97 protein-coding genes and 1 pseudogene (1 of these 98 running past the window's edge) are annotated in these 112,661 nt (G+C 74.8%); 48 read left to right on the forward strand and 50 right to left on the reverse strand.

The genetic code is table 11. The features are described 5' to 3' along the window. Positions 1–541 precede the first annotated feature (541 nt). Entirely contained in the window at positions 542–1,783 is a 1,242-nt protein-coding gene (locus ACFVQZ_RS08320) for a hypothetical protein (RefSeq protein WP_383620547.1), read from the forward strand. Positions 1,784–2,230: 447 nt separating this feature from the next. Here the strand turns inward: ACFVQZ_RS08320 and ACFVQZ_RS08325 are convergent, their stop codons facing one another. From ACFVQZ_RS08325 to ACFVQZ_RS08355, 7 genes are all read right to left on the reverse strand, one after another. Beyond that, positions 2,231–2,761 (reverse strand): GNAT family N-acetyltransferase, encoded by a 531-nt coding sequence (locus ACFVQZ_RS08325; RefSeq protein ID WP_383620549.1) that lies wholly within the window; start codon positions 2,759–2,761, stop codon positions 2,231–2,233. Next, positions 2,758–3,381, reverse strand: coding sequence for an isochorismatase family protein (locus ACFVQZ_RS08330; protein WP_030492176.1), 624 nt, complete (start codon positions 3,379–3,381; stop codon positions 2,758–2,760). The genes ACFVQZ_RS08325 and ACFVQZ_RS08330 overlap by 4 nt, the downstream gene beginning before the upstream one ends. A 58-nt stretch (positions 3,382–3,439) precedes the next feature. Next, the gene (locus ACFVQZ_RS08335) at positions 3,440–3,832 is read right to left on the reverse strand and encodes an STAS domain-containing protein (protein WP_051787311.1); all 393 of its coding nucleotides are present in this window, start codon (positions 3,830–3,832) and stop codon (positions 3,440–3,442) included. Positions 3,833–4,131: 299 nt separating this feature from the next. Beyond that, on the reverse strand, positions 4,132–5,571 hold the full coding sequence (gene rox / locus ACFVQZ_RS08340; RefSeq protein WP_383620551.1) for a rifampin monooxygenase: 1,440 nt from the start codon (positions 5,569–5,571) through the stop codon (positions 4,132–4,134). Between the two features lie 158 nt (positions 5,572–5,729). Beyond that, positions 5,730–6,302, reverse strand: a complete 573-nt coding sequence (locus tag ACFVQZ_RS08345) for a GNAT family N-acetyltransferase (protein ID WP_383620553.1) — start codon at positions 6,300–6,302, stop codon at positions 5,730–5,732. A gap of 78 nt (positions 6,303–6,380) precedes the next feature. After that, entirely contained in the window at positions 6,381–6,587 is a 207-nt protein-coding gene (locus tag ACFVQZ_RS08350; protein ID WP_081958859.1) for a cold shock domain-containing protein, read from the reverse strand. Between the two features lie 95 nt (positions 6,588–6,682). Beyond that, positions 6,683–7,600, reverse strand: a complete 918-nt coding sequence (locus ACFVQZ_RS08355; RefSeq protein ID WP_383620556.1) for a glutaminase — start codon at positions 7,598–7,600, stop codon at positions 6,683–6,685. Between the two features lie 137 nt (positions 7,601–7,737). On the opposite strand from ACFVQZ_RS08355, the gene ACFVQZ_RS08360 reads away from it, so the two are divergent. Further along, the gene (locus ACFVQZ_RS08360) at positions 7,738–8,547 is read left to right on the forward strand and encodes an N-formylglutamate amidohydrolase (RefSeq protein ID WP_030492182.1); all 810 of its coding nucleotides are present in this window, start codon (positions 7,738–7,740) and stop codon (positions 8,545–8,547) included. A 12-nt stretch (positions 8,548–8,559) separates the two neighbouring features. Here ACFVQZ_RS08360 and ACFVQZ_RS08365 read toward each other — a convergent pair whose 3' ends face one another. Next, positions 8,560–9,972, reverse strand: a complete 1,413-nt coding sequence (locus tag ACFVQZ_RS08365) for an aminopeptidase P family protein (protein ID WP_030492183.1) — start codon at positions 9,970–9,972, stop codon at positions 8,560–8,562. A gap of 148 nt (positions 9,973–10,120) precedes the next feature. On the opposite strand from ACFVQZ_RS08365, the gene ACFVQZ_RS08370 reads away from it, so the two are divergent. After that, positions 10,121–11,104, forward strand: a complete 984-nt coding sequence (locus ACFVQZ_RS08370; RefSeq protein ID WP_030492184.1) for a hypothetical protein — start codon at positions 10,121–10,123, stop codon at positions 11,102–11,104. Between the two features lie 19 nt (positions 11,105–11,123). Here ACFVQZ_RS08370 and ACFVQZ_RS08375 read toward each other — a convergent pair whose 3' ends face one another. From ACFVQZ_RS08375 to ACFVQZ_RS08390, 4 genes are all read right to left on the reverse strand, one after another. Continuing rightward, positions 11,124–13,148 (reverse strand): prolyl oligopeptidase family protein, encoded by a 2,025-nt coding sequence (locus ACFVQZ_RS08375; protein WP_030492185.1) that lies wholly within the window; start codon positions 13,146–13,148, stop codon positions 11,124–11,126. A gap of 30 nt (positions 13,149–13,178) precedes the next feature. Then, complete coding sequence (locus ACFVQZ_RS08380) at positions 13,179–14,798, reverse strand: serine/threonine-protein kinase (RefSeq protein ID WP_383620559.1); 1,620 nt, start codon at positions 14,796–14,798, stop codon at positions 13,179–13,181. 79 nt (positions 14,799–14,877) lie between these two features. Then, on the reverse strand, positions 14,878–16,602 hold the full coding sequence (locus ACFVQZ_RS08385) for an acyl-CoA dehydrogenase family protein (RefSeq protein WP_383620561.1): 1,725 nt from the start codon (positions 16,600–16,602) through the stop codon (positions 14,878–14,880). A gap of 63 nt (positions 16,603–16,665) precedes the next feature. Further along, on the reverse strand, positions 16,666–17,214 hold the full coding sequence (locus ACFVQZ_RS08390) for a PadR family transcriptional regulator (protein ID WP_030492188.1): 549 nt from the start codon (positions 17,212–17,214) through the stop codon (positions 16,666–16,668). Positions 17,215–17,323: 109 nt separating this feature from the next. Here ACFVQZ_RS08390 and ACFVQZ_RS08395 point away from each other — a divergent pair, with 109 nt between their 5' ends. After that, complete coding sequence (locus ACFVQZ_RS08395) at positions 17,324–18,463, forward strand: SMI1/KNR4 family protein (protein WP_383620563.1); 1,140 nt, start codon at positions 17,324–17,326, stop codon at positions 18,461–18,463. Positions 18,464–18,540: 77 nt separating this feature from the next. Next, positions 18,541–19,791 carry a cytochrome P450 gene (locus tag ACFVQZ_RS08400; RefSeq protein ID WP_383620565.1) on the forward strand — a complete coding sequence of 417 codons (1,251 nt, stop codon included), beginning with the start codon at positions 18,541–18,543 and terminating at the stop codon, positions 19,789–19,791. Between the two features lie 22 nt (positions 19,792–19,813). Here ACFVQZ_RS08400 and ACFVQZ_RS08405 read toward each other — a convergent pair whose 3' ends face one another. From ACFVQZ_RS08405 to ACFVQZ_RS08430, 6 genes are all read right to left on the reverse strand, one after another. Further along, positions 19,814–20,221: a hypothetical protein gene (locus ACFVQZ_RS08405; RefSeq protein WP_383620567.1), complete on the reverse strand. Its 408-nt coding sequence runs from the start codon at positions 20,219–20,221 to the stop codon at positions 19,814–19,816. Positions 20,222–20,504: 283 nt separating this feature from the next. After that, the gene (locus ACFVQZ_RS08410) at positions 20,505–21,833 is read right to left on the reverse strand and encodes a lysine N(6)-hydroxylase/L-ornithine N(5)-oxygenase family protein (RefSeq protein ID WP_383620568.1); all 1,329 of its coding nucleotides are present in this window, start codon (positions 21,831–21,833) and stop codon (positions 20,505–20,507) included. Next, entirely contained in the window at positions 21,830–22,417 is a 588-nt protein-coding gene (locus tag ACFVQZ_RS08415) for a GNAT family N-acetyltransferase (RefSeq protein ID WP_383620570.1), read from the reverse strand. The genes ACFVQZ_RS08410 and ACFVQZ_RS08415 overlap by 4 nt, the downstream gene beginning before the upstream one ends. Continuing rightward, complete coding sequence (locus tag ACFVQZ_RS08420) at positions 22,414–24,198, reverse strand: IucA/IucC family protein (RefSeq protein WP_383620572.1); 1,785 nt, start codon at positions 24,196–24,198, stop codon at positions 22,414–22,416. The genes ACFVQZ_RS08415 and ACFVQZ_RS08420 overlap by 4 nt, the downstream gene beginning before the upstream one ends. Beyond that, the gene (locus ACFVQZ_RS08425; protein ID WP_383620574.1) at positions 24,195–25,736 is read right to left on the reverse strand and encodes a pyridoxal phosphate-dependent decarboxylase family protein; all 1,542 of its coding nucleotides are present in this window, start codon (positions 25,734–25,736) and stop codon (positions 24,195–24,197) included. The genes ACFVQZ_RS08420 and ACFVQZ_RS08425 overlap by 4 nt, the downstream gene beginning before the upstream one ends. Positions 25,737–25,748: 12 nt before the next feature. Then, complete coding sequence (locus ACFVQZ_RS08430) at positions 25,749–27,560, reverse strand: IucA/IucC family siderophore biosynthesis protein (RefSeq protein ID WP_030492196.1); 1,812 nt, start codon at positions 27,558–27,560, stop codon at positions 25,749–25,751. A 191-nt stretch (positions 27,561–27,751) separates the two neighbouring features. On the opposite strand from ACFVQZ_RS08430, the gene ACFVQZ_RS08435 reads away from it, so the two are divergent. Next, complete coding sequence (locus ACFVQZ_RS08435; RefSeq protein WP_383620576.1) at positions 27,752–29,266, forward strand: MFS transporter; 1,515 nt, start codon at positions 27,752–27,754, stop codon at positions 29,264–29,266. Positions 29,267–29,368: 102 nt separating this feature from the next. Here ACFVQZ_RS08435 and ACFVQZ_RS08440 read toward each other — a convergent pair whose 3' ends face one another. From ACFVQZ_RS08440 to ACFVQZ_RS08455, 4 genes are all read right to left on the reverse strand, one after another. Beyond that, on the reverse strand, positions 29,369–31,447 hold the full coding sequence (locus tag ACFVQZ_RS08440; protein WP_383620578.1) for an iron ABC transporter permease: 2,079 nt from the start codon (positions 31,445–31,447) through the stop codon (positions 29,369–29,371). Then, the gene (locus ACFVQZ_RS08445; protein WP_383620580.1) at positions 31,447–32,454 is read right to left on the reverse strand and encodes an ABC transporter substrate-binding protein; all 1,008 of its coding nucleotides are present in this window, start codon (positions 32,452–32,454) and stop codon (positions 31,447–31,449) included. The genes ACFVQZ_RS08440 and ACFVQZ_RS08445 overlap by 1 nt, the downstream gene beginning before the upstream one ends. Positions 32,455–32,602: 148 nt before the next feature. After that, entirely contained in the window at positions 32,603–33,409 is an 807-nt protein-coding gene (locus ACFVQZ_RS08450) for an ABC transporter ATP-binding protein (RefSeq protein WP_383620582.1), read from the reverse strand. Between the two features lie 257 nt (positions 33,410–33,666). Next, on the reverse strand, positions 33,667–34,146 hold the full coding sequence (locus ACFVQZ_RS08455) for a VTT domain-containing protein (protein ID WP_030492201.1): 480 nt from the start codon (positions 34,144–34,146) through the stop codon (positions 33,667–33,669). 441 nt (positions 34,147–34,587) lie between these two features. Here ACFVQZ_RS08455 and ACFVQZ_RS08460 point away from each other — a divergent pair, with 441 nt between their 5' ends. The 7 genes from ACFVQZ_RS08460 (at position 34,588) to ACFVQZ_RS08490 (ending at position 45,051) form a co-directional block, all read left to right on the forward strand. After that, positions 34,588–34,788 carry a hypothetical protein gene (locus ACFVQZ_RS08460; RefSeq protein WP_383620585.1) on the forward strand — a complete coding sequence of 67 codons (201 nt, stop codon included), beginning with the start codon at positions 34,588–34,590 and terminating at the stop codon, positions 34,786–34,788. 58 nt (positions 34,789–34,846) lie between these two features. Beyond that, a complete protein-coding gene (locus ACFVQZ_RS08465) occupies positions 34,847–35,995 on the forward strand; it encodes a Vms1/Ankzf1 family peptidyl-tRNA hydrolase (protein ID WP_030492203.1) in 1,149 nt (382 codons plus the stop codon). 15 nt (positions 35,996–36,010) lie between these two features. Beyond that, positions 36,011–36,367 carry a DUF2795 domain-containing protein gene (locus tag ACFVQZ_RS08470; RefSeq protein WP_383620587.1) on the forward strand — a complete coding sequence of 119 codons (357 nt, stop codon included), beginning with the start codon at positions 36,011–36,013 and terminating at the stop codon, positions 36,365–36,367. Between the two features lie 22 nt (positions 36,368–36,389). Then, positions 36,390–36,737 carry a DUF3140 domain-containing protein gene (locus ACFVQZ_RS08475; protein ID WP_383620589.1) on the forward strand — a complete coding sequence of 116 codons (348 nt, stop codon included), beginning with the start codon at positions 36,390–36,392 and terminating at the stop codon, positions 36,735–36,737. 344 nt (positions 36,738–37,081) lie between these two features. Next, positions 37,082–40,819, forward strand: coding sequence for an amino acid adenylation domain-containing protein (locus tag ACFVQZ_RS08480; protein WP_383620591.1), 3,738 nt, complete (start codon positions 37,082–37,084; stop codon positions 40,817–40,819). A 4-nt stretch (positions 40,820–40,823) separates the two neighbouring features. Beyond that, positions 40,824–42,104 (forward strand): condensation domain-containing protein, encoded by a 1,281-nt coding sequence (locus ACFVQZ_RS08485; RefSeq protein ID WP_383620592.1) that lies wholly within the window; start codon positions 40,824–40,826, stop codon positions 42,102–42,104. Between the two features lie 190 nt (positions 42,105–42,294). Beyond that, on the forward strand, positions 42,295–45,051 hold the full coding sequence (locus ACFVQZ_RS08490) for an AAA family ATPase (protein WP_383620593.1): 2,757 nt from the start codon (positions 42,295–42,297) through the stop codon (positions 45,049–45,051). On the opposite strand, the gene ACFVQZ_RS08495 is transcribed toward ACFVQZ_RS08490, so the two are convergent. Both ACFVQZ_RS08495 and ACFVQZ_RS08500 read right to left on the reverse strand, forming a co-directional pair. Continuing rightward, the gene (locus ACFVQZ_RS08495; protein ID WP_383620595.1) at positions 44,941–46,080 is read right to left on the reverse strand and encodes a helix-turn-helix domain-containing protein; all 1,140 of its coding nucleotides are present in this window, start codon (positions 46,078–46,080) and stop codon (positions 44,941–44,943) included. The two genes, ACFVQZ_RS08490 and ACFVQZ_RS08495, sit on opposite strands and share 111 nt — an antisense overlap. 100 nt (positions 46,081–46,180) lie before the next feature. Beyond that, on the reverse strand, positions 46,181–47,197 hold the full coding sequence (locus ACFVQZ_RS08500; RefSeq protein WP_383620597.1) for a helix-turn-helix domain-containing protein: 1,017 nt from the start codon (positions 47,195–47,197) through the stop codon (positions 46,181–46,183). Between the two features lie 386 nt (positions 47,198–47,583). On the opposite strand from ACFVQZ_RS08500, the gene ACFVQZ_RS08505 reads away from it, so the two are divergent. The 11 genes from ACFVQZ_RS08505 (at position 47,584) to ACFVQZ_RS08555 (ending at position 59,882) form a co-directional block, all read left to right on the forward strand. Beyond that, the gene (locus ACFVQZ_RS08505; RefSeq protein ID WP_030492211.1) at positions 47,584–48,555 is read left to right on the forward strand and encodes an alpha/beta hydrolase; all 972 of its coding nucleotides are present in this window, start codon (positions 47,584–47,586) and stop codon (positions 48,553–48,555) included. Positions 48,556–48,712: 157 nt separating this feature from the next. Continuing rightward, positions 48,713–49,681 carry an alpha/beta hydrolase gene (locus tag ACFVQZ_RS08510; protein ID WP_383620599.1) on the forward strand — a complete coding sequence of 323 codons (969 nt, stop codon included), beginning with the start codon at positions 48,713–48,715 and terminating at the stop codon, positions 49,679–49,681. A gap of 129 nt (positions 49,682–49,810) precedes the next feature. After that, the gene (locus ACFVQZ_RS08515; RefSeq protein ID WP_030492213.1) at positions 49,811–50,518 is read left to right on the forward strand and encodes a GPR1/FUN34/YaaH family transporter; all 708 of its coding nucleotides are present in this window, start codon (positions 49,811–49,813) and stop codon (positions 50,516–50,518) included. Between the two features lie 46 nt (positions 50,519–50,564). Then, positions 50,565–50,978, forward strand: a complete 414-nt coding sequence (locus ACFVQZ_RS08520) for an SsgA family sporulation/cell division regulator (protein WP_383620602.1) — start codon at positions 50,565–50,567, stop codon at positions 50,976–50,978. A gap of 49 nt (positions 50,979–51,027) precedes the next feature. Then, positions 51,028–52,926, forward strand: a complete 1,899-nt coding sequence (locus tag ACFVQZ_RS08525) for an amidohydrolase (RefSeq protein WP_030492215.1) — start codon at positions 51,028–51,030, stop codon at positions 52,924–52,926. Positions 52,927–53,108: 182 nt separating this feature from the next. After that, the gene (locus ACFVQZ_RS08530) at positions 53,109–53,777 is read left to right on the forward strand and encodes a hydrolase (RefSeq protein ID WP_030492216.1); all 669 of its coding nucleotides are present in this window, start codon (positions 53,109–53,111) and stop codon (positions 53,775–53,777) included. Between the two features lie 37 nt (positions 53,778–53,814). Further along, positions 53,815–54,357: a DoxX family protein gene (locus tag ACFVQZ_RS08535; protein ID WP_383620605.1), complete on the forward strand. Its 543-nt coding sequence runs from the start codon at positions 53,815–53,817 to the stop codon at positions 54,355–54,357. Continuing rightward, the gene (locus tag ACFVQZ_RS08540) at positions 54,354–54,929 is read left to right on the forward strand and encodes a Dps family protein (protein ID WP_383620607.1); all 576 of its coding nucleotides are present in this window, start codon (positions 54,354–54,356) and stop codon (positions 54,927–54,929) included. Before ACFVQZ_RS08535 ends, ACFVQZ_RS08540 begins: the two co-directional genes overlap by 4 nt. 141 nt (positions 54,930–55,070) lie before the next feature. After that, positions 55,071–55,928 carry an alpha/beta fold hydrolase gene (locus ACFVQZ_RS08545; protein WP_383620609.1) on the forward strand — a complete coding sequence of 286 codons (858 nt, stop codon included), beginning with the start codon at positions 55,071–55,073 and terminating at the stop codon, positions 55,926–55,928. A gap of 27 nt (positions 55,929–55,955) precedes the next feature. After that, positions 55,956–56,837, forward strand: a complete 882-nt coding sequence (locus ACFVQZ_RS08550) for an alpha/beta hydrolase (RefSeq protein ID WP_383620610.1) — start codon at positions 55,956–55,958, stop codon at positions 56,835–56,837. A gap of 255 nt (positions 56,838–57,092) precedes the next feature. Next, the gene (locus tag ACFVQZ_RS08555; protein ID WP_383620612.1) at positions 57,093–59,882 is read left to right on the forward strand and encodes an AAA family ATPase; all 2,790 of its coding nucleotides are present in this window, start codon (positions 57,093–57,095) and stop codon (positions 59,880–59,882) included. Between the two features lie 23 nt (positions 59,883–59,905). Here the strand turns inward: ACFVQZ_RS08555 and ACFVQZ_RS08560 are convergent, their stop codons facing one another. Further along, entirely contained in the window at positions 59,906–60,922 is a 1,017-nt protein-coding gene (locus tag ACFVQZ_RS08560; protein ID WP_383620614.1) for an AraC family transcriptional regulator, read from the reverse strand. Between the two features lie 99 nt (positions 60,923–61,021). Beyond that, the gene (locus ACFVQZ_RS08565) at positions 61,022–61,444 is read right to left on the reverse strand and encodes a YjbQ family protein (protein ID WP_383620616.1); all 423 of its coding nucleotides are present in this window, start codon (positions 61,442–61,444) and stop codon (positions 61,022–61,024) included. Between the two features lie 92 nt (positions 61,445–61,536). Here ACFVQZ_RS08565 and ACFVQZ_RS08570 point away from each other — a divergent pair, with 92 nt between their 5' ends. The 6 genes and pseudogenes from ACFVQZ_RS08570 (at position 61,537) to ACFVQZ_RS08595 (ending at position 66,821) form a co-directional block, all read left to right on the forward strand. Further along, positions 61,537–61,620 (forward strand): putative leader peptide, encoded by an 84-nt coding sequence (locus ACFVQZ_RS08570; RefSeq protein WP_376480063.1) that lies wholly within the window; start codon positions 61,537–61,539, stop codon positions 61,618–61,620. 140 nt (positions 61,621–61,760) lie between these two features. Beyond that, positions 61,761–62,632: pseudogene (locus tag ACFVQZ_RS08575) on the forward strand (ABC transporter permease). Next, positions 62,605–63,396, forward strand: a complete 792-nt coding sequence (locus tag ACFVQZ_RS08580) for an ABC transporter ATP-binding protein (protein WP_383620618.1) — start codon at positions 62,605–62,607, stop codon at positions 63,394–63,396. The pseudogene ACFVQZ_RS08575 and the gene ACFVQZ_RS08580 overlap by 28 nt, the downstream one beginning before the upstream one ends. Then, the gene (locus ACFVQZ_RS08585) at positions 63,393–64,430 is read left to right on the forward strand and encodes an ABC transporter substrate-binding protein (protein ID WP_383620620.1); all 1,038 of its coding nucleotides are present in this window, start codon (positions 63,393–63,395) and stop codon (positions 64,428–64,430) included. Before ACFVQZ_RS08580 ends, ACFVQZ_RS08585 begins: the two co-directional genes overlap by 4 nt. A gap of 3 nt (positions 64,431–64,433) precedes the next feature. Beyond that, complete coding sequence (locus tag ACFVQZ_RS08590) at positions 64,434–65,612, forward strand: LLM class flavin-dependent oxidoreductase (protein ID WP_383620621.1); 1,179 nt, start codon at positions 64,434–64,436, stop codon at positions 65,610–65,612. A gap of 132 nt (positions 65,613–65,744) precedes the next feature. Further along, on the forward strand, positions 65,745–66,821 hold the full coding sequence (locus ACFVQZ_RS08595) for an NAD(P)-binding domain-containing protein (RefSeq protein WP_383620797.1): 1,077 nt from the start codon (positions 65,745–65,747) through the stop codon (positions 66,819–66,821). Here the strand turns inward: ACFVQZ_RS08595 and ACFVQZ_RS08600 are convergent. The 3 genes from ACFVQZ_RS08600 to ACFVQZ_RS08610 form a co-directional block, all read right to left on the reverse strand. After that, positions 66,811–67,263: a hypothetical protein gene (locus ACFVQZ_RS08600; RefSeq protein WP_321192316.1), complete on the reverse strand. Its 453-nt coding sequence runs from the start codon at positions 67,261–67,263 to the stop codon at positions 66,811–66,813. The genes ACFVQZ_RS08595 and ACFVQZ_RS08600 overlap by 11 nt on opposite strands. Before the next feature lie 63 nt (positions 67,264–67,326). Then, positions 67,327–68,178, reverse strand: coding sequence for an endolytic transglycosylase MltG (gene mltG, locus ACFVQZ_RS08605; protein ID WP_383620623.1), 852 nt, complete (start codon positions 68,176–68,178; stop codon positions 67,327–67,329). 286 nt (positions 68,179–68,464) lie between these two features. After that, positions 68,465–70,297: an ABC transporter ATP-binding protein gene (locus tag ACFVQZ_RS08610; RefSeq protein WP_383620625.1), complete on the reverse strand. Its 1,833-nt coding sequence runs from the start codon at positions 70,295–70,297 to the stop codon at positions 68,465–68,467. Between the two features lie 152 nt (positions 70,298–70,449). Here ACFVQZ_RS08610 and ACFVQZ_RS08615 point away from each other — a divergent pair, with 152 nt between their 5' ends. From ACFVQZ_RS08615 to ACFVQZ_RS08630, 4 genes are all read left to right on the forward strand, one after another. Further along, on the forward strand, positions 70,450–70,896 hold the full coding sequence (locus ACFVQZ_RS08615) for a MarR family winged helix-turn-helix transcriptional regulator (RefSeq protein WP_383620799.1): 447 nt from the start codon (positions 70,450–70,452) through the stop codon (positions 70,894–70,896). Between the two features lie 34 nt (positions 70,897–70,930). Next, positions 70,931–73,855 carry an FAD-binding and (Fe-S)-binding domain-containing protein gene (locus ACFVQZ_RS08620; RefSeq protein WP_383620626.1) on the forward strand — a complete coding sequence of 975 codons (2,925 nt, stop codon included), beginning with the start codon at positions 70,931–70,933 and terminating at the stop codon, positions 73,853–73,855. Between the two features lie 179 nt (positions 73,856–74,034). Next, the gene (locus tag ACFVQZ_RS08625) at positions 74,035–75,834 is read left to right on the forward strand and encodes an ABC transporter transmembrane domain-containing protein (protein WP_383620628.1); all 1,800 of its coding nucleotides are present in this window, start codon (positions 74,035–74,037) and stop codon (positions 75,832–75,834) included. Next, on the forward strand, positions 75,831–77,612 hold the full coding sequence (locus ACFVQZ_RS08630; protein ID WP_383620630.1) for an ABC transporter ATP-binding protein: 1,782 nt from the start codon (positions 75,831–75,833) through the stop codon (positions 77,610–77,612). The genes ACFVQZ_RS08625 and ACFVQZ_RS08630 overlap by 4 nt, the downstream gene beginning before the upstream one ends. A gap of 56 nt (positions 77,613–77,668) precedes the next feature. Here ACFVQZ_RS08630 and ACFVQZ_RS08635 read toward each other — a convergent pair whose 3' ends face one another. Both ACFVQZ_RS08635 and ACFVQZ_RS08640 read right to left on the reverse strand, forming a co-directional pair. Then, positions 77,669–78,394, reverse strand: a complete 726-nt coding sequence (locus ACFVQZ_RS08635) for a trypsin-like serine protease (RefSeq protein ID WP_030492248.1) — start codon at positions 78,392–78,394, stop codon at positions 77,669–77,671. Positions 78,395–78,555: 161 nt separating this feature from the next. Further along, entirely contained in the window at positions 78,556–79,347 is a 792-nt protein-coding gene (locus tag ACFVQZ_RS08640; RefSeq protein WP_383620632.1) for a metal-dependent hydrolase, read from the reverse strand. Between the two features lie 132 nt (positions 79,348–79,479). On the opposite strand from ACFVQZ_RS08640, the gene ACFVQZ_RS08645 reads away from it, so the two are divergent. Both ACFVQZ_RS08645 and ACFVQZ_RS08650 read left to right on the forward strand, forming a co-directional pair. Beyond that, positions 79,480–81,993, forward strand: a complete 2,514-nt coding sequence (locus ACFVQZ_RS08645) for a DEAD/DEAH box helicase (RefSeq protein WP_383620634.1) — start codon at positions 79,480–79,482, stop codon at positions 81,991–81,993. A gap of 12 nt (positions 81,994–82,005) precedes the next feature. Then, positions 82,006–82,872: an acyl-CoA thioesterase II gene (locus tag ACFVQZ_RS08650; RefSeq protein WP_030492251.1), complete on the forward strand. Its 867-nt coding sequence runs from the start codon at positions 82,006–82,008 to the stop codon at positions 82,870–82,872. Positions 82,873–82,876: 4 nt separating this feature from the next. On the opposite strand, the gene ACFVQZ_RS08655 is transcribed toward ACFVQZ_RS08650, so the two are convergent. Next, positions 82,877–83,947, reverse strand: coding sequence for an RNA ligase (ATP) (locus ACFVQZ_RS08655; RefSeq protein WP_383620636.1), 1,071 nt, complete (start codon positions 83,945–83,947; stop codon positions 82,877–82,879). A 161-nt stretch (positions 83,948–84,108) separates the two neighbouring features. Next, positions 84,109–84,327, reverse strand: coding sequence for a DUF6011 domain-containing protein (locus ACFVQZ_RS08660; RefSeq protein ID WP_383620638.1), 219 nt, complete (start codon positions 84,325–84,327; stop codon positions 84,109–84,111). Positions 84,328–84,365: 38 nt separating this feature from the next. Between ACFVQZ_RS08660 and ACFVQZ_RS08665 the strand changes: the two genes are divergently transcribed. Together ACFVQZ_RS08665 and ACFVQZ_RS08670 are read left to right on the forward strand one after the other, a co-directional pair. Beyond that, positions 84,366–84,848, forward strand: a complete 483-nt coding sequence (locus ACFVQZ_RS08665) for a glutathione peroxidase (RefSeq protein WP_030492254.1) — start codon at positions 84,366–84,368, stop codon at positions 84,846–84,848. Positions 84,849–85,042: 194 nt separating this feature from the next. Next, a complete protein-coding gene (locus ACFVQZ_RS08670) occupies positions 85,043–85,834 on the forward strand; it encodes a putative protein N(5)-glutamine methyltransferase (protein ID WP_383620640.1) in 792 nt (263 codons plus the stop codon). Between the two features lie 15 nt (positions 85,835–85,849). Here ACFVQZ_RS08670 and ACFVQZ_RS08675 read toward each other — a convergent pair whose 3' ends face one another. The 13 genes from ACFVQZ_RS08675 to ACFVQZ_RS08735 are packed head-to-tail and all read right to left on the reverse strand — an operon-like array spanning position 85,850 to position 97,829. Further along, on the reverse strand, positions 85,850–86,620 hold the full coding sequence (locus ACFVQZ_RS08675) for a hypothetical protein (protein WP_383620642.1): 771 nt from the start codon (positions 86,618–86,620) through the stop codon (positions 85,850–85,852). Positions 86,621–86,675: 55 nt separating this feature from the next. Continuing rightward, positions 86,676–87,218: a nuclear transport factor 2 family protein gene (locus tag ACFVQZ_RS08680; protein WP_030492257.1), complete on the reverse strand. Its 543-nt coding sequence runs from the start codon at positions 87,216–87,218 to the stop codon at positions 86,676–86,678. A gap of 26 nt (positions 87,219–87,244) precedes the next feature. After that, positions 87,245–87,898 carry a hypothetical protein gene (locus ACFVQZ_RS08685; RefSeq protein ID WP_383620644.1) on the reverse strand — a complete coding sequence of 218 codons (654 nt, stop codon included), beginning with the start codon at positions 87,896–87,898 and terminating at the stop codon, positions 87,245–87,247. Then, positions 87,895–88,404 carry a hypothetical protein gene (locus ACFVQZ_RS08690; protein WP_030492259.1) on the reverse strand — a complete coding sequence of 170 codons (510 nt, stop codon included), beginning with the start codon at positions 88,402–88,404 and terminating at the stop codon, positions 87,895–87,897. The genes ACFVQZ_RS08685 and ACFVQZ_RS08690 overlap by 4 nt, the downstream gene beginning before the upstream one ends. Then, positions 88,401–89,678, reverse strand: coding sequence for an MlaD family protein (locus ACFVQZ_RS08695; protein WP_383620646.1), 1,278 nt, complete (start codon positions 89,676–89,678; stop codon positions 88,401–88,403). Before ACFVQZ_RS08695 ends, ACFVQZ_RS08690 begins: the two co-directional genes overlap by 4 nt. Next, positions 89,675–90,868: an MCE family protein gene (locus tag ACFVQZ_RS08700; RefSeq protein ID WP_383620648.1), complete on the reverse strand. Its 1,194-nt coding sequence runs from the start codon at positions 90,866–90,868 to the stop codon at positions 89,675–89,677. The genes ACFVQZ_RS08695 and ACFVQZ_RS08700 overlap by 4 nt, the downstream gene beginning before the upstream one ends. Continuing rightward, complete coding sequence (locus ACFVQZ_RS08705) at positions 90,865–91,923, reverse strand: MCE family protein (protein ID WP_030492262.1); 1,059 nt, start codon at positions 91,921–91,923, stop codon at positions 90,865–90,867. The genes ACFVQZ_RS08700 and ACFVQZ_RS08705 overlap by 4 nt, the downstream gene beginning before the upstream one ends. Then, positions 91,920–92,963 (reverse strand): MCE family protein, encoded by a 1,044-nt coding sequence (locus tag ACFVQZ_RS08710; RefSeq protein WP_030492263.1) that lies wholly within the window; start codon positions 92,961–92,963, stop codon positions 91,920–91,922. The genes ACFVQZ_RS08705 and ACFVQZ_RS08710 overlap by 4 nt, the downstream gene beginning before the upstream one ends. Beyond that, positions 92,960–93,994, reverse strand: a complete 1,035-nt coding sequence (locus ACFVQZ_RS08715) for an MCE family protein (protein WP_030492264.1) — start codon at positions 93,992–93,994, stop codon at positions 92,960–92,962. The genes ACFVQZ_RS08710 and ACFVQZ_RS08715 overlap by 4 nt, the downstream gene beginning before the upstream one ends. Further along, positions 93,991–95,244 (reverse strand): MCE family protein, encoded by a 1,254-nt coding sequence (locus ACFVQZ_RS08720; RefSeq protein WP_383620651.1) that lies wholly within the window; start codon positions 95,242–95,244, stop codon positions 93,991–93,993. Before ACFVQZ_RS08720 ends, ACFVQZ_RS08715 begins: the two co-directional genes overlap by 4 nt. A gap of 1 nt (position 95,245) precedes the next feature. Continuing rightward, positions 95,246–96,052, reverse strand: a complete 807-nt coding sequence (locus ACFVQZ_RS08725) for an ABC transporter permease (protein ID WP_030492266.1) — start codon at positions 96,050–96,052, stop codon at positions 95,246–95,248. Between the two features lie 5 nt (positions 96,053–96,057). Then, positions 96,058–96,822 carry an ABC transporter permease gene (locus ACFVQZ_RS08730; RefSeq protein ID WP_030492267.1) on the reverse strand — a complete coding sequence of 255 codons (765 nt, stop codon included), beginning with the start codon at positions 96,820–96,822 and terminating at the stop codon, positions 96,058–96,060. Continuing rightward, entirely contained in the window at positions 96,819–97,829 is a 1,011-nt protein-coding gene (locus ACFVQZ_RS08735; protein WP_030492268.1) for an ATP-binding cassette domain-containing protein, read from the reverse strand. Before ACFVQZ_RS08735 ends, ACFVQZ_RS08730 begins: the two co-directional genes overlap by 4 nt. Positions 97,830–98,444: 615 nt before the next feature. On the opposite strand from ACFVQZ_RS08735, the gene ACFVQZ_RS08740 reads away from it, so the two are divergent. The 4 genes from ACFVQZ_RS08740 (at position 98,445) to ACFVQZ_RS08755 (ending at position 103,283) form a co-directional block, all read left to right on the forward strand. Further along, positions 98,445–99,080, forward strand: a complete 636-nt coding sequence (locus ACFVQZ_RS08740; protein ID WP_383620653.1) for a hypothetical protein — start codon at positions 98,445–98,447, stop codon at positions 99,078–99,080. A gap of 140 nt (positions 99,081–99,220) precedes the next feature. Then, on the forward strand, positions 99,221–100,834 hold the full coding sequence (locus ACFVQZ_RS08745) for a DUF6801 domain-containing protein (RefSeq protein WP_321192318.1): 1,614 nt from the start codon (positions 99,221–99,223) through the stop codon (positions 100,832–100,834). A 56-nt stretch (positions 100,835–100,890) separates the two neighbouring features. Continuing rightward, a complete protein-coding gene (locus ACFVQZ_RS08750; RefSeq protein WP_383620655.1) occupies positions 100,891–101,832 on the forward strand; it encodes a hypothetical protein in 942 nt (313 codons plus the stop codon). Between the two features lie 215 nt (positions 101,833–102,047). Then, a complete protein-coding gene (locus ACFVQZ_RS08755; RefSeq protein WP_383620656.1) occupies positions 102,048–103,283 on the forward strand; it encodes a helix-turn-helix domain-containing protein in 1,236 nt (411 codons plus the stop codon). Here ACFVQZ_RS08755 and ACFVQZ_RS08760 read toward each other — a convergent pair. Beyond that, on the reverse strand, positions 103,280–104,650 hold the full coding sequence (locus ACFVQZ_RS08760; RefSeq protein ID WP_383620658.1) for a cytochrome P450: 1,371 nt from the start codon (positions 104,648–104,650) through the stop codon (positions 103,280–103,282). The two genes, ACFVQZ_RS08755 and ACFVQZ_RS08760, sit on opposite strands and share 4 nt — an antisense overlap. A gap of 144 nt (positions 104,651–104,794) precedes the next feature. Between ACFVQZ_RS08760 and ACFVQZ_RS08765 the strand changes: the two genes are divergently transcribed. Then, positions 104,795–105,280, forward strand: a complete 486-nt coding sequence (locus ACFVQZ_RS08765; RefSeq protein ID WP_383620660.1) for a VOC family protein — start codon at positions 104,795–104,797, stop codon at positions 105,278–105,280. Positions 105,281–105,308: 28 nt separating this feature from the next. On the opposite strand, the gene ACFVQZ_RS08770 is transcribed toward ACFVQZ_RS08765, so the two are convergent. Further along, on the reverse strand, positions 105,309–106,628 hold the full coding sequence (locus ACFVQZ_RS08770; protein ID WP_030492275.1) for a phytase: 1,320 nt from the start codon (positions 106,626–106,628) through the stop codon (positions 105,309–105,311). Between the two features lie 118 nt (positions 106,629–106,746). On the opposite strand from ACFVQZ_RS08770, the gene ACFVQZ_RS08775 reads away from it, so the two are divergent. After that, on the forward strand, positions 106,747–107,343 hold the full coding sequence (locus ACFVQZ_RS08775; RefSeq protein WP_383620662.1) for a hypothetical protein: 597 nt from the start codon (positions 106,747–106,749) through the stop codon (positions 107,341–107,343). Positions 107,344–107,346: 3 nt separating this feature from the next. Here ACFVQZ_RS08775 and ACFVQZ_RS08780 read toward each other — a convergent pair whose 3' ends face one another. Continuing rightward, positions 107,347–108,561 (reverse strand): acyl-CoA dehydrogenase family protein, encoded by a 1,215-nt coding sequence (locus ACFVQZ_RS08780; protein ID WP_030492277.1) that lies wholly within the window; start codon positions 108,559–108,561, stop codon positions 107,347–107,349. 173 nt (positions 108,562–108,734) lie between these two features. On the opposite strand from ACFVQZ_RS08780, the gene ACFVQZ_RS08785 reads away from it, so the two are divergent. Beyond that, complete coding sequence (locus ACFVQZ_RS08785) at positions 108,735–109,382, forward strand: TetR/AcrR family transcriptional regulator (RefSeq protein WP_030492278.1); 648 nt, start codon at positions 108,735–108,737, stop codon at positions 109,380–109,382. Positions 109,383–109,596: 214 nt separating this feature from the next. Here ACFVQZ_RS08785 and def read toward each other — a convergent pair whose 3' ends face one another. Beyond that, a complete protein-coding gene (gene def / locus ACFVQZ_RS08790; protein ID WP_030492279.1) occupies positions 109,597–110,157 on the reverse strand; it encodes a peptide deformylase in 561 nt (186 codons plus the stop codon). A gap of 124 nt (positions 110,158–110,281) precedes the next feature. Between def and ACFVQZ_RS08795 the strand changes: the two genes are divergently transcribed. The 3 genes from ACFVQZ_RS08795 to ACFVQZ_RS08805 all read left to right on the forward strand — a co-directional run. Next, complete coding sequence (locus ACFVQZ_RS08795) at positions 110,282–111,529, forward strand: MurT ligase domain-containing protein (protein ID WP_030492280.1); 1,248 nt, start codon at positions 110,282–110,284, stop codon at positions 111,527–111,529. A 31-nt stretch (positions 111,530–111,560) separates the two neighbouring features. After that, a complete protein-coding gene (locus ACFVQZ_RS08800; protein WP_030492281.1) occupies positions 111,561–112,289 on the forward strand; it encodes a glutamine amidotransferase in 729 nt (242 codons plus the stop codon). Positions 112,290–112,477: 188 nt separating this feature from the next. Continuing rightward, positions 112,478–112,661 carry the 5' end (the start) of a 6-phosphofructokinase gene (locus tag ACFVQZ_RS08805; RefSeq protein WP_030492282.1) on the forward strand. Its footprint extends 845 nt past the window's final position, so only the first 184 of its 1,029 coding nucleotides appear in the window; it begins with the start codon at positions 112,478–112,480; its stop codon lies beyond the right edge, outside the window.

A 112,661-nucleotide genomic window follows, 5' to 3' on the forward strand; every position in this document is an offset into this window, starting at 1 on the left:
CGCGGGGTCGGGGGCCGGTCTGGGGGGGCCGCCTCGGCCCCTCCCCCGATGCGCGCCCGCCCCCCGCCCCCCCCCCCCGCGGCCCGCCGCGCGGGGGGGGGCGGGGCGGCCGCGGGGGCCCCCCCCCCCCCCACCGCCGTGTGTCAGACGACTCCCGGGGAAACGCCCCAGGTGTTCAGGACAGTGCCGGTGGGCACGCAGTCGACCCAGCCCGAGCAACCGACGTCGCAGACGTCGGGGTTTCCGGAGCCGCACGCGGCAGTCATAGGACCGGCGTTGATGTGTGCGCTGATGTGCCCCGGGCCTGTACGCCGCCGGTCACCGTCCTGGACATCGGACCGCCGTGCCCTAGCGATGCGCGCCGCCGCCTGGGTGCACTCCCTCGCCGTGAGGCCCGTCGCCCTAGCCCACAAGCGCCCCCAAGCACCCCCCAAGCACCTACGAAACTACGGACGGATTGATCAGCCCATAATCTGAGTCAGTGCCGAGCGACCCGGCGCATCGCACCCGCCCCGGGTGCACTCACCGATCGGAGAGCACCGTGAAGAGCAGCACGTTGTGGCGGGTAGTGGACAACGAGAGCGGTAGCGAGTCCATCGTCAGCTCGGCCTCCGAGGCGGTCGCGTTCGTCAACAGCCGGTTCGACACCGATGGCGACATCGAGCCGTTCAGCATCACCGAGGTCGGTCCTCTCCTTCCGAAGCCGCTCGGGGTCATCACCGCATGGGCCGCCGAGAAGGACGACGAGCGAACCGACGGGCGTACTGCCCCGATCAGCATCAGGCCGGTCGCGACGGACAACGCCGGCGAAGGCGATGACGTCGTGCTCTGGGGCGACGTGTACGTCTCCTGGGACCACGACATGTATACCGTCGAGGGGCCGGACGGCTCCGAGTACGACGAGGCCTACAGCGCTGCCGAGCTGACCGCGATCCTCGACGAGTACGCCGACGACTACGAGTACGCGCCCGAAGGGCCCGACAGCCACAGGTGGCCGAAACCGGAAGAGCTGATCACCTACGGCGCCCAGGAATGTGCCAAGCGGTTCGGGCACCTCGACGACGACGCCCTGCTGTGGCTCGCTGCGACCCGCATCACGCTCGCCGTGTGGCGCAACACCCCCGTCGAGAACTGGCATGCCGGGAAGAGTCCGCTGCACGACGGCACGATGATGCGGATCAACACGGCGACCACCCGACTCGTGCGCTCGATGCTGTCGTTCGACCACGTCGACTGGATCGGTCTCGGTCTCGCGATCGTGGACCCGTCCCGGGTTCTACCGACCGGGCAGTCCGTGCTCGAGCTCGGGCTGGCCTGCCACAACCCTGACGACCCGGCGCACGAGGACGATCCGCGTGAAGACCTCGCGGAGATGGCACAGGACGCGATCGCCTGGGGGCGAACGTACCGGCTTCGCGAGAAGCAGTTCGGCCTGCGAATCCTGATCGAATACCTCTGCGCGTCCGACAACGGATGGTTCGGAGCACCGAGTTGGGGACGCATCGTCGATCGGTTCCTTGCGGCTGTCGACGACCGGGAGCATGCGCACTGGCGCACGCACCGGGACGAGCCTTGGTTCGACGAGTGGTTCACCAACCGACCGGCCGACATCGCGGACACCAAGGAATTTCGCCGGCTGCTCCTTGCCGGGCCCGACCTGCTGTCCGAGGAGGCCGCCGAATGGTGCGTGGACGGTGCCATCGGCTACGTCTGCCAGGACGACCACGCGAACGACTGCTGGCGGTGCGACATCCCGCCGGCAACGGAGTCCTCCGACGAGTGAACGCGGGCAGCCTCCTCCGCGACCGCTGGCGTTCGCATCCGCGCGAGGGACCCACGCCGGCGCCGGTCCGGAACGAGGCATGGCGGGATCTGGTCCTCCGCGAGGACGGCGCGGGCCTGGTGTCGGCTGAGTAGTGTGGTGTGCTTCGCGGCAGTCCGGCGAGCCCGGCACCTGGGGCCGGGCCATGGCCTCGGACCACACCGGAGACGGTGCCGGCGGAAAGGCGTGTGCGTCCCGGGCGATCCGGATCCCTCTCCGCCGGCGCGGAATCCGGGCGGTGATTCCGCGGCCGGCCGACCAGACCGCGAACCGCGAACGCGCCGGCCGGCTCGGGGGCCGTCCGTCCGCCCGTCTTCGACCGGCGTCCTGCGAACAGCGCAACGCCGTCGAACGGTGCGACAACTGGCTCATGCGGTGGCGCGGCGTGGCCGCCCGCTACGGCAAGACCTACGCCGGCGGGTGGAGCTGTTTCTCCATCAGGGTGAAGGACTTCGGCGGGCCGCCGGGCTGCGGCTTGCCGTCCTTCCGGCCGACGGCGCGGTAGCCGGCCCGCTCGTAGTAGGCGGTCAGCTTCGCGTTGGCCGTCAGGCAGTCGAGCCGCAGCCGGGTGCGGCCCGCCTCGGCGGTGCGGCGCTCGGCCGCGGCCAGCAGCAGCCGTCCGGTGCCGGGCGGCGCCGCACGGTCCGTCATCAGCCGGTGGACGTACCCGGCGTCGGGCGGCTGCGGGCCCCAGGCCGCCTCGTCGTCCCACCACAGCTCCCACGCGCCGGCCACCCGCCCGCCGCTCTCCGCGAGCCAGACCTCGCCGTGCGCCATGATCCGGCGGAAGTGGTCCTCGCCCAGTTCGCCGGGGCGCCACTGGCCGGTGACGCCCCGGGAGAGCATCCAACGGGCCGCGTCGTCGCGGAGGCGCACGAGGGTGGCCAGGTCGGCCTCGCCGGCCCGGCGGTGGTGGACGAGCAGGGGAGGTGTGGTCATGCGTGCGTTCCTCGCAGCACGCCCGCCGGGACCTCCGGCGCGCCCGACGCCGGCGCCGTGAAGGCGACGGCGGCGGCCGGGACGGTGACCTCGGCGTCGGAGCCGAGGGCGTAGGCGGCGACGCGGGAGACCACGGCCGCGGGGACGGCGTCGGCGACGCCCGGGACTTCCGGGCAGTCCTGGGTGGCGTGCGCGTCGTACGGGACGACGACCCGGTAGCCGCGGTGCAGCGCCGTACGGGCGGTGGCCTGGACGCACATCTCCGACATCACCCCGCACACCGCGAGGGCCCGGCTGCCGTGCCGGGCCAGCAGCTCGCCGAGCCCGGTGCCGGCGAAGCCGTCGTCGTGCGGCTTGCGGACGACGGTCTCGGCCGGACCGGGCACGACCGGGTGGTGCAGTTCCCAGCCGGGGGTGTGGGGTTCGTCGTCCGCGCCGGGCGGCCCGTCGTTCTGGAGGTGGACGACGAGCGCGCCGGCCGCGCGGGCGCGGGCGAGCAGCGCGGCGGTGCGGTCGACGAGGCGGGCGGCGTCGGGCACGGCGCCGGCGCCGGTGACGAAGGCCGACTGGACGTCGACGACGAGGAGCGTGTCCACGGGCGGGAGGGTCTGCGCGGTCATGCCCGCATCATCACGCGCCCGGGCCCGCCCGTTCCACGGGTTTCCGGCCGCCGCCGGGTCAGACGGGGTGCTCCGCCCGCGCGCGGGGGCCGGACAGCAGCGGCGGCGCGGGCAGCGGGCGCAGCGCGGGCTCGGGGCGGAGCAGCTCTTCGAGGCCGGTGAGCCGGATCAGGCGGAGGACCCACGGCTGGTCGCAGACGAGCTGCCAGTGCGCCCCGCGGGCGCGGGTGCTCCGCGCGCAGTGGGCGAGCAGGCCGAGGCCGGTGGCGTCGCAGAACGCGAGCGGGCGGATGTCGACGGCGAGCCCGTCGGCCTCGCGGACGAGGGCGTCGAGTTCGGGCCGCAGGTGGCGGACGAGGACGAGGTCCAGTTCGCCGCTGAGCACGGCGACGGTCAGGGCGCCGGCGGGGCGGACGGTGAGGTGGGGGACATGGCGGGGGATCAACTGCATCGGACGCTCCACAGGGTGGGTCCAAGTGTCAGGTCGAGCGTGGCCGGAACGCGGGCGGGAGGGACGTTTCACCGTGTCCCCAGTCACCTGATCCGGTGAAGGGGTGTTCACGGGTCCGTCGGGCGGACGCGCGAACCCCCTGGACGGGCGTACGAGGGACGGTGACGGCCGGCGGAGCCTCCGTACGCCCGTCCACCCCCACATCCGTACGCCCGTATGCCCGCCCACCCCCGCGCGCGTACGCGTACGCCAGCCCCCTCCGCCCGCCCGCCCCCGACCGGTTCGCGCGCGCCGCCCCCTCACCCCGCGGTCGGCGCCCCGAACCAGCGTTCCAGCCGGGCGCGCAGGTGTGCCGGGTCGTCGCCGGCCCAGACGACGTGTCCGTCCGGCCGGAGCAGCGCCGCCGGGACGCCGGGCTCGTCGCCGGCGGGGGTGACGCGCTCCACCCGGTCCTCCCAGCCGGCCGCGGACAGCGTCCCGGTCCGGTCGAGGAGCAGGCCGCGCCCGGTGCGGGCCGCCTCGTACAGGCGGCCCTCCTTCAGCGGCACGTCGCGGAGCCGGCGGCCGACCAGGTCGGGGTCGCCGTCCTCCGCGCAGTCGTAGCGGAGGTCGATCGCGGTGATCTTCCCGATCAGGTGCCGGTTGACCTCGTCGAGTTCCATCAGCTCCGCGAGCAGCCGGCGCACCGCCTGTGCCCCCGGTTCCCCGGACATCAGCTCCATCTGGGCGCGGGTGTTGTCGAGCACGGCGGCGGCGACCGGGTGGCGTTCGGAGTGGTAGGTGTCGAGCAGCCCCTCGGGCGCCCAGCCGCGCAGCTCGCCGGCCAGCTTCCAGCCGAGGTTGAAGGCGTCCTGGATGCCGAGGTTGAGGCCCTGGCCGCCGGTCGGCGGGTGGATGTGGGCGGCGTCGCCGGCGAGCAGCACCCGGCCCTCGCGGTACCGCTCCGCCTGCCGGGTGCCGTCGCCGAAGCGGGACAGCCAGCGGGGCTCGTGGACGCCGAAGTCGGTGCCGCCGACAGCGATCAGACGCTCCCTCAGCTCGTCGAGCGTCGGCGCGGCGCGGTCCCCGGAGAGCCCGGCGGCCGGTACGACGACCCGGAACAGGCCGTCGCGGAGCGGCATCACCCCGTACCGCAGCTGCGTCCTGCGCACCTCGGTCATCACGGGCACGACCTCCTCCCACGGGACCCCGAGGCGCACCTCGGCGATGAGGGTCTCGTGCCGGGCGGGCAGTCCGGGGAAGCCGATCCCGGTCAGGGCGCGCACGGTGCTGCGTCCGCCGTCGCAGCCGACGAGCCAGCGGGCCCGCAGCCGGGTGCCGTCGGCGAGCACGGCCGTCACGCCGTCCGCGTCCTGGTCGAGCCCGGTGAGCTCCCGGCCGCGCCGCACCTCCACGCCGAGTGCGCTCGCGTGTTCGGCGAGCAGTTCCTCGGTGACGTTCTGGGGGATGCCGAGGACGTAGGAGTGGGCGGTGTCCAGGCCGTCGGGCCAGCGGGTGCCGAGCCCGGCGAAGAAGCCGCCGACGCGGTACTGCTGCCCGCGGGCGAGGAAGCGGTCGAGGAGTCCGCGCTGGTCCATGACCTCGATGCTGCGGACGTGCAGGCCGAGCGCCCGGCTGAACGCGGCCGGGCGCTCCGCCTTCTCCAGGACGACCGGCCGCAGGCCCCGGAGGCGCAGCTCGGAGGCGAGCACGAGCCCGGTGGGCCCTGCGCCGATCACGAGGACGTCGGCGTCGAACATGCGGGTTTCCCCCTCTGTCGGTGCGGTACGGCCGCCGATTCTGCGCCAGGTACGGGGCCTTGCCGCAAGGCCCCCCGTGCGCTATACGTTGAGGAGGGCGAGGAACCGGTGGTTCCCCGCCTTCGTCGTGTCCGGGGGCCGGCGCGCCGCTCCCGGGGTCACCGCAGGTCGAGCCGCATGAGGATCCGGGGGTGTCCGGCGAGCACCGAGGTGGTGTCGGCGGCCTTCACGAAGCCGGCCCGTGCGAAGTTCTTCCGCAGCCCCGCGTACGCCATCGTCATGTCCACGCGGGCGTCGCCGTTGTCCAGCGGGTACGCCTCCACCGCCGGTGCCCCGTGGGCGCGGGCGAACTCCACGGCGCCGGCGATCAGCGCGTGGCTGAGGCCCTGCTTGCGGTGGCCGGGGCGGACCCGGACGCACCACAGCGACCAGACCGGCAGGTCGTCGACGTGCGGGATCTTCCGGCTGTGGGCGAAGGCGGTCTCCGCGCGCGGGGCGACGGCGGCCCAGCCGGCCGGTTCGCCGTCGTCGTAGGCGAGGACGCCGGGCGCGGGCTCCCGGTCGCAGAGCCCGGCGACGTACTCGCCCCTGGCCGGGCCGCGCAGCTCCCTGTTGAGCTTGGCCGGGAGGCGGTAGCTCAGGCAGAAGCAGACGTCGGCCGTGGGCGACTTGGGGCCGATCACGGCCCGGACGTCGTCGTAGACGGAGGCCGGGCGCACGTCGATGGTCATGGATCCACCCTGGCACGGGCGCTGCGCCCGCGCACCGGGTGGCGGGCACTGGTCCGTCCGGGGGACGGGGCGCCCGGGTCAGACGCGCAGGGCGCGGGCCTCGAAGCGTCCTTCGCCGAGGGCCAGGACGAAGGTGACCTGCTGGCCCTCGGAGAGGGCGCGGACGCCGTCCTCGATGTCCTCGGCCCGGAAGTAGACGGGTTCCTCGGAGCCGACGGGCAGCACGAACCCGTAGCCGGCGCGGCGGTTGAAGGACTGCACGAATCCGGTGGTGCGGTTGTCCACGGCGACCTCCTCGCTCCGGGCGCGCACGGCGCCCCCACCGGATCTGTACCCCGGACGGGGCGGCCCCGCCAGCCGGGCGGGGGCCGGTGCGGCGGTCAGAAGACGGAGAGGCCGGTGATGGTGGTGAAGCGGTCGAGGGCGGCGACCCCGGCGACCGAGTTGCCCCGCTCGTCGAGGCCGGGGCTCCACACGCAGAGGGTGCAGCGACCGGGGACGACGGCGATGATGCCGCCGCCGACGCCGCTCTTGCCGGGCAGGCCCACCCGGTAGGCGAAGTCGCCGGCGGCGTCGTAGGTGCCGCAGGTGAGCATGACGGCGTTGATCTGCTTGGCCTGGCTGCGGGTGAGGAGCCGGCTGCCGTCGGCGCGGATGCCGTGCCGGGCGAGGAAGCCGGTGGCGACGGCGAGGTCGGCGCAGGACGCCTCGACGGAGCACTGCCGGAAGTACTCGCGCAGCAGCGTCGGCACGGGGGTGGAGATGTTGCCGTACGAGGCCATGAAGTGGGCGAGGGCCGCGTTGCGGTCGCCGTGCTCGGTCTCGGAGGCGGCGACGTCGCGGTCGAAGTCGAGGTCGTCGTTGCCGCTCTCGGCGCGCAGGAAGTCCCGCAGCGCCCCGGAGGCGTCGCCGGTGAGGCGGTGCAGCCGGTCGGTGACGACGAGGGCGCCCGCGTTGATGAAGGGGTTGCGGGGGATGCCGCGCTCGTACTCCAGCTGGACGAGGGAGTTGAAGGGGTTGCCGGAGGGTTCGCGGCCGACGTGCTCCCACAGCTCGTCGCCTTCCTTGGCGAGGGCGAGCGCGAGGGTGAAGACCTTGGTGACGGACTGGGTGGAGAAGGGCCGCTGCCAGTCCCCCACGCCGTACACGCTGCCGTCCAGCTCGGCGACGGCCATCCCGAAGCGGTGCGGGTCGCCGGCGGCGAGCGCCGGGATGTAGTCGGCGGGGCGGCCCCGGCCGACCAGGCCCTCGATCTCCTCGGCGACGCGTTCGAGGACGGGCAGGAACGACTGCATCATGATCGTATTGTGCCGGTCCGGGCGGGAGGCGGTGCGGCGGCCCGGCCGTGAGGCGCTGTCGGTGCCGGCTGCCATGATCGGCGGACCGCCCCCTCGCCCCTTCGTCTCGTCTTCGGCCTCCAGCAGGGAGAACACTCGTGTCCGACACCGCCTCCGCCCCGTTCCGGCTCCACCCGGGGGCCGCCGACTCGCCCGTCCTGCTCCATGTGCCGCACTCGGCGCGGGAGATACCGGGGGACGTGCGGGGCGGGATCGTGCTCGACGACGCGGCGCTCGGCCGCGAGCTGGACCACATCACCGACGCCCACACCGCACAGATCGCCGCCCGGGCCGCCGCGGCGGCCGGCCGGACGCCCTGGCGGTTCGTGAACGGGCTGTCCCGGCTGGTGGTGGACCCCGAGCGGTTCCCGGACGAGCGGGAGGAGATGCTCGCGAGCGGCATGGGCGCGGTGTACACGCGGACCACCCACGGCGCGGAGCTGCGGCCGGACGGGTTCGACGGGCGGCCGCTGATCGAGCGGTACTTCGAGCCGTACGCGCGGGCCGTCACCGAGGCCGTCGACGGCCGGCTCGCCGCGACCGGGCGGGCGGTGGTCGTCGACGTCCACTCGTACCCGACGCGGGCCCTGCCGTACGAGCTGCACGGCGCGGGCCCGCGACCGCCCGTGTGCCTCGGCACCGACCCCTTCCACACCCCGGCGTGGCTGCTGGAGGCGGCCCGGGAGGCGTTCGCCGGGTTCGGCGGCACGGGGACCGACAGCCCGTTCGCGGGGACGTACGTGCCGCTGCGGCACTACGGGCGGGACGCGGCGGTCAGCGCCCTGATGGTGGAGATCCGCCGCGACGTGTACATGGCCGAGCCGGGCGGCGCCGCCGGGCCCGGGCTCGGCGCCCTCGCGGACGCCCTGGCCGTGCTCGTCGACCGGGTGTCCGCGCGGGGCGCCTGACCGTCCGCCGGGTCAGCCGGCGACGCGGGCCATCCACTCCTCCACCTCGGCGGAGGTGCGCGGCAGGGCGGCCGACAGGTTCTCGTGGCCGTCCTCGGTGACCAGCAGGTCGTCCTCGATGCGGACGCCGATGCCGCGCCACTCCTCGGGCACGGTCAGGTCGTCGGGCTGGAAGTAGAGGCCCGGCTCGACGGTGAGGACCATGCCGGGGACGAGCACGCCGTCGACGTACTCCTCGTTGCGCGCGGTGGCGCAGTCGTGCACGTCGAGGCCGAGCATGTGGCCGGTGCCGGCCATGGTGAAGCGGCGCTGGAGGCCGAGCTCGTACACCCGGTCCACCGGGCCCTCGAGGAAGCCCCACTCGACCAGCCGGGCCGCCAGGTGCCGCTGCGCGGCCTCGTGGAAGGCCCGGTAGGGGGCGCCGGGCTTCACGGCCTCGAAGCCGGCCTGCTGGGCCTCGTACACGGCGTCGTACACCTGCCGCTGGACGGGGGTGAAGGTGCCGCTGACGGGGAGGGTGCGGGTGACGTCGGCGGTGTAGAGGGAGCGGGTCTCCACGCCGGCGTCGAGGAGCAGCAGGTCACCGGGGCGGACCGGGCCGTCGTTGGTGGTCCAGTGCATGATCGTGGCGTGGGCGCCGGCGGCGCAGATGGTGCCGTAGCCGACGGAGTTGCCCTCCAGGCGGGCGCGGCGGAAGAAGGTGCCCTCGATCCAGCGCTCCGAGGTGGCGACGGCGGTCGACAGGTCGGCGACGGCGTCGGTGAAGCCGCGGACGGTGGAGTCGACGGCCTTGCGCATCTCGCCGATCTCCCAGGCGTCCTTGACCAGGCGCAGTTCGCTGAGGACGTCGGCCAGTTCGGTGTCGCGCTCCTCGTCGGTGGTGACGGCCGCCTCCAGGGCGGCGTCGACGCCGCGGACGATCCGGGTGGGCACGCCGGCGCCGGCGGCGAGGTGTTCGGTGAGGCCGCGGACGTCGCGGCAGGGCAGTCCGAGGACCCGCTCGGCCTCGGCGAGGGAGAGGCGGCGGCCCATCCACAGCTCGGCGGTGTAGCCGATCCAGAAGGTGTCGTCGTCGCGGCCGTCGCGCGGCAGCACGTAGCAGTGCGCGTCGTGGCCGCCGTCGGCGCGCGGCTCCAGGACGAGCGCGCAGTCGCGGGCCTGGTCGCCGGTCATGTGGACGTAGGCGGAGTGCGGACGGAAGGGGTAGGTGTCGTCGTTCGAGCGGACCTTGAGGTTGCCGGACGGGACGACCAGGCGCTCGCCGGGGAAGCGGGCGGACAGCGCGGCGCGGCGGGCGGCGGCGTACGGCGCCTGCTCGGCCTCGGTCAGGTCGTGCCGCTCGGTGTCGGCCCAGCCGGTCCGCATGAGGGCGGACAGCTCCTCGGAGATGCCGTTGTACAGGCCGTTCTTGCGACCCTTCGCCACGTCGTGCTCCTTCGTCGTGAGGTCTGGGGGAACCGCCGGTCGTCGGCGGCTCACGGACCGTAGCCCGCCGCGCGGGCCGGTGGGGCCCAGGAGTGCCAGTGGCACTGATCGGACACGGGTGGGGTTCGGGGCGGTGAGAATGGGGGCCATGGCGAACGCGAGACTGGGCGAGGCGCTGCGGCTGCTGGGCCTCGGCGAGGCGGCGGCGCGGGTGTACGACGCGCTGCTGGAGCGGGCCCCGGCGCCGCTGGACGCGATCGGCGCGGCGGCCGGGCTCGACGGGCCGGCGCTGGAGGAGGCGTACCGGGAGCTGGTCGACGCGGGGCTGGCGAGCGCGGCGGCGGAGCGCGGCGACCCGGTGGCGCCGGTGCCGCCGGCGGCGGGCCTGGAGATCCTGGGCCGGCACCGGGCGGCGGAGCTGGACGAGTCCCGGATCACGGTGGGCGGCGCCTTCGAGGCGTTCCGGCGGCAGCGGCTCGCCGCGCACGGCGACGACCTGGTGGAGGTGGTGACCGGGGAGGCGATCGGGCCGCGGATGCGGCAGGCGTGGGCAAGCGCCCGGCAGCAGATCCGGCAGCTGGACTCGCCGCCGTACTTCCCGCTGCCCGGCGCGACCGACGACGCGCTGGCGACGCTCGCCCGGGGCGTCACCCAGCGGGTGGTCTACTCGCGGGCGTCGCTGGAGCAGCCGGGGCATCTGGAGGGGGCGATCGAGCCGGTGATCGCGGCGGGCGAGCAGGCCCGGGTGCTGCCGTCCGTGCCGGTCAAGCTGGTGATCATCGACGACGCGTACGCGCTGGTGTCGCTGTCGATCCGGGAGGCCGACGTGTTCACCACGATGCTGGTGGTGCAGCCGTGCGGGCTGTTCTCGGCGCTGGTGGCGCTCTTCGAGCAGTCCTGGCGGGACGCGCTGCCCTTCCACGGCCGCACCGCGCTCCCGGGCGGGCTGCCGCCGGCCGACCGGCGGCTGCTGTGGCTGCTCGCCGGGGGCGCGGCGGACGAGGTGATCGCCCGGGAGATCGGCGTCAGCCGCCGCACCCTCTTCCGCCGCGTCCAGGTCCTCATGGCCCGGCTGGGCGCGACCAGCCGGTTCCAGCTGGCGCTCCAGGCGCAGCGGCACGGCTGGCTCTGACCCCCCGGGCCGGGCCGGGTCAGGAGCCCAGGTGCTTGCGCAGGAAGGTGTACATCAGGGCCTTGTTGCGGGCGGCCTGCGCGTTGTCGGTGGCGCCGGCGTGCCCGCCGCCGGTGTTCTCGTGGAAGAGCACCGGGTGGCCCAGCTCGCGCAGCCGCGCCGCCGCCTTCCGCGCGTGCCCGGGGTGCACCCGGTCGTCGCGGGTGGAGGTGGTGAGCAGCACCGGCGGGTAGGGGGCGCCGGCGGTGAGCCGGTGGTACGGGGAGAGGTCGCGCAGGTGCGGCAGGTCGGCCTCGTCGTCGGGGTCGCCGTACTCGGCGATCCAGGAGGCGCCGGCCAGCAGCTTGTGGAAGCGGACCATGTCGAGCAGCGGCACCTGGCAGACGATCGCGCCGAACAGCTCCGGGTAGCGGGTGAGCATGGCGCCCATGAGGAGGCCGCCGTTGCTGCCGCCGGCGGCGCCGAGCCGCTGCGGGGTGGTGATGCCGCGGGCGACGAGGTCGCGTGCGACGGCCGCGAAGTCCTCGAAGGCCTTGTGCCGGTGGGCGCCGAGCGCGGCCTGGTGCCAGCCGGGGCCGTACTCGCCGCCGCCGCGGATGTTGGCGATGACGTACGTGCCGCCGGTCTCCAGCCAGCCGCGGCCGGTGAGGGCCGCGTACGAGGGGGTGAGGGAGACCTCGAAGCCGCCGTAGCCGTAGAGCAGGGTCGGGCCGGGGGCCGCGCCGGCGGAGCGGTCGGGGCCGATGACGAAGTACGGGACGCGGGTACCGTCGTCGGAGACGGCGAACGCCTGCTCGACGGAGAGTCCCGTGGTGTCGAAGCGGGCCGGGGCCTGCCGCAGGATCTCGGTGTCGCCGCCGACGGTGCCGCGGGTGAGGGTGGACGGCTGGAGGAAGCCGGAGACGTCGAGGAAGTACTCGTCGGAGACGTCCGGGTCGGTGTCGGTGACGGAGACCGCCGACAGCGGCGGGACGTCGGCGAGCGGGGCGCGCGACCAGCCGCCCTCCTCGCGCGGGGTCAGCACCTCGATGCGGGTGCTGACGTCCCGCATGGTCTCCAGGATCAGGTGGTGCCGGGTCCACGAGTGGCCGGCGAGCGCGGTCCGCTCGTCGGGGGCGAACAGGACCTCGGCGGTGCGGTCGCCGGCCAGGAAGGCGTCGAAGCCGAAGGCGAGGAGGGCGCCGGCGGGGTGGCCGAGCCACGGCGACTTGAGGGTGACGATCAGGTGCCGGCGGTGGGCGTAGACCTCGGCGTCCTCCGGGACCTCGATCCGCACCAGCCGGTCGCCGTCGGTGAGGAGGTGGGTCTCGCTGCGGAAGAAGTCGAGGGAGCGGCCGACGAAGGACCGCTCGTAGCCCGGGGTGGCGTCGTGCCAGGCCCAGGCGGAGACGTCGGCGGCCTCGCCCTCGAAGACGGTGGGGGCCTCGGCGAGCGGGGTGCCGCGCCGCCAGCGGCGGACGGTGCGCGGGTAGCCGGCGTCGGTGAGGGAGCCGGGGCCGTGGTCGGTGCCGACGAAGACGGTGTCGGCGTCGATCCAGCCGATGCTGGTCTTGGCCTCGGGCACGGTGAAGCCGCCGGCGACGAAGGCGCGCGCCTCCAGGTCGAACTCGCGGACGACGGTGGCGTCGCCGCCGTCCCGGGAGAGGCAGACCAGCGCCCGGTCGTGGTCCGGTCGCCGGACCCGGGCGCCCGCCCACACCCACTTCTCGTCCTCGGCCGCGGCGAGCGCGTCGACGTCGAGCAGCGTCTCCCACTCGGGGGCGTCCTTGCGGTACTGCTCCAGGGTGGTGCGCCGCCACACGCCCCGTACGTGCTCGGCGTCCTGCCAGAAGTTGTAGAGGTACGGGCCGCGGCGGGTGGTGTACGGGATGCGGTCGACGGCGTCGAGCACCTCGCGCAGGCGGTCGGCGAAGGCGTCGAAGCCGGGCTCGGCGGTGAGCTCGGCCTCCGTCTCCGCGTTCCGCTCGGCCACCCAGGCGAGGGCCTGCTCGCCGTCGACGTCTTCCAGCCACAGGTACGGGTCGTCATGGTTCACGCGTGCCATTGTCCCCCGGCGCCCGCCGGAGCCGGCCGGTCAGTCGGCGGTCTCCTTGTGCACCACGGTCCCGTCGGCGTCGACGGCGAGGTAGCCGGTCGCCGAGTAGTCGTTGGTGCGGTAGACGAGGAGGGTGGGGCGGTCCTTGTTGAAGGTCCAGCGCTCGGCGATCAGGTAGCGGGAGGTGGGCGACTCGACCTGGAGCTCGCGGTCGGCGCGCCGCGCCAGCTCCGGCAGGTCGTCCCAGGGCATCCGGGTCGGGTCGAACGGCTGCGCGTCGGGATCGGCGGAGCCGATGGTGCCGCCGACGCCCTGCCGGCTGACCCGGCCGTCCCGGTAGACGTACCGGTCGTAGGTCCGGGCGCCGGGCTTGGTGGGGATCTCGGCGACGGCGTACTCCTCGTAGACGACGAGCTGCTTGACGGTGGACACGCCGGTGGCGTCCCGGAAGGCGGCGACGGCGGTGCGGACACCGGCGGGGGTGAGGTGGGAGGCGGCGGCCGGCGGCGGCGTGGTCGCCGGGGCCGTGGCCGGGACGCCGCCGGTGGGCGTGCTGCCGGGGGTGCGGGTGGCGCCGGCCTGCTTGCCGTCGCCGTCGCCGCCGTCCTTCGGGAGGAACTGGGTGAGGGCGAGGGCGCCCAGCGCCCCGGCGAGGACCAGGCCGCCGGCGAGCCGGGCGAGGCGCCCGCGCCGGCCGCGGACGCGGGCCGAGGCGGGCGGGAGCGGGGTGGGCCCGCCGTACGGGTGGGGCGGGGGCGTCGGGTACGCCAGGGGGGCCGGCGGGCCGAAGCCCGCGGGCACGGCGTCGGCGGGCACGGCCGCCGCCTCGGCGAGGAGCCGGTCGAGCTCGGCGCCGTCGGGGCGCAGGGCGGGGTCGCGGACGAGGAGGCGGGTGAGGACGGGCCCGAGGGCGCCGGACCGGACCGGCGGCGGGATCGGGTCGTCGAGGACGGCGACGACGGTGGCGAGGCTGGTGGCGCGGCGCAGCGGGTGGTGGCCCTCGGTCGCCACGTACAGCAGCATGCCGAGCGACCACAGGTCGGAGGCCGGGTTGCCCTCCTCGCCGCGGACCCGCTCGGGGGCGATGAAGTCGGCGGAGCCGATGAGGTCGCCGGAGGCGGTGAGCCGGGAGGTGGCCTCGTCGAAGGCGGCGATGCCGAAGTCGGTGAGGACGGCGCCGCCTTCGGCGCGCAGCAGGACGTTGGCGGGCTTGACGTCGCGGTGCTGGATGCCGGCGGCGTGGGCGGCGCGCAGGGCACCGAGGACCTGCCGGCCGAGGGTGATCGCCTCGGGGACGGGCAGCGGCCCGGCGGCGAGCCGGTCGGCGACGGAGCTCCCCTCGACGAGTTCCATGACGATCCACGGGGCGGAGCCGTCGGCGGGCTCGACGATGTGGTGGACCGTGACCACGTGCGGGTGGGAGAGGCGGGCGAGCGCGCGGGCCTCGCGGATCGCCCGGGCCCTCAGCTGGGCCGTCAGGCCGGGCTGGGCGTCCTCGGCGGCCGGGTCCGGCGGGCGGACCTCCTTCAGGGCGACGTCCCGGTCGAGGGCGATGTCGCGGGCCCGCCACACGGTGCCCATGCCGCCGCTGCCGAGCCGGGAGACCAGCCGGAACCGTCCGTCGACGAGGGGTCTGCCGTCGTCGTCACTCGTGCTCATGAGCGGTCATCGTAGGGGGCCGGGGTGACAGCCGGGGATCCGGGCGGCGCCGGGGAGGGCGCCGCCCGGACCGGCGCGGTCAGGGCTTCATCTCGTAGGCGCCGGAGAGCGCTTCGACGCGGGCCCAGACGCGGGCGGTGCGGGCCTCGTCGGCGACGGGGCGGCGGACCGCGCCGAGCGCCCACGCCTGCTGCGCCTCGGTGGCGGAGTCCTTGCCGTGGAGTTCGACGGCGTGGGCGGAGAAGTCGCGGACGAGGACCGCGAACAGCTCGTCGAGGACGTCGTCGTCGAGGCCGGTGAGGGCGGCCTGCTCCAGGACGAGCTGGGCGTGGACGACGAGCGCGAAGAGCTGCCCGACGGCGAGGAGCAGGTCGAGGTCGCGGCTCTGGGCCTCGTCGGGGGCGGCGGTGCGGACGAAGTCGCAGAGGGCGTCGGCCTGTTCGCGGAAGCGGGCGACGTTCGGGAGGCGGTCGTACGCGTCGAACGCGGGCCGCCAGTCGTGGAAGCGGACGGAGCCGAGGCCGCGGGCGGGGCCCTGGCGGAAGAGGAACGCGTCGTCGGCGGCGTCGAGGCGGGTGGGGACGGCGGGCGCGTCGACCGGGTCCAGGAGGTGGTTGCGGAGGAACTTGAGGATGAGGGCGAGGTTGACGTGGACCGTGCCCTCCAGCTTCGGCAGGCCGCGGATCTCGACGGCCGCCTGGGCGAAGTAGTTGTCCTTCTCGAAGCCCTTGGCGGCGATGACGTCCCACATGAGGTCGATGACCTTCTCGCCCTCGGTGGTCACCTTCATCTTCGTCATGGGGTTGAAGAGGAGGTAGCGGCGGTCGTCGGGTCCGGCGGTGCGGAAGTAGTCGACGGCGCGGTCGCTGAAGAGCTTCATGCCGGCCAGCCGGACGTAGGCGTCGGTGAGTTCGCGGCGCACGTGCGGGAAGGCGGTGACGGGACGGCCGTAGAGGACCCGGTTGTGGGCGTGGGTGACGGCCTCGTACATCGCGTGCTCGCAGATGCCGATGGACGCGGTGCAGAGGTTGAACTTGCCGACGTTGACGGTGTTGAGGGCGGCGTCGAAGGCGGCGCGGCCGGTGTGCAGGACGTCCTCGGCGGCGACGGGGTAGTCCTCCAGACGGAACTCGCTGACGTACTTGGAGGAGTCGACGACGTTCTTCACCAGGTGGTAGGCCGGGTGGCGGCTGTCGGCGGCGAAGAAGACGTAGCCGTCGGGGCCCTCGACGTCGGTGCGGCGGCCGAAGACGGAGACGAGACCGGCCTTGTTGCCGTTGCCGATGTAGTACTTGGAGCCGCTGGCGCGGAAGCCGCCCTCGCCGTCCGGGGTGAGCAGCATGTCGGTGGAGTAGATGTCGGCGCCGTGCGTCTTCTCGGACAGGCCGAAGGCGAACACCTCGCCCTGGTCGAGGAGTTCGGCGGCGCGGGCGCGGGCGGCGGCGTTGTCGCTCTGCCAGACCGGGCCGAGGCCGAGGATGGTGACCTGCCAGGCGTACCAGTAGTCGAGGCCGTAGAAGCCGAGGATCTCGTTGAGGGCGGCGATGCGGGCGGTGTCCCAGCGCTTGTCGCCCCGGCCCTCGCCGGCCTCGGTCGCGGGCGTCAGGAAGGTGGCGAAGAGCCCTTCCTTCGCGGCGAAGGCGAGGAAGTCGCCGAGCCAGGCGCGGGTGCGGTAGTCCTCGATGATCCGGCGCTTGCCGCGCTCCTCGAACCAGTCGACCGTGGCGCGCAGCAGCCTGCGGGTCTCGGGGTCGAAGTGCGCGGGGTCGTAGGTGCGCGGGTTGAACAGGAGCGCGTCGGCCATGGGGTACCGCCTTGGGTGCGAGGGGTGGACGAGGGTGGGCGCGGGGTCGGGCGGGGGTGCCGCTCAGAACCTGCGCAGGGTGGCGAGGACGTCGTCGAGCCAGCCGATCATCATGCGCTCGTACGCGATGCCGCCGCGGAGCACGGCGTGCTGGAGCTCGCGTTCGGCGTCGGGCGGGGTGCCGTCGTCGGGGCGCGGCGGGAAGTCCCGGGCCTCGCCCGCGAGGTAGTGGGCGAGGCGGTCGGTGTGGGCCTGCCGGTGCCGTTCGACCTCGCGGACGAGGCCGGCGGGGTCGTCGAAGGCGGCGCCGCGGATCTTGACGGCGAGGTCGTGCCGGACGCTCTCGGGCTCGATCGGCTCGCGCAGCCAGGAGCTGAGGGCCGCGTGCCCGAGGTCGGCGACGGAGTACTCCTTCTTGTCCGGCCGCCCCTGCTGGGGGACGTCGCGGGCGGCGACCCAGCCGTCGTTCTCCATCCGCTTGAGGACGCGGTAGATCTGCTGGTGGGTGGCGGTCCAGAAGTAGCCGATGGACCGCTCGAACCGGCGGGCCAGTTCGTATCCGGACCCCGGCTTCTCCAGCAGCGAGACCAGGATCGCGTGTTCGAGCGCCATGCCCCGATCCTGCTATGCAACTGGTTGCATAGCAAGGCGGGGCCGGGGCGATGAGACGCGCCTCACGCCGCCGCGTCCGCTGTCGGTGCCGCTGGCTACGCTCGGCCCCATGACTTCGCACCTGGTGGACGCCGCATGGGACCGCATCGACCGCTGGCTCCTGGCGCACGCGCCCCGCACCTTCGCCACGCTCGCGCCGCCCGCGCGGGACGAGGACATCCGCGCGGCCGAGCGGGAGTTGGGCGTCACCTTCCCGCCGGAGCTGACGGCGTCGCTGCGCCGCCACGACGGCGCCCGCCCGGGACCGGAGGCGTTCCGCTTCGACAACCACGACCGGCCCCTCGGCCTGCGGGGCATCGTGGAGGCGACCGGCTTCCTGCGGGGCTGCGCGCAGGGCCTGACCGAAGAGCAGGCGGTGGACTACTGGCTCCCCGGCTACGTCCAGTTCGGCACGTACGAGGTCACCTCCGACGGGCTCGCGACCGACTGCGACCCGCACCGGGACACGTACGGGACGATCGGCCGCTTCTTCGACGAGACCGGCACCCGCTTCGGGACGGCCGCCTCCCTGGGCGCGTACCTCACCGAGCAGGCGGACCGCCTGGAGACGCCCGGGCGACCCGTCGTCTTCGCGGGCCGCCTGATCTGGGAGGACGCACCCGCGCGCCTCCCGGACTGGGACCCCGCCGACACCCCGCCGCCGGGGCCGGAGCTGCCCGCGCCGCACCTCCCGGCCGACCCGGCGGAGCGCGTGATGGTCTGCGACCTCGATCACCTCGACGAGCTGGCCGCCCTCGTCGCCACCCTGCCCGCGGAGCGCGTCGCCGCGGCGGCCCGCGCCCAGGCCCGCCGGCTGGCCGGGGAGACCGGTCTGACCGCGTACCCCGAGGTGACCGCGGCCCTGGCCGCCCTCGACGCCGGCACCCCCGACCCCTCCCCCGACGGTCCCGCACTCCTGCGGCTGCGGGCCGTGACGGCGGCGGCGCACGCGCGCGGCGACCGGATCCGGTCCTTCGCCGCCCTCCAGCTGGCCCACGCGCTGCGCGGCTCCGCCTACCGCGCGGTCGCCGGGATACCCGCCGCCCGCTCCCTCTGCGTCCCGCGCTGGCGCGACGACCTGCACGCCGACCTCGGCGCCCCGCCGCTGCCCCCGGTCCCCGACGACGCCTTCTGGGCCGCGCTCCGCAACCCGGCGATCGACGCGGACGCGTACGCCGACGGGTACGACGAGATCGGCGAACGGGTCTAGCGCCTGCCCGGCCGCCGTACGGGTGGCGCCGGGCGCCGGAGGCGTGTCCGCGGTCCGTCATCGGGTACGCGCCTCCCATGACTCCCTCCAGGAACCCCGCGCCGTGGAAGGACAGCACACTCGGGCTGCTCGCCCAGGGTTACGCGTGGCTGCCCGACCGGATGCGCCGCAGCCCCGACGGCACCGTCCGGTGCCGCCTCCTCGGACGGCCCGCCGTCGCCCTGCGCGGCCCGGAGGCCGTCGGCTTCTTCTACGACGAGAAGCACGTCGTACGGACCGCGGCCCTTCCCGGCCCGGTCCTCGACACGCTCTTCGGCCGGGGCGCCGTCCACACCCTCGACGGCGAGGCGCACCGGGTGCGCAAGGCGCTGTTCGTCGCCCTCCTCAAGGACGACGCCGGCGTCGCCGAGCTGGGCCGGATCGCCGGCCGGTACTGGCGGGAAGCACTGGCCGGCCGCCCGGGCCGGACCGTCGTGGTCTTCGACGAGGCCGCCCGGGTCCTCGCGCTCGCCGTCCGGGACTGGGCGGGCGTGCCGCTCTCCGACGCGGCGACCGCCGAACTGGCCCGTGACTGCGTCGCCATGGTCGACGGGTTCGCCACGCCCGGCCCCCGTCACCTGCGTGCCCGCCGGGCCCGCCGCCGCCAGGAGCAGGCCCTCGCCGAGCTGGTCACGGACGTGCGCCGAACACCGGAGGCGGACGCCAAGGGCTCGGCGCTGGAGGCGGTGGCGTGGCACCGGGACGCGGACGGGTCCCTCCTCTCCCCCGCCACCGCCGCGGTCGAGCTCCTGAACGTCATCCGGCCCACCGTCGCCGTCGCCTGGTTCGCCGCCTTCGCCGCCCACGCCCTGCACCGGTGGCCCGACCAGCGCGCGCTGCTGCGGACCGACACCTCCGGCGTCCGCGCCGAGGCGTTCGCCCACGAGGTGCGCCGCTTCTACCCGTTCGCGCCGTTCGTCGGCGGGCTCGCGGCCCAGGACCTGACGTGGCGCGGCCAGGACATCCGCAAGGACACCCTGATGCTGCTCGACCTGTACGGCCAGAACCACGATCCCGCCCTGTGGGAGCACCCGTACCGCTTCGACCCCAGCCGGTTCACCCGCCCCGTCCGGCCGCCGCAGCCGCTGGACGTCCTCGTCCCGCAGGGAGGCGGGGACCCGTCGCGCGGCCACCGGTGCCCGGGCGAGGACATCACGGTCACGCTGCTCGCGGTCCTCGCGACGGAACTCGCGCGGCTCGACCACGACGTCCCCGAGCAGGACCTCAGCATCCCCCTGCGCCGCGTCCCCACCCTTCCCGGCGAGGGGTTCCGGCTGCGGACGCGGTGAGGGACGGGCGGTGCGGGACGGGTCAGTCGTCGGCGGCGTCGCGGCTGATCAGCCGGTAGCGGCCCTCCCAGCGGTGGAGGGTGCCGCGGCGGGCGGAGCGGGTGCGGGCCCGGGCGCGGGTGCCCTCGGCGCGGGCGGCGTCCATCCAGGCGGCGAAGGACGGGTCGCGGCGGCGGCGGGCGTACACCGTGGAGGGGGACACGCCGGCGTGGGCCGCCGCGGCGGTGACCGGGCGGCCCTCGCGGAGGGCCTGGAGGAGGAGCCGGGTCACGGCGGGCGCGGACAGCCGGGAGCGGGGTGCCTCGCCGGACGCCTCGGCGAGGGCCCGTACGCCGTCGAGCGCGGTCCGGAAGGGGGCGTCCTCGGCACGCCAGAGGCCGAGCGTGCTGTCGGGGACGCCCGCGGCCCGGGCCGCCGCGGCGAGGCTCATGCCGAGGGCGACGCAGCGGAGCAGTTCGGCGCGCTGCAGGACGGTCGCCGCCTCCCGGGTGTGGGGGTCGCGGCCGGTGAGCGCGACCGCGAGGACGCCGTCGCCGACGGCCGCCGCCTCCAGCGCCTCCAGGGGCAGGCCGGCGTCGGCGGCGGCCTCGGCGGGCCGCCGTCCCGCCCGGAGGGCGGGACGAGCCGGTCCCGGACGGGCGGGGGGAGGGCGGCGGCGGACGGGGCGTCGCCGCCCTCTCCGGCCGGTGTCGCCGGGCGGGGCGGGACCACCGTCATCCCGTGCCGCGCGCCGTCGGTCCGGGGGCCTCGAAGCGGGTGAACGCGCTGCGCCGCGGCAGCCGGTAGACCTCGCGCCCGGTGACGGTGTTGAGGATGGTGGCGTTGCGGACGGCTCCGATGTCGAGGTTGGGGGCGGAGACGCCGTAGGCGTGGATCTCGGCGTTGGCGACGAAGATCCGTCCGGTGACGCCGTCGGCGAGGTCGACGGAGTGGTCGGCGCGGACCACGGGCCGCCCGCGGCCGTCCCGCCGGATCAGCTTCTCCACCGGGGCGAGGAAGTCCGGGGTGCGGCGGCGGTAGCCGGTGGCCGCGACCACGAGGTCGGTGACGTGCTCGAACCGCTGCCCGGTGTCGAGGTGGCGGCAGGTCAGCACGGTCCGGCCGGAGGGTTCCGCGACGGCGTCCTCGACAGCGACGCCGAAGCGGAGCTCCACGTCGGCGAGGCCGTCGTCGAGCTGCCGGCGGTAGAGGAGTTCGTGGATCTCCTCCAGGGTGTCGGTGGAGATGCCCTTGTAGAACTGCCACTGCTCGCGGACGAGCCGGTCGCGGACCTCCTCCGGCAGGGTGTGGAAGTAGCGCATGTACGCCGGGGTGGTCAGCTCCAGGTTCATCTTCGTGTAGTCGAGCGGGGCCCACGAGCCGGTGCGGGTGAGCCAGCTGACCGCCGGGCCGCCGTCGAGGTTGCGGGTCAGCAGGTCGGCGGCGACCTCGGCGCCCGACTGGCCGGAGCCGACCACGGTGACCCGGCCGGCGCGCGCCACGTCGGCGGCCCGGTGGAGGTAGTCGGCGGTGTGCAGCAGCCGGTCGGCGGGCAGCCCGGCGAGCGCGTCGGGGAGGTGCGGGGTGGTGCCGATGCCGAGGACGAGGTGGCGGGCGCGCAGCCGGACGGCGGTGCCGTCGCCGCGTACCGCGCGGACGGTGAAGCGCTCCTCGCCCGCGTCCCAGTCGGCCTCCACGACCCGGTGGGAGAAGCGCACGGCGGGGAGCCGGGCGGCGGCCCAGCGCAGGTAGTGCTCGTACTCGCGGCGGGAGGGGAAGAAGTTCTCCCGCACGGTGAAGGTGTACAGCCGGTCCATGTCGTGGAGGTACGCGAGGAAGGACAGCGGGTGCCACGGGGCGACGAGGGTGACGAGGTCGGCGAGGAAGTTCACCTGCATCGAGGCGTCGCCGAACATCATGCCGCGGTGCCAGGTCAGTTCGGGGGTCTCCTCCAGGACGACGAGGTCGAGGCCGTCGACGGTGGAGGCGAGGGCGGCGAGGCCCAGGTTGAAGGGGCCGCAGCCGACGGCGATGACGTCGTGGTCGGTGACGGGTCCGTTCATCGGGGCATGTCCTCCGGGGTGCGCGGGTGGACCAGGAGGGCGGCGGTCTTGTCGGGGAACGCGACCTTCCCGGCGGGCCGGAAGCCGGCGGCCTCGAAGGCCCGCAGCGAGGGCCCGTTGGCGACGTCGGGTTCGGCGACCACGCGGACGCAGCGGGGGTCGGCGGCGAGGAGTCCTTCGGCGAGGGCGCGCAGGAGGGTCCGGCCGAGGCCCTTGCCGGTGTGCGCGGCCTCCCCGATCGCGATGTGGACGCCGAGGTCGTGGGGGTCCTGCGGGTAGTGTCCTGCGAGCCGGTCGCGTAACACCCGGTAGACCTCGACGTACGCGAGCGGCGTGCCGTCCAGGTCGACGAGGACGGGCAGGATCGCGTCGCCCGCCAGGTGGCCGGCGATCTCCTCGTGCCAGCGGTCGCGCGGCCACGCCTGGTGCCAGAAGGCGTCGATGTGCGGGGACTGCATCCAGCCGTGCACGAGGTTTAGGTCGGTCCCTTCGGCGCGGGCGACGCGGGCCGTCCAGCGGTCGGGCAGGACGGGCAGCGGCGGGCCCGGGACGGTGGCGGCGCCGGGGCGCTCGGTGGTGGTCACGGGGTGGCCTCCCGGAGGGGGTTGGGGGCGTCGAGGTACACGGACTGGGCGTCGAGCGGGGCGAGGACCTCGTCGATGCCGTGCAGCCGGGTGAGCAGGTTCCCCTTGCAGGGCAGGGTGTCCGCGGTGAGCCAGCGGCGGGCCAGCCGGTCGCCGTCGGGGCCCGCGGCGGCGAGGGCGGGGAGCGCGGCGCGCAGCCGGTCGGCGAGGACGCCGAGCAGCCGGCGCTCGTCGGCCAGGCCGTCGACGGCGAGGCAGCCGACGACGGAGAGGGCCTGGTTGCGGAGCAGGTAGTACGAGAGCCGGTCGTCGACCAGGGCGTCGTCGACGACGGCGAGCGTGGAGGTGTCGGCGCCGAGCCGCTTCAGGAGCGCGGGCAGGTGCGAACCGGCCAGGTAGTAGCCCTGGTTGTCGCGGAACGCGGCGCCGGTGACCCGGCCGCGGTCGTCCACCCGGACCAGGGTGTTCTGCTGGTGGGCCTCCAGGCCGATGCCGGTGGCGGCGTACAGGTGGAGCATGGGGACGAGGACGTGGTCGGTGTAGTCGGCCGTCCACTGCTCGGCGGCGCCGGGGCCGAGGGCGGCGACGAGGTCGCCGAGGGCGCTGCGGCCGAGGCCGGGGCGGGGGGCGACGAGGCCGACCAGGCAGCGCAGGTCCGCGATGTCGCGGGGGACCTCGCGGACGGCGACGTCGAGTCCGGTGACCTCGGGGCCCTCGGGGCGGCCGGGTTCGTCGACGGCGATCCAGGCGGGGTCGCGGGTGATCGCGAAGCCGGGGTGGGCGGCGAAGGTGGCGTCGGCGTGTCCGGCGTCGAGGAGGCGGTTGACCTCCAGGCCGCGGCGGAGTTCGGTACGGGTCGACTCGCGGCGCGAGTTGGTGAGCCGCAGGCCGAGCGAGAGCTTCAGCATCACGGCGGTGTCCGGCCGGTAGACGGTCCGCACGCTGGACGTCGGCCACCAGGCGGGGCCCCGTTCGCCGAGGGGTTCCAGGGCGCCGGAGGCGACGAGGTCCCGGACGCGGGGGCGGTGGAGGAGGTCGCGGGCCTGCCACGGGTGGGCGGGGACGAGCACCCGGCCGTCGGCGAGGGGGTGTCCGGCGAGGTCGGCGAGGAGGGCGACGGTGTCGCGGCCGGCCAGCGAGGGGGCGCCGTCGACGGCGTCGTGGGAGACCACGGCGGGGTCAGCGGCGAACCAGTGCAGCCGGAAGGAGCCGCGCAGCTCGGGCGAGTAGGCGCGGGCCTCGTGGTCGGAGACGCCGTCCCGGCTCTTGGGCGCGGGGTGGTTCAGGTGGCCGAGGAGGAGGGCCTGTTCGGCGTCGAGGAAGCCGTCGACGCCGGGCGGCGGGGCGGGGTGGGCGCGGCGGTCGCCGATGAAGGCGGCGACCCTGCGGACGGATTCGGCGGTGCGCTCGACGAGGTCGGCGACCTCGCCGGCGGGGACTCCCCCGGGCCGGCTCCCGCCGCGTACGGCGGCCTCGGTGGCGAGCAGGGCGACGGCGGTCACCGGGTCGGCGGTGGCGCCGAGCGGGCCGCCGGGGCCTTCCAGGCGGGTGGGGCCGAAGCGGTGCCAGCCGGTGGGCGAGCGGTGGGTGACCTCGGTGACGAGGACGAGTCCGGCGGTGGGCAGCGGGACCCGGAGCGGGCCGGCGGCGACGGGCGTGTGCGTCTCGCGCAGCCAGCAGCGCAGCAGGGCCTCGACGTGGGCGTGTTCGGCGGCGCCGCGCGGGTCGAGGGTGTGCAGCGGGTCGGCCGGGGCGGGGGGCGCCGTGGTGCTGGTGCTCATGCGGCGTCGTCCTCCTTGATGAGTCGTGCGCAGGTGCGGCCGGCGTCGAGGACGGCGTCCACGAGGGCGTCGATGTCGTCGGGGGTGGCGGTGGGGTTGAGCAGGGTGAACTTGAGGCAGACCCGGCGGGGCGAGCCGGGGCCCCGGGTGGTGGCCTCGGTGCGGCCGACGAGCGCGGTGCCGGTCTCCAGGAGGTGGCGGCGGAGGGCGGCGTTGAGCGCGTCGGCGTCGGCCGGGTCGGCGGCGCGGTGGCGGAAGAGGACGGTGGTGAGTTCGGCGGGGGCGACGAGTTCGAGGTCGGGTTCGGCCTGGATGCGGCGTTCGGCGTGCCGGGCGAGGTCGTGGCAGGTGTCGACCATCCGGCCCAGACCGGTGCGGCCGTACGTGAGGAGGGTGGCGGCGGCCTTGACGGCGTCGGGGCGCCGGGTGGTCTGGAGGCTGCGGCCGAGGAGGCCGTCGTAGCCGGCCTCGGAGTCGTCGGCGGGGTTGAGGTAGGCGACGTGCCGGTCGAGGGCGGTGAAGGCGGTGGTGTCGGAGACGAGCAGCACGCTCGCGGCGGCGGGCTGCCAGCCGATCTTGTGCAGGTCGAGGGTGATGGAGTCGGCGAGTTCCAGGCCGGCGAGGCGGCCGGCGAGCCGGTCGGAGAAGAGGGCGCCGAAGCCGTAGGCGGCGTCGACGTGCGTCCACATGCCGTGTCCCGCGGCGATCTCGGCGATCTGCGGGAGGGGGTCGACGGAGCCGAAGTCGGTGGTGCCTGCGGTGGCGACGACGGCGACGGGGGTGCGGTCGGGGCCGAGCGCGTCGAGGGCGGCGCGCAGCGCGTCGGGGCGCATGCGGCGGCGTTCGTCGACGGGGACGGGGTGGACGGCGGCCTCGCCGAGGCCGAGGGCGGCGCAGGCGCGGTGGGTGGAGAAGTGGGCGAGTTCGGAGCAGAAGACGACGGGTCCCGGCAGGGCGGCGACGCCGTGCTCGCGGGCGTCGATGCCGCGCCGGTGGGCGGCGGCGTCGCGGGCGAGGAGCAGGCCCATCAGGTTGGAGAGGGAGCCGCCCGGGGTGAGGACGCCGTCGGCGCGCTCGCCGAGCCCGGCGAGGCCGGCCAGGGCGCCGATGAGCCAGCGTTCGACGGCGAGGGCGGAGGGGCCGGAGTCGTAGGTGTCGAGGGAGGCGTTGCCGGCGCTCGCGAGGACGTCGGCGGCGACGGCGACGGCGAGCGCGGGGGGCTGGAGGTGGGCGGCGGCGCGGGGGTGGGAGAGGTCGATGCCGTGTTCGGTGAGGACGGTGGCGAGCAGGCCGAGGGCGGCGTCGGCGCCGAGTCCTTCGGCGGGGAGTTCGGCGGGGCCGAGGGCGTGCGCGGCGGCGGCCAGCACGTCGGCGGGGGTGCCGGCGGGGAGCGGGCCGAGGGGGCGGCAGGCCTTGGCGGCGGCGTCGACGGCGCCTTCGAGGCGGGCCAGGACGTCGGCGAGGCCGGTGCGGGAGCCGGCGAGGAGCGGCGGCTGCGGGGTGGTCCGTGCGGGCTGGGTGCGGGTCAGCGGGGTCACGGCCGGTGCTCCTCAGCCTTCGGCGAGCGGGTTGGGGTGGGTGCCGTTCGGGAACAGCGCGTGGCGCAGGGCCCGGTCGCCGTACCGGGTGACGACGATCCGGTCGCGGTTGAGGCCGTAGCGGGGGATCTCCGGCGTGAGCAGGTCGTACTCGGCGAATCGTTCCGCCAGCTCGGGGAAGCGCCGCTGGAAGTCGAGGATCGTCTGCCGGACCAGCCGCCAGAAGGTCTTCTCGGGGACGCCGAGCTGGTCGGCGCAGAGCGGTGCGAGGTAGCGGAAGTGGCCGACGAACACCTGGTCGACGACGTGCTGTTTGATGATCGACGGGTGCTTGCGGGGCAGCACGTGGTCGTGGCCGTCGGGTTCGGGGCCGCGTTCGGGGACGTCGGTGAAGGAGACGCAGACGTCGTCGACGAAGTCCTTGAGGTAGAGCCGGACCGGGACGTCGTGCTCGTCGTAGCCGATGAGGGTGTTCTGGCCGTGCGGGTTGAAGGTGACGCCGTACCGGTAGAGCACGTGCATGACCGGCACGAGGAGGGTGTCGAAGAGGCGGCGCAGCCACTCCTCGGGGTCGAGGCCGGAGGCGCGGACGAGTTCGGCGGCGAAGGCGGTGCCGGCGCTGTCGACGTGCAGCAGCGAGGCGAAGGTGCGGACCCGCTCGCCGGGGTCCCGGCGGGCCGTGACGGAGTCGCGCCAGATGCAGCCGAGGGTCTCCAGGTGCTGGTAGGGGGTCTGGTCGAGGGTGGAGAGGTAGGGGTGGCGGACCGTCACGGAGGCGACTTCGCCGAGGAAGACGGTCCGGCACTCGTCGGTCAGGAACGGGTCGCGCTCGACGAGGCCGCGCAGCCACTCGGTGACGACGGGGGCGCCCATGGTGCAGTGGGGCGGGATGCCGCGCCACACCAGGGTGTTGAGGATCTTCAGCGGGAGTTTGACGTCGTACCGGTCGGGGGTGGTGACGTTGGCCATCGTCCGGATGGACTGGCCGGGCAGGTACGCGTCGGGGCTCTCGCCCAGCGGGATGATCCGGCGCTGGGCCACGTCGGCGGCGTGCAGGGTCTGCACGGCGTGGTCCCACTGCCAGGGGTGCACGGGCATCCAGACGTAGCCCTGGGGGTCGACGCCGGCCTCGGCCAGGACGGCCGTGAAGCGGGTGCGGGTCTCCTCGTCCAGCTCGCCTTCGAGGACGCTTTTTTCGGACAGTTCCGAGGTGCCGCGGAATTCGGCGAGGCCGCGGTGGACGGCGATCCACAGGAGACGGAGCGGCTGCCCGGACTCGGGGGCGTAGGCGCGGACGTCGGTGGCGGAGAAGCCGATCCGGCCCTTGTTGGCGACGAGCAGGTTGTGCCCGGTCATGCGGCACTCCAGCTCGGTGTGGCCGAGGTCCCGCAGTTCGGCGGCGGTCTCACCGCCGTGGGTGAGGCGGGCGGCGTCGACGGCGAGGGTGGCGGAGAGCTCGGTGAAGTAGGTGGCGAGGGTGGAGGGGTCGCTGTCCAGGGTGGTGGCGGCCTCCATCAGGAACTGGAGGGCGTCCCAGGCCGGCTGGGCGATGGAGTTGCCGAGCATGCTGGTGGCGGTGCGGGTGATCGAGTCCGGGTCGACCCGCAGCCAGCCGAAGGCGCCGGGCCGGGCCTGGAAGGCGTAGGTGGTGCCGCTCGCGAGGTCGACGCGGTACTCCCCGTCGCCGGCGTCCTGCGCCTTCAGCATGTCTTCGAAACACCACTCGCCGATCGCCTTGGCGAGCAGGCGCCGGTTGGCCTCCCGCCAGGCGGCCGGGGACACGTCGGGCAGCGCGGGCACGGGGTGGTCGGCGGCGTCGGTCATCGGGCGGCTCCGGGGTCTGTCTGGATTCGGTCCGTTCGGGCGACTGGACGCCCAAACGGCCGATACATTAGGTAAGCCTTACCTAATGGGCAAGCTCAACTTTCAGCCACAGCAGGCGAGTTGCCGCCCCAGGTGACGATCACCGCCCTCCGGGAACGGCTCGCCCCGACCGCCCCCGGAGGTGTTCACCGGTGCCCACCCGACGGCACGACCCCCGATGGACGTTCGCGCTCGTCAGCGCCGGCGGCGTGATGATGACGCTGGACGTGACCGTCGTGAACGTGGCCCTCTCCGACGTCGCCCGCGACCTGGAGACCGGCCTGGACCGGGTGCAGTGGACGGTGTCCGCGTACTCGCTGGCCTTCGGCGCGCTGCTGCTGACCGCCGGCGCCCTCTCCGACCGGCTGGGCCGCCGCGCCGTCTTCACGGCCGGAATGGCCCTCTTCACGCTCGCCTCCGCCGCCTGCGGCCTCGCCCCCGACGCCGGCTCCCTCATCGCCGCCCGCGCCGCCCAGGGACTGGGCGGCGCCATGGTCTTCGCGCCGACCCTCGCCCTGATCGCCGCCGCCTACGACGGCGCCCGCCGACAGGCCGCGATCGCCTCGTACGCCCTCGTCGCCTCGGCCGCCGGCGCGCTCGGACCGATCGTCGGCGGCCTCCTCGTCACCGCCCTCGGCTGGCGGTGGATCTTCCTGGTCAACGTGCCCCTCGGCCTGCTGGTGGTGGCCGGGTCGCTGCGCCGGATGCCCGGGGCCGCCGCGCCCGCCGACGGCCGCGGACGCCTCGACCTGCCGGGCGCGCTGCTCGCCGTCGGCGCCCTCCTCGCCCTGCACTATCCGCTGGTCACCGGCCCGGAGGCGGGCTGGACGGCGCCGCAGGTGCTGGGCTCGGCGGCGGCCGGCGTGCTGCTCGCGGCGGCGCTGGTGGCGGTCCAGCGGCGCGGCGGCGGGCTGATCGACATGGCGCTGCTGCGGATCCGCGCCTTCGCGGGCGCGGCCGTGCTCGGCTTCCTCGCCCGGCTGTCCAGCCTGGGCATGCTGGCCTTCCTTACCCTGTGGCTGCAGAGCACGTACGCGTACTCCCCGCTCCGGACCGGGCTGCTCCTGCTGCCGCTGACCGGCGGGCTGCTGCTCGCCGGCATGTTCGTGAACCGGCTGCAGAAGCGCTTCCCCGCGCACGTCCTGGTGGCCGCGGGCTTCGCCGCGCAGGGCCTCGGGCTGCTGGTCCTCGCGCTGGCGGGCGCGGGAGCCGGCCAGGCGGTGCTGGTCACCGGCCTGCTGCTGCTGGGCGCGGGCGGTGCGGTGATCTTCCCGCCGCTGATGGGGGTGGCCGTGGGCACCGTGCCGGCGGACCGGGCGGGGATGGCCTCCGGGCTGACGAACGCCTGCTACCCGCTGGGCACCGCGACCGGCGTGGCCGTCTTCGGGGCCGTATTCGCCGCCCGGCTGGACAGCGGCCCGGTGACCGGGCCCACGGCCGCCGCGCCGGTGCGGGAGGCCGTCGAGACCGGCCGGTTCGAGCTCCTCGCGCCCGCGCTGCGGGAGCCTGCGGCGGCGGCCTTCTCCGGCGCCTTCACCGCCGTCTGCCTGGCCGCCGCGCTGGTGTGCCTCGCCGGCGTGGCCGCGGCCCGTACCCTCCGGCCCGTCCCGGAGCCGGCCGGAACCGCGCCCCGGCGCCCCCGCGCCCGGGCCGCCCGCGCCTCCTGAGGCACGGGCGGCCCGCGGGCGGGGCGGGTCTGGCACGTCCTGGGTATGTGACGACCTCCCCCCGGCCTGTGTCACACCTCCCGGGCCCTGCCCCGGGGTCTGTCACACCTCCCGGGTCCGGCGCAGCAGCCAGACCAGGTACGGGGCGCCCAGCAGGGCCGTCACGATGCCGACCGGGATCTCCGTCGGCGCCAGCAGCCAGCGGCCGAGGGCGTCGGCGGAGACGACCAGGACGGCGCCGAGGACGGCCGCCATCGGCACCATGCGCGCGATGCCGTTGCCGACGATCCGGCGGGCCAGGTGCGGGGCGACCAGCCCGACGAAGCCGACCGCGCCGACGGCCGCCGCCGTGCCCGCCGCCAGCACCGCGCCCGCGCCGAGCACGAGCAGCCGGGCGCGCCCGAGGTCGAGTCCCAGGGCGCGCGGCAGTTCCTCGCCGAGCGCGAGCAGGTTGACCGGCCGGGCCGCGACCACCAGCAGCACCGCGGCCGCGGCGGGCGCGGCGAGCCAGCCGAGGGCGTCGAAGCCCCGGCCGTAGGTGCTGCCGGCGAGCCAGCCGAGCGCGGCCCCGATGTTCATCTGGGCGCCCACCACCATGATGTTGACGAGCGCCATGGCGGTGGCGGCGGCGCCGATGCCGACGAGCACGACCCGGGTGGGGTCGATGCCGCTGCGGCCTCCGGCTCGGGTGCCCCGGGCGACGAGGACGACGAGCGCCAGCATCAGGACGCCGCCGAGGGCGGCCGCCGCGGGGAGCGCGGCGAGCGGCGCCGCCGGGACGAGCAGGATGACGGTGACGGCGCCGAGCGAGGCCCCGCCGGTCACGCCCACGAGGCCCGGCTCGGCCAGCGGGTTGCGGACCACCGCCTGGACGGCCGCGCCGGCGACCGCGAGGCAGGCTCCGGCGACGGCGGCCACCAGCACCCGCGGCAGTCGGAAGGAGACCACGGCCTCGGTGATCTGCTCGGCGGAGCCGGTCACCCAGGCGCCGAGCTGGCCCCAGCCGATGTGCACGTCCCCCACCCGCAGCGACAGCGCCATCGCGGCGGCCAGCACCAGCAGGCCGCCGCCGAGCGCGACGGCGTAGCCGGGCGCGCGGCGCCGGTCGGAGACGACGACGGCCGCGCCGGTGTCGGCGTCGCCGGTGCTGACCCGCCGGGCCAGCAGCATGAAGACCGGGCCGCCGATGAGGGCGGTGACCACGCCGACCGGGATCTCGGCGGGCTGGGTGGCGGAGGGGGTGACGATGACCTGGGCGGCGGCGTCGGCGCCGAGCACCAGCGCGGCGGAGAGCAGGGCCGCCGTCGGGATGAGCGCGGCGTGGGCGCGCATGCCGAGCTGCCGGGCGACGACCGGGCCTATCAGGCCGACGAAGCCGATCGGGCCGGCGAGGGAGACGGCGGCGGCGGACAGCAGCACGGCCAGCAGGAAGGCGGCGGGCCGGATCCGTTCGACGCGTACGCCCATGGCCTGGGCGGTCTCGTCGCCGAGCGCCAGCAGGTCCAGCGGCCGGGCCAGGAGCGGCGCGGCCAGCACGCCGGCGGCGACGACGGCGCCGAGGACGAGCGGCCGGTCGAGACCGGACTGGAGCAGGGTGCCGTTGCCCCAGAAGAAGAGGCCCCGGGTGGCCTGCACGTCGAGCATCTGGAGGAACTCGGCGGCGGAGGTGGCGGCCAGGGCGACCGTCGCGCCGGCGAGCAGCACCCGGCCGGGCGTCAGCAGTCCGCCGCTGGTCAGCAGGTAGACCAGGCCGACGGCGAGGAGTCCGCCGAGGAAGGCGGCGCCGCCGGCGGGCAGCGGGCCCAGGCCGACGCCGGTGTAGGCCACGAGGACCACGGCGAAGTACGCGCCGGCGTTGACGCCGAGCGTGTCGGGGGCGGCGAGCGGGTTGCGGGTCGCGCCCTGGACGAGCGCGCCGGAGACGCCGAGGGCGACGCCGACGACGAGTCCGGTCAGGGTGCGCGGCAGGCGGCTGCCGAGGAGGACGTCCTCGGTGCGGGCCTCGCCGTGGCCGAGGAGCAGGTCCAGGATGTCGCCGAGTCCGACCCCGGACGCCCCGAGGCCGAGGTGGACGACCGCGACCGCGGCCAGGGCGAGGGACAGGCCGCCGCCCACGAGCAGGGCCCGTGGGCGGCGGCCGAGCGGACCGGCCGGGGCGGCCTTCAGTCCTTCCGCGACCATCAGACCTTCAGGGCCTTGCCGGTCTCGTCCAGGACGTGCTGGGCGGAGAGCGGTCCGCCGAAGAGCCAGGTGCCCGGGTCGAGCGGCAGCGCCTTGTCGCCCTTGACGAACTCCAGGCCCTTCCACACCGCGTTGCCGGCGAGATCGCCGGTGAACGGGTTGTCGTTGTCGGCCGCGACGTACAGGAAGGTGGTGTCCTTCTCCACCTGGGTGAGGCCCTCGACGCCGACGGTGGTGAGGCCCCAGGCGTCGGCCTGGCCCTTCCAGCCGTTCTTCAGGCCGGCCAGGGCGAGCACCTGCGCGGAGATGGCGTCGTCGCCGAGCATCCGGATGGAGGCGGCGCCGTTGGCGGTGAAGCCCTGCGCGAGGGCGTACTTGAGGCCGCCCTTGCCGGCCTTGTCCAGGCGGGCCTTGAGGTCGGCGGCCTTGGTGTCGATCTGGGCGTTCACCTCGGCGGCCTTCGACTCCTTGCCGACGGCCTTGGCCAGTTCGGTGAAGTTCTTCTTCATCGTGGCCAGCTGGGGCTTGGTGGTGTACGTGAACGACAGGACGGGGGCGATGGCCTGGAGCTGCTTGAGGTTGGCCTTGGAGCGGTCGTTGTCGACGACGATCAGGTCGGGCTGGAGCGCCTTGATCTTCTCCAGGCTGGGCTCGTTGCGGTTGCCGACGTCCGTGACCTCGGCGGGCAGAGCGGCGCCCTTGGCGGTGATCCAGGTGGCGTAGCCCTTGTTGTCGGCGTTGCCGACCGGGGCGACGCCCAGGGCGACGAGCTCCTCGGCGTACGTCCACTCCAGGGTGACGACCTTCGCGGCGGGCTTGTCCAGCGAGACCTTGCCCTGGGCGGTGTCGACGGTGATCGCGCCGGTGGCGGCGGTCTCGCCGGTCGCCTTCCCGCCCGAGGAACCGTTGTTCGACTCGCCGACGGTGCCGGATCCGCAGCCGGCGGCGGTGAGCGCGAGGGCGAGGGCGGCGCCGCCCGTGACGAGGGCGCGCAGCATTCTCTGCATGGTGTCTCTCTTCCGTGTGTGCGGGAGGTGCGGGAGGGCGGGAGGGCGGATGGGGCTTACGGGGTGACGCCCGCGCCCACGGACGTACGCCGGGGCTCGCCGGGCCGCCGGGGCGCGACGGTCCGGCGCGTCCCGGCGCCGCGGTGGTTCAGGGCGTGGCCGGGGCCGCTTCGGTCCGCCGGGGGAAGCAGGCGAGGTGTCCGGTCGCGGGGTCGCGGACGACGTGGACGCGCAGCCCGAAGGCCCGTTCGATGACCTCGGGGGTGATGACGGCGTCCGGGGCGCCGGCGGCGGCGACGCCGCCGTCGGCGACCACGACGACCTCGTCGGCGTAGGCCGCCGCCTGCATCAGGTCGTGCAGGACCACGCCGCAGGCGATGCCGTACTCGCGGGCCAGCCGGCGCACCACGTCGAGCACGTCGAACTGGTGCCGCATGTCGAGGTACGTGGTGGGCTCGTCGAGCAGCAGGATGTCCGCGCGCTGCGCCAGCACCATGGCGAGCCAGGCGCGCTGGCGCTCGCCGCCGGAGAGTTCGTCGAGCCGCCGGTCGACGAGGGGGCGGGCGTCGGTGACGTCGAGGGCCCAGTCGATCGCCTCGGTGTCCTCGGCGGTGTGCCGGGCGAGGGCGCCGCGGTGGGCGTACCGGCCGTGGCGCACGAGCTCACGGACCGTCACCCCGGCGGGTGCCTGGGAGGATTGGGGAAGGAAGGCCAGGCGCTGGGAGAGCGCGCGGCGGCCGAGGGAGCCGAGCGGTTCGCCGTCGACGCGGACCTCGCCGCCGAGGGGCGGGAGCAGACCGGCCACGGTGCGCAACAGGGTGGACTTCCCGCACCCGTTGGGCCCGACGAGGACGGTGATCTCACCGCTCCGTAAGGACAGGCCCACCCGCTTCAGTACGGTGCGCCCGCCATGCCCGACGTCCAGGTCGCTCGCCACGAGGCGGACATCACTCATGGGACACCCCCTTCCCTCCCATCGCCGGAACCGACCGCGCCACCATACAACTTAGGTAAGGCACGCCTAACGGTTCCTGTGTCCCCTCCCCCGCTTGTGACCATGTCGAGACCTGCCGCACCCCCGCGCGCCCCCTCGCACCCCCGCAACCCCCTTGCGAGGCAGGGTTTTTGAGCCACGGAAGTGACGGAAAGAGGTCGGTGCGGCGAGGACGGGCGGCTCCTCCGGGCACGGGCGGCTACGCCGGGGACGGACGTCTACTCGGCGGACTCGGCGTCGCGGGGCGCCCGCGCCGCCCTCCGCCTCCGGTACACCACCGCGCCGGCCGCCGCGAGCAGCAGGACCGCCACCCCGGCCATCCCGAGCGCCGTGTGCTCGGCGAAGAGCCGCGCCAGCGCCGCGAACACGCCGAGCCCCAGGGTCGCGTACACCAGCGCCCAGGCCGCTCCTCCGACGAACAGCGCGGGGAGGTAGCGCGGCAGTGGCATGCGCATGCTGCCCGCGAGGAAGTTGGCGGCGGTCTGGAAGCCGACGGTCAGGAAGGAGACGGCGACCACCGGAGCGCCCCAGCGCTGGATGGCCCGCTCGGCGCGCTGGAAGCGGGCGGTGGAGATCCGTGCGGCGAACCTGCTGCGGCGGGCGCCGGCACCGGCCAGCCAGCCGAGGGCGAAGGTCCCGCCGGCCCGGAGGAGCACGATGACGTACAGGCCGGCGGCGGTGAGCGCGATCTTATCCACGGCGGCCCGTCCGGTTCGCGGCGAGCGGGCCCGCGGGCCGGGCGGTCCGGTCCACGCGTCCTGTCGCGGCGGGGCCGCGTCGGGCGCCCGCCCGGTCTCGGTCCTTCACGTCCGCTCCGCCTCCGCCCGTTCCGACCCGCCTCCGTCGAGGCGGCACCGGCGTCCCAGCCTGGCGCACCGGGCCGGGCCCACCCGGCACAGCCAGATTAGCCGAACGCGCGTACGCCGAATACGGCCCCTCGCGCGCCCCCTCCCGTGCGGGCCGCCCGGCCGGCCCGCACGGAGTCAGGACGCATCCCGCCCGGACCCCCGTCCTGAGCCCGCTCGGCGCCCCCGCCCCAGGCCCGGCAAAAAGTCACGGACGCCCCTGTTTGCCCCTCGGGGTGAAGGGCACGCGCCAGGCGACAGCATGCGAGGACGAGCCGACGGGGGTGACCCGTGATGCCCGAACCGGGAAGCAAGAAGTACGACACCCGGCGCGCGAGGGCGCGCAAGGACGCCGAGGACGCGGGCACACCGGACGCGAAGGCGAACGACGAGGCCAACGAGTCCCTGCAGCGGGACCCCCGGTGGCGGAGCAGCGGCCCGCGGACCGAGCGCGGCCGGGGACCGAAGGGCGAGCGGCCGGAGCAGGGCGACTGACCCGCGGCACCGGCCGGGCCGGGGCCGTGGCCCCTTTCGAGTGCGAGGAGCGATCATCGTGAAGCTGGACTTCCTGGAACCCCTGACCCTGGGGAAAGGCCCCTGGGCCAGTGTGTACGCCACGACCGGCCCGGCCGACGAGGCGAGCGCGGCCCGCCGGGAGCTGTCCTGGCGGGAGGTGTGCGCGTCGCTCGTCGACCAGGGCGCGGACGGGGCGACGGTGAGGGCGGTACGGGCGGCGCTGGAGCGCTCGTCGCCGGACGCCGAACCCCGCGCCATGGCGCTCTTCGCCTCGGAGGGCCGCGTCGTCCTGGAGTGTCCGCTGACGCACGCCCCCGGGCGGGCGGACGTCACCTGGTCCGACCTGCCGCACCTCTCCCCCCTGCTCGAACTGGCCGGGCAGGAGCCGCCGTGCCTCGTCGCCCGTGTCGACCGGTCGGGCGCCGACCTCGAACTGCACGACGTCGGCCGCGGCACGGACGTCGGCGAGGTCGAGGGCCGCGACTGGCCGCTGCGCCGCGCCTCGGCGGGCGACTGGTCGGTGAAGCACTTCGACGCGTCCGTCGAGAACACCTGGGAGGAGAACGCGGCGCTCGTCGCCCAGGAGATCGCCGCCGCCTGCGGCTCGACCGGCGCCGAGCTGGTCGTGCTGGCGGGCGGGGCGCGGGAGTGCCACGCCGTCCGGGACGCCCTGCCGCCCGCCCTGCGCGAGGCGACGACGATCAGCGAGCACGGCGGCCGGGCGGCGGGCGCGGACAGCGACGGCCTGATGGCCGACGTCCGGGCGGCCCGCATGGACCACGTGGCCCGGCGCACCGAGGCCGTGCTCGACCGCTTCCGGGCCGGCCGCAATGCCTCCGGCCGCCCCGACGCCGCCGTCGAGGGCGTCCCGGCCGTCGTGGAGGCCGCGCAGGAGCACCGCATCGACACCCTGCTGCTCCGGGGCACGGGCCCGGACCTGAACCGCGAGGTGTGGGTGGGGGACGAACCCGACCAGATGGCCGTGCGCCGCTCCGAGGCGAGCCTGCTGGGCGCGGAGCACCCGCGCTCCGCCCGCGCGGACGACGCGCTGCTCCTCAGCACCGCCGCGGCCGGCGGGGAAGCGGTCGTCCTGCCGGGTGACGGCGCGGAGGGCGCGCCGGCCGGCGGGATCGGGGCGCTGCTTCGGTGGCCGATGAGCAGCGAGGAACGGGCAGCGGCCCACTGACCGAGGAAAGGCGCGATGACCATGCAGCGCGGCAGCAACCCGGTGGGACCCCGCCGGGACGACGAGATGAAGCACGAGCTCCAGGGCTACCTGAAGTCGGGGCAGCCGACCCACGCGGAGGACTTCCACGATCCCGAACCGCCCGCCGACGACGACCCGGCGGCGGCGGCGCCGTCGGGCAGCCTGGAGGCCGAGGTGGGCCGCCACCTCCCGCGCGCGTCCTTCCCCACCGACGCGCGGACGCTGCTCACCGCCCTGGAGGAGGAACACGCCCCGGGCGACCTGGTGGACGCGGTGCGCGGGCTGCCCGAGGACGCCCGGTTCGAGTCGCCCGCCGACGTGGCGCGCGCCCTCGGCCGGCGGGCGGCGTGAGAGGGCCGGAGGAGGCGGTCCCATGACATCGGCGGTGACCGAAGAGACGTGGAACGAGTTCCATGCCGTCGTGAACATGACGTCCCGCGAACTGGCGGACTGGCTGCGCACCCAGGCGGCCGGCGAGGACACCGAGCAGCCCCCGCCGCACGCCGGCCACGAGACCGGCCGCCAGGTGCTCGCCATCCTCGCGAAGCGCTTCGGCGACCTCACCGAGGCCGACGCGGAGGTGATGCGGAAGGTCATCGACACCGTCCGCTCCCAGCGCCCGCCCGACCTGGCCCCCACGGCCGGCGACGGCAACTGGCGCCACTCCCTCATGAACCTGGGCCACGACCCGCTGAAACCCCCGTCGTCACCGGGAGGTTGACGGATCCGGCCCGGCCGACGGGTACGCCGGGAGGTGCGGAAGCCACAGGCAGTGGCTTCCGCACCTCCCGGTTCTGTCGGTCCGGGCCAGTTCCCCCTGCACCCGCTGCGCGTCACCGGACGCCCGGTCCTCATCCGCTACGACGGGTCGGCCGCGGCTTCCTGACGGCCCCTCACGGGGGCGGTCGGGCGGGGAGCGGAGGGGCTGGTTACCCTGCGTCCGGCGCGCGGGCTCCCGGACGGGTCCGTCCCCGCGCGCCCGCCACCACGGGCCGGTCGGCCACCGGCCCCGGCTCCGCCGTGCGCCGGGCGACCGTCCCCTTCCGGACAGGACACGACACGCCCATGCTTGACGAGACCCCGGCCGGCACCGCGGTGCCGGCCGAACGGCCCTCCCCCGCCCCGTACACCCCTCGGGCGACCGCTCCGCCGGCCGGGGATCCCCCGGCGGAACCGTGGGCGGCGATCGCCCACTTCGCCGCGCGGACGCCGCACGCGCCGGCCCTGGGCGACAGCCGGCGCACCGTGACGTACGGGGAACTGGCCGAGCGCGTGCGGCGGCGCTCCGCCCGGCTGCGCGCGCGGGGCATCGGGCCCGGTGACGTGGTGGGCATCCTGCTGCCCCGGGGCGCGGACTTCGCGGAGACCGTCCTGGCGGTCTGGCACGCCGGGGCGGCCTACCTGCCCCTGGATCCGGCCCACGGCACGGCGTGGACGGCCGACGGTCTCCGGCAGGCCGGGGCCGTGCTGTGCCTCACCCGCGCCGAGGACGCGGCAACCACCGTCTCCGGCCTGCCGGTTCCGGTGCTCGACCTGGCCCGCCTCGACGCGGCCCGGCCGCCCGTCGTCCCCTCGCAGGGGCGGCCGGAGGGCGGGGCGCCGGAGCCGGGCAGCTGGGCGTACCTCATCCGGACGTCGGGCAGCACCGGGCGTCCCAAGCTCGTGCCGGTCACCCACGGCGGACTGCCCCACCTGGTGGCGGCGCAGCGGCACGCGATCGCGGGACTCGGACCGGGCAGCGTGGTCCTGCAGGTGTTCACTCCGCTGTTCGACGGGTGGGTCTTCGACCTGCTCCTCGCGCTCGGCCACGGCGGGCACCTCGAAGTGCTCGACGGGGAACGGCTGGGCCGCCCGCTGCACGCCGTGGCCGCCGAGACCGGCACCACGCACGCGACGGTGCCGGCGGTCCTCGCCCGCACCCTGCGGCCCGCGGACTTCCCCGGGCTCAGGGTGCTGCTGAGCGCGGGGGACGTCTGCCTGCCGGAGACCGCCCGGCGGTGGGCCGGGCACGTCCAGTTCGTCAACGGGTACGGGCCGACCGAGGCGACCGTCTGCGCGACCCTGCACACGGTCGACCCCGCGGCACCGCCGTCCGGCACCGTGCCCGTCGGCCGTCCCGTGCCCGGCCGGACGATCCTGCTCCTGGACGACGCCCTGCGGCCCGTGCCCGACGGCGCGTTCGGCGAGATATGCATCGGCGGCTGGGGTCTCACGCCCGGCTACGTCGGTGATCCGGAGGAGACGGCGCGCCGGCTGGTCGAGGATCCCACGGGCACGGTGCTGGGGCTGATCTACCGGACGGGGGACCGGGGCCGGCTCCGGCCCGACGGCGCACTGGAGTTCGCCGGACGCCTGGACGCGCAGACGAAGGTGAACGGGTACCGCGTCGACCCGGCGCAGGTCGAGGCGGCACTCGTGCGCCTGCCGGGGGTCCGGGACGCGGTGGTCGTGGCGGACGAGGGGGTGGAGGGGCGGAGGCTGCTGGGCTACGTGCGGCTGAAGGACGCCGCGGCCCGGCCGCGGGACGCCCGTGACCTGCGGGCCGAGTTGCGGGACGCGCTCCCGGCCCATCTCGTGCCGGCCGCGGTGACGGTCCTGGACGCGTGGCCGCTGACGGCGTCCGGCAAGGTCGACCGGAGTCTGCTGCCGCCGCCGGGCCGGGACGCCGCGTCCGCGGCGCCGGCGTCGGGACCGGCCGCCCTGCTGTCCCGGATCGCGGGCGAGGTCCTCGGCACCGGAGCCCTGGGAGCCGGCGACTCCTTCACCGCGCACGGCGGCGGCTCGCTCCAGGCCATGGCGTTCACCGCACGCGTCCGGGCGGAGGCGGGGCTGGCCGTGCCGCTGCGGGCCGTCCTCGAAGGGACCGGGATCGCCGCCCTCGCCGCGATGGCCGTCCCCGCCGAGGAGGACGCCCCCGCCGGGGAGGACGCCCCGCCGCTCCCCCGGCCGGCTGCCGGCGAGAGCGCGGCACTGCCGCCCTGCTCCGCCGCCCAGCAGCGCGTGTGGCTGGCGGAGCACCTGTCCGGCGGTACGCCCGCCTATCACGCGGCCTCCGTGGCCCGGCTCCGCGGCCCCCTGCGCGCACCTTCCCTCCGCGCCGCCCTGCAGGCTCTGGTGGGCCGGCACGAGGTCCTGCGCTGCCGGCTCCCCGTCCACGACGGCACCCCCCGTTACGTGGTCGACCGCGGGGCCCGCGCGGTGATGGCGTACAGCGATCTGCGCGACGCCCCGGACGCCGGACGGGCGGCGTCCGAGGCCGCGCTCGCCGAGGCCCGTCGGCCGTTCGACCTGGCGGCGGGCCCCCTGATCCGCTGGCACCTGCTGCGGACGGCGGACGAGGAGCACGTCCTCGTGCAGACCGAGCACCACGCCGTCCACGACGGGCACTCGGCGCGGCTGCTCCTCGCTGACCTGGTGCGGGGCTACGCGGAACACGTCCGCCACGGTCGCGTCGCCGCCCGCCCCGCCGCTCCCGGCTACGGGGCGCTGACGGCCGCCGAACGCCACTGGGCCGCCGGGCCCGGGGCCGCACGCCAGCGGGCGTACTGGCGCACCGCGCTGGACGCACCGCCGCCGCCCCTGCCGCTGCCCCCGCGGACGGCGTCCGGCTCCGCCTCCGGCACCGAGGGCGCGGAGCAGCGCCTCCACCTGGACGCGGAACTGATGGATGGTGTACGGGCGTTGGGGCGCGCGCACGGCGCCACCGACTTCATGGTCGCGTTCGCCGCGTACCTCGCCGTCCTGCACCGGGCGACCGGCGCGCGGGACGTGCTCGTCGGCTCGGGCATGGCGAACCGGCGCCGCCCCGGCACCGCCGGAGCCGTCGGCATGTTCGTGAACACCGTGGTGCTGCGCGGGAGGCCGCGTCCCGGGCTCCCCTTCTCCGCGTTCCTCGCGGAGGTGCGCGCGACCTGCCTCGACGCGTACGAGCACCAGGAACTGCCCTTCGAGGAGGTGATCGCCCCGCACCCGCGGCGCGCCGCCGGCGAGGACGACAGGAACCGGCTCGTGCAGACCGTCTTCAGCTTCCACGACACCCCCCTCGCCGCCCTCCCCGAGTGCCCCCTCGACATCACCGTCCGCGAAGGACTTCCGCTGGGCGCGGCCAAGTTCGACCTCGGCGTGACCGGATTCCCCCACCACGAGGTGCGGCCGGACCGCAGCGGGGTCGGCCCGGACGGCCTGCTGCGCGTCCCCCGGTCCCGGGGCCCGGTCCTCCCGGCTGACCGTCCGGCCGGCCTCACCCTGACGTGGCAGTACGCCACCTCGCGGCTCGACGACGACGCGGTGCGCGCCCTGATGGACTGCTACGAGGCCGTCCTGCGCGCGGTCGTCGACCGCCCGCACACGGTGCTGGACGAGCTTCCGTGCTGGGCTCCGCGTGCGGCCGGGTCCGTGGAGCCCTCCCCGTCGGGTCCCGGCGGCGGGCCGGCTCGGGCGGGCGGCCCGCTTCCTTCGCCGTCCGGCACCCCGGCGCGCGGGCAGCACGCCGACGCCCTCGCCCGGCTGATGGGCCGGGTCCTGGGGGTGCCGGACACGCGGCCGGCGGACGACTTCCTGGCGCTCGGCGGCGACTCGCTCGGCGCGCTCCGTTTCACGCTCCTCGCCCGCGCCGAACTGGGCCTGGACATTCCCCTGAAGCAGTTCCTCAGGGCGCCGACGGCCCTGTCGGCCGCCGCGCTGGCGCGCCCGGCAGCCCTGGAGCCCATCCCGGCGCGCCCCCGACGCCGTCCGGCACAGGCGGAAGCGGAAGCTCAACCGGCCGGTCCGGCACGGTCGGCGGAGCCGGCGGGGAAGGAGTAGACGCGTGCTGTCGGACGACACCCTGTGCTTTCCGCTGGCGGAGCCGCAGCGGCGGCTGCTGGACCTGATCGGCGCGGGCGGCGACCCCTCCGCGTACGTGAGCGTCCTCGCCCATCGCGTGCGCGGCCCCCTCGACCTCCCCCGGCTGCGGCGGGCCCTGGACGCACTGACGGACCGTCATGAGCCGCTGCGTACCGCCTATCCCGCCGACGAGGACGGCACGGTCCGGCGGCAGCGCGTCGGAGAGCCCGACGCGCTGCCGTGGGAGCTGACCGTGGTCGAGCAGCCCTCCGACGCACCGGGGCCACCGCCGCCTGACGACGAGGACGCCCTGCTGCGGGAGTTCGCCGGGCGCCCGTTCGACCTCGCGCACGGGCCCCTGGGACGCGTGCTGGTCGTCCGCCGGGCCGCCGAGGACCACCTCGTCGTCCTGGCGGTGCACCTGCTGGCCGCCGACGGCTGGTCGCTGCGGATCCTGCTGGACGAGCTGGGCGCGTACTACGCCGACGCGGAACGGGCGCACGCGCTCCTCCCTCCGCTGGACGTCCAGTACGCCGACTGGGCCCACTGGCAGGCGGCCGGGCGAGCGCCCCACCCGCCGGCCCCCCGGGTCCCTGCCCCGCCGGCCCCCCGGGTCCCTGCCCCGCCGGCCCCCCGGGTCCCTCCCCCGCCGTCCGGCGGGCCGGGGCGGCGCCTGCGCACGGCCGCCGTACCGGTCCTGGAGGCGGAGCGCCTGGCCCGCCAGGAACGGGTGCCGCTCTTCACCGTGCTGCTGACGGCCTTCGCGCTGGCGGCGCGCGGCCCGTCGACGCGGCACCACGTGTCGGCGGACGTCCCGGTCGCCGGCCGCGACCATCCGCAACTCGCCCCGCTGACCGGCTACTTCACCCGATTCCACCGGCTCGACGTCGCGCTGACCGGCGACCTCACCTTCCGGCAGGCGCTGCGCCGGGTGCACGACGCCTGGGCCGGGGCCGGGGAAACCGGGACGGGCGCAGCCGCCGTCCCCCTGTTCTCGTACCGGAGCGGTGACGTCCAGCCCCGGCTGCGGCTGGAGGGGTGCGCGGTGACCGTGCTCCCCTGGCTCCACGACGCGGCGAAGACGGATCTCGCCCTGATCACCGACCGCGCCGGGGACGTCGTCCACCCGATGCTCGAATTCCGGCCGTCCGCCGTGCCGGAGCGCGCGGCCGGCCGTCTGGGCCGGCGCTTCGCGGAGCTCCTGGACGACGCGGCGGGCGCTCCGGACGCTCCGGTGGACGCCGTGGCGGAGGGGAGGCCCTGACGCCCGCAGAGAGCGTACAGAGGGGAGGCACTGACCCCCGCAAGGGCGGCGCCCCGGGGCCGGCACGGCGGCTCCCCCGGCTTTCCCGAGCCGTGACATGAGCATGAGCGATATCCTCCTCGCGGCGCCGGCACGTGCGGGCAGCGGGCACGGGTCCGCCGGCGGCAGGGGGCATAGGGGGCGACGGACGGTGGCTGCGGCGGAGGACGGCGAACTCCTGGGCCGGGAGCGGGAGACGGCCTTCCTGGACGGCGTCCTGGAGGCGGCGCTCTCCGGCGGGAGCGGCGCGGCGGTCGTCCTGCGGGGCCCGGCCGGCATCGGCAAGTCGGCCCTGCTGGCCTGGGCCCGGGACGCGGCACGGCGGCGCGGCTTCGCCGTGCTGGGGGCGGTGGGCTCCGCGGCCGAGGCGGAACTCGCCTTCGGCGGCTTCCACCAGGTCTTCTGGCCGCTGCTGAAGCGCTCCCGGACCCTCCCCGCGCGGGACCGGGAGGTGCTGGAGTGCGCCTTGGGCCTGGGCGCGGAACCACCGGCCGGCGCGGCCCCGCTGGGTGCCGCGGCCCTGACCCTGCTCGCCGAGGCCGCGCGCGAACGGCCGCTGCTGGTCGTCGTGGACGACGTGCAGTGGATGGACGACTCCAGCACCGCGGTCTTCGCCTTCCTGCACCGGCACGCCGCCGCCCTGCCCGTGGTCTTCCTCGGCGCGGGGCGCGAGGACGGCCCGGCCACCGACCGGTGGACGGGCGAGCCGGTACGGGTGGACGCGCTGGAACCCGCCGCCGCCGAGGCGCTGTTGCGCCGGCACCACCCGGGTCTGCCCGCGCCGGCGGCCGGCCGGGTGCTGTCGGAGGCCGCGGGCAATCCGCTGGCGCTCCTGGAACTCCCCGCGCTGCCGGGCGACGACCACGGTGCCGGTCTCCCCGACGTCCCCGGCCGGATGCCCCTGACGCACCGGCTGGAGCACCTGTTCGCCGAACGGATCCGGTCGTTGCCTCCCGCCGCCGCGCACGCCCTGCTGCTGGCCGCGCTCGGCGGCCGGGTGACCGTACGGGCCGGGGACGCCCGGCCCGCTCACGCGACGCCCGAGGGCGCCGCGCACGTGCCCGTCGGCCCCGCGGCGGTCGCCGCCGTCGAGGCGAGCGGGCTGGCGCGCCTCGGCGGGGACGGCGCCCTGGCCTTCCGGCACCCCCTGGTGCGCAGCGCGGTGATCTCCCTGGCCTCGCCGGAGGACGAGCGGGCGGCCCACCGGGTGCTGGCGGGGCGGCTCGACGCGGACGATCCCCGCCGGCTGCGGCACGAGACGCTGGCCGCGGTGCTGCCGGACGCCTCCCTCGCCGAGCGGCTGGAGGAGGCCGCGCGGCGGATCGCGCGGCGCGGCGGCGACGCGGAGGGGGCCGTGCTGATGGACCGGGCGGCCACCCTGAGCGCCGACGCCGCGTCCCACACGGCTCGCCTGACGTGGGCCGCCGTCATGGCGGCGCGGGGCGGCCGGCTCGCGCACACCGCCGAACTGGTGGAGGAGCTGCAGCGGCGGCCGGTGCCGGCCGGTTTCGCGCCGCTGTTCGCCTACGCGGTGGTGTACGTCGACCAGAGCCACCGGATCGACTTCGAGTCGTCGTTCACGCTGCTGCCGCAGGCCCTGGACCTGCTCTCGCGGACGGGGGTGGAGCCCTTCGAGGGGCTGGCGGAGCAGATCTACTTCAAGCTCCTGCTCGCCACCTGCTACACCGACGACCCCCGGGGCCGGCGCGCCCTGGAGAAGCACGCCGGGGCCGTGTCCCCGCTGGCCCGGCTGTGCCGTGCGGTCTGGTCCGACCCGCCCCGGACCGCGCACGGCGCCGCCCGTGAACTCGCCCTGCTCACCGAGGAGATGACCGAGGAGCAGGAGGCGGGTGCCGCGTGGCTGCTGCTGTGGACCGCGTCGGCGGTCGACGCCGCCGACGAGACGCTGTGGCGCCGCTTCACCGGCCAGCACGCCTACGCCACCCAGGGCTCGATCGCGAAGGCCCGGTTCTACCAGGACTACCTGCGGGGCCGGTGGGAGAACGCCGCCGCCTGCCTGCGGGAGGCGGAGGCCGCCGACGACCGCGGCTACCACTGCAACGCCCTGCTGTTCCGCCACTACCACGCGCACTTCCTGGCCGGCCGGGGCGACGAACAGGGCCTCCGGGAGGCGGAGGCGGTCATCGAGGCGACGGCGTCGGGGGCCCGGATGCGGTTCGTCACCGACCACCTCGTCCATCTGCGGGCCCTGGCGGCGCTGGCGCACGGCCGGTACGAGGAGGCGTATCTGCTGCTGGTGCCGCTGATGCCCCCCGGCGTGCTGCCGCGCGGGCTGCCGTGGTTCCACCTGCCGTTCCTCGACCTCGTCGTGGCCGCCGTGCACACGGGCCGCCGGCGGGAGGCTGCCGCGCACGTCGAGGCCGGGCGGGCGGCGCGGATGGCGGAGATCTCCGGTCACCACGCCTTCCTCCTCGCCGCCGCCGAGGCCGTCGCCGCGCCCGACGAGGACGCCGACGCCCGCTACCGGGCCGCGTACGCCGTCGAGGGCGCCGAGACGTGGGTGTTCGGCATGGCCCGGCTGCGGCTGGCGCACGGCGCGTGGCTGCGCCGGCGCCGGCGCGCGGAGGCGCTCGACGTGCTGCACCGGGCGCGGGACGCGTTCCGGCGGCTGGGCGCGGAGCCCTGGGCGGAGCGCTGCGAGGAGGAACTGGCCGCGGCGGGACCGCCGGTGGCGGCGGTCGGCGGACGGGGGCTGCTGACGGGCCAGGAACGGCGCATCGCCCAGCTCGCCGCGCGGGGGCTGACGAACAAGGAGATCGGCACGGCGCTGCAGGTGTCACCCCGTACCGTCGCGGCGCATCTGTACAAGATCTTCCCCAAGCTGGGGGTCACCTCCCGGGCCGGGATCTCCCGGGCCCTGGCCGACGACCCGGCCGGGCGGGACTGAGACCGTGCCGTGCTCGGCCCGCCGGTCCCGCCACTCGCTCGGCGCCATCCCGTAGCGGGCGCGGAAGCACCTGCTGAAGTGGGCGGCGGTGGCGAAGCCCCACCGCTGGGCCACGGCCTGCACCTTCGCCGGACCGCCGGCGCGGCCCAGTTCCCGCCGGCACTCCTCCAGCCGGCGCTGCTGGATCCAGCGGCCGAGGGTGCCGTCCTCCCCGGTGAACAGCTTGTGCAGCCGGCGCACGGACATGTGGTGCGCCGCGGCGATGACGTCGGCGCGCAGCCGCGGGTCCGGGAGCCGGGCGTTGACCCAGCGCCGGATCTCGTCCGCCGCCCGGCGGTCGGCCTCCGGGAGGCGGTCCGCCGCCGGGCGGGTGCTCCGCTCGGCCTCCTCGGCCACCAGGCTGACGGCCAGGTCCGCCGCCTGGTTCCGCAGGCGCGTCGCCGTGCCGCCCCTCCCGGCTTCCGTGCCCTCCGTTCCCCGGGGTTCGCCGGCCGTGGCCAGGGCGAGCAGCAGGGGGTGGAGCAGCGAGGCGACGCCCGTCGTGGCGTCGTACGCCCGGCCGGTCGTCCGGGCCAGGGCGTCGTCCGGGAACGGCACCAGCCCGCGGGGCACGCGGAGCACCGCGACGGCGCACCCGGCCGTCGCGCTCACGGTGACGGGCGCGGCCGAGTCGGCGAGCAGCAGGTGCCCCGGCGTGACGGGGCCGCCGTGTCCGGGGGCGAGGACGAGGCAGCCGCGGAGGGGGGCGCAGACCACGATCTCGCGCGCCTCCGGCTCGCCGGCCCGCCGCACGGGCAGGGTGCGGGCGCCGGCGAGGTCGTCGCCGTCGACGACGCCGGTCCGGACGTACGGCGGGGCCCCCGGGTCCCCGGCGTACCGGACGGACGGCCGGGCCTGCGGGTCCCCGGGGGCCCCGACGGACGGCCGGGCCTGCGGGTCGTCGGCGGGGAGCGCGGCCGGTGGCCGGCGTGCGGGGCGGGGTGGCGGGAGCGGGCCCGCTTCGTGGCGTGAGGGCGCGGGGGACGGCACCGTGGGCTCCTCCGGGTGTCGTGTGCGAACGGTCCGTGCCTCCACCCTCGGCGGGCCCCGCCCCGCACACGTAGGCCGGATGACTGACGCCCGGGGTGCGTCAGTTCAGGGCGGCCCGCTGGGGTGCCCGCGCCGGCGCCGGGACGGACAGCGCCTGCTCCGGGGCGCCGGCGCGTCGCCACTGGCGCGGCGGCACGCCGTACACCCCCTTGAAGGCGCGGCTGAAGTGCGCGGGGCTGGGGAACCCCCAGCGGCGGGCGACCGCCGCGACCGTCGGGCTGGAGCGTTCCCGGCGCGCCAGTTCCCTGGCGCACTCCTCGACCCGGCGCCGCAGGATGAGCCGCCCCACTGTCGTCCCCTCGCCTTCGAAGAGGCGGTGGAGGTAGCGCACGGAGATGTAGTGGGCCTCGGCAACCCGTTCGGGGGTCAGGTCCGCGTCGCCGAGGTGCCGGTCGATGTAGTCGCGGACGCGCGGCACGAGGCGGGCGCGCGTGGTGCCTGGCGGCTCCTGGTCCCGCCCGAGGAGTTCGTCGGCGAGGAGGGCGACGAACTCGGCGGTGTTCCCGGCGAGCAGGTCGCCGGTGGCCGGAGTCACCTGGCCGGCGACGCGGGAGAGCTGTTCGAGGAACGGGATCAGCAGCGCGGCGACGCCGCTGCGTCCCGGGACGGCCACGCCGGTGAGGCGGAACAGGTGGTCGGCGGGGTCGCCCAGGGTCTGCCGGGGCAGGGAGGCCAGCAGCATCCGGAAGGGTTCCCTCTGGTCCAGGGCGAAGGGCCGGCGCGGGTCGAGGAGGACGACCTCGCCCCGCTCCAGCGCGGTGCTCCGCCCGTCCTGGGTGAGGAAGGCCGTCCCCGCCTGCTGGAGGGCGACGGCGACCCGCTCGCCCGGGCCGCGGGCGATGTGCCGGGGGGTGCGGCTCAGCTGTGCGGGACCCGCGGCGACGCGCAGCAGGCTCAGGTAGCCGAGGTGGGTGACCACCGGTGCCGGGGTCTCGGCCGGGGAGGTGCGCATCACGAGGCGGAGGGGGGCGACGAGGCCGTCGAAGGCGTCCTGCCAGGGCCCGGGTGCCTCGTGTTCCCGTCCCGCCGTCGTCGTGTCCTGAAGAACGTGTCCCACGCGTGCTCCTTGTTCTCGGACGCCCGGCCGGCCGGCGAACTCTCCGCTCAGGGGGTGCGAACGGCCAGGTGCGTTCCCTCTCATGCTCGGCGGCGCGGGAAGGGCGCACTTAGGTCATTTGACGTGCGGTGACGGGCTTGCGCGGGAGCCCTCCGGCGCCCCGGGACAAGAGGTGTGCGCGGACGGGCACGTCCGGGCGGCGGGGAGGGGCGGCCGGGGCCGTGCCGGTCCGTAGGCTGGGGGCGTCGCCCCGGCCGCCGCTGCCACTGCCGTCACTCCTGCCCCTGCCCGGAGCGGGCCGGGCCCGAAGGATCCGTCCGTTGTCTTCCGTCCGTCCCGGGACCTGTCGTCCGTCCCGGGATCGCGCCCACGCGCGGGAGGGTGTCGTGGAACATGCCGCTGGACCGCCGCCGGTCCTCGAACCCCTGGCCCGGGCCTTCGCCGAGGCCCACGCGTGTCCGGGCGTGCCGGGCGGAGCGGGACCGGTGCCCTCCGGCGAGGCGCCGGCCGCGCTGCTCGGGGAGGCGGACACGGCGCCGGACGTCGAGGAGGAGTGGCTGGCGCTGCCCGGCTGCGACGGGGACCGGATCCGGGTGCGGATCCTGCGTCCGGCCGGCAGCGACGGGCTGCTTCCGGTGGTGCTCTATCTGCACGGCCTGGGCTGGACCCACACGACGGCCACCGCGCACCAGCGGCTGCTGGAGGACCTGGTGCTGGGGGCGGACGCGGCGGTCGTCGTGCCCGAGTACGACCGCCCGCCGGCGGCCCGCTATCCGGTGGCCGTCGAGCAGTGCTACACCGTGGCCCGCTGGATCGCGGAGCACGGCGCGGACTGGCGTCTCGACGGCTGCCGCATCGCCGTGGCCGGCGTCTCGGCGGGGGCCAATCTGGCCGCCGCCCTGACGCTGGTCGCCAAGGAGCGCGGCGGCGTGTCCCTCGTGCACCAGGTCCTGGTCTGCCCCGTCACGGACGCCACCGGGGAGTCGCCGTCCTACCGGCACTTCGCCGAGGGCTACTTCCTCGGCGGCGCCGTCATGCGGAGCTTATGGCGGAGTTACGTCCCGGACGCGGCGCGGCGCCGGGAGATCACCGCGTCGCCGCTGCTGGCCACCCCGGACGAGCTGCGGGGGCTGCCGCCGGCGCTGGTCCTGACGGCGGAGGCGGACGTGGTGCGCGACGAGGGCGAGGCGTACGCGGCGAAGCTGCGGGCGGCGGGCGTCTCCGTCGTCTCCGTGCGCTATCACGGCACGATCCACGGGTTCGTCCTGTTCGACGCGCTGCGGGACAGCGACGCGGGCCGGGCCGCCCGGACGCAGGCCGTGGACGTCCTCCACGTCGCGCTGCACCGCGGCTGGTGACGGCCCGTCAGGAGAGGCGGCGGGAGGTGGTGCACCCTCGGGCAAGCCCTGTGCACGGGGCGCCGCCCACCGCCGCGCCGGGGGACATAACGTCCCGGTGTGCCGCCTCGCGGCGGCGCTCCGAACGTCCTCCGCCCCTCATGAAACGGGTTTCGCCATGCACGAGTTCCCCCCTGCCGCCCCTGTCCTGGAGCCGGCCGCGGCGGCCTTCGCCGAGGCCACCGCCCAGCCGCCGTACCTCTTCCAGATCCCCGTGGCGGACGGCCGCAAGGCGGTCGACGACGTCCAGGCCGGTCCGGTGGACAAGCCCGAGGTCGACGAGGAGTGGGTCACCGTCCCCGTCGCCTCCAGCGGCACCGTGCGGGCGCGCGTCGTGCGCCCCGCCGGCGTCCGGGGCGACCTGCCCGTCATCCTCTACATCCACGGCGCCGGCTGGGTGTTCGGCAACGCCCACACCCACGACCGGCTGGTGCGGGAGCTGGCCGTCGGGACCGGCGCCGCCGTCGTCTTCCCGGAGTACGACCTGTCGCCGGAGCACCGCTACCCGGTGGCCGTCGAGCAGAACTGGGCCGTCGCCCGCTGGGTCGTGACCGACGGCGCGGCGAAGGGCCTGGACGGCGCCCGCATGGCGGTCGCCGGCGACTCCGTCGGCGGCAACATGAGCGCCGCGCTCACCCTGATGGCCAAGGAGCGCGGCGGCGTCCCGCTGCTCCAGCAGGTGCTGTTCTACCCGGTCACCGACGCGTCCTTCGACACCGCCTCCTACCACCAGTTCGCCGAGGGCTACTTCCTGCGCCGCGACGGCATGCAGTGGTTCTGGGACCAGTACACGACCGACGAGGCCGAGCGCGCCCAGATCACGGCCTCGCCGCTGCGCGCCACCACCGAGCAGTTGACGGGCCTGCCGCCCGCCCTGGTCATCACCGCCGAGGCCGACGTCCTGCGCGACGAGGGCGAGGCGTACGCGAACAAGCTGCGTGCCGCCGGCGTGCCGGTGACCGCCGTGCGCTACCAGGGCATCATCCACGACTTCGTCATGCTCGACGCGCTGCGGGACACCTACGCCGCCCGGTCCGCCGTCGCCCTCGCCGTGTCCACCCTCCGCACCGCCCTCGCCCGGCCCTGACCGCCCCGCGCGCCGACGCCCGGAACACCGGAACCCGCGCGGACGAACACCCCCGGGGGCACGCCGTTCCGGCAGGCGCGCGTGCCCCGTCCCTCCCGTTTCCCCTCCGAGCCCGCAGGCAGGCCGTCCATGGACACCCCCGACAGCCCGGCGCCCCTCCACGGCGGCCGGCACCACGAACCCGATCTGCGGAGCATGACCCGCATCAACCTCCGGCCGATCGCGTCACCGATGCCCCTCGGCTTCTACGCCGTGGCCATCGCCTCGGTCGTCGCCGGCTGCTTCCAGCTCGGCGTGTTCGAGGAGGACGCGGGCCGGGCCGTCGCCTTCACCGTCCTGCCGGCCTTCGTGCTCCAGCTTCTCGTGGGCGTCCTCGCGTTCGCCGCCCGGGACGTGCTCGCGGCCACGCTGATGGCCTGCTTCTCGGGGACGTGGCTGGCGACCTCCCTGGTCCTGGCCTTCGATCCGCCGGGCGGCGCGGAGGTGCTGGGCGTGCTGAACCTCGCCTTCGCCGTGTTCGCCGGTCTGATGGCGAGCGTGGCGCGGGCCAAGCGTGCCCTGTGGCTCGTCCTGTGCGCGGCCGTCCCCCGGTTCGCCGCGGCCGCCGCCTTCAACCTGTCCGGCGCCGCCTGGCTGGGCACCGTCTCCGGCGTCCTCGCCCTGGTCCTGGCCTCCGCCGCCCTGTACGCGGCCTTTGCGCTGATGCTGGAGGACATGCGGGGCGAGCAGGTCCTGCCGATCGGCCGCAGCGGCCCGGCGCACCACGCCGTCGAGGGCGACCTCTCCGTCCAGTTGCGCAACCTCGAACGCGCCGCGGGTGTCCGCCGCACGCTCTGAGGCGCCTCCCGTCGTCCCGTACCCGGACCTGCCCCGAGGAGTCTCCGTGCGGCCCGTGCAGCAGCTCGTCACGGCGAAGGTGTCGTCGCCGGACCACGGCGCGGTCCGGCTGGTGGTGGGGATACGCCACGACCCGGGCGACCCGCTCGCCGTGCGCCTCGACTTCGCCCCCGCCGACGGCATGGACGAGCACACGGCGGCGACCTGGGTCTTCGCCCGGAGCCTGCTGGAGGAGGGGGTCGCCGCAGCTGTGGGCGACGGCGACGTCCGGGTGCGTCCCGGCGGCCCGGGCGAGACGGACGTCGAGCTGGTCTCCCTGTACGGCTCCTGCGTGGCCCGCTTCCGCACGGACGCCCTGCGCTCCTTCCTGTCCCTGACCGAGACCCCGTCCCCTCAGGCCGCCGCGCGGATCCGGACCGCACTCGACCGGACGCTCCTCACCATCCTCGGGCGCGTCTAGCCCTGCCCGGCCCCCCTTTCTTCCCTCACCGACCACGAGAGGTCCCGCCATGACGACGATGCCGGTCAGCGGCGTCACCCCCTTTCCCGACCTGGACGACGGCGACGCCGCCGACCTCGTCGTCCGCAACGCCAAGGTCCACACCGGCGATCCGCAGCGGCCGGCCGCGACGGCCCTCGCGGTCCGCGACGGCAGGATCACCGCCGTCGGTGACGAGGCGGCGGTCGCGCGGCACGTGGGACGGCGGACACGCGTCGTCGACGCGCTGGGCCGCCGGATCGTCCCCGGCCTCAACGACTCGCACCTGCACGTGATCCGGGGCGGACTCAACTACGTCCTGGAGCTGCGCTGGGACGGCGTCCCCTCGCTGCGGCAGGCGCTGGCCATGCTGCGCGAGCAGGCCGGCCGCACCCCGAAGGGCCAGTGGATACGGGTGGTCGGCGGCTGGACGGCCGACCAGTTCGCCGAGCGGCGGATGCCGACGGTGGCGGAACTGAACGCCGCCGCCCCGGACACCCCCGTCTTCGTCCTGCACCTGTACCAGTCCGCCCTGATGAACCGCGCCGCCGTACGTGCCGCCGGCTACACCCGCGACACGCCCGACCCCCGGGGCGGGCAGATCGTGCGCGGCCGGGACGGGGAACCGACGGGGGTGCTGCTCGCCGCGCCCGGCGCGCTCGTCCTCTACTCGACGCTCGCGGCGGCGCCCACGCTGGGCGAGGAGGACCGGAAGACGTCCACCCGGCACTTCCTGCGGGAACTCAACCGGTTCGGCCTCACCTCCGCCGTCGACGCGGCCGGCGGGTTCCAGAGCTTCCCGGAGAACTACCGGACCGTCACCGAACTGGCCCGCGCCGGACAGCTCTCGCTGCGGATCGCGTACCACCTCTTCCCGCAGACCGCCGGCCAGGAACTGGACGACCTGCGGCGGTGGATCGCGACCGTGCGCCCGGACGAGGGCGACGAGTGGCTGCGGCTGAACGGCGCCGGGGAGAACCTGACCTGGGCGGCGGCCGACTTCGAGAACTTCTCCGAACCCCGGCCCGAGCTCGCCGCCGGCTACGAGGCGGAGTTCGAGAAGGCCGTCCGGCTCCTGATGGAGAACGGCTGGGGCTTCCGGCTGCACGCCACCTACGACGAGACGATCAGCCGGGACCTGGCGGTCTTCGAGAAGCTGGCGGCCGACGGCCTCTTCCCGTCCGGCAACCGGTGGCTCTTCGACCACGCCGAGACGGTGTCCGCGCGGAGCCTGGAGCGGATCGCGGCGCTGGGCGGCTCGATCGGCGTGCAGAACCGCATGTCCTTCCAGGGCCGGGCCTTCGCCGACCGGTACGGCGCCGAGGCGGCCGCCCGTACGCCGCCGGTCACGGAGATGCTGGAGCGCGGCCTGCCGGTGGCGGCGGGCACGGACGCGACGCGGGTCTCGTCGTACAACCCGTGGGTGGCGCTGCACTGGCTCGTCACCGGACGCACCGTGGGCGACCTGCGCCTGTACCCGCCGGACCGGCTGGTGTCGCGGGAGAAGGCGCTGGAGCTGTACACGGTCGGCGGCGCCCGGATGACGGGCGAGGACGGGGTGAAGGGCCTGCTGCGGGAGGGTTTCCTGGCGGACTTCGCGGTCCTGTCGCACGACTACTTCGCCGTCCACGAGGCCGACATCCCGCACATCGAGTCGGTCCTCACCGTCGTCGGCGGCCGGCTGGTCCACGCGGCGGCGGAGTACGAGGGCCTGGACGAGGCGATCCCGCCCGTCAGTCCCTCGTGGAGCCCGGTGGCCCACTTCGGCGGCTACCAGGCGTCCCCGCCGCCCGGGGTCACCGGGGCGCGCCAGGCCGACCGTCTGGCGGAGGCGGTGGCGGAGTCGGAGCGGCACCGCCAGTGGCGCGCCGCCCGCGGCTTCGCCCCCGAGAGCGACCCCCGGGTCTTCGATCCCTGCTTCGTCCTCTGACCGACCCGCACGGGCTTCGCGGCCGACGAGCCATGCAGGGAGAGAACAGCCCCGGCCACCCTGAGCAAAGCCCCGGGGACCGTCACCGTCCTACCGTCGGATCATGAACAACGCAGCACAGCAAGTCAATTGACGTTACGTCAGCCGTTTTCCCTCACCCTCCCTTCCCGAAAGGAACCGTCATGACCACGTTCGACTCCGCCAAGGTCACGGCCGCCCCCAGCCCCGACCTGCTCACCCCCGACAACGCGATGATGCTGTTCGTGGACCACCAGCCGCAGATGTTCTTCGGCGCGGCCAGCTCCGACCGGGCCGGGGTCATCAACGCCACCGTCGGCCTCGCCAAGGCGGCCACCGTCTTCGACGTCCCCGTCGTGCTGTCCACCGTGGCCGCCGAGTCGTTCTCCGGCCCGCTCCTGCCGCAGCTGCGCGAGGTCTTCCCCAAGCACGAGGTCGTGGACCGCACCACGATGAACGCCTGGGAGGACCCGGCGCTCGTCGAGGCGGTCAAGGCCACCGGCCGCAGCAAGATCATCCTCTCCGGGCTGTGGACCGAGGTCTGCCTCGTCCTGCCCGCCCTCTCCGCCCTCAGCCAGGGCTACGAGGTGTACGTGGTCGCCGACGCCTCCGCCGGCGTCACGCCCGAGGCCCACGAGCACGCCATGCAGCGCATGACCGCGGCCGGCGCCGTCCCGGTCACCTGGCTCCAGGTGCTGCTGGAGCTCCAGCGCGACTGGGCGCGCGGCGAGACGTACAGCCAGACGCTCGACGTGGTGAAGGAGCACGGCGGCGCCTACGGCATGGGGGTCGTCTACGCCCAGTCCATGATCGACCCGCACGCCGCCGGCTGATCCCGCGTCCGACCGTCACGATCCCTGGAGCACGACGATGGACATCGGTCTGCTGGTCCTGCGGCTTCTCGTCGGCCTCCTGGTCGCCGGGCACGGAGTGCAGAAGGTGAGCTTCCGGCTCGGCGGCAAGGGGCTGGCGGGCGGTGCCGCGGAGTTCCGGGGCGACGGCTTCCGCGGCGGCGCGCTGACGGCCGTCGCCGCGGGCGGCTCCCAGATCGGGGCGGGGCTGCTGCTCGCAGCCGGCGCCCTGACCCCGCTGGCCGCGACCGGTGTCGTCGGCGTGATGACCGTGGCCCTGACGGTGAAGCTGCCGCACGGGCTGTGGGTCCAGAACGACGGCTACGAGTACCCGCTGGTCCTCATGGTCCTGCCCGCGGTCCTCACCCTCACCGGTCCGGGCCGCTGGTCCGCGGACGCGGCCCTGGGCCTGGCGCCCTGGTCCCCCTGGTGGTGCCTCGTCGCCGTGGCCGGCGGGGTGGGCAGCGGCCTGGCCGTCCGCGCGCTGCTGCACCGCCCCGCACCCCCGGGGGCCGGCTCCCGGCCCCGTACCCGCCCCTCAGACATCCGGAGTGGAACATGACGGCTCCCCCGTCCCTCGACGCCCCGGCCCCGCACCAGAGCCGGAAGGACGGGCAGTTGCAGGAGTTCGGCACCGTGCGGCACGTGGGCGTCGGCCTCTCCCGCGACGCCCGGCTGTACTCCTGCCGGCGCCTCAACCTCCTGCTGGCCGACACCCAGATGCTGTACGCGCTGTACAAGAAGCACCACTGGCTCATGCGCGGCCCGACCTTCCACCAGCTGCACCTGCTGCTGGACCGGCAGGCGGAGCAGCATCTGGCGATCACCGATCTGCTCGCCGAGCGTGTGCAGAGCCTCGGCGGCGTCGCGGTGGGGGACCCCCGGCACGCCGCCGAGATGACCCGCGTCCCCCGCCCGCCCGACGGCGTGGAGCCGGTGCCCGGCATGCTCGCGCGCCTCCTGGAGGCCCACGAGACGATCCTCCTCGACGCGCGGGACGCGGCGCGCCGGGTGGCGGACCTGGGCGACGCGGGCAGCGAGGACCTGATCGTCTCCGAGGTCATCCGGACCGGCGAGACCCACACCTGGTTCCTCGGCGAGCACCTGGTCGACACCCCTCTGACCCGCGCCTGAACGGCGTTCCCTCTTCGCCCCGCCCCTCACCAGAACCCGTCCCTCACCAGAACCCGTCCCGCACGAGACCCCGTCCCTCACGCGAACCCGCCCCTCACGCGAACCGCCCGTCACGAGACCCCGCCCAGAAAGCGCAGACGCATGTCACACCCTCAGTCCCTGTCCGCGAAAGGCCTTTCGCGGCGTACGGCGCTCAGGGCCGGTGCCGCCACGGTCGCCTCGCTCGGCGTCGCAGCCGCCGCCGCGGCCCCGGCCGCCGCCCGGGACCACGCCCCCTCCGGCGGGTCCCGGCCCACGATCGTCCTGGTCCACGGCGCGTTCGCCGACGCGTCCAGCTGGTCGCCCGTCATCGAACGGCTCCAGGACCGCGGCCACCGGGTGCTGGCCCCCGCCAACCCGCTGCGCGGACTCCACCACGACGCGGCCCACCTCACGGCCTTCCTGGCGGGCGTCGAGGGCCCCGTCGTCCTGGCGGGCCACTCCTACGGCGGCGCGGTGATCACCCAGGCCGCCGCGCGCACCCCGGGCGTCCGGGCGCTCGTCTACGTCGCGGCGTTCATGCCCGACGCGGGCGAGGTGCTGGGCGAGCTGTCGTCGCGGTTCCCCGGCTCGCAGCTGGCGGCGGCGCTCACCCAGGTGCCCGCGCCCGCGCCCGACGGCTCGCCCGGCCTCGACCTGTACATCCGGACCGAGTCGTTCCACCAGGTGTTCGCCCAGGACGTGCGGCGCGACACCGCGCGCGTCCTGGCCGCCGTCCAGCGTCCGCTGAGCGCCACCGCCTTCGGCGACCAGGCGACGGCGGCGGCCTGGCGCACCCTGCCGTCCTGGACGCTGGTCGCCGGCGAGGACCACGGCATCCCGCCGGAGCTCCAGCGCTTCCAGGCCCGGCGCGCGGGGTCGCACACGGTCGAGGTGCCCAGCTCGCACCTGCCCCTCCACAGCTTCCCCCAGGCCGTGACCTCGCTGATCCGCTCGGCCACCGACGCCGTCCGGCGCTGACGGCGCCCCACTCCCGAAGGACTGACCGTGTCTCTTCCCTCCGAGAACTCCTACGCCCGCGACCTGGCCCAGGTCGAACGGGCCAACGCCGACGGCCGGATCCCCGTGGTCTTCGTCCACGGCCTCTGGCTCCTGCCCACCAGCTGGGAGCGGTGGGCGGCGGTCTTCGACGCCGCCGGCTTCGTCCCGGTGCTGCCGGGCTGGCCCGACGACCCCGAGACGGTCGAGGAGGCCCACGCCCACCCCGAGGTCTTCGCCGGCAAGAGCGTCGGCCAGGTCGCCGACCACTTCTGCGACCTCGTGCGCAAGCTCGACCGCAGGCCGGTGGTGGTCGGGCACTCCTTCGGCGGCCTGATCACGCAGATCATCGCGGGCCGCGGGCTGTCCCGGGCCTCCGTCGCCATCGACCCCGCCCCGTTCCGGGGCGTGCTGCCGCTGCCGCTGTCGTCGCTGCGCGCGGCGAGCGTGGTGCTCGGCAACCCTGCCAACTACCACCGGGCCGTGCCCCTCACCTACGAGCAGTTCCGGTACTCCTTCGCCAACGCCGTCGGCGAGGAGGAGGCGCGCGAGCTGTACGAGACCTTCGCCGTGCCGGCGCCGGGCGAGCCGCTGTTCCAGGCGGCGGTCGCGAACGTCAACCCCTGGACCGAGGTCAAGGTGGACACCCTGAACCCCGACCGCGGCCCCCTCCTCATCCTGTCCGGGGAGAAGGACAACACCGTGCCGTGGGCCATCGCCCACGCCTCGTACAAGAAGCAGGTGCGCAACGAGTACGCGGTCACGGAGATCCAGGAGATCCCGGGCCGGGGGCACGCCCTCACCATCGACAGCGGATGGCGCGAGGTCGCCGACACGGCCCTCGCCTTCCTCAGCCGTCACGTCGACCCGGCATCGGGAGACGCGGCCTGACCCCCGGCTGATCCCCGCGCCCCTCCGAGCGGCCGGTCCGGACCTCGCGTCCCGGACCGGCCGCTGTGCGTTCTGCGGGTACGCGTCCGGGTGCGAAGCCCGCCTCGGCAACGGCCTGTTCTGGCCTGTGGCTGCACGGCTTCGGCCTGTGCGTGCACGGCCGCCGGTCCCGCCCCTCCCGCGTCCTAGCGTCGGAACCGTGGCGGGGGCCGCGCCCCCGCCGGTCGGCTCATGCACGGTACGGGGAGCGGCACGATGACATCCGACGGCACGGCGGGAGCACCCTCCCCGCCCGGTACGCCGCCGGCGGGGCGGGACGCCCCCTGGGCGGTCCTGCGGAGCGCCCTGCTCGCGGCGCCGACGGGCGGGCGGGCGCTGTGGCTGCGCGGAGAGGCCGGCATCGGCAGGACCACGCTGCTGGACCAGGCGGCCGCCTTCGCCGCCGACCACGGGATGCGCGTCCTGCGGGCGTCCGGCACCGCGCAGGAGCCGGGCGCCGCCTTCGGTGTCCTGGGCCGGCTGGTCCGGCCCCTGCTGGGCCGGCACGACGTGCTGACCGCCGCGCAGCGCCGCTGCCTGGAAGGGGCGCTGGCCCCGGGGGCGGCGGACCCGCGTGCCGGGGGCCCGGCCGTCGCCGCCGCCACCCTGGCCCTGCTGGGCGGGGCCGCCGACGAACAGCCTGTGCTGCTGGCCGTCGACGACCTCCAGTGGGTGGACGCGCCGAGCGCCGGCGTGCTGGCCTTCGTGCAGCGCAGGCTGGCCGCCGCGCCGGTCGTCCTGGTCTGTGCCGTACGCACGGGGTGCGCGCCGGTTCCGGACGGCACCGGCGCCGAGGTCCTGGACCTCGCCCCGCTGACCCCTGCCGAGGCGGCGGCGGTCCTGCGCCGCCGGCGTCCCGACCTCACGGCGAAGGCCAGGGCCCGGCTGGTCCGGGAGGCGGCCGGCAACCCGCTGGCCCTGCTGGGAACCCCCGCGCGGCCGGAGCCCGCCGACCGCACGGAGCGCGCTCCGGCGCCCGCCGCCGCGCGGCCGGGCGCCCGGCCGGCCGTGCCCGACTTCGCGTCCCGGCTGGACGCGCTGCCGCCGGACAGCCGGTTCCTGCTCCTGCTGCACGCCCTCGCGGGCCACGAGGAGCGCAGCGTCCGCCTGGCGGTCGAGGCGGCCGGAGCCGCCGGAGCGCCGGCCTCGGAGGAGACGCTGGTGGCGGCCGAGAGGTCCGGTCTGGTCCGGCTGCACCACGCCCGGCTGACGTTCCTGCACCCCCTCGTCCGCGTCTGCCTGATCCGTACGGCCTCCGCCGCCGACCTGCGCCGCGCCCACGCCGCCCTGGCCGCCGTGCTGCCCCGTGACGACGAACGGCGCGCCGCGCACCTGGCGGGGGCCGTCGAGGGCACCGACGACGCCGTGGCGGACCACCTGGAGGAGGTGGCCCGCCGGACGATCCGGCGCGGCGGGCACGCCGAGGCCGCGACGCTCCTGGAGCGCGCCGCCCGGCTGAGCGCCCGCGCGGCGACGCGCGGCGCGAGGCTCACGGCCGCCGCCAACGCCGCGGCCATCGGCGGCCGGCCGGCCGTCGCCGCCCGCCTGCTGGCGGACGCCGGGACGGAGGGCGTCCCCGCCGGGAGCCGCGCCCTGTGGGAACTGACCGACGCCTACGTACGGTTCGAGCGCGACGGCGACCTCGCCCCGGCCGTCGCCCGTCTCCCGGCACTGCTCGCGGATCGCCGGCCCGCGCCGGCGGAGGCGGGGGCGGGGGCGGACGCCGTGGAGGACACCCTCCGTGTCCTGCTCCATCTGACGGCCGCGTTCTCCGGCGAGCCGGCGCTCCGGGACGCCCTGCGCGCCGAACTGTCCCGTTCCGGGCCCGTGGCGCGGCTCCGCTCCGACCTGTGGAACCGGCCGGCCGGACCGGGCCCCGGCGGAACGCGGCACCTGCGGCGGCTGGTCGCGGCGCTGACGCCGGAGGAGGAGGTCCGGGAGGCGTGGCAGCTGCTGTGGATCGCGGCGGCGCTCGACAGCGTGGGCGAGCACGCCCAGCTCTGGCACCGCGTCGTCCAGCGCGCTCCGTACCTGACCCAGGCACACGTGAATCTCGCCACCTGCGGGGACGACTATCTGCGGGGCCGCTGGGACCGCTGCCTCGCGGTCTCCCGCCAGGGCGCGCGCACGGCCCGGGAGCAGGGCTGCGGCTTCCACGAACGTCTCTTCCGGCTCACCGGGGCCGCGGTCCACGCGGCGCGGGGCCGGCGGGGGGAGGTGGAGGCGCTGCTGGAGCGGATCGAGCCGTGGGCGAGGCGGCGCGGCCAGGCGTACGTGCTCCGCAGGATCACCGCCGTCCGCGCCGTCGGCGCCCTGGCGGCGGGCGAGGACGAGACGGCGTACGCGCTGGCGTCGTCCCTCACCCCGCCCGGCGTGTTCCCGGCCGACGAGCCGCACTTCCCGCACGTGTTCCTCGACCTGGTCGAGGCGGCGGTGCGGACCGGGCGGCGGGCCGAGGCGCTGCGCCACATCGCGGCCGGCCACGCGATCGGCATGGCCGGCATCGCGCCCCGTCACGCCTTCGTCCTGGCGGCGGCGGAGGCGATGGCGGCCACCGGCGAGGACGTGCACGCCCTGAGCGAGGCCGCCTACGCGGTGCCGGGGGCCGACGCGTGGCCCTTCGAGCTGGCGCGCGTGCACCTGCGCCACGGCACGTGGCTGCGGCTCGCCCACCGCCCCGAGGAGGCCCGCGCCCATCTGCGGACCGCGCACACGCACTTCACCCGGCTCACGGCGGAACCGTGGGCGCGCAGGGCGGCGGCGGAGCTGCGGGCCGGCGGCACGGTCCTCGCGCGGGCCCGGCCGACGGAGGTGTGGCGGCTGTCGCCGCAGGAGCTCCGCATCGCGCGGCTCGTGGCGTCGGGTCTGAGCAACGGTCAGATCGCCGAGCAGCTGAAGGTGTCGCCGCGCACGGTCGGCACCCACCTGTACAAGATCTTCCCGAAGGTCAACGTGGCGTCCCGGGCGGCCCTGGCGCACGCGGTGCGCGAGGCGTACGCGCGCTGACCACGGGCCCGTCTCCTCCGCGGTCAGCCGGCAGGGGGCGCACCGGCCCCCCGCAGCGCCCGCTGCCGCCACTCGCGCGGGGACATGTCGTAGGCGGCGCGGAACCGGCGGGCGAAGTGGCTCGGGCCGGCGAAGCCGCAGCGTGCCGCGACGGCGGCGATGCCGAGGCCCGTGTGATCGGGGGAGGCCAGCATCTTCCGGGCGGTGGCGAGCCGTTCGGAGATGATCCACTGCTCCAGGCTGACTCCGGCGTCGCGGAGCACCTGGTAGAGGTGGCGGACCGACACCCCGTGCGCGGCGGCGATGGCGTCCGCGCAGAGGCCGGGGTCGGTGTGGTGCCGGCGGACGTGGGCCGTCACCCGGGTGAGCAGGGTCTCGTCCATCACCTCCCGCACGGCGGGCGTCCGCGGGTCGTGCGCCGCGGACACCAGCAGCGCCCGCACCAGGTCGGCGGTGGCGCCCGCGAGGGCCGCCGCGCCGGGGTCCCGGGCCAGCCGGCCCGGGTTCCGCCACATGTCCCGCAGGTGACGCAGGACCAGGTCGTGCAGCGGACTGGCCCGCAGCCGGAGGGAGGCCCGCACCACCGTCTCCACCGGCAGGCCGATCCGCTCGACGTCGAAGACCATGGCCTGGGAGCCGCCGTCGCCCGACCATCCGTAGACGCGGGGCGAGAGCTCGTGGAAGACGCACACGTCGTCGGGCCCGAAGGTCACCCGCTCGCCGGCGACCTCCGCCCGTCCCGTCCCCCGGTTCTGCAGCGACACGGACACGACCGGGTTGCTGCGCTGCCTGCGGATGTGCGCGGGGGTGCGGTGGGCCTCGAAGCCGCTGTTGTACGTGGAGAACATCGGCAGGTCCCCGACGTTCCAGAGCTCCATCCGCGCGTGAACGCCCCCGGGGCCCTTCTCGTGGACGATGTGGTTGGGCACCGATTCGTTGGTCATCCCGTGCCGGAACGCCTCCAGCCGCTCGGCGGGGGGCAGGGCGGCGGTGTCCAGCAGCAACAACGTTCCTCCACCGGTGCTCCAGGGCGTGCGCACCGATTCTCCCCACACCGGCCCCGCCGCTCAAGTGGCGTCCGGCTCAGGGAACTTCCGCGCGGCACGCCGCACCGGTCACCCGGTCATCCGGTCATCCGGTCACCCGAGGAACGACAGCCGCACCCGGCGCTCCGGGTTGTCGACGTTGGTGTCGACCAGGCAGACCGACTGCCAGGTGCCCAGGGAGAGGCGGCCGGCGACGACCGGCAGGGTGGCGTGGGGCGGGAGGAAGGCGGGGAGGACGTGGTCGCGGCCGTGGCCGGGGGTGCCGTGGCGGTGCTGCCAGCGGTCGTCGGCGGGGAGCAGGTGGTGGAGGGTGGCGAGGAGGTCGGCGTCGCTGCCGGCGCCGGTCTCCAGGACGGCGAGGCCGGCGGTGGCGTGGGGGACGAAGAGGTTGAGCAGGCCGTCGCGGCCGGCCGCCGTCTCGGTGAGGAAGTCCTCGCAGGCGCGGGTGAGGTCGGTGACCGTCTCGCGGGAGCCGGTGGTGAGTTCGATGACGCGGGTGGTGAAGGAAGATGACATGGGGTCAATCCTGCCGTCCGCGGAGCAGGATCGCGCGTCCACGCTCCGAGACGGCGTTGACCGTGTCGGGGGTGGGTCGCTACGTTCGCGCCATGTTGCGTACAGCCCTGCTCACCACGCGCGGTCACATCGACCTGCTGCGGGTGGCCTCCGCCACCTGTTCCCGCGGCTGCTGACGCCTTCTTCTCCCCGCCGGGCCGCTGCCCGGCCGGTGTCTTCCTGACGTTCTGACGCTCCGCCCCTCCGTCCCGCCGTGCGCGGACGAGGGCGCCGACGCGTACCCGCTTCCCCGCTGTCGTCCCCCACCGGAGTCCCCATGGCCGTCGGTCACGCGCCCCCGCCTCCACTCCTGCCGGACATATCCGTTAAATCATCTGTTCCGGATCTCGAATCCCTCACCTCCTCCCGCCGGTCCGGCCACCTCCCCGCCGTCCCGCGCTGGCTGCGGCGGGCCGTGGGACCGCTGCTGCTCCTGCTGGTGTGGCAGGTGACGAGTGCGACGGGGGTGCTGGCACCCGAGACGCTCGCCTCGCCGGGACGATCGCGCGGTCCGCCGCCGGGCTCGTCGCGGACGGGACGCTGCCGACCGCGATGGGGGTGTCGCTGCGGCGGGTGGCCGCCGGACTGGTGATCGGCGGCGCCGTCGGGGTCGCGCTCGCGCTGCTGTCGGGGCTCTCCCGGCTCGGCGAGGACCTCGTCGACGCCACCGTGCAGATGCTGCGCACCGTGCCGTGGGTCGGGCTGATCCCGCTGCTGATCATCTGGCTGGGCATCGGCGAGGCGCCGAAGGTCGCCCTGATCGCGCTGGGCACCGCCTTCCACCTCTATCTGAACGTGTACGCCGGCATCCGCGGCGTCGACGCCCAGCTCGTGGAGGCCGGGCAGTCGCTTGAGCTCGGGCGGTGGGGGCTGGTGCGGCACGTCGTGCTGCCCGGGGCGCTGCCGGGGGCGATGACCGGGCTGCGGTACGCGCTCGCCACCGCCTGGCTGGCCCTCGTCTTCGGCGAGTCCATCAACGCCGACGCCGGGATCGGCTTCCTGATGAACCAGGCGCGCGAGTTCTTCCGCACCGACGTGATCGTCGTCTGCCTGGTCGTCTACGCCTTCCTCGGCCTGCTCGCCGACGCCGTCGTCCGTACTCTCGAAAGGCTGCTGCTGCAATGGCGACCGACCTTCACCGGACGGTGACCGTCCGGGGCCTGACGCGCTCCTTCGACGGCCGTCCGGTCGTCGACGGGCTCGATCTCACCCTGGAACCGGGACAGTTCACCGCGCTGCTCGGGCACAGCGGCTGCGGGAAGTCCACGCTGCTGCGGGTGCTCGCCGGACTCGACCGGGAGATCTCCGGCACCGTGCTCGTGCCGCGCCGCCGCGCGGTCGCCTTCCAGGCACCCCGGCTGATGCCGTGGAAGCGGGTCTGGCGCAATGTCCTCCTCGGACTGCCGGGCCGGCCGGACCGTGCGGTCGCCGACCGCGCCCTGGAGGAGGTCGGGCTCGCCCACCGGGCCGACGTGTGGCCCAAGACCCTCTCCGGCGGCGAGGCCCAGCGCGCTTCCCTCGCCCGGGCGCTGGTACGCGACCCGGACCTGCTGCTGCTCGACGAACCGTTCGGCGCGCTCGACGCGCTGACCCGGATCAAGGCGCAGCGGCTGGTGGCCGAGCTGTGGCGGCGGCGCGGCTGCACGGTGCTCCTGGTCACCCACGACGTGGACGAGGCGCTGCTGCTGGCGGACCGGGCGCTGGTGATGCGCGACGGCGTCATCGCGTACGACACCCCGGTCGCCCTCGACCGTCCCCGCTCCCCCGCCGACCCCGCCTTCGCCGCCCTGCGCGGCCGTCTGCTCGCCGAACTCGGCGTCGAGGAGGCCGCGTCCGAGCGGCCGGCGGACGAGCGTGCCCCGGCTCTCGTCCCCGTCCCCACGCCCGTCCCAGAACCCCAGGAGTCCCGATGATCTCCCTCCGGAACGCCGTCACCGCCGCGCTGCTGCTGCCGCTCGCGCTGCTCGCCGCCACCGCCTGCTCCCCCGCCTCGGGCGCCGACGCCGGCGGGAGCACCGACGGCAAGGGCGACCTCGTGCTGAACGTCGGCGACCAGAAGGGCGGTGCCGAGGCCGTCCTGCGTGCCGCGGGCGAACTCGACGACCTGCCCTACCGGGTGAAGTGGTCCACCTTCACCTCCGGTCCCCCGCTGCTGGAGGCCGTCAACGCGGGCGCCGTCGACATCGGCGGCGTCGGTAACACCCCGCCCGTCTTCGCCGCCGGAGCCGGCTCGAAGATCACCGTGATCGCCGCGACCCACGGCGACGCGGCGGGCGAGGCGATCCTCGTCCCCAAGGACTCGCCGCTGCGCACCGTCCGCGACCTCAAGGGCCGCAAGGTCGCCGTGGCGCAGGGCAGTTCGGCGCACTTCCAGCTGATCGGCTCGCTGGAGAAGGCCGGGCTGACGCTGCGGGAAGTCCAGGTCACCCTGGTGCAGCCGGCCGACGCGCTCGCCGCCTTCACCAGCGGCAAGGTCGACGCCTGGGCGGTGTGGGACCCGTACACCTCCCAGGTGCTGCACAGCGGTGCCGGGCGGGTGCTCACCGACGGGCGCGGGGTCGTGAACGGCCTCGGCTTCCAGGTCGCCGCGCCCGCCGCGCTCGCCGACCCGGAGAAGGCGAAGGCCCTCGGTGACTTCGTCGAGCGGCTGCGGCGCGCCCAGGACTGGGTGTTCGGTCACCCGGAGGAGTGGGCGAAGGTGTGGGCGAAGGAGACGGGGCTGCCGTACGAGGTGGCGCTCGCCGCCGTGAAGCGCAGCAACGGCACCCGCATCCCGGTCGCCCTCGACGCCGCGGCGATCGCCTCCGAGCAGAAGATCGCCGACACCTTCGCCGGGCTCGGCCTCATCCCGAACCGGTTCCGGTTCGCCGACTTCGTCGACAACCGCTTCGACAAGGACCTGCCGCCGTCGACCACCCCGGCGCGCTCCTACGGAAAGGACGACTGACCCATGACGGTCCACCTGCACTGGTTCCTGCCCACCGGCGGCGACGGGCGCACCCTCGTCGACCGGCACGCCTACACCGACGGCGGGATCACCCGGAACCGCGCGGGCGCGGTCGCCGGGGTCCGCGCCCCCGACATCGAGTACCTGGCGCAGATCGCCAAGGCGGCCGAGCGGCTCGGCTTCGAGGCGGTGCTGACGCCGACCGGCACGTGGTGCGAGGACGCCTGGCTGACGACGGTCGCGCTCGCGCAGCACACGGAGCGGCTGAAGTTCCTGGTGGCGTTCCGGCCGGGGGTGCTGTCCCCGGTGCTCGCCGCGCAGATGGCCGCGACCTACCAGCGGATCACCCGCGGCCGGCTGCTGCTCAACGTGGTGACCGGCGGCGACTCCGTCGAGCAGCGGCGGTTCGGCGACCACCTCGGCCACGACCAGCGGTACGCGCGGACCGCCGAGTTCCTGTCGGTCGTGCGGGGCGTGTGGAGCGGGCGGCCGTACGACTTCCAGGGCGAGCACTACCAGGTGGAGGGCGGGCTCACCGCGCTGCCGCCGGACCCGCTGCCCGAACTGTTCTTCGGCGGTTCCTCGGCGGCGGCCGGACCGGTCGCGGCGGAGCACGCGGACGTCTACCTGACGTGGGGCGAGCCGCCGTGGCAGGTGAAGGAGAAGATCGACTGGATCCGGCGGCTCGCGGAGGAACGCGGCCGGACCGTCCGCTTCGGCATCCGGCTGCACACCATCTCGCGCGACAGCTCCCGCGAGGCGTGGGCGACGGCCGAGCGGCTGCTCGCCGACCTGGACGCGGAGACGGTGGCTGCGGCCCAGGCGCTGCTGGGCCGCAGCGAGTCGGTGGGCCAGCAGCGGATGCTGGCCCTGCACGGGGGCGGCTCGCTGGACCGGGACCGGCTGGAGATCGCGCCGAACCTGTGGGCCGGCGTGGGGCTGGTGCGGGGCGGGGCCGGCACGGCGCTCGTCGGCAGCCACGCGGACGTGGCCGACCGCATCGAGGAGTACCACGACCTGGGCGTGGATCACTTCGTGCTGTCCGGCTACCCGCACCTGGAGGAGGCGTACTGGTTCGGCGAGGGCGTCACCCCGCTGCTCGCGGAGCGCGGCCTGCTGGGCACCCTGCCGGCATCCCCGCTGCTGGCGGGCGTGACGGCGGGCGTCGGTGGCGGGCGCTAGCCGGGGACCGGGACGGAGGCAGGGGCGGGGGCCGGGAAGATCCCGGCCCCCGCCCCCGTTAGTAGAAACGTGAACGATTCAGCGGGTGCAGCGGGAGCGGTCGGCGCGGCGGGCGCGGGGCCGGTCCGGGCCGTGGACGTCGTGGTCGCGGGAGCCGGACAGGCGGGGCTCTCCGCCGCCTTCCACCTGCGGCGCACCGGCCTGGAGCCGGACCGGGACTTCGTCGTCCTCGACCACGCGCCCCGCCCAGGCGGCGCCTGGCAGTTCCGCTGGCCGTCGCTCACCTACGGCAAGGTCCACGGCATGCACGCGCTTCCGGGCCGGGAGCTCACCGGCGCGGATCCCGCGCGGCCGTCCTCCGAGGTGATCGGCGCCTACTTCGACGCGTACGAGCGGGAGTTCGGCCTGCGGGTGCACCGGCCCGTCGACGTGTCCGCCGTACGGGAGGGCGAGGGCGGGCGGCTGCGGGTGGAGACCTCGGAGGGGGTGTACGCGACCCGGGCGCTGATCAACGCCACCGGCACCTGGGACCGGCCCTTCTGGCCCCGCTACCCCGGACAGGAAACCTTCCGGGGGCGCCAGCTGCACACCGCGCAGTACCCCGGACCCGAGGCGTTCGCCGGCCGGCGGGTCATCGTGGTGGGCGGCGGCGCGTCGGCCACCCAGCACCTGCTGGAGATCGCCGGGTACGCCGCCGCGACGACCTGGGTGACCCGCCGCGAACCGGTCTTCCGCGAGGGCCCCTTCGGCGAGGCCGAGGGACGCGCGGCCGTCGCCCTGGTCGAGGAGCGGGTCCGGCAGGGCCTGCCGCCCCGCAGCGTGGTCTCGGTGACGGGACTGCCGCTGAACGACGCCCTCCGCGCGGGCCTCGCCGACGGCGTCCTGGACCGGCAGCCGATGTTCGAGCGGATCACGCCGACCGGCGCCGTCTGGGCGGACGGCCGCACGGTCGACGCGGACGTGATCCTGTGGGCGACCGGTTTCCGGCCGGCCATCGACCACCTGGCGCCGCTGCGGCTGCGGGCGCCCGGCGGCGGCATCCAGGTGGAGGGGACCCGCGCGGTCGCGGACGAGCGCGTCCACCTGGTGGGTTACGGCCCGTCGGCGTCCACGATCGGCGCCAACCGGGCCGGGCGCGCCGCCGTCCACGAGATCCGCCGGCTGCTGGCGCGCGGCGCGGAGCCGGTCCGCGAGCCGGTCACGGTCTGAGCGAGCCGTCGCGCGGCCGCCACTCCCCGTCCGCCGCCCGCACCCCGGCCCCGGACGCGTACCCCTGCCCGGAGCCGTACCCCTGCCCGGCCCCGGAGCCGTGTCCGGGTCCCGCCGCCTCGGAGGCGTACCGCGATCCCGCGCCGGGCCCGTGCCGCGCCCCGGTCCCCCGCGCGTACCGCGGTCCGGTCTCCGGGACGCACCGCGTCCCCGGGTCCGGCGCCGACCTCAGCCCCTCCTCCAGGAAGACCGCGCTCCGGGTGAGCAGCACCTGGGTGAGGACGTCGTGCGCGAGGGCGAAATGCCGCTCGTCCGGATGGGTGGTCAGCCGGATCTCGACCCAGGCGTCGTCGAAGTCCGCGCCGGTCACCCGGGCCAGCCGTCTGGCCTGCCAGGAGGTGATGGGTGACCAGATCCAGCGACGTCGTCTGAGCTGCTTCATGCGCTGCCCAACGAGCCGGACGGGCTCGCGATACCGTACAAACCGGTCGATAACCTACTCGTTTCATTCCTGCTTCCGGCGCTCGTTGAACTCGGCCACGTTCGCGAGGTGCACGGCGTAGTCCGCGGTGAAGCGGGTGTCGCCGGGGGCCACGGTGACGAAGTAGAGCCAGTCGCCGGCCGGCGGGTGGAGGGCGGCGGTCATGGCCTGCTCGCCGGGGTTGCCGATGGGCGTGGGCGGGAGGCCCTTGCGGGCGTAGGTGTTGTACGGGCTGCTGATCCTGGTGTCGTCGAGGGTGGTGTCGACGGTGCTGCGGTCCAGGGCGTAGTTGAGGGTCGAGTCCATCTGGAGCGGCATGGACCGGGCGAGCCGGTTGCGGACGACCCGGGCCACCTTCCCCATGCCCTCGGGGGTGTCGGCCTCGGCCTGGGCGATGCTCGCGACGATCAGCGCCTGGTGGACGGTGAGCCCCTGGGCCCGGGCGGCCTCGGTGACCGCCGGGGTGCCGAAGCGGCGTTCGGCGACGGCCACCATCGAACGCAGCAGGCTCTCGGCGGTGGTGCCGTCGGGGAGCGGATAGGTGGCGGGGAAGAGGTAGCCCTCGGGGTTGCCGCCGGCGGCGGCGGGGAGTCCGAGGCCGGGGGCGGCGGCGGCCTCGCGGGTGGTGCCGCCGGGCAGGTGGAGGGCGCGGTCCACGGCCTCGTACACCTGTGTCGCGCGCCGGCCCTCGGGGACGAGGAGGGTGGGCGGCGCGGGCGGCGTGGCGGGCTTGTCGCGCGGGAGGAGGAGCAGCAGGGGGACGGCGGTCGCGACGGCGAGGGCGAGCAGGACTCCGGCGAGGACGGCCCGGCGGCCGCGGCGGGTGAGCCGGGGTTGGCGGCGGGGTGCGTACGGGGAGGGGTACCGGTACGGCATGGGCGCACCGTAACCCGGCGGTCCGGGGATTCCCGGGAGCGCGCGCACATGGCGGCGCCGCCGGTCCCCTGGGACGGGGAACCGGCGGCGCCGGGAACCGCTCGGATCAGACGAGCCAGCCCAGGAAGTGGACGACGCCGGCGAGCAGGTTGGTGATGACGTTCATGGGGTGCTTCTCCTCGTACAGGTGTTTCGTGGGACAGCGCAGTCGCGGTCTGCAGCCCGTCGCTTGCGCACCGTAATCATCCGACGCCGCACGGGAGTTGAGCAACGAATCCGGGGACGATCACGCGTTCGTGGGAACAACCGCTCCCATGTTCGTCTGTTCGTCGCGGCGGACCAGGGCGGCGTACGCACCGTCGGCGGCCATCAGCTCCTCGTGGGTGCCGCTCTCCGCGATCCGGCCCGCCTCCAGGACGACGATCCGGTCGGCGTCGCGCACGGTGGAGAGGCGGTGGGCGATGGTGATCGTGGTGCGGCCGGCGGAGAGGGCGTCGATCGCCTGCTGGACCGCGTGTTCGGTACGGGTGTCGAGGGCGCTGGTCGCCTCGTCGAGGATCAGCACCGGCGGGTCGCGCAGGATCGTGCGGGCGATCGCCAGGCGCTGCTTCTCGCCGCCGGAGAAGCGGTAGCCGCGCTCGCCGACGAGGGTGTCGTACCCGTCGGGCAGCGCCGCGATGTGGTCGTGGATCTGCGCGGCCCGCGCCGCGGCCTCGATCTCCTCGTCGGAGGCGTCCGGCCGGGCGAAGCGCAGGTTGTCGGCGACGGAGGCGTGGAAGAGGTACGTCTCCTGGGAGACGACGCCGATCGCGGCGGCGAGCGTGTCGAAGCCGAGGTCGCGCACGTCGACGCCGTCCAGGGTGACCCGGCCCTCGGTCACGTCGTACAGCCGCGGCACCAGGTAGCTGAGCGTGGACTTCCCGGAGCCCGTCGGGCCGACGACGGCGAGGCTGCCGCCGGCCGGGACCGTGAGGTCGATGGAGTCGAGGGTGGGGCGGTCCGCGCGCTCGGGGTCGTAGTGGAAGGTGACCCGCTCGAAGCCGATCTCGCCGCGGATCTTGCCCAGACGGACGGGCTCCTCGGGTTCGGTGATCTCCACCGGGAGGTCCAGGTACTCGAAGATGCGCTGGAAGAGCGCGAGCGACGTCTGGATCTGGACGCCGGTGGAGAGCAGGCTCACCGTGGGCCGGAAGAGGCCCTGCTGGAGCGAGACGAAGGCGACCAGGGTGCCGAGCGACAGCGCGCCGCCGGCCTGCACGGCGAAGCCGGCCGCCCAGTACAGCAGGGCGGGCATGGCGGCCATGACGATCCCGATGACGGACATCCGCCAGCGTCCGGCCATGGAGGAGCGCACTTCGAGGTCGACGAGGCGCTCGGACTCCCGGGCGAAGGACTCGGTGAGCGAGTCGGCGCGGCCCATGGTCCGGCCGAGCAGGATGCCGCTGACGGACAGCGACTCGGTGACGGTCGCGGCCATGGCGGCCATCTGCTTCTGGCGCCGGCCGGTGATCCGCTTCCGCTCGTCGCCGACCCGCCGGCTGATCCACACGAAGACGGGGAGCAGCAGCAGCGAGAAGACGGTCAGCCGCCAGTCGAGGGCCAGCATGGCGACCACGGTGGCGACGACGGCGGTGAGGTTGGAGACCAGGGAGGTCGCCGTGGAGGTGACGGTGGCCTGCATGCCGCCGATGTCGTTGGCGATCCGGGACTGGACCTCGCCGGTCCTGGTCCGGGTGAAGAAGGCCAGCGGCATCTTCTGGAGCCGGCCGTAGACGGCGGTGCGCAGGTCGTGCATGACGCGCTGGCCGACGGTGGTGGAGATCAGGGTCTGGAGGACGCCGAAGACGCCGGTCAGCACGGCGGTGGCGATCATGCCGAGGGCGAGCAGGCTGAGCAGCCCGGTGCGCCCCTCGGGGATCGCGGTGTCCAGGATCTCCTTGAGGAGGAACGGGGAGGCGACCGACACCAGCGAGGCGGCGGCGACCAGCAGGCCGACGAGCGCCAGGCGGGCGCGGTACGGGCGGAACAGGCCGAGGATGCGCCGCAGCTGGGCGGGTTCCTTCGGCTGCGCGGGATCGCGCGGCGGGGGTGTCCAGGTGGACTCGTCGTGGGGACGCATGGGCTCCTTCGAAAGGTGCGTGCAGACCGCGGGGGGTGTGCACGGCGCGGCGCGTGCGCGGTCGGGGCGGTGCGTTTCGGACTGTAGCTCACTCTTACCTATGTTCACAATGAGCTTCCTCCTGATATCGTTCCCGCATGACCTCCGCCGCCCTGCCCGCCCCCGACCCCGACGGGCTCCTCGCCGAGCAGCTGCTGCGGCTCACCCGCCGGCTCCACCGCATCCAGAAGCGCCACCTGGAGCCGGTCGGCATCACCCCCGCCCAGTCACGGCTGCTGCGCCTGGTCGCGCACTACGGCGACACCCCGCCCCGGATGGCCGACCTCGCCGCCCGCCTCGAAGTGGTTCCCCGCGCCGTGACCAGCCTCGTCGACGGCCTGGAGACGGCCGGGCGGGTGCACCGGGTGCCCGATCCGAGCAACCGGCGGGTGATCCGGATCGAGCTCACCGACGAGGGCCGCGCCACGCTGCGGGAGCTGCGCAGCGCGCGCCGGGCCGCCGCAGAGGACATCCTGGCTCCATTGACCGCCGAACAGCGCGAGGTGCTCGGAGGCCTGCTGACCGCCCTCGCCGGGCCCCTCCCGGAGAGCGGCTGCTGACGCCGCCGGCGCCCGCGCCGAGGGGAGCCGTGCCATGCCGCTGCTGGAACCGAACCCGCGGGCCCTCCGCCCCGGCCGGAAGCGGACCCCGGCCCCCGACCGGGTCCCGGACCTCCAGGCGCGGGGCACCCCGCGGCGGCTGCGCGAGGACCTGGCGGCGCTGATCGGACCGGAGAAGGTGCTGTCCGGCGTCTCCGACCTGGTGCGGTACGCCTCCGACGCCAGCCCCTACCGGTTCCTGCCGCAGGTGGTCGTCGTCGCCGAGGACGTCGACGACGTCTCGGCCGTGCTGTCGTACGCCCACGGCAAGGGGCGCGAAGTCGTCTTCCGGGCCGCCGGCACCAGCCTCAACGGCCAGGCGCAGGGCGAGGACATCCTCGTCGACGTGCGCCGCCACTGGGCCGGCGTCGAAGTGCTGGACGGCGGCGCCCGGGCCCGGATCCGCCCCGGCACCACCGTCGTCCGCGCCAACGCCGCCCTCGCCCCGTACGGCCGGGTGCTCGGCCCGGACCCGGCCAGCGCGGTGGCCTGCACCCTCGGCGGCGTCGTCGCCAACAACGCCTCCGGCATGACCGCCGGCACCACCCGGAACTCCTACCGCACCGTCTCCTCGCTGACCTTCGTCCTCCCGAGCGGCACCGTCGTCGACACCGCCGACCCCGCCGCCGACGAGGAACTGGCCCGCGCCGAGCCCCGGCTCTGCGCGGGACTCCTCGCCCTCAAGGCCGAGATCGAGGCCGACGCCGCCCTCACCGCCCGGATCCGCGCCAAGTACGAGATCAAGAACACCAACGGCTACCGGCTCGACGCCTTCCTCGACGGCGCCACCCCGGTGCAGATCCTGCGCGGCCTCATGGTCGGCTCCCAGGGCACCCTCGGCTTCCTCTCCGAGATCGTCTTCGACACCCTCCCGCTCGACCGGCTGGTCTCCACCGCCCTGCTCTTCTTCCCCGGCCTCCCGGCCGCCGCCGCGGCGGTCCCGCTGTTCACCGAGGCCGGGGCGCTCGCCGTCGAGCTGATGGACGGCAACACCCTGCGGGCCTCGGTCAGCGTGCCCGGCGTCCCCGCCGACTGGGCGGAGCTGCCCAAGGACACCACGGCGCTGCTCGTCGAGTTCCGGGCCCCGGACGAACCGGCCCTCGCCGCCCGCGAACGCGCCGCGGCCGAGGTCCTGGCCGGGCTCGACCTGGTCGCCCCGGTGCCCTCCGCCACCAACGCCTTCACCCGCGACCCGGCCGTCATCGGCGGCTACTGGAAGGCCCGCAAGGCGTTCGTGACCGCCGTCGGCGGCTCCCGCCCCTCCGGCACGACCCTGATCACCGAGGACTTCGCGGTGCCCCCGTCCCGGCTCGCCGAGGCGTGCGCCGAACTCCTCGACCTCCAGGCCCGGCACGGCTTCGACGCGGCCGTCGCCGGCCACGCCGCCCACGGCAACCTGCACTTCCTCCTCGCCTTCGACGCCGCCGACCCGGCCGACGTCGCCCGGTACGCCTCCTTCATGGACGACTTCTGCAAGCTCACCGTCGAACGCTTCGACGGCTCCCTCAAGGCCGAACACGCCACCGGCCGCAACATCGCCCCCTTCCTGGAACTGGAATGGGGCCCGAAGGCGACCGCGCTCATGTGGCGCACCAAGGAACTCCTCGACCCCGACCGCGTGCTGGCCCCCCGGATCGTCCTCGACCGGGACCCCCAGGCCCACCTCCGCGGCCTGAAGACCATCCCGGCCGTCGAACGGATCGCCGACCCCTGCATCGAGTGCGGCTTCTGCGAACCGACCTGCCCCAGCCAGGACCTGACGACCACCCCGCGCCAGCGGATCGTGCTGCGCCGGGAGATGCTGCGGCAGGCCGACGGCTCCCCCGTCGAGCAGCGGCTCCTGGAGGCGTACGGCTACGACGCCGTCGACACCTGCGCCGGCGACTCCACCTGCAAACTGGCCTGCCCCGTCGGCATCGACACCGGCGCCCTGATGAAGGACTTCCGGCACGCCCGGCACTCCCCCCGCGAGGAGCGGATCGCGGCCCTCGCCGCCCGGCGCTTCCGCACCGTGGAGCGCGCCGCGCGGCTCGCCGTCGGCGCCGCCGACCGGATGGGCGACGGCCTCCTGGAGCGGATGACCGGCCTCGCCCGCAAGGCCGTCCGGCCCGACCTCGTACCGGAGTGGCTGCCCGAGATCCCCGGCGCGGCGGCCCGCCGGCTGCCCCGCACCCACCGCCCGGCGGCCACCGCCGTCTACTACCCGGCCTGCGTCAACCGCATCTTCGGCAACCCCGACGGCCTCACCGGCCCCTCGCTTCCCGAGGCCGTCGTCGCCGTCTCGGCCCGCGCCGGCCGCCCGGTGTGGATCCCCGACGACGTCGCCGGCACCTGCTGCGCCACCATCTGGCACTCCAAGGGCTACGCGGAGGGCAACGCGCTGATGGCCAACCGGATCGTCGAGGCGGCCTGGGGCTGGACCGCCGGCGGCCGGCTCCCGCTGGTCGTGGACGCCTCCTCCTGCACCCTCGGCATCGCCCACGAGGTCGTCCCCCACCTCACCGACGACAACCGGGCCCTGCACGCCGAACTCACCGTCGTCGACTCGCTGGTGTGGGCCGCCGACGAACTCCTCCCCCGGCTCGACGCCCGCCGCCGGGCCGGCTCGGCGGTGGTGCACCCCACCTGCTCGATGCGGCACCTCGGCGACGCCGACCGGCTCACCGAGATCGCCGAGTTCTGCGCCGACGAGGTCGTCGTGCCGGCCGACGCCGGCTGCTGCGCCTTCGCCGGCGACCGCGGCATGCTCCACCCCGAACTCACCGCCTCCGCCACCGCCCGCGAAGCCGCCGAGGTCACCGCCCGCCCCTTCGACGTCCACCTCTCCGCCAACCGCATGTGCGAGATCGGCATGGACCGCGCCACCGGCCGCCGTTACGCCTCCGCCCTCCTCGCCCTGGAACGGGCCACCCGCCCCTGACGCCGGCGCCCGCCGCCGGAAAACCCGTTGCCGCGAGCCGCGACGGGGAGCGAACCTGGCACCGGTCCCGTACCCCGGGACCCCCACCCACGGGGTCCCTTCGACGGGGCCCCGGCCGACGCGCGCCCGGGTGCGCCCGGCCCGCCCCCCGTCCGCCCCCGAGCACCCCTGGGGACGTCATGCAGATCCGTCAACTGCCGTACGCCGACCCGGGGGTCCCCGACGTCCGGTCGGGCACCCGGTTCCTGATCTGGCTCGGGCGGATGCAGCTCGGCGGGCAGGTGCGGTCGCTGCTGTGGGGGCTGCTGCTCCATCTCTGCATCGCCGGCCTGCCGGTCGGCGTCGGCCTCGCCGTCCAGGCCGTCGTGGACCGCGACGGCGGCGGACTCGCCCTCGGCTGCGGGGTGGTGCTGGCGCTCGGCGCCGGTATCGCCGTCGGCGACACCATGCTGCACCGCACCGCCGTCACCAACTGGATCACCGCCGCCGCGCGGGTCCAGCAGCTCCTCGCCCGCAGGACCGCCGAACTCGGCGCGCTGCTGACCCGGCGGGTCGCCGCCGGCGAGGTCGTCGCCGTGTCCACGGGCGACGTCGAGAAGATCGGCTGGTTCGTGGAGGCGTTCTCCCGGTTCGCCGCCGCCGTCCTCACCCTGCTGGCCGTCTGCGCCGGCCTCCTCGTGTACGAACCGGCGCTCGGCGTCGTCGTCGCCCTGGGCGTCCCGGCGCTCGCGCTGGCCGCGCTGCCCCTGCTGCCCCGCGCCACCCGGCGGGCCGACGAACAGCGCGACAAGGCCGGCAAGGCCACCGAACTCGCCTCCGACACCGTCGCCGGCCTGCGCGTGCTGCGCGGCATCGGCGGCGAGGAACTGTTCCTCGGCCGCTACCGGGCCGCCTCCCAGGAGGTCCGCCGCGCCGCCGTGCGCAGCGCCCGGATGTGGGCGCTGATCGCCGCCGTCCAGGTGCTGCTGCCCGGTCTGCTGCTCATCGGCGTGGTGGCGTACGGGGCGCGCCTGGCGCTCGACGGCACGATCACGGTCGGCGCGCTGGTCACCGTCTACGGCGCGGTCGCCCTCACCCACCATCCGCTGCGGAACGTGGAGGAGATCGCCATGGCGTTCGCCTTCTCCCGGCCCTCCGCGAAGCGCGCCGCGCGGGTCCTCGCCCTGTCCCGGGCGACCGAGCCGGCGGCCGGCGCGCCCGCCCGGCCGGCGGCGGACGACCTGTACAACCCGGTGACCGGGCTGATCGCCCCCGCCGGGCAGCTCACGGCCGTGGTGTGCGGCAACCCGGACGCGGCCGGCCGGCTCGCGGACCGGCTCGGCGGGCACCCGGCCGAGCCGGACGACGACCACGTCTCCGTACGACTGGGCGGGGTGCCGCTCGACGACCTGCCGCTGGAGGCGGCCCGGACGGCCGTCCTGGTCCAGGACAAGGATCCGGTGCTGCTGTCCGGCACCCTCCAGGAGCTGCTGGACGTGCCGTCGTCGGGGGCCGTCCGCCCGGAGGACGCGCTCGCCGCCGCCCGGTGCGACGACGTCCTCGACGCGCTCGCGCAGGCGTCGGCCGGCACCGGCGGCGACCCGATGCGGACCCGGATCACCGAACGGGGCCGCTCGCTCTCCGGCGGCCAGCGCCAGCGCCTCGCGCTCGCCCGGTCGCTGGTGACCGACCCGCGGGTGCTGGTCCTCGACGAGCCGACCTCGGCGGTCGACTCGCACACCGAGGCCCGGATCGCCGCGGGCGTCCGCAAGCTGCGGGCCGGCGCGACCACCGTCGTGCTCGCCTCGTCGCCGCTGCTGCTCGACCTGGCGGACCGGGTGGTCCTGCTCCACGAGGGCCGGGCCGTCGCCCACGGCACCCACCGCGACCTGCTGGCGCGCGAACCGCGCTACCGGGCGGTCGTCACCCGGGAGACGGACGACGAGCTCGCCGCCGCGGCGGGCGCCCCGCACGAAGCCCTGGAAGGGGAAACCGCATGATCGGCCTGGTGCCGCCCGCGTACGACCCGGCGGCCCCGACAACCGCCACCACCCTGCCCGTCGCCGCCGGCGCGACCGTCCGGGCCTACGTCGGCGGGCTGCTGCGCCGGCACCGCCGCGCGTTCGCGCTGCTCGTCGGCGTGAACGCGGTCGCCGTGACGGCGTCCATGGCGGGGCCGTACGTCCTCGGGCAGGTGGTGGACCGGCTCGCCGAGGGCGCCCGGGAGCTCCAGCTGGGGCGGGCGGTCGCGGTCTTCGCGGTCGCGCTCGTGGTGCAGACCCTCTTCGTGCGGCTGGTCCGGCTGCGCGGGGCGATGCTCGGCGAGGAGATGCTGGCCGACCTGCGGGAGGACTTCCTCGTCCGCGCGGTCGGCCTGCCACCGGGCGTCCTGGAGCGGGCCGGCACCGGCGACCTGCTCTCCCGCATCACCACCGACGTGGACCGGCTGGCCAACGCGATGCGCGAGGCCGTGCCGCAGCTCGTCATCGGCGTGGTATGGGCCGGTCTGCTGATCGGCGGGCTGGCCTTCACGGCTCCCCCGCTGGCGCTCGCCGTGGTGATCGCCGCGCCGCTGCTGATCGCCGGCTGCCGCTGGTACTTCCGGCGGGCGCCCTCCGCGTACCGCTCGGAGGCGGCCGGGTACGCGGCGGTGGCCGCGGTGCTGGCCGAGACCGTCGACGCGGGCCGCACCGTCGAGGCGCACCGGCTCGGCGCGCGCCGGGTGGCCCTGTCGGACCGGCGGATCCACGAGTGGACGCGGTGGGAGCGGTACACCCTGTTCCTGCGGTCGGTGCTCTTCCCGGTCGTCAACCTGACGCACACCGCGGTGCTCTGCGGGGTGCTCGCCATCGGCGGCTTCTGCGTCTTCCAGGGCTGGATGGACGTCGGGCAGCTGACGACCGGCGCGCTGCTGGCGCAGATGCTGGTGGACCCGATCGGGATCGTGCTGCGCTGGTACGACGAGCTCCAGGTGGCGCAGGTGTCGCTGGCCCGGCTGGTGGGCGTGCGGGACATCGAGCCGGAGCCCGGCGACGCGTCGGTGCGGCCCGACGGGCGGGACGTCGAGGCGGCCGGGGTGCGCTTCGGCTACCGGGAGGGCGTGGACGTGCTGCACGACGTGTCGCTCGCGGTGGCGCCCGGCACCCGGCTGGCGCTGGTCGGGCCGTCCGGGGCGGGCAAGTCGACGCTGGGCCGGCTCCTCGCGGGCATCTACGGGCCGCGCGCCGGGGCCGTCACGCTCGGCGGGGCGGAGCTGGCGCGGATGCCGGCCGAGCGGGTCCGGGCGCACGTGGCGCTGGTCAACCAGGAGCACCACGTCTTCGTCGGCACCCTCCGCGACAACCTGCTGCTGGCCCGACCGGACGCCGGGGACCCGGAGCTGTGGGCGGCGCTGGCGGCGGTCGACGCGGAGGCGTGGGCGCGCGGGCTGGACGCGGGCCTGGACACCGAGGTCGGCTCCGGCGGCCGGTCGCTGACGCCGGCGCAGGCCCAGCAGATCGCACTGGCCCGGCTGGTCCTGGCCGATCCGCACACGCTGGTCCTGGACGAGGCGACCTCGCTGCTCGACCCGCGCGCGGCCCGGCACCTGGAGCGCTCGCTGGGCCGGGTGCTGGACGGGCGGACGGTGGTCGCGATCGCGCACCGGCTGCACACCGCGCACGACGCCGACGTGATCGCGGTGGTCGAGGAGGGCCGGATCAGCGAGCTGGGCAGCCACGACGAGCTGGTCGCGGCGGACGGCGCGTACGCGGCGCTGTGGCGCTCCTGGCACGGCTGACCTGCTGGCCGGGCCCGGTCCGGGCCGCCGGTGGGCGGCCCGGACCGGGGCGGCGGTCAGACGCCGGCGATCGACTGGATCCAGGAGCGGTAGGCCGTCACGTTGGTGTACGCGGTGGTGGTCTGGCGGTCGCTGGTGGAGGCGACTCCGACCTGGACGCCGTTCGCCATCATCGGGCCGCCGGAGTCGCCGCCGGCGGTGATGCCGTCGCCGCGCCGGGCGCAGATCGCCGAGCCGCCGTAGGCGTCGCGGCAGCCGCCGGTCACGACCACGTTGGCGACCTTCAGGTAGCGGGACTGGCAGGTGGCCTCAGAGCCGCACTGGGAGGTGGCGCCCCAGCCGTACACCTGGACGGTCTGTCCGACGCTCACGGAGCCGGGCTGGCCGAGCCGGGCGTAGGTCGCGGTCACGGAGCGGTCCAGGCGGACCAGCGCGAGGTCGGAGCTGTGGGTGTAGGTCTGGACGCCGTTGGCGACGGTCCCGCCGCTGTGCTGGTCGAGGCTGCCGATCCGGAAGGACAGGCCGCCGCCGGTGACGCAGTGCTTGGCGGTGAGGATCCAGGTGGGGGCGATGATCGTCGCGGAACAGGTCTCGCGGCCGTTCGAGAAGAGCCGGGCCGCCCAGGGGCCGCTCTGGGCGTAGCCGCCGCCGATGATCGGCTGGACGGCGGCGGTGCCGGCGCGGGCGGGTGTCTGCTCCGCCGCGGTGGCGGCGGGCGCGAAGAGGGCGAGCACGGAGAGCGCCGCGGCGGCGGCGGACGCCCATATGCGGTGCGTACGCAAGGTTCCTCGTCTCCGACGGCGCGCGGGAGCGCCGCCTGTGGGGGGAGTGGGTGGAACCAGAGTGGTCACGCGGCGGACGGCGGGGTAATCCCGTTCGCCCATAACACCGTGCTATCCCCCCGGGGCGCGGCCCCGGGGAGAAGGTGGTCGCCCGGCGGGCGCTAGAAGAAGCCGAGGGCCGACGCCCCGCCGACGCCGCCGAGGACCATGAAGGCGGGCATGAGGACCTTCAGCTCGACCCAGCTGCCGGCCCGGAACCGCATGCCCTTGGGCGGGCCGATCGGGTACCAGCGCTTGCGGGCGATGGGGATCGGCCAGAGGATCGGGCAGCCGGAGACGGTGAGCGCGTCGCCGATGTCGTGGACGAGGGCGCCGAGGACGACCGGCAGGCCCAGCCACAGGTACTCCTGGCCGGGGCCGGTGAAGAGCCAGTCCGAGCCGTTGCCCGGCTGGTCGAGGACGCCGGCGAGAATCCAGGCGCTGGTCGCGCCGAGCAGCCACACCAGTACGTCGCTGGACATCCGGGCGGCCCGCCACAGCAGGCCCTCGACGGCGAGGACCAGGTGGACGAAGAGGATCGCGAGGACCGCCCAGCGCCCGCCGCCGACGGCGGCGGCCGAGCAGCCGCCGCCGATCAGGACGGCCCACAGCCAGGTGTGGGTGAGGGTGCGGTGGCCGCCGGAGCGGCGCGGGTCCTGGGGGCTGCGGGTCGCCTTGTAGACGGCGTACGAGAGCTTGTCGACGATCTCGCACAGGCCCCGGGAGAGCGGGCCGAAGGCGCGCGAGATGGTGGCCGACTTGTGGTCGAGGTCGGGGGCGAGGGCGGCGCCCGCGCACAGCAGGGCGCCGGCGAGCAGCACCGGCCAGGGCATCGGGTGGTCGAAGGCGGCCGCGGCGGCGCCCACGCCCAGCCAGGCCGCCGCTCCGGACAGCGAGTGCGCCGGTCCCATCATGGTCGGTGTCGCCCCGTTTCTCCCCTGCCGGTGTCGAGTTGACGACCGGTCGACGGAGCAGCCTATCGGGAGTGATCTTGGCATCCGACGGCCGGTTCCCTCATCCGGGCGGAATGCAGGCAAGATGGGGGCGTGACCCTTATCGATCAGCTGCCGCCGACCGCCGACCCCGATGCCCTCTTCGAGGCCTTCTCCGCCTGGGCCGAGGAGCGCGGCATCTCGCTCTACCCGGCGCAGGAGGAGGCCCTGATCGAGGTGGTGTCGGGGGCGAACGTGATCCTGTCGACCCCCACCGGGTCCGGGAAGTCGCTGGTGGCGGCCGGGGCGCACTTCACGGCGCTCGCCAACGACCAGGTCACGTTCTACACGGCGCCGATCAAGGCGCTGGTGTCGGAGAAGTTCTTCGACCTGTGCAAGATCTTCGGCACCGAGAACGTCGGCATGCTGACCGGCGACGCGTCGGTGAACGCGGACGCGCCGGTCATCTGCTGCACGGCCGAGGTGCTGGCGTCGATCGCGCTGCGCGACGGCAGGCACGCCGACATCGGCCAGGTCGTCATGGACGAGTTCCACTTCTACGCGGAGGCGGACCGGGGCTGGGCGTGGCAGATCCCGCTGCTGGAGCTGCCGCAGGCGCAGTTCGTCCTGATGTCGGCGACCCTCGGCGACGTGTCCATGTTCGAGAAGGACCTGACGCGGCGGACGGGCCGGCCGACGTCGGTGGTCCGTTCGGCGACCCGTCCGGTGCCGCTGTCGTACGAGTACCGGCTGACGCCGATCACGGACACGCTGACCGAGCTGCTGGAGACGAAGCAGGCGCCGGTCTACATCGTGCACTTCACGCAGGCGCAGGCGGTCGAGCGCGCGCAGTCGCTGATGAGCATCAACATGTGCACGCGCGAGGAGAAGGACAAGATCGCCGAGCTGATCGGCAACTTCCGCTTCACCACCAAGTTCGGCCAGAACCTGTCGCGGTACGTGCGGCACGGCATCGGCGTGCACCACGCCGGCATGCTGCCGAAGTACCGGCGGCTGGTGGAGAAGCTGGCGCAGGCGGGTCTGCTGAAGGTGATCTGCGGGACGGACACCCTCGGCGTCGGCGTCAACGTGCCGATCCGCACCGTGCTGTTCACCGCCCTCACCAAGTACGACGGCAACCGGGTCCGCACCCTGCGCGCCCGCGAGTTCCACCAGATCGCCGGCCGGGCCGGCCGGGCCGGCTTCGACACCGCCGGCCTGGTGGTGGCCCAGGCCCCCGAGCACGTCATCGAGAACGAGAAGGCGCTGGCGAAGGCCGGCGACGACCCGAAGAAGCGCCGCAAGGTGGTCCGCAAGAAGGCCCCGGAGGGCTTCGTCGCCTGGAGCGACACCACCTTCGAGAAGCTGATCGCCGCCGAGCCGGAGCCGCTGACCTCCCGCTTCAAGGTCACCCACACCATGCTGCTGTCGGTGATCGCCCGCCCGGGCAACGCGTTCGAGGCGATGCGCAAGCTGCTGGAGGACAACCACGAGCCGCGGAAGAACCAGCTGCGGCACATCCGCCGGGCCATCGCGATCTACCGCTCGCTGCTCGACGGCGGCGTGGTGGAGCAGCTGGACACCCCGGACGCGGAGGGCCGCACGATCCGGCTGACCGTCGACCTCCAGCAGGACTTCGCGCTGAACCAGCCGCTGTCCACGTTCGCGCTGGCCGCCTTCGACCTGCTGGACCCGGAGTCGCCGTCGTACGCGCTCGACATGGTGTCCGTGGTCGAGTCGACGCTGGACGACCCGCGCCAGATCCTCGCCGCCATGCAGAACAAGGCGCGCGGGGAGGCCGTCGGGCAGATGAAGGCGGACGGCGTCGAGTACGAGGAGCGGATGGAGCGGCTCCAGGACATCTCGTACCCGAAGCCGCTGGAGGACCTGCTCTGGCACGCGTACAACGTCTACCGGAAGTCCCACCCCTGGGTCGGCGACCACCCGGTGTCGCCGAAGTCCGTCATCCGTGACATGTACGAACGGGCGCTGACCTTCACCGAGTTCACCTCGCACTACGAGCTGGCGCGGACCGAGGGCATCGTGCTGCGCTATCTGGCGAGCGCGTACAAGGCGCTCGACCACACCATCCCGGACGACCTGAAGACCGAGGACCTGGAGGACCTGATCGCCTGGCTGGGCGAGCTGGTGCGCCAGGTGGACTCGTCGCTGCTCGACGAGTGGGAGCAGCTGGCGAACCCGGAGGTCCAGACGGCCGAGGAGGCGCAGGAGAAGGCCGACCAGGTCAAGCCGGTCACGGCGAACGCCCGCGCCTTCCGGGTGCTGGTGCGCAACGCGATGTTCCGCCGGGTGGAGCTGGCCGCGCTGGACCGCACCGACGAGCTGGGCGAGCTGGACGCGGAGTCCGGCTGGGACGCGGACACGTGGGGCGAGGCGATGGACGCGTACTGGGACGAGTACGACGACCTCGGCACCGGCCCCGACGCGCGCGGCCCGAAGCTGCTGTCCATCGAGGAGGACGCGGCGCACGGCGTGTGGCGCGTCCGGCAGACGTTCGCCGACCCGAACGGCGACCATGACTGGGGCATCAGCGCGGAGGTCGACCTGGCGGCCTCCGACGAGGAGGGCCGGGCCGTCGTCCGCGTGACGTCGGTCGGCCAGCTGTAGAGGAGTTCTGAGGTGACCAATCCCGCCGAGAGGCTCGTGGATCTGCTCGACCTGGAACGGATCGAGGTGAACATCTTCCGCGGCCGGAGCCCGCAGGAGTCGCTGCAGCGGGTCTTCGGCGGGCAGGTCGCCGGCCAGGCCCTGGTGGCGGCCGGGCGGACCGTCGAACCGGACCGGCCGGTGCACTCGCTGCACGCGTACTTCCTGCGGCCGGGCCGGCCGGGCGTGCCGATCGTCTACCAGGTGGAGCGGGTGCGGGACGGCCGGTCGTTCACGACCCGGCGGGTCACCGCCGTGCAGGAGGGCCGGACGATCTTCAACCTGACGGCCTCCTTCCACCTCCCGGAGGAGGGCGCCTTCACCCACCAGCTGCCGCCCCGGCACCTGGTGGACCCGGAGACCCTGCCGAAGCTCGCGGACGAGATCCGCGACCACCTCGGGTCGCTGCCGGAGGCGCTGGAGCGGATGGCCCGCCGCCAGCCCTTCGACATCCGGTACGTCGACCGGCTGCGCTGGACGGCGGAGGAGGTCAAGGACGCCGACCCGCGCAGCGCGGTGTGGATGCGGGCCGTCGGGCCGCTCGGCGACGACCCGCTGGTGCACACCTGCGCGGTGACGTACGCCTCCGACATGACGCTGCTCGACGCCGTGCGGATCCCGGTGGAGCCGCTGTGGGGCCCGCGCGGCTTCGACATGGCGTCCCTGGACCATGCGATGTGGTTCCACCGCCCGTTCCGGGCCGACGAGTGGTTCCTGTACGAGCAGGAGTCCCCGGTCGCGACCGGCGGCCGGGGACTGGCCCGGGGCCGGATCTACGACCGGGAGGGCCGGATGCTCGTCTCGGTGGTCCAGGAGGGCCTGTTCCGCTCCCTGGGCTGACCGGTCACTCGTACTCGGTGCCGCCCTTGCGGGTCAGGTAGGCCGGGCTGACCGCCTTGGCGACGGCCCGGCCGCCCGTGACCGGGCTGTACCGCTCGGCGGCCGGCCGGACGACGACGCCCTCCCGGAGGTGGGCGGCGCGCCCGGAGACGGTCTCGGTGCCGCTCGCGTGGGCGAGGACGGCGTCCAGGTCGTAGGGACCCTCGTACAGGCGCGGTACGAGGGGGACCTCGCCCGGCTCCAGGACCTCGGCCGGGTCGAGCCAGCGGACCTCGCCGTCGATCTCGGCGGAGACGTCGAACAGGGCGTAGCCGATCGCCTCGCGGCGGGCGTCGGCGCCGTACGCCAGGTCCTGCACGCCGGAGCCGTACACCTCCCCGAAGAGGCCGACCCGGGTCGCCCCGAGGCGGGCGGCGAGCCGTTCGGCGACGGCGGGCAGGCCGTGCGCGTGGACGGCCCGCCAGTACAGGTTGCGCGGGTCCTCCCGGAGGGCGAGCCCCTTGGCGCCCAACCCCTTGGACGACACGTACGTCCGGCCGTCCCCCGCGACGTGCGTCAGCAGGCAGGCCGTGCCGTGGATCTTCTCCGTCAGGACGACCGGCTCCCCGGGCTCGAAGATGCCGGGGTAGCGGTGCAGGTTCTCGATGTCGACCCACGGCAGCAGCTCGGGCGCCGCCTCCACGTCCCCGCTCATGGTGGGCGGTATCGGCGGCACCCACTTGGTGATCCCGAGCACCTCCGCGAAGTCGGTGCCGTCGGCGGCGGCCCGGGCCAGGTCGACCCCGGCGAGCGCGCCCGGCCGGCAGACGATCCCCTGCGACAGCTCCCCGCGCAGCCGTACCGCCTTCACCCGGTCCGAGGCCTTTCCGGCGAGCCGCCCGGTCAGCCCCAGCTCGTCGACGAGCGCGGCGGGCAGCACGGCCTGCTCCGGGATGTAGACGGCGATGTCGCCGGTCCGGTAGGCGCCCTTGGCGACGACGGCCCGGTAGAGGCCGACCTGGGCCAGTTCGAGGGCGTCGGCGTTGGGGTGGGGGTGGACGGTGAGGACTTCGGCGGTGACGCGCAGGGTGGACATCGTCAGGGCTCCGGATGCTCGGGTCTCGGTCTCATCGCCGCCCACCCTGACGGACCGTGAATTCCCTGCCCACCGCTTTTCCGTGCTGGTATCGTCGCGCCCTTCGCCGGGCCCGCCCGGCGCCGCTGCGGCGGGTGCCGCCGGAGCCTCCCCCGCCCCGGCTAGCTGTCCAGGCCCGGGAGCGGGTCCTGTTCGACCTCGTGGCGGCGGGTGCGGATGTCGGGGGCCGGCGGGTGGAGCTTGGCGTCGCAGGTGGGGCCGAGGCCGGTGCGGCGCGAGTCGGCGCCGGTCAGCGGGCGGCCGCAGAGGCGGCAGCGGACCGGGCGGCGCGGCGCGCCCTCGGCGGCATCGACCGCGATTGCCAGCGGTTCTTCACTCATGTTGTCATCTCACCCTAGTCTCGACGAGGAGCTCCCCCATGAGTCTGTACGACATCCCGCTGAAGAACCTGGCCGGCGAACCGGTCACCCTGGCCGACTACCGGGACAAGGCCGTGCTGGTCGTGAACGTGGCGTCCAAGTGCGGTCTCACCCCGCAGTACGAGGGCCTGGAGCGGCTGCAGAAGACGTACGGCGAGCGCGGCCTCACCGTCGTCGGCGTGCCCTGCAACCAGTTCCTCGGGCAGGAGCCCGGGACGGCCGAGGAGATCCAGAGCTTCTGCTCGACGACGTACGGCGTCACCTTCCCGCTCCTGGAGAAGACCGAGGTCAACGGCGACGGCCGGCACCCGCTCTACGCCGAGCTGACCCGGGTCCCGGACGCCGACGGCGAGGCCGGTGACGTGCAGTGGAACTTCGAGAAGTTCCTGGTCTCCGCCGACGGGACCGTCACCCGCTTCCGTCCGCGCACCGAGCCGGAGGCCGCCGAGGTCGTCGCGGCCATCGAGGCGCTGCTCGTCTGAGCCCCGGCGATCCGGCGCCGGGCGGCCGCCCGGCGCCGGCCCTGCGGTACGATCATCGGGCTCTGCACACGGCGACCGGAGGAGGTGGGTTCGATCCGCACCACGCAGGCAGGAAGCTCCCCCTCGGCGGCCGCACCACCGGCTCGGTCGTAGCGGCCGCGGGAGCCTCCGCACGGCTTCCCGGAAGGTCTCCCATGTCGCTCGACCCCACCGTCTCCCTCCGCTCCACCACCGTCGCCCGGCTCCGCGCCGCGGGGTGCGTCTTCGCCGAGGACGAGGCGGAACTCCTCTTCTCAGCCGCCCGCGACACCGCCGAACTCGACGCCCTCGTCGACCGGCGCGCCGCCGGCCTCCCACTCGAACACGTCGTCGGCTGGGCCGGGTTCGGCGGACTGCGGATCGCCGTCGACCCCGGCGTCTTCGTGCCCCGGCGGCGCACCGAGTTCCTCGTCGAGCGGGCCGTCGCGCTCGCCGCTCCCGGCGCGCTCTGCGTCGACCTGTGCTGCGGCTCCGGCGCCGCCGGCGCGGTGCTGCTCGCGGCGGTGCCGGACGCGCGGGTGTACGCCGCGGACATCGAATCCGCCGCGGTCGCGTGCGCCCGCCGGAACATCGAACCGCGCGGCGGGCGGGTCTTCGCCGGCGACCTCTTCGCGCCGCTGCCGGACGACCTGCGCGGCCGGGTGGACATCCTGGTCGCCAACGTGCCGTACGTCCCGACCGGCGAGGTCGGGCTGCTGCCACCCGAGGCCCGCGAGCACGAGCCGCTGGTCGCGCTCGACGGCGGCCCGGACGGCCTCGACGTGCTGCGCCGGGTGGCCGCCGGGGCGCCGGAGTGGCTGGCGCCCGGCGGGCACCTGCTCGTCGAGACGAGCGAGCGGCAGACCGGCGCGGCGGCCGAGGCCGTCGCCGCGCACGGCCTCACGCCCCGGTTCGCCACCTGCGAGGAGCGGTACGCGACCGTGCTGGTCGCGACCCGGGAGGGGTGACCGGGCCCGGCCGGTTCAGCGGCCGAACGTGTCGAGGTTCTCGACCAGCCACGCGCCGTCGCGCCGGACGAGGTCCACGGCGAACATCGCGCCCGCGTAGACGCCCTGGTCCCGCGCCGGGGCCTTCGCCTGCTTCCCGCCGGCCTGGGGCCGGGGCGTTCCGGCGGTGCTGACGCTGCTCTGGTCGGCGTAGACGAGGACGCGGGCGCGGTCGCCGTCGATCCGCTCGACGGCGCTCTCGGTGACGGTCGTGGTGATCACCGACTTCTGCTCGGCGGCCTGCGCCAGGACGCCGGCGAAGAGGGTCCGGTGCTGCTCGACCGCCTTGCCGGTGAGGAAGGTCCGGCCGGCCCGGGTGAAGGCGTCCGGGTCGGTGTGGTCGTAGGAGAAGAGCGCGGCCACGGCCGCGGCCGTCGCCCCCTTGATCTCGCTGGTGCGGGCGAGGTCGGTGAGCGCGGTGTTCGCGCGCGCGGGATCGTCGCGCAGCTCGCCGGCCCTGCCGGCCGCCCACCCGGCGAACCCGCCGAGCAGCAGGGTCAGCGCGCACAGGACGAGGAGGGGCACCCGCAGCGCCGGCCGCGCACGCTTCTCCTGCTTCTTCTCCGTCTCCCGCTGCTTTTTCGTCTCCCGCTTCTCGTGCTCTTCTCGTACGGGCTTCGCCGCCGGTCGCCGTCCGGGGCGGGGCGCGGGCTCGGTGAGGACCGCGACCGGGGCGGCGGCGGGCGGCTGTTCGGCGCGGGCGCGGCGGCGGCGCTGCTGGTTGAGGTGGTGGCGGGGCGTCGGCATGGTGCGGGGTCCTTTCCGGTGCGGGCGGCTCTCGCGGGCGGTCGGCGCGGCCCGGTCAGCCGGTCGCCGTGCCGCCCACGGGGGCCTGCCCCAGGCCGCTGAGCTTCCACTGGCCGTCGGTGCGGGTGAGTTCGCCGAGCATCCGGCTGTCCTTGTCGGTGCTCTTGGCGTCCGGCGTCGTGACGGTGACCCGCAGCGCGACCAGCAGCCGGGCCCGCCCCGCGCGGTCGTCGAGTTCGGTGACGGCGCCGGACAGCACCCGGGCGGTGGTCACCGTCTTCGCGGCCTTCACCTGGCCGGCGAACTCCTCGCGCCCGTCGACCAGTTGCTCATGCAGCTCGCCGGTCGTCGAGGACTCCCAGAGGTCGAGCCCCTGGTCCACCCGCCGGTGGTCGAGCGTGTTGAGGTTCTGCACCGCCTGCTCCCCCGCGGCGAGCGCCCGGTCGCGCTCCGCGGCGTAGGCGGCGGAGTCGTCGTGGGCGGCGGCGTACCAGCTCTGGCCGCTCCAGGCGGCGAAGCCGCCCGCGGCGAGGGTGAGCGCGAGGGCCACGGCCAGGACCGGCCGGGCCCCGGCCGCGGTGCGGACCGCGCGTGTCATGGGCTGCTCCCGTCTCCCGCGCAACGTCAGCGGGCCTTGATGTCGGTGATCCGCCACCGGTCGTCCTGGAACCGGGCGGTGACCGTGAGCTGGGCCGCCGCGGCGGTGGCGGCGCCCTTGTCGCGGCGCGAGACCTGGTCCAGGAAGACGAGGAGGCGGGCGCTGTCGCCGTCGAGTTCGATCACTCCCGTGCGGACGGCCTGGGTCGCGAGGGTGACGCGCTGCTCGACCAGGCTCTTGCGGACCTGGGCGAACAGGTCGCTGTACTGGCGGGCGGCACGGCCGGCGAGGACGGTCGCGGCGGAGCGCTCGGCGGCGTCGGAACTGGTCGGGGTGTACGAGAAGATCCGGGCCAGGCCCTCCCCGACGTCGCCGCCGACGCGGGTGGTGGCGGCGGTGTCGGTGAGCGCCTGGTTGCGTGCCGAGGGGGTGGAGCGGAGCTGGTCGGCTCCGTAGAAGAAGGCGGCGCCGGCCAGGAGGAGGGCGGTGACGAGGACGGGCACGACGGCCTTGCGCCGGCGGGAGCCACCGCCCGCGGTCTCCGCGCCCGTCTCCGTCCCGGTGCCGGGGGCGGTCTCGGCGCCGGGGGCGGTCTCGGTGTCGGGTGTGGTCTCGGTGCCGGGTGTGGTCTCGGTGCCGGGTGTGGTCTCGGTGTCGGGTGTGGTGTCGGTGTGGGTCACTCGGTCTTCTCCGCTCCTGCCACGGGGACCGCGCTGAGCGCCGCCACCCTCCACGTGTTCTCGCCGGTGCGGTGGAGGACCGCCTCCAGGCGTTTGCGGTCGGTGGTCGGGGCGCCGGCGCCCTTCGGGGTGACGTCCACCCGGACGGTCGCGATGAGCTTCGCCGTGCCGGCGCGGGCGTCGAGGGTGGTGAGCGCGGCCTCGGTGACGGTGGCCCGGGCGGAGGCGCCCTCCCGGGGTTCGGTGCGGCCCAGTTCGTCGCGGAGCGGGCCGGTGGCGGCGTCGCGCCAGGCGGCGATGCCGGCTTCGGCGCGCTCGCGGGTGGAGGCGTCGAGGGTGTTGAGGACGGCGAGGCGCTGCCGTCCCTCGGCGAGGGCGGTGTCGCGTTCGCGGCCGAAGGAGAGCTCCTGGTCAGTGCGGGCCTGGACGTAGGTCCAGGCTCCGGTGCCGCAGAAGCCGAGGGCGACGGCGAGGGCGGCGGCGGAGGCGATCCCGGCCCGCTTCATCGCGCGCTCCCGGTGCCGAGGCCGAGGAGTCCGGCCAGATCGGTGGGGCCGTCGGTCTCGCCGGGCAGCGACAGGGCGCCCGGCAGCGGCGGCTGGATCCCGCGGGCCTTCGGCTCCTTCGCCTCGGGGTGCCGGGGGCCGGGGCGGACCGGTGCGGGTGCGGCGCCGCCCTTCGGGGCGTGCGCGGAGCCCCGGACGTTGGTCCCGGAGGCGGCGGGGCTGGTGCAGGCGGCGCCGGTGTTGAGGGCGGGCGCGGTGCCGAGGTCGAGGCCGTTGCGGTAGCGGGTGCCGCCGTAGCCGTCGGTGCAGGGCAGCGGCTTGAAGAAGGTGACGGCCATGCCGATGTCGAGGCGGCCGTCGTGGACGGCGGTGGCGCCGGCGGAGACGGCGGCCGGGTAGGTCACCAGCAGTTCCTCGATGCCGCGCTGGCGGGTGAGGGCGATCTCGGAGGTGGTGAGGAGGTTGGCGAGGACGACGCCGAGACTGGGGTCGAGGTCGTCGAGGAGGCCGCTGACCTGACCGGCCGCGTCGGGCGTGACGGTGAGGAGGCGGCGGAGGTCGGCGTCGGAGCTCTTGAGGGTGGTGGCGAGGGTACGGGCGCCGGAGGCGAAGTTCCGGATGGCGCGGCTCTCCTCGGCCTGGGTGCGCAGGACGACCTCGCCGTCCCGGATGAGCCGGGTGGTGACCGGCAGGGCCTTGTCGGCGGCGGTGACGAAGGCGCTGCCGCTGTCGAGGAGGACCTGGAGGTCGTCGCCGTGCCCTTCGAACGCCTTGCCGAGTTCGTCGACGACGGTGCGGAGGGAGTCGAGGGGGACGGAGCGGGTCAGCGCGTCCATGCCGCTGAGCACGTCGGTGACCGGGGCCGGCACCTGGGTGTCGGGCTCCTCGATGCGGGCGCCGTCGGCGAGGAAGGGGCCGCCGTCGCTCGCGGGGCGCAGGTCGACGTACTGCTCGCCGACGGCGGAGAGGCCGGCGACGACGGCCCGCGCGTCGGCGGGGATCCGGGGGGCCGACTTCTTGATGCGGAGTTCGGCGACGACGCCGTCGGCGGTGAGGTCGATGGCGCCGACCCGGCCGACGGAGACGCCCCGGTAGGTGACGTCGGAGTGCGGGAACAGGCCGCCGGTGCGGGCGAGGTGGACCCGCACGGTGTAGTGGTCGGCGAGGCCGACGTGACGGCCGAGGTCGGCGTAGCGGACGCCGACGAAGCCGAGGACGGTGACGGCGATGACGAGGAACGCGAGGTTCTTCAGCCGTACGGTGCGGGTGATCACCGGTGCTCGCCTCCGTCGTTCGGTGTGAGGGCCGGCAGGGGCAGGGGGGACGCGGCGCCCTGGCGCCGGGAGGTGGGCGCGTTCGGGTCGGTCGGGCTGGGGGTGGGTGTGGGGGTGGGTTCGGCCGCGGGGATGAGCGGCGGGATGACCTCGGTGCCGGGTGCGGCGGCCAGGTGGAGGTAGGTGTTGAGGTAGTCGCCCTTGATGCCCTTCATCACCTCGTCGGTGAAGGGGTACGTCAGCAGCACCTGGAGGGATTCCGGGAGGTCGGCGCCGGCGTCGGCGAGGGCGGTCAGGGTCGGGGCGAGGGCCTTGAGGTCGGCGACCATGTCCTTCTTGCTCGCCTCGACGGTGGAGACGGCGACGCCGGACAGGGTGTCGAGGGCGCGGAGCATGGTGATGAGGGAGCCGCGCTGGTTCTCCAGGGTCTTCAGGCCGGGCGAGAGGCCGGTGAGGACGGTGCCGATGTCCTTCTTGCGGCCGGCGAGGGTGGTGGAGAGGCGGTTGAGGCCGTCGAGGGCGCGGGTGATGTCGCCGCGGTGCGCGTCCAGGTTCGTGACCAGGGTGTCGACCCGGTGGAGCAGCGAGCGGACCTCGGGTTCGCGTCCGCCGAGGGCCGCGTTGAGTTCGCGGGTGATGGTCTTGAGCTGGTTGACGCCGCCGCCGTTGAGGAGCAGGGAGAGGGCGCCGAACACCTCCTCGACCTCGGTGTTGCGGCTGGTGCGGGCCACCGGGATGACATCGCCGTCGGCGAGCCGGGCGCCGTCGGCGGGGCCGCGGCGGGCGGGGGCGACGAGCTGGACGTACTTCTCGCCCAGGAGGCTGGACTGTTCCACCCGGGCGCCGGCGTCGGCGGGCAGCCGGACGTCGCCGTTGAGGGTGAGCGTGACACGGGCGGACCAGGTCTCCGGGTCCAGTTCGATGGCGCTGACGCGGCCGACGGCGACGTCGTTCACCTTGACCGCGGCCTGCGGCACCAGGCTGAGGACGTCGGCGATCTCGGCGGTGACCGTGTACGGGTGGTCGCCGAGGTCGGCGCCGCCGGGCAGCGGCAGGTCCTCGATGCCGTCGAAGCGGACGGGGACCGGGGGCAGCGCGCCGAGCGCGAGGGCCAGGCCGAGGCCGGCGGCGGCCAGGACGGCGGCTCCGGCGCCGGCGGCCCTGGCCGAGGGCAGGCGGGGGCTTCTCACCGCTCCTCCTCTGGGTTCGCGGGGGTCTCGGTGGCCGTCGGGGGCGTGCCGCTCGCGGAGGGTCCGGTCACGGGCAGCGGGAGCAGCGGGCCGCCCATGCTGATCTCGTTGAGGTTGGCGCGGCCGTGCAGGCTGCGGGTGTCCTCGTCGTAGGCGTTGACGAAATTGCCGGCGGCGAGCGGGGCCGTGTCGAGGGCTTCGGCCAGGGAGGCGCGCTGGTCGACGAGGGTGCGGGTGAGCGGGACGAGCCGGTCGACGTTCTTCTTCAGTTCGCCGCGGTTGTCCTTGATGAAGGTCTTGACGCGGGCGAGGGCCGTGCCGAGTTCCTTGAGGGCGGCGGCGAGGTCGTCCTTGTTGTCGGCGAAGAAGCCGACGACCTCGTCGAGGCGTTCCTGGGCGGTGCGGACGTCGCCGTCCTTCTCCTTCAGCATGGTGGTGAAGGTCTGGAGGTGCCCGAGGGTGGCGAACAGTTCCTCGCTGCTGCCGTCGAGGGTCTTGGCGGCCTTGCCGAACCGGTCGATCGAGCCGCCGATGGCGGCGCCGTTGCCCTTGAGGTTCTTCGCGCCGGTGTCGAGGAGGTCGGAGAGCGCGCCGGCGGAGTTGGCGCCGTCGGGGCCGAGCGCCGTGCTGAGGTCGGTGATCGAGGCGTACAGCTGGTCGATCTCGACGGGGGTGCGGTTGCGGGCGGCGGGGAGTTCGGCGCCGTCGTCCAGGGCGGGTCCCGAGGTGTAGGCGGGGGTGAGCTGGACGTAGCGGTCGGCGACGACGCTGGGGGCGACGACGAGGGCGCGGGCGTCGGCGGGGATCATGACGCCCTCGTCGAGGCGGAGACCGACGCGTACGCGGGTGCCCTGGGGCTCCACGGACTCGACCTCGCCGACGCGGACGCCGAGGACGCGCAGGTCGGAGCCGGCGTAGATGCCGACGGCCCGGTCGAACCAGGCGGTGACGCGGATGCCGTCGTCGTCGAGGGCGCGGTGGGTCACGAGGCCGGCGGCGGCGAGCACCGCGAGGGTGAGGCCGGCGGTGAGGGGTCGTCGGGTCCGGTTGGTCATGCGCCGCTTCCCTTCGCCGTGGTCTTCTGTTTCGGCGGCAGGCATCCGTTCGCGGGCCGGGAGCCCTCGGGCAGGTAGCCGCGGGGGACGACGCCGCAGAGGTAGCTGTCGAACCAGCGGCCGGTGCCGAGGGTGTTGCCGACGAGCCGGTAGTACGGGCCGACGAGGGCGAGGGTCTTGTCGAGCTGGCCGCTGTTGCGTTCCAGGACGTCGGTGACCCTGCCGAGCGCCTTCAGCGTGGGGCCGAGCGCGCGGTCGTTGTCGGCGACGAGGCCGCTGAGTTCGGTGCTGAGGGCGCGGCTGCCCTTGAGCAGGGCGCGGATGGCGTCGCGGCGCCGGGAGAGTTCGCCGAGGAGGGAGCCGCCGTCCTCCAGGAGGAGTTCGAAGCTGGACTTCTTGTCCTTGAGGGTCTTGGTGAAGCGCTCGCTCCGCTGGAGGAGCCGGGCGAGTTCGGTGTCGCGCTTGGAGACGGACTTCGACAGTTCGGAGAGGCCGTCGACGGCGTTGCGGACGTGCGGCGGCGAGTTCTCGAAGGTGTCGGACATGGTCCGGAAGCTCTCCGCGAGCTTCTTGGTGTCGAGGTCGTCGATGGTGCCGCTGAGGTCCTGGAACGCCTGCGTCACGTCGTACGGGGAGGTGGTGCGGGACAGCGGGATGCGGGTGCCGGGGTCCTGGCGGGCGGTGCCGAGCGGGTCGAGGGCGAGGTACTTCTCGCCGAGGAGGGTCTTGATGGCGATGGCCGCGGTCGACCGGTCGCCGACCCAGGCGTCGCCGACCTCGAAGGTCACCTTGACCTTGGGGCCGTCGAGGCCGACGGCGGTGACCTCGCCGACCTTGACGCCGGCGATGCGGACCTCGTCGCCGGGGTCGAGTCCGGCGGCCTCGGAGAAGTCGGCGCTGTAGGTGGTGCCGCCGCCGACCAGCGGGAGCCGTTCGGCGTGGTACGCGAGGGTGGCGAGGAGGCCGAGGAGGAGCAGTCCGACGACGGCGACGCCGATCGGGTTGCGTTCCTTGACGGGCCGGATCCGGAGGGCGTTCATCCGCGGCACCTCGGTTCGGTCACGGCGATGCCGGTCGGCGGTTTCGAGCCGTCGTTCGTCTTCACGCCGGTCACGCGCGCCTCGCAGAGGTAGAGGTTGAACCAGGAGCCGTACGAGGAGAGCCGGGCGAGGGCGGTCAGCTTGTCGGGGGTCCGGGCGAGGAACCGTTCGAGGGCGGGGGTGTGGTCGGCGAGGGTGCCGGAGAGCCGGCCGAGTTCGCCGATGTCCTTCTTGAGGGGGGCGCGGGCGTCCTGGAAGAGGCCGGCGGTGGTGGTGGTGAGGGCGCCCATGGCCTGGACGGCCTCGCCGAGGGGCTTGCGGTCGCCGTCGAAGCCGGTGACGAGCTTCTGGAGGGTGACGACCAGGTCCTCGAAGCCGGCCTCGCGGTCGTTGAGGGTGGTGAGGACGGTGTTGAGGTGGGTGACGACGTCGCCGATGACCTTGTCCTTGGCGGCGACGGTCTTGGTGAGGGAGCCGATGTGGCGGAGCAGGCTGTCGACGGTGCCGCTCTCGCCCTGGAGGACCTGGACGAGGGAGCCGGCGAGGTCGTTGACGTCGGCGGGCGACAGGCCCTCGAAGAGCGGTTTGAATCCGTTGAAGAGCAGGGTGAGGTCGAGGGCGGGGGTGGTGCGGTCGAGCGGGATGGTCTCGCCGTCGGCGAGGGTGCCGGTCAGGTCGCCGGTGCCGCGGCCGAGGGAGACGTACCGCTGGCCGACCATGTTGAGGTACTTGACGCCGGCGGTGGCGGAGCGCGGCAGGGCGCGGTCCTCGCGGACCGTGAAGGTGACCTGGGCGGTGCGGCGCTCCACGACGCGGACGTCGGTGACCTCGCCGACCTTCACTCCGGCGATGCGCACGGAGTCGCCCTCGACGAGTCCGGTGACGTCGGTGAAGAGCGCCTTGTAGGAGCGGGTCTCGGAGCCGACGCCGGTGTCGGCGATGCTGAAGCCGAGGACGGTGGTGGCGACCGCCGTGACCACGACGAAGGCGAGGGACTTAAGGACGGTGCCGGTGAGCGGGGCCCTTCTCATCGGAGGGTCACCTCCGCTCCGCGGAAGGCGGGGCCCGCGAGCAGGCTGCTCCAGTCGGGCAGTTCCCCGGCGGGGCGCTGGGCGCCGGGGGCGAGGAGTTCGGTGACGAGGTCGTTCTCCTGCGGGGAGTTGGCGGGCCCGAGGTCCTGGTCGGCCGCGGCGGACGCGCGGGCGGCGGGTGCGGCGGGGACGCCGAGGTAGGGCACCGGGTAGCAGCGGGGGCCGCCGCCGGAGCCGTACCGGGGGGTGTCGCGGCCGGGGTCGTACGCGCCGCGCGAGGGCACGGTGGTGACGTCGACGTGCAGTCCGGGGCGGTCGGTGCCCTTACCGAGGGCCTTGTCCATGGCGGGCACGAACTGGGCGAGGGTGCGCAGGGTGCACGGGAAGGACGAGGAGTACTCGGCGAGCAGTTCCAGGGTGGGCCGGCTGGTGGCGCTGAGCCGGATGATCGTGTCCTTGTTCTTGCGGAGGAAGGCGGTGAGGTCCTGGGCGGTGCGGGTGGTGGCGCCGAGGGTGCCGGAGAGCGCCGCCTCCCGTTCGGCGAGGGTGCCGCTGGTGGTGGTGAAGTCGGTGAGCGCGGTGAGGATGTCCGGGGCGGCGTCCGCGTAGAGGTGGCTGACCTTCACGAGTTCCTTCAGGTCCCGGGTGAGGGCGGGCAGGTGGGGGTTGAACTTCTTGAGGTGGGCGTCGAGCGTGGCGAGGGTGTCGCCGAGCTTCTCGCCGCGTCCTTCGAGGGCCTGGGAGACGGCGGAGAGGGTGGCGGACAGCTTCTGCGGCTGGACGGCGGTGAGCATCGGCAGGACGTTGTCGAGGACCTGCTGGAGTTCGACGGCGTTGCCGGAGCGGTCCTCGGGGATGACGGCGCCGGGCGCGAGCGGTTCCGGGGCGGGGTTCGCGGGCGGTACGAGGGCGACGAACCGCTCGCCGAAGAGCGTGGTGGGCAGCATCTGCGCGCGGACGTCGGCGGGGACGTGGCCGAGGGCGCCGGGGCGCAGGGCGAGGGTGAGCCGGGCGCCGTCGCCGGTGGAGTCGATGGCGCGGACCTCGCCGACGACGACGCCGCGGAGTTTGACCTCGGCGCCGAGGTGCATCTCGTTGCCGGCGCTGCCGGTCTCGACGACGACCGGGTCGGAGTCGGTGAACCGCTTCTCGTAGACGGCGACCGCGAGCCAGGCGAGCAGCGCGGGCACCAGCAGGAAGACGACGCCGGCGGTGCGGCGGCGCAGGGTCTGGCCTCGTGGAGCGTTCATCTCACCCCGCCACCTTCACGGTCGTGGTCGCGCCCCAGAGGGCCAGCGACAGGAAGAAGTCGGTGACGCTGATCAGCACGATGGCGTTGCGCACGGACCGGCCGACGGCGATGCCGACGCCGGCGGGGCCGCCGGAGGCCCGGAAACCGTAGTAGCAGTGGGCGACGATCACCATGACGCTGAAGATCAGCACCTTGAGCATCGACAGCAGGACGTCGGTGGGCGACAGGAACAGGTTGAAGTAGTGGTCGTACGTGCCCTCGGACTGCCCGTTGAAGAGGACGGTGACGGTGCGGGAGGCCAGGTACGAGGAGAGCAGGCCGATCGCGTACAACGGGATGATCGCGACGACGCCGGCGATGATGCGGGTGGTGACCAGGTAGGGCATCGAGCGGATGCCCATGCCTTCGAGGGCGTCGACCTCCTCGTTGATCCGCATGGCGCCGAGCTGGGCGGTGAAGCCGGCGCCGACGGTGGCGGAGAGGGCGAGTCCGGCGACGAGCGGGGCGATCTCGCGGGTGTTGAAGTACGCGGAGACGAAGCCGGTGAAGGCGGCGGTGCCGATCTGTTCGAGGGCGGCGTGGCCCTGGAGGCCGACGACGGTCCCGGTGAACAGCGTCATGGCGATCATGACGCCGATGGTGCCGCCGACGACGCCGAGGCCGCCGGAGCCGAAGGCGACCTCGGCGAGCAGCCGCTGCACCTCCTTGAGGTAGCGGCGCAGGGTCCTGGGGACCCAGAGGAGGGCCCTCACGTAGAACAGGAGCTGGTCGCCGGACCGGTCGAGCCAGACGAACGGGGAGGCCATCTGCCTCAGCCTCCCTTCGGCGGGACGATCTGGAGGTAGAGGCCGGTCAGCACCATGTTCACGAAGAACAGCAGCAGGAAGGTGATGACGACGGCCTGGTTGACGGCGTCGCCGACGCCCTTGGGGCCGCCGCGGGGGTTGAGTCCGCGGTAGGCGGCGACGATGCCGGCGATGAACCCGAAGATGAGCGCCTTGAGTTCGCTGACGTACAGGTCGGGCAGCTGGGCGAGGGCGGAGAAGCTGGCGAGGTACGCGCCGGGGGTGCCGCCCTGGAGGACGATGTTGAAGAAGTAGCCGCCGAGGGTGCCGACGACGGAGACCATGCCGTTGAGGAGGACGGCGACGGCCATGGTGGCGAGGACGCGGGGGACGACGAGCCGCTGGACCGGCGAGACGCCCATGACCTCCATCGCGTCGAGTTCCTCGCGGATCTTGCGGGAGCCGAGGTCGGCGCAGATCGCGGAGCCGGCGGCGCCGGCGATGAGGAGCGCCACGATGAGCGGGCTGGCCTGCTGGATGACGGCGAGGACGCTGGCGCCGCCGGTGAAGGACTGGGCGCCGAGCTGCTGGGTGAGCGAGCCGACCTGGAGGGCGATCACGGCGCCGAACGGGATGGAGACGAGCGCCGCCGGCAGGATGGTGACGCTTGCGACGAACCAGAACTGCTCGACGAACTCCCGGAACTGGAACGGTCTGCGGAAGACGGCCCGGCTGACCTCGGCGGCCAGGGCGAAGAGCCGGCCGGTCTGCCGCAGCGCGCCGCCGATCACGAGCCGCCGCCTGCGGTCGGCGTCGCGACGGTGGGCGCGGCAGCCTGGTGCGCGTAGGTGGCCTGGATGGCGGCGCGGGCGGCGGGCGGCAGCGTGTCGAGCATGCCGAGGACGCGCTGCCGGCGGCGGACGACCGCGGCGCGCGGGGGCAGTCCGGGCGAGGGCTCCAGCTGGGGGACGAGCGGGCGGGGTACGGGGGGACCGGCGGGGGCCTGGTGGGCCTCGGCGGCGAGGGTGGCGGCGTCCTTCTCCTCGGACATGCCGATCGGGCCCTCGCGGCGGCCGGCGAGGAACTGGGTGACGACCGGTTCCTCGCTGGTGAGGAGGACTTCGCGGGGGCCGAAGGTGACGAGTTCGCGGCGGAAGAACATCCCCATGTTGTCGGGGACGGTGGCGGCGATGTCGAGGTTGTGGGTGACGATCAGCATCGTCGCGTCGATCCGCGCGTTGAGGTCGATCAGCAGCTGGGAGAGGTACGCGGTGCGGACCGGGTCGAGTCCGGAGTCGGGCTCGTCGCAGAGCACGATCTGCGGGTCGAGGACGAGGGCGCGGGCGAGGCCGGCGCGCTTGCGCATGCCGCCGCTGATCTCGCCGGGGAGCTTGCCCTCGGCGCCGAGCAGGCCGACGAGGTCGATGCGTTCCATGACGATCTTGCGGATCTCGGACTCGCGCTTGCGGGTGTGCTCGCGGAGCGGGAAGGCGATGTTGTCGAAGAGCGTCATCGAGCCGAAGAGGGCGCCGTCCTGGAACATGAGGCCGAAGAGCTTGCGGGTCTCGTAGATGTCCCGTTCGGGGCTGCGGACCATGTCGACGCCGTTGATGAGGACCCGGCCGTGCTGGGGTTTGAGCAGTCCGATGAGCGATTTCAGGAAAACGGTCTTTCCGGTTCCGGAAGGGCCGAGCATGACGCTCACCTCTCCGGCCGGCAGCGTCAGCGACACGTCCTGCCAGATGTTCTGCTTGCCGAAGGACATGGTGAGCCCCTCGACGACTACTTCGATTCCCATCCCACCTCCAGCGGACGTGCGGGGCGCGTGCGCCGCGGGCGCACGGTAGGCCGTTCTGGATCACCCGGACAATAGGTGTGGCGCATATTCATTGATCCGCTCCCGCGTTTGTCACCGCGTAGACAAAGTCGGCGGACGTTCTTGTCTCCGCCGCGACAGGATGCCGCGCCGACCTGCGGCTGAGCGGCGACTCCCCGGAACGCTACGGCTGAGTAACCTCGCGGGGCAATACCGGATCAGGAGTTTTCACGGAACAGCGCGGCACGCCGGGCGTCTTGTCAGTCCGGAGACAATTCGCGGGACGGTTTTGTCAGTCGCGGGCGAAGTGGCGGAATCCCGTCGGCCGGACCCCCCGCCGACCTCGGACGATCGATCAGAATTGTCGACATTGCGCACTCCGGAACCAAGCGGATTCCCGCCATCGCTCACCCTCTTGACAGGCAATGAGACGACTTCAAAGAATCATGGTTCACGGCATTGTTCGGCTAAGTTTCCCGCAAGTAACGTCTGGTTTCGCGGCGGGAGCACGGCCGGTCGCCGGCCTCCCTTTCCCCGCCGCGGCACCCCCACCGAAGCACCCTCTGCCGGTCAATCCCCAAGGAGAGTCCCAGAGCCATGAAGAAGCCGATCAGAAACCTGGCCGTCGTCGCGGGAGCCGCCTCCGCCGCGTTCGCCCTCGCCGTGAGCCCCGCCTCCGCGGTGGCCTCCACGGTCTGGACCGTCACCCCGTCGCCCGCCAACTTCGCCGCGACGAACAGCGGGAACATCGTGCTCAGCGTCAACGGCATCGCCATGACGTGTACGAAGTCGACCGCCTCCGGCACCATGCAGAGCGCCACCGGCAACCCGGCCACCGTCGGCTCCATCAGCGCCATCGCCTTCGGCGCCAGCGGCACGCCCTGCACCAGCGTGCTCGGCAACGTGACCACCGTCCCGACCACCCCGTGGGCCGTGAAGGTGCTCGACTACACCGCCGCGACCGGCGTCTCCAAGGGCTACATCGACAACGTCGACGCCAAGGTGACCGTCGGCGCCTGCGTCTTCCGCGTCACGGGCAAGGCGTCCGGCACCTACACCAACTCCACCGGCAAGCTGGCCGTCGCCAGCACCGCCGGCGAGCTCACCGTCGTCTCGGCCACCAACTGCGGCAGCGCCGTGCCGGTCGGCGCCAAGCCGACCTTCAAGGGCGACTACCTGGTGAAGGTGTCCGGCACCACCACCATCCCGAAGATCGTCGGCTCCAACCCGTAAGGGACCAGGACCCCGCGTCCGTCCGGCCGGCACCCCCCGGCCGGACGGACGCGGGCCTGTCCGCGCCCCGACCACCGGCCGTACGACCCCGAGCGGAGCACCAGATGAGAGGCCCACGGCCCACTTCCCGAGCCGGCCGCGTGCGCGGCGCGACGATCGCCGCGTTCGTGGCGCTCGCCCCCCTGCTCCCCGCGGCGGCCGTCGCGGCGGGATCGCTGCAGGTCGACGCCACGCTGCCGTACGTCTGCACCCTGCCCTCGGGGCCGCAGCCCGCGACGGTCCGGATCACGGCGGCCTTTCCCGAACGGGCCGCCGTCGGCGAGGAGATACGGCCCGCCGACGTCACCACCACGGTGGAGCTCCCGGCGGCGGCGGTCGCCGACCTCACCGCGCTCCAGGCCGCCACCGTACGGGCCGAGACCCGGCTCACGGTCGGCGTGGCCCAGAACGACCAGCGCACGGAGGCCACCTGGACCGGGACGGCACCCCCCGTGGCCGTCCCCGCCGAAGGGCCCCTCGTCCTCACCGCGACCGGCGACGTGCCGACCCTGACGACGGACACCGCCGGCGAACTGACCCTCACCGCCGGGGCCCTCGCGCTGGGCCTCGCCCCGAGCACGGCCGACGGCGCGGCCACCACCCCCGCCTCGCTCTCCGTGGACTGCGCGCCCGCGCCGGACGCCGAGGGGCGCACGGTGCTCGCCGGGATCCCGGTCGGCGCGGAGGTCCCGACCGGCGCGCCGTCCACGCCGGCACCCCCGTCCGCCACCCCGTCCACGGCCGGCCCCTCCCCGCTCTTCCCCAGCCCCTCGCTCCCGGCCGACCGGACGGACCCGGCCACGCCGCCCGCCGGCGGAGGGACGCCCGGCACCGCGCCGACCCCCGGCGCCGGGCCGCAGGCGGACGAGGACGGCCCCGTGACGGCCGAGGAGGAGGAGCAGGAGCAGGAGCCCGGGACCCCGGCGCCCCGGCCGGACGCACCGCCCTGCCGCACCGAGAACCCGACCCCCCTGTCGCTGTCCGCGTACATCACCGGTTACAGCAACGTGCGCAAGCTGAACGGCGCCAACCTCATCCCGGTGTCCTGCACCCTGATCGAGCAGGGCCAGGCGGAGTTCGTGGTCAAGCCGGACGGCAGCGCGCACGTCATCACCCCGGCCGAGGGACGCCTCTCCTACGAGGGACGCCGCCAGACCCCGCCCTTCGAGGCCACCTTCCTCACCTTCGACTTCGTCCCCGTCAAGGCGACCCTGGTCCTGGAGCAGACGGGACCGATGACCATCGACTCGGACGTCCTGCTCATCTTCCCCACCAACATCCTCACGACGCACGTGCGGGTCCCGCTGACCCTGCGCGTCCTCGACGTCGAGGTGAACGGCACCCGGCTGGACGTCGGCCCGTCCTGCCGCACGGCGGGGCCGCTGTACTCCCCCGAGCCCGACCCCGCCACGTACCCCGGCCGGCACCTGGTGCTCGTGGGCCGGGGCAGCCAGACCCTGCCCGACCCGCCCGTCGGCTACATCCTCACCGGCGGCGGTCCGCTCACCGGCGAGGTGACCATCCCCGCCTTCCGTGGGTGCGGCACCCCCGGCGGCGAGAACCTCGACCGGCTGCTGACCGCCTCCATCTCCGGACCGGGCAACCACGTCAAGCAGATGCAGGGCAGCACCTGCTCCGTCGGTGTGGACGCCCCTCCCATGGAGTTCTGCACCGAGGACCTCCAGCCGCGCCAGGTCCCCACGCCCGAGCGCTGACCCGCCCCGCCCCGCTCCGCTCCGTCCCGCACCCCCGCTCCCAGGAAGGCTCCGCCATGCCCCTCGCCACCCGCACGAAACTGGCCACCGTCGCCGCCCTCACCGCCCTCGGATCCTTCGCCTCCCTGGGCACGGCCACCGCCGCCGCCCCGGTGCTCAACGGCGGCTGGGGGCCCTCCACCCGGTGCCCCGTCGACGCCCCGGCGATGCTCGCCACCGACGGCCTCGACACCTCGCCGCAGTGCGTCGTCTCGTACTCCCTCAGCGGCTCCATCAAGCTCGGCAACACCACGGTGACGACCGGGAAGACCAACCTCCAGATCGGCGTCGTGCAGAACGCCGACGGCACCAACTCGGTCACCGGGCCCGCCGGCGGCGCGCTCATCGCCGACTCCGCGACCGTCCCCGGCGGGCTGATGGGCCTGATGTGCCCGAGCGACATCCCGTTCATCACCGACATCTGCCGGCAGCTGTCGGACGCGAGCCTCAACAAGATCACCGCGACCATGGAGTCGGCCGGCACCCCGTCGAACTTCGACCAGATCGCGGGCGTCCTCACGGACCAGCCGATCGTGACCATCCCGGTCCGGATCCGCCTCCAGAACCCGTTCCTCGGCGACAACTGCTACATCGGCACCAAGTCCGACCCGATCCTGCTCCGCATCAAGAACCGCACCGCCCCCGAGTTCGGCGTCGAGCGCTTCGACGGCGACGGCACCGCGAACGAGGAGGGCGACATGAGCCGCCTCAACCTCCTCGGCGCCACCCAGTACGACGACTCCTTCGCCGTCCCCGGCGCGAGCGGCTGCGGCCTCGGCTGGTTCGGCATCATCGACGCGGCGGTCAACCTGAAGACCGGCCTGCCCTCCCCCGCCGGCCGCAACCAGCTCACGCTCAACAACACCCAGACCTTCCTGACCGGCCTGTTCGCCCCCGGACTCGCCGCCCCGAACGCCGGCAAGGTCTTCTCGCAGAACTGGCACTCCGCCGTCAACTAACGGCCACCCAGGGGTGATTACCGGCCGACTCCGCCGCACACCCCCTTCCCTGAGAGCTGAGTCCTGCTCAACTTGTGTACAGCACAGATCGGTTGCTCTAGCTTTCAGCAGTCCACATCGGTACGTACCTGACGGCCCCTGCGGCGTCCGCCCACCCGGCGGGCGCCGCAGCGCCGCTCCCCCACCGGTCACGTAGCAGAGCAAGGGATCGGTTCATGCCCTCAGTCGCCCAGTCACCGGAGCTCGGTGAGCCGCTCGATCCGCTGCCCCGCGAGTTCGCCGCCCTGATGAGACCCGAGATCCCGGGCCTCATCAAGGAGATCGGCGTGGAGATCGAGCGCGCCTACCCCGTGTACGCCCACCTCTTCAACGGCCCCCACTCGGACGCCATCCGCCAGGGCGTCGAACAGGCCCTGGCCGCCTTCGTGGACCGCGTCGACCGCCCCGGCGTCAAGTCCGCGCTCCGCGACGAACTCCTGCGCCAGTTCGGCCGGGTGGAGGCGTACGAGGGACGGGACCTCGACACGTTACAGGGCGCCTACCGGCTCGGCGCCCGGATCGCCCTGCGCCGCGCCAAGAGCATCGGACGCACCTACAACCTCTCCCCCACCCTGATCCTCGCCTTCGCGGACGCCCTCTTCGCGTACGTGGACGAGCTGGAGGCCCTCTCCCGAGAGGGGTACGTCACCGTGCAGAGCCGCGCGGTCTCCGACCTGGCCGCGCTGCGCCGGAAGCTGCTGCACCTCGTCGTCGCGGGGCCGCCGCTGCCGCGCGCGACCATCGCCGAGCTCTGCCAGGAGGCGTCCTGGCAGCTCCCCGCCGCGTGCACGCTGGTCGCGCTCCGGCCGCCCGCCACCGCCGTCCTCCAGGCGCGGCTGGACCGGGACGTGCTGGCCGACCTCAGCCTGCCGCACCCGCACCTGCTGGTCCCCGGCCCGCTGACCGCCGAACGCCGGGCGATGCTGGACACCGCCCTGGCCGGCACGCCCGCCGTCCTCGGCCTGACCGTGCCCACCGCCCAGGCCGCGCACTCGCTGCGCTGGGCCCGGCGGATCCTCCAGCTCATCGACGAGGGCATCGTGCCGGACGCCGCCTCGGTGGCCTGCGAGGACCACCTCACGACCCTGTGGCTGCTCGCCGACCCGGCCCTGACGGACCAGCTCGCCCGGCGCGAACTGGCCCCGCTCGACGGCCTGTCCGGCACCCGCCGCGAGCGGCTGATCGAGACCCTGCGGGTGCACGTCTCCACCCGGGCCCCCGCCGAGCAGGTCGGCGAACTGCTCGGCGTCCACGCCCAGACGGTCCGCTACCGCCTGCGGAACCTCGACAACCACTTCGGCGACCGGCTCCTGGACCCCGACCGCCGCTTCGCCCTGGAGGCGGCGCTCCGCGCCCTCCACCTCCACGGCCGCAAGCACCCGGACGGCCCGGCGCCCGGGCGGGCCGGCTAGCCGCGCGGGACCAGCCGGCAGCGTGCCGGGCCGACCGCCTGGAGAGTGATCGCCGGCGCCACCGGCACCTCGGTGTCGACGGCCTCGAAGCCGTACCGCTGGAGGATCATGGCGAGCGCGATCACCGACTCCAGCATGGAGAAGTGCTGGCCGATGCAGGCCCGCGGGCCGCCGCCGAAGGGGAACCAGGCGTAGCGGGGCCGGGCCGCCTCCGCCTCGGGGGTGAAGCGGTCGGGGTCGAAGCGCTCGGCGTCGTCCCAGTAGGCGGGGTGCCGGTGGGTGACCCACGGGGCGACGACGACGTCGGCGCCGGCGGGCACGACGACCCCGCCGATGGTGGTCTCGGCGACGGCCCGGCGGCCGATGACGGGCGCGGCCGGGAAGAGCCTCATGGCCTCCTTGAGGACCCGCGTCACGTACGGCAGGGCGTCGAGGTCGGCGGCGCCGGGGGTGCGGCCGGCCAGCACCCGGTCGACCTCCTCGTGGGCGCGCCGCTGCGCCTCGGGGTGGCGGGCGAGGAGGTGGAGGGCGAAGCCGAGCGAGGTGGCGGTGGTCTCGTGGCCGGCGAGCAGGAAGACGAGGACCTGTTCGCGCAGTTCGGTGGCGTCGAAGCCGCCGTCCTCGGCGCTCTCGGCCCGGACGAGCAGGGTCAGCAGGTCGTCGCCGTCGGCGCCGGCCCGGCCGCCGGCCTTCCGCTCGGCGATGATCCGGTCGCACTCCTCGTACAGCGCCTTGTGGAGGGCGGCGGCCCGGAGGTTGCCGGGGGTCGGCCAGGCGCGGGGCGTCTTGACCGGCGCGTAGCCGCGGCGGAGCACGTACGCGCCGACGCCGGGGAAGCAGCGTTCGACGACGTCGACGGCGGAGTCGACGTCGGTGCCGAAGAGGATGCGGGCGACGGCGCGCAGGGCGAGCCGGGTGGACTCGTGGAGGACGTCCACGGAGGTGCGGCCGGCCCGCTCCCACTCGGCGGTGAGGGTGGTGGCCTCGGTGGCGACGGCGGCGGCGTAGCCGTCGACGCGGCGCTTGGTGAAGAGCGGCTGGACGAGCCGGCGCTGGCGGAGGTAGTCGTCGTCCTGGCTGGTGAGCAGGCCGTTGCCGAAGGACTCCCGGACCTCCTGGTAGAAGGCGTTGTCCTTGCGGAAGTTGGCGGACTCGGCGGCGAGGACCTGCTGGACGCCGTCGGCGGAGAAGACGGCGTAGACCTGGGAGCGGGCGCCGGGCGGGCCGGCGGTGATGCGGACGACGTCGCCGTGCTCGCGCCGGGCGCGCAGGAAGGTGCCGAGCGAGTCGTTCTTCAGGTCGAACATCGAGCCCAGGACGGGCAGTCCGCTGAGGACGGGTGCTTCGGTGCGGGTGGTGACGGCCATGTGACTTCCCCCTTGGTCGCGGCGGCGCGGCGATTGTCCCGCACGGGGGTGACCGGGCGGTAGCTTCCGCCGGCGGACCGTCCGGATCTGGCCGGACCGGCCGGATCCCGCCGATTGTCGGTGGCGTCTGGGAGGCTCGGTGCCATGGACGGGAACGAGGGGGCGGAGCGCCCCGCACTGAGTCTCCAGCTGACGGTCGACTGCGCGGACCCGGCGCGGCTGGTGCCCTTCTGGGCGGAGGCGCTGCGGTACGTGCCGGAGCCGCCGCCGGAGGGGCACGCGAGCTGGCGGGCGTACTGGGCGGCGTCCGGGGTGCCGGAGGAGGAGCTGGTCGACGGGGCGGGGGACCTGCCGGAGTCGCTGGTCGACCCGGCGGGGGCGGGGCCGCGGGTGTGGTTCCAGCAGGTCCCGGAGCCGAAGCGGGGGAAGAACCGCGTCCACCTGGACCTGAAGGTCGGCGGTGGACGCGGGGTGCCGCTCGCGGTGCGCCGGGCGCGGGTGGACGGGGAGGTGGCCCGGCTGACCGCACTCGGCGCGACCGTGCTGCGCGTCATGGACGAACCGCACGGGATGGACTACTACGCGGTGGTGCTCCAGGACCCGGAGGGGAACGAGTTCTGCGTGGTGTGACGCGCGGGCGGGGGTGCGGCGCGCGGCGTCAGTCGGTGTCGCGCGGATCGAAGGAGCCGGTGTCGACGGTCAGCGGCCGGGGGAAGGCGCCGGCGACGTCGTCCCAGCGCGTGAGCTTGAAGTTGGTGCCCTCGCGGTCGCCGTCGGCCGGGGTGGCCTCGCCGTCGTGGGTGACGAGCAGGCCCTTCGGGAAGGCGGCGCCGAGCGGCACGTTCACCACGGTGGCGCCGTCGGAGTGCTGCACGCCGTCGGTGGCGGGCCCGTCGGTGACGGCGAAGGAGCCGAGGTAGGCGTTGCCGCCCTCGCGCGCGTAGACGGCGTAGGTGTCGTCGCCCTGGCTGGAGGCGAGGACGTAGCCGGTGCCGTCGTCGCCGTGGTAGACGGTGACGCCCTCGGCGTCGGCGCTCAGGTGCTCGCCGCCGAAGCCGGGGTCGTGCGCGGTGTCGAGGACGCACTCCTCCTCGGCCTCGTCGTACGTCCACGGGGTGCCGTACTCGCGGACGCGGTCGAGGAGTTCGGGCCGCTCGAACTCCTCGTCGTCGATCTCGACGCGCCAGAGGCCGACGGCCTCCTGGGCGGCGTAGAGGACGTGCTCCTCCTGGTCGACGCCCATGCCCTCGACCTGCGGCAGCTCGCCGGGGTCGGCGCAGGGCCGCCAGGCGGTGCCGTCCGGCAGGGTGAAGGAGGTGGGCAGGTCGAGGGTGTCCTCGGTGCGGTAGCCGACCCGGCCGCCGCGGTCCTCCAGTTCGAGCAGCCGCAGCCGGCTGCGCTCGCGCTGCGAGACGACGACGAGGGTGTCGTCGCCGTCGCGGTAGGCGGTGAGGCCGTAGGAGGTGGTCTGCTCGTCGACTTCGGCCTCGCTCGCGGCGAAGACGGGGGCGACGTCGGCGGCGGTGACGTCCCGGAGCGGGGCGCGGCCGGCGGCGACGGCGGCCGGGTCGATGGCGTAGGCGCGGATCCGGTCGCGTCCGCGGTCGCTGACGACGGCCAGGTCGGTCGGGCGGCCGTTCAGCGCGAAGCCGTAGACGACGTCGACGTTGTTGAAGCGGCCGGGGGCGGCGTCCTCGCCGGGGGCCGGCGGGGCGGCGATGTGCTGGAGGCGGCGGCCGTCGAGTCCGTAGACGTCGAGGCCGCCCTCCTTGAGGGTGCCGATGACGAGGCTGCGGCCGGAGCGGGTCGGGTCGACCCAGACGGCGGGATCGTCGGCGTCGGCGTTGCCGCCGGCCTCGTCGTCGTACACGACGGGCGTCTCGGCGCGGGCGGTGACGGTGACGGGCCCCGGGGCGGCGGGGACCGCGGCGACGACGCTGAGTGCGGCGGCCAGGGCGGTCAGGACGGAGGCGCTCACGGTACTCCTCGGTAGCAGGCTGGGACGGGCCGAGACGCTACGGAGGCGGGATGGAGCGGCCCTTGCGGACCCGTGAATTCCGTACGGCCGTGCGGAACACGCGGTTACGCTCCCCGCCATGGGGAGCGACATCGAGGGCGCGTTCGAGGTCCGCGGGGCGGACGGCCGCTGGAAGGTCCGGGACTGGCTGCCGGACTGCGCGCTGGTGCGCGACCGGGACGCCCGGGAGTGCCTGTTCGGGTACGGCGGGGAGCTCCAGTTGGAACGGCCGCTCTTCGACCAGCGGGGGCTCCCGCCGGACGCGTCCCCGGACATTCCCGACGACGAGATCAACCACAGCCATTCGTACGCCACCTGGGCCGAGGTGGCGGCCGTCGACTGGGACGCGCCGCTGAACGACCGCGCCGACGGGAACCACATCGGGGTGTGGCTCCCGGGCCCGGACGGCGCGCTCGTCCTGGACCACGTGGCCCGGATGCCGCTCGCCGTCCTGGACGCGGCGGAGGAGCTGTTCGGCGAGGACCTGTGGCCGTACGAGTGGCCGCCCGGCGGCGAGGTCGCGCTGGACGGGGCGGTCTACCGTCCGGTGGTGTACACGGCGCGGATGCTCGCCCCGCCGGACGGCGACCGCTGGGGTCCGGCGTGGGCGGTGATGCGCGATCTGGCGGCCGTCCACGGTGACGGGAACGTCCGCCTGATCGTCTGGTTCGGCTGAGGACTACCTGCCGACGGCGCGGCTGATGACCATGCGCTGGATCTCGCTGGTGCCTTCGAAGATCGTGTAGATGGCGGCGTCGCGGTGCATGCGCTCGACCGGGTACTCGCGGGTGTAGCCGTTGCCGCCGAGGATCTGGATGGCCTGGGCGGTGACGGACTTGGCGACCTCGCTGGCGTACAGCTTGGACATGGAGCCCTCGGCGTTCGTGAAGGGCTTGCCGGCGGTGGCCATCCAGGAGGCGCGCCAGACGAGCAGGCGGGCCGCGTCGATCTGCGTGGCCATGTCGGCGAGCTGGAAGGCGACGCCCTGGTTCTCGATGATCGGGCGGCCGAACTGCACGCGGGTCTTCGCGTAGTCGAGGGCGACCTCGTAGGCGGCGCGGGCGGTGCCGACGGCCATGGCGCCGACCGCCGGGCGGGACGCCTCGAAGGTGGCCATGGCGGCGTTCTTCACGCGCTCGCCGCCCGCCTTCGCCTTCTCCCGGGCGCGGGCCAGCCGCTCGTCGAGCTTCTCCTTGCCGCCGAGGAGGCAGGAGCCGGGGACGCGCACGTCCTCCAGGACGACCTCGGCGGTGTGGGAGGCGCGGATGCCGTGCTTCTGGAACTTCTGGCCCTGGGAGAGGCCGGGGGTGCCGGGCGGCACGATGAAGGAGGCGTGGCCCTTGGAGCCGAGCTCCGGGTCGACGACGGCGACGACGACGTGGACGTCGGCGATGCCGCCGTTGGTCGCCCAGGTCTTGGTGCCGTTGAGGACCCACTCGTCCTTGGCCTGGTCGTAGACGGCCCGGGTGCGCATGGAGGCGACGTCGGAGCCGGCGTCGGGCTCGGAGGAGCAGAAGGCGGCGACCTTCACGTCGGTCGGGTCGCCGTACATCTGCGGGACCCAGGTGCCGATCTGCTCCTCGGTGCCGTTGGCGAGGACGCCGACGGCGGCCAGTCCGGTGCCGACGATGGAGAGCGCGATGCCGGCGTCGCCCCAGAAGAGCTCCTCCATGGTCATCGGGATGCCGAGGCCGGTCGGGTCGAAGAACTGCTGGGCGTAGAAGTCGAGGGAGTAGATTCCCAGCTTGGCGGCCTCCTGGATGATGGGCCAGGGGGTCTCCTCACGCTCGTCCCATTCGGCGGCGGCCGGACGCATGACGTCCGCGGCGAAGCCGTGGAGCCAGTCGCGGACCTGCTTCTGGTCGTCGTTGAGTTCGAGCGTGAACTCTCCCATGTTCCCTCCCAGCAGTACGTTACTTGCGGTAACAGCAGTCTGTTACCGGCGGGTACGGCTGTCAACCTGCGGGTCCTCCCGAGCGAAGCGGACCGGACCGTTCGGCACCGGACGCCGGTCGGGTGTTACGTTGCGACAGCCTCAGGTCACCACACGGGCGGGGAGACACGCTTATGGACATCGCACACCGGACCACCGACCAGCAGAAGCCCGCCGAGCAGCGGCGGCGCGAACTGCTGGAGGCGGCGGACCGGGTGGTGCTCCGCGACGGCCCCAAGGCATCCATGAACGCGATCGCGGCCGAGGCCGGCATCACCAAGCCGATCCTCTACCGCCACTTCGGCGACAAGGGCGGCCTCTACCGGGCCCTCGCCACCCGCCACACCGACGCCCTCCTCGCCTCGCTGCGGGCCGCCCTCGACGCCCCCGCCGACCGGCGCCGCCGGGTCGAGGCCACCCTCGACACCTACCTCGCCTCCATCGAGGCGATGCCGCAGGTCTACCGCTTCCTCATGCACCCGGCCGAGGAGCCCCACCAGGCCGAGCAGGGCTTCGACGTCGGCCGGCACTCCGCGCCGCTGCTGCGCCGCATGGGCGAGGAGCTGGGCCAGGTCATCGCCGAGCGCGTCGACCTCGGACCGGCCGCCGAGGCGCAGGCCCGGATCTGGGGCCACGGCATCGTCGGCATGATGCACGCCGCCGGCGACTGGTGGCTGGGCGAGCGCCCCTGCTCCCGCGCCGAACTGGTCCGCTCCCTCGCCGACCTCCTCTGGGGCCGCCTCGCCGAGGCCGACGACCGCGCCGACGGCCCGGGCTTCTGACCGCACGCGCCGGCCCCGGCTCCCGGGCGGTACGCCGCCGCCCGAGGCCCCGGCGACGGAGGCACCGGCCACAGACCACCCGCCCCGGACCACCCGCCACCGATCACCGGCCGGGGTCCGGGGCGGGAAGGGGCACGGAGGGGGGCGGGGCGGGCGGAGAGGGGGCCGTCGATTCCGGGCGGGCGGGCTCGGAGCCGTACCGGAAAAGGGCGGGCTACGCCTCCAGGACGGCCGCGCCCCCGCCCCAGGGCTGCTTGCGGACGGCGCGCAGGAGACGTGATCTCCGCCACCCGGTGACATGCTCCGCGTAGACGCGGCCCTCCAAGTGGTCCATCTCGTGCAGCAGGCAGCGGGCGAAGAACCCGGTGCCCTCGATCCGCACCGGGGTGCCGTCCGTGCGGACGCCCTCCACCACCGCGCGGTCGAAGCGGGCGACCGGCGCCTCCAGGCCCGGCAGCGAGAGGCAGCCCTCCGGGCCGCGGTACGCGTCGCCGTCCGCCTCGACCAGCCGCGGGTTCACCACGTGCCCCAGGTGCCGCACGTCCTCGTCGTCCGGGCAGTCGTAGACGAAGACCCGCAGGCCCACGCCCACTTGGTTCGCCGCCAGGCCCACGCCGTGCGCCGCGTACATGGTGGCGAACATCGACTCCACCAGCCCGTCCAGCGCGGGACCGAACTCGGTGACGGGGACGCAGGGCGCGTGCAGCACGGGGTCGCCGAGCAGGGTCATCGTCCGGACCACGCCGGAGCTGCCGGGGATGGGGCGGTTTCGCATGCCCGTAAGCGTACGGTCCGCCGTGACCTCCTCCTTTCATACGGTCGGCCCGGTGCCGCGGTTCGGGCTCCTGGCCGGTTCTCGATAGGCTGAGCCCCGACCGACGCAAGGAGGATCAAGGACGATGTCAGGACACCCCGGTAATCCAGAGCCGCTGACGCCGCGCGCCAAGCTGGCCGTGACCGCGGGCAGGGCGGCCGCCGCGGTGTCGCGGGCGGCCGGCCGCGGCAGCGGATCGGTGATCGGCGGCCGGGTCGCGCTGAAGCTCGACCCCGACCTGCTGGGACGCCTCGCGCAGCACCTGGACGTCGTCCTCGTGTCCGCCACCAACGGCAAGACGACCACCACCCGGCTGATCGCCGAGGCGCTCCGGGCCGCCGGCCCGGTCGTCTCCAACGCCCTGGGCGCCAACATGCCCGCCGGCATCACCTCCGCCCTCGCGGGTGGCGGCGACGCGCGGTACGGCGTGATCGAGGTCGACGAGAAGTACCTCGCCGGCGTCGCCCGCGACACCACCCCCAAGGCGATCGCGCTGCTCAACCTCTCCCGCGACCAGCTCGACCGCGCCGCCGAGACGCGGATGCTCGCCGAGAAGTGGCGCGAGGGCCTGAACGGCTCCAAGGCCGTCGTCATCGCCAACGCCGACGACCCGCTGATCGTGTGGGCCGCCTCCTCCTCCCCCAACGTGGTGTGGGTCGCGGTCGGCCAGGAGTGGAAAGACGACGCCTGGTCGTGCCCCTCCTGCGGCGGTGTCCTCCAGCGCCCCGGCGACGACTGGTTCTGCGGCGAGTGCGGCTTCCGCCGGCCCGCCCCGAGCTGGGCGCTCAGCGGCGACCACGTGCTCGACCCGCACGGCTCGGCCTGGCCGATCCGGCTCCAGCTGCCCGGCCGCGCCAACAAGGCCAACGCCGCCACCTCGGCCGCCGTCGCCGCCGTCTTCGGCGTCCCGCCGCAGGTCGCCCTGGAGCGCATGTACCAGGTGCAGGCCGTCGCCGGCCGGTACGACGTGGTCACCTTCCAGGACCGTCAGCTGCGGCTGCTGCTCGCGAAGAACCCGGCCGGCTGGCTGGAGACGTTCTCGCTCATCGACCCGCCGCCCACCCCGGTCATCCTCTCGGTCAACGCGCGCGGCGCCGACGGCACCGACACGTCCTGGCTGTGGGACGTCGACTACGGCCGCCTCGCCGGCCACCCGATCATGGTGATCGGCGACCGCCGGCTCGACCTCGCGGTCCGGCTGGAGGTCGCGGGCGTCGACTTCCGCGTCTGCGACACCCTCGACGAGGCGGTCGCCATGGCCCCGCCCGGGCAGATCGAGCTGATCGCCAACTACACCGCCTTCCAGGACGTACGCCGCCGTGTCGGCAACTGACCCCGCCCCGACTCGCAGAAGGAGTGGCAGCATGAGTGACAGCAGCCTGCGTGTGGTCTGGGTCTACCCCGACCTGCTCAGCACCTACGGCGACCAGGGCAACGTCCTCGTCGTCGAGCGCCGCGCCCGCCAGCGCGGCCTGCACGTCGAGCGCGTCGACGTCCGCAGCGACCAGCCGGTCCCGACCTCGGGCGACATCTACCTGATCGGCGGCGGCGAGGACCGGCCGCAGCGGCTCGCGGCCGAGCGGCTGCGCCGGGACGGCGGCCTCTCCCGGGCCGCCTCCAACGGCGCGATCATCTTCTCGGTCTGCGCCGGCTACCAGATCCTGGGCCACGAGTTCATCAACGACCTCGGGGCGCGCGAGCCCGGCCTCGGCCTGCTCGACGTGACCACGGTCCGCGGCGAGGGCGCCCGCTGCGTCGGCGACGTGCTCGCCGACATCGACCCGCAGCTGGGCCTCCCTCAGCTGACCGGCTTCGAGAACCACCAGGGCATCACCCACCTCGGCCCGACGGCCCGCCCCTTCGCGCGGACCGTCTTCGGCAACGGCAACGGCACCGGCGACGGCACCGAGGGCGCGTACAACGACACCGTCTTCGGCACCTACATGCACGGTCCCGTGATGGCCCGCAACCCGCAGATCGCGGACCTGCTGCTGAAGCTGGCCCTCGACGTCAACGCGCTGCCGCCGACCGACGACCGGTGGTACGAGGCGCTGCGCGCCGAGCGCATCGCCGCCGCCACGCAGCCCGCCTGACGGGACGCCAGAAGGCCCTCGGACCTGCACTTCTGAGCGGCCTAGCGCACATTGGATTCGTAAGTAAATACGGTGTCCAATCTGCGGACATCCGGTTCGGCCCCGCCACCCGGCAACGATAGGGTGGCGGGGATCCAGCCGGACGACGTGGTCCGGGAGTCGGCCCACGTTGCAAAGGTTTTTGGGCTATGCGCATTGGTGTGCTCACCTCCGGCGGAGACTGCCCCGGTCTGAACGCCGTCATCCGCTCCGTCGTGCACCGGGCCGTCGTCGACCACGGTGACGAGGTCATCGGCTTCCTCGACGGGTGGAAGGGCCTCCTGGAGGGCGACTACCGCAAGCTCGACCTCGACGCCGTCGGCGGCATCCTCG

The sequence above is a fragment of the Streptomyces sp. NPDC057854 genome, from assembly GCF_042797055.1.
Classification (GTDB): domain Bacteria; phylum Actinomycetota; class Actinomycetes; order Streptomycetales; family Streptomycetaceae; genus Streptomyces.

What these genes read in the sequence shown, in the direction of transcription:
- ACFVQZ_RS08335 (WP_051787311.1), bottom strand. Translation starts at nt 3,832, where the DNA reads ATGCAGTTGATCCCCCGCCATGTCCCCCACCTCACCGTCCGCCCCGCC.
- ACFVQZ_RS08655 (WP_383620636.1), bottom strand. Translation starts at nt 83,947, where the DNA reads ATGTCCACCCTGCGCGTCACCGCCGAAGTCCTCACCGTCCACCCCCAC.
- ACFVQZ_RS08720 (WP_383620651.1), bottom strand. Translation starts at nt 95,244, where the DNA reads ATGAACGCTCCACGAGGCCAGACCCTGCGCCGCCGCACCGCCGGCGTC.
- ACFVQZ_RS08565 (WP_383620616.1), bottom strand. Translation starts at nt 61,444, where the DNA reads ATGTCATCTTCCTTCACCACCCGCGTCATCGAACTCACCACCGGCTCC.
- ACFVQZ_RS08370 (WP_030492184.1), top strand. Translation starts at nt 10,121, where the DNA reads ATGGCGAACGCGAGACTGGGCGAGGCGCTGCGGCTGCTGGGCCTCGGC.
- ACFVQZ_RS08525 (WP_030492215.1), top strand. Translation starts at nt 51,028, where the DNA reads ATGACGACGATGCCGGTCAGCGGCGTCACCCCCTTTCCCGACCTGGAC.
- ACFVQZ_RS08395 (WP_383620563.1), top strand. Translation starts at nt 17,324, where the DNA reads ATGACTTCGCACCTGGTGGACGCCGCATGGGACCGCATCGACCGCTGG.
- ACFVQZ_RS08530 (WP_030492216.1), top strand. Translation starts at nt 53,109, where the DNA reads ATGACCACGTTCGACTCCGCCAAGGTCACGGCCGCCCCCAGCCCCGAC.
- ACFVQZ_RS08345 (WP_383620553.1), bottom strand. Translation starts at nt 6,302, where the DNA reads ATGACCATCGACGTGCGCCCGGCCTCCGTCTACGACGACGTCCGGGCC.
- ACFVQZ_RS08385 (WP_383620561.1), bottom strand. Translation starts at nt 16,602, where the DNA reads ATGGCCGACGCGCTCCTGTTCAACCCGCGCACCTACGACCCCGCGCAC.
- ACFVQZ_RS08600 (WP_321192316.1), bottom strand. Translation starts at nt 67,263, where the DNA reads ATGAAGCAGCTCAGACGACGTCGCTGGATCTGGTCACCCATCACCTCC.
- ACFVQZ_RS08475 (WP_383620589.1), top strand. Translation starts at nt 36,390, where the DNA reads ATGACATCGGCGGTGACCGAAGAGACGTGGAACGAGTTCCATGCCGTC.
- ACFVQZ_RS08545 (WP_383620609.1), top strand. Translation starts at nt 55,071, where the DNA reads ATGTCACACCCTCAGTCCCTGTCCGCGAAAGGCCTTTCGCGGCGTACG.
- ACFVQZ_RS08325 (WP_383620549.1), bottom strand. Translation starts at nt 2,761, where the DNA reads ATGACCACACCTCCCCTGCTCGTCCACCACCGCCGGGCCGGCGAGGCC.
- ACFVQZ_RS08670 (WP_383620640.1), top strand. Translation starts at nt 85,043, where the DNA reads ATGTCGCTCGACCCCACCGTCTCCCTCCGCTCCACCACCGTCGCCCGG.
- ACFVQZ_RS08405 (WP_383620567.1), bottom strand. Translation starts at nt 20,221, where the DNA reads ATGAGCCTCGCCGCGGCGGCCCGGGCCGCGGGCGTCCCCGACAGCACG.
- ACFVQZ_RS08555 (WP_383620612.1), top strand. Translation starts at nt 57,093, where the DNA reads ATGACATCCGACGGCACGGCGGGAGCACCCTCCCCGCCCGGTACGCCG.
- ACFVQZ_RS08735 (WP_030492268.1), bottom strand. Translation starts at nt 97,829, where the DNA reads ATGGGAATCGAAGTAGTCGTCGAGGGGCTCACCATGTCCTTCGGCAAG.
- ACFVQZ_RS08775 (WP_383620662.1), top strand. Translation starts at nt 106,747, where the DNA reads ATGGGGAGCGACATCGAGGGCGCGTTCGAGGTCCGCGGGGCGGACGGC.
- ACFVQZ_RS08715 (WP_030492264.1), bottom strand. Translation starts at nt 93,994, where the DNA reads ATGAGAAGGGCCCCGCTCACCGGCACCGTCCTTAAGTCCCTCGCCTTC.
- ACFVQZ_RS08760 (WP_383620658.1), bottom strand. Translation starts at nt 104,650, where the DNA reads ATGGCCGTCACCACCCGCACCGAAGCACCCGTCCTCAGCGGACTGCCC.
- ACFVQZ_RS08460 (WP_383620585.1), top strand. Translation starts at nt 34,588, where the DNA reads ATGCCCGAACCGGGAAGCAAGAAGTACGACACCCGGCGCGCGAGGGCG.
- ACFVQZ_RS08630 (WP_383620630.1), top strand. Translation starts at nt 75,831, where the DNA reads ATGATCGGCCTGGTGCCGCCCGCGTACGACCCGGCGGCCCCGACAACC.
- ACFVQZ_RS08620 (WP_383620626.1), top strand. Translation starts at nt 70,931, where the DNA reads ATGCCGCTGCTGGAACCGAACCCGCGGGCCCTCCGCCCCGGCCGGAAG.
- def (WP_030492279.1), bottom strand. Translation starts at nt 110,157, where the DNA reads ATGCGAAACCGCCCCATCCCCGGCAGCTCCGGCGTGGTCCGGACGATG.
- ACFVQZ_RS08410 (WP_383620568.1), bottom strand. Translation starts at nt 21,833, where the DNA reads ATGAACGGACCCGTCACCGACCACGACGTCATCGCCGTCGGCTGCGGC.
- ACFVQZ_RS08535 (WP_383620605.1), top strand. Translation starts at nt 53,815, where the DNA reads ATGGACATCGGTCTGCTGGTCCTGCGGCTTCTCGTCGGCCTCCTGGTC.
- ACFVQZ_RS08780 (WP_030492277.1), bottom strand. Translation starts at nt 108,561, where the DNA reads ATGGGAGAGTTCACGCTCGAACTCAACGACGACCAGAAGCAGGTCCGC.
- ACFVQZ_RS08380 (WP_383620559.1), bottom strand. Translation starts at nt 14,798, where the DNA reads ATGAGCACGAGTGACGACGACGGCAGACCCCTCGTCGACGGACGGTTC.
- ACFVQZ_RS08800 (WP_030492281.1), top strand. Translation starts at nt 111,561, where the DNA reads ATGAGTGACAGCAGCCTGCGTGTGGTCTGGGTCTACCCCGACCTGCTC.
- ACFVQZ_RS08420 (WP_383620572.1), bottom strand. Translation starts at nt 24,198, where the DNA reads ATGAGCACCAGCACCACGGCGCCCCCCGCCCCGGCCGACCCGCTGCAC.
- ACFVQZ_RS08470 (WP_383620587.1), top strand. Translation starts at nt 36,011, where the DNA reads ATGACCATGCAGCGCGGCAGCAACCCGGTGGGACCCCGCCGGGACGAC.
- ACFVQZ_RS08590 (WP_383620621.1), top strand. Translation starts at nt 64,434, where the DNA reads ATGACGGTCCACCTGCACTGGTTCCTGCCCACCGGCGGCGACGGGCGC.
- ACFVQZ_RS08740 (WP_383620653.1), top strand. Translation starts at nt 98,445, where the DNA reads ATGAAGAAGCCGATCAGAAACCTGGCCGTCGTCGCGGGAGCCGCCTCC.
- ACFVQZ_RS08680 (WP_030492257.1), bottom strand. Translation starts at nt 87,218, where the DNA reads ATGACACGCGCGGTCCGCACCGCGGCCGGGGCCCGGCCGGTCCTGGCC.
- ACFVQZ_RS08625 (WP_383620628.1), top strand. Translation starts at nt 74,035, where the DNA reads ATGCAGATCCGTCAACTGCCGTACGCCGACCCGGGGGTCCCCGACGTC.
- ACFVQZ_RS08390 (WP_030492188.1), bottom strand. Translation starts at nt 17,214, where the DNA reads ATGGCGCTCGAACACGCGATCCTGGTCTCGCTGCTGGAGAAGCCGGGG.
- ACFVQZ_RS08725 (WP_030492266.1), bottom strand. Translation starts at nt 96,052, where the DNA reads ATGGCCTCCCCGTTCGTCTGGCTCGACCGGTCCGGCGACCAGCTCCTG.
- ACFVQZ_RS08765 (WP_383620660.1), top strand. Translation starts at nt 104,795, where the DNA reads ATGGACGGGAACGAGGGGGCGGAGCGCCCCGCACTGAGTCTCCAGCTG.
- ACFVQZ_RS08445 (WP_383620580.1), bottom strand. Translation starts at nt 32,454, where the DNA reads ATGCAGAGAATGCTGCGCGCCCTCGTCACGGGCGGCGCCGCCCTCGCC.
- ACFVQZ_RS08580 (WP_383620618.1), top strand. Translation starts at nt 62,605, where the DNA reads ATGGCGACCGACCTTCACCGGACGGTGACCGTCCGGGGCCTGACGCGC.
- ACFVQZ_RS08480 (WP_383620591.1), top strand. Translation starts at nt 37,082, where the DNA reads ATGCTTGACGAGACCCCGGCCGGCACCGCGGTGCCGGCCGAACGGCCC.
- ACFVQZ_RS08795 (WP_030492280.1), top strand. Translation starts at nt 110,282, where the DNA reads ATGTCAGGACACCCCGGTAATCCAGAGCCGCTGACGCCGCGCGCCAAG.
- ACFVQZ_RS08665 (WP_030492254.1), top strand. Translation starts at nt 84,366, where the DNA reads ATGAGTCTGTACGACATCCCGCTGAAGAACCTGGCCGGCGAACCGGTC.
- ACFVQZ_RS08750 (WP_383620655.1), top strand. Translation starts at nt 100,891, where the DNA reads ATGCCCCTCGCCACCCGCACGAAACTGGCCACCGTCGCCGCCCTCACC.
- ACFVQZ_RS08355 (WP_383620556.1), bottom strand. Translation starts at nt 7,600, where the DNA reads ATGATGCAGTCGTTCCTGCCCGTCCTCGAACGCGTCGCCGAGGAGATC.
- ACFVQZ_RS08660 (WP_383620638.1), bottom strand. Translation starts at nt 84,327, where the DNA reads ATGAGTGAAGAACCGCTGGCAATCGCGGTCGATGCCGCCGAGGGCGCG.
- ACFVQZ_RS08710 (WP_030492263.1), bottom strand. Translation starts at nt 92,963, where the DNA reads ATGAACGCCCTCCGGATCCGGCCCGTCAAGGAACGCAACCCGATCGGC.
- ACFVQZ_RS08675 (WP_383620642.1), bottom strand. Translation starts at nt 86,620, where the DNA reads ATGCCGACGCCCCGCCACCACCTCAACCAGCAGCGCCGCCGCCGCGCC.
- ACFVQZ_RS08705 (WP_030492262.1), bottom strand. Translation starts at nt 91,923, where the DNA reads ATGACCAACCGGACCCGACGACCCCTCACCGCCGGCCTCACCCTCGCG.
- ACFVQZ_RS08430 (WP_030492196.1), bottom strand. Translation starts at nt 27,560, where the DNA reads ATGACCGACGCCGCCGACCACCCCGTGCCCGCGCTGCCCGACGTGTCC.
- ACFVQZ_RS08690 (WP_030492259.1), bottom strand. Translation starts at nt 88,404, where the DNA reads ATGAAGCGGGCCGGGATCGCCTCCGCCGCCGCCCTCGCCGTCGCCCTC.
- ACFVQZ_RS08515 (WP_030492213.1), top strand. Translation starts at nt 49,811, where the DNA reads ATGGACACCCCCGACAGCCCGGCGCCCCTCCACGGCGGCCGGCACCAC.
- ACFVQZ_RS08375 (WP_030492185.1), bottom strand. Translation starts at nt 13,148, where the DNA reads ATGGCACGCGTGAACCATGACGACCCGTACCTGTGGCTGGAAGACGTC.
- ACFVQZ_RS08640 (WP_383620632.1), bottom strand. Translation starts at nt 79,347, where the DNA reads ATGATGGGACCGGCGCACTCGCTGTCCGGAGCGGCGGCCTGGCTGGGC.
- rox (WP_383620551.1), bottom strand. Translation starts at nt 5,571, where the DNA reads ATGTTCGACGCCGACGTCCTCGTGATCGGCGCAGGGCCCACCGGGCTC.
- ACFVQZ_RS08585 (WP_383620620.1), top strand. Translation starts at nt 63,393, where the DNA reads ATGATCTCCCTCCGGAACGCCGTCACCGCCGCGCTGCTGCTGCCGCTC.
- ACFVQZ_RS08330 (WP_030492176.1), bottom strand. Translation starts at nt 3,381, where the DNA reads ATGACCGCGCAGACCCTCCCGCCCGTGGACACGCTCCTCGTCGTCGAC.
- ACFVQZ_RS08440 (WP_383620578.1), bottom strand. Translation starts at nt 31,447, where the DNA reads ATGGTCGCGGAAGGACTGAAGGCCGCCCCGGCCGGTCCGCTCGGCCGC.
- ACFVQZ_RS08510 (WP_383620599.1), top strand. Translation starts at nt 48,713, where the DNA reads ATGCACGAGTTCCCCCCTGCCGCCCCTGTCCTGGAGCCGGCCGCGGCG.
- ACFVQZ_RS08755 (WP_383620656.1), top strand. Translation starts at nt 102,048, where the DNA reads ATGCCCTCAGTCGCCCAGTCACCGGAGCTCGGTGAGCCGCTCGATCCG.
- mltG (WP_383620623.1), bottom strand. Translation starts at nt 68,178, where the DNA reads ATGCCGTACCGGTACCCCTCCCCGTACGCACCCCGCCGCCAACCCCGG.
- ACFVQZ_RS08570 (WP_376480063.1), top strand. Translation starts at nt 61,537, where the DNA reads ATGTTGCGTACAGCCCTGCTCACCACGCGCGGTCACATCGACCTGCTG.
- ACFVQZ_RS08540 (WP_383620607.1), top strand. Translation starts at nt 54,354, where the DNA reads ATGACGGCTCCCCCGTCCCTCGACGCCCCGGCCCCGCACCAGAGCCGG.
- ACFVQZ_RS08450 (WP_383620582.1), bottom strand. Translation starts at nt 33,409, where the DNA reads ATGAGTGATGTCCGCCTCGTGGCGAGCGACCTGGACGTCGGGCATGGC.
- ACFVQZ_RS08610 (WP_383620625.1), bottom strand. Translation starts at nt 70,297, where the DNA reads ATGCGTCCCCACGACGAGTCCACCTGGACACCCCCGCCGCGCGATCCC.
- ACFVQZ_RS08400 (WP_383620565.1), top strand. Translation starts at nt 18,541, where the DNA reads ATGACTCCCTCCAGGAACCCCGCGCCGTGGAAGGACAGCACACTCGGG.
- ACFVQZ_RS08785 (WP_030492278.1), top strand. Translation starts at nt 108,735, where the DNA reads ATGGACATCGCACACCGGACCACCGACCAGCAGAAGCCCGCCGAGCAG.